This window comes from Sphingomonas caseinilytica (assembly GCF_023516455.1).
In the GTDB taxonomy this organism is placed as follows: domain Bacteria; phylum Pseudomonadota; class Alphaproteobacteria; order Sphingomonadales; family Sphingomonadaceae; genus Sphingomicrobium; species Sphingomicrobium caseinilyticum.
Map to the genome: position 1 here is coordinate 1184124 of NZ_JAMGBA010000001.1, position 110569 is coordinate 1294692.

Below are 110569 nucleotides of genomic sequence, written 5' to 3' on the forward strand. Positions count from 1 at the left end.
CGACGCTATTCGGCTTCGACTTCAGCTTTGCCCCGCCCTTCGCCGAGCGCGGGGACTATTTGCCTGGAGAGCAGGGCGTGCCGACCGACGCCCGGAATTTCTGGGCCTATGTCGATATGAAGAGCCCCGACGAGGATCTCGGTGCCGCCTCTTTCCTGGAGCGCGTCCATCGCCGGCACTTCTACTTCGGCATCGCCGACGGCGTGAAAGCGGATTTCGTCCGTTTCCGTATCTGCGATGCCCGCCTGAATGACCAGGGCGGGCGCAAGACCGCCAGCGCATATGACGCGATCGGCGCCGCGCAAGTCGCGAAGGCCAGCTTTTCGGGAATGCGCTTCCTTCACAAGATCGATGGCAAAGTTGTGATCTGGCCGATGGATTCGCTGCCGGCAGAGGGCAGCGCGGTCGTTGAGATCTATACGCGCATCTACCTTCGCAATGCCGGCATGAGCGGAAAGAAGCTGCGCAATCGCGTTGAACTGAATCAGGCGATGGCGGGACTTGGCAGCAAGCCCGTTCGGCTGAGGTTCGAGCCCAACGATCATCAGACCGATGCGCTAGTTACCGCGGCAGGCATGCGGGCGCATGCGGCACATCCGCTGGCCTTTGCGCCTCCCGGGCTAACAAAGGATCTCGCTCAAACCGAGGGCTGGACGTTCGGCATCATCTGAAGCAAAGGAGCGCTCTACGGGCGCGCCGGCTTAGCACAGTGGTAGTGCAGCGGTTTTGTAAACCGAAGGTCGGGGGTTCAAATCCCTCAGCCGGCACCGCCCGCTTCGTCAGCCAACATCGCCAGCAATGCGAAGCTCGCCAGCCAATGTTCGCCCATATAATCGCCGGCGACATGCGGCATGGCGGCCGCCATATGCTCCTCGGCCGAGCCATAAGCGATCCCGGCTTCGCGCTCCGGCAGCAGCGGCGCGATCGATCGCCAGCACCAGGCGCGGCTGAGGCTGAGCCCGTCCAGATGGGCAATCTTGCCGTCGCTCCGGTCGCTGACCGTCGGCGGCGTGAAAAGGGTTGCAGGCTGCAGGTCGGCCATGCGCGGCAGGAAGGCCGCGAACCAGGTCGCGAACTGCTCCGGCGACAGTGCGCGCGACATGCACATGGCTTCGATGAGGGCAGACGACAGGAACTCGTCGCCGCCTGGCTCCCATGCCTGGCAATCTCGGTCGTCCCGGTATTTCTCCGCTGCCCAGGTTCGGATCGCCTTGGCGAGCGGCGCATCGAACCGGTCGGCCCATTCGAGTGCCAGGATCAGTGCGAATGCGGTGTTGAAGTGAGTGCCGACCCGAATTGGGTAAGTCAGCTTGGCGAGATAGATGTGGAACCGTTCGGCGAACGCACGGGCAAGCGGTTCGAGCTCGGCAGCCCACAATTTGTCTTCATGCCGCGACGCTTCGAGATGGAGGTAGAGCAGCCAGCCCCAGCCATAGGGCCGCTCGAACCCTGCGGAGGTTGGCCGGTCGAGATAGGCTCGCTCCGTTGCAACCTTGGTTGGCGTGAAGCTCGCGTCCGCCAGCTCGGCGATGGCCTGCGCTTCCGCATTGCCCGGACATAGCCGCCGCAGCGTCAGCAGGGTCCACCAGCCATGGACACAGCTGTGCCAGTCAAAACTGCCGAAGAAGATCGGATGGAAAGTCCTCGGCGGGCGGGCATCCTCATCACCCTGCAGCACATGATCCATCTTGTACGGATATGGCCTTGTGACATGGCCAAGCGCGATCCGCGCAAACTGGGACGCAATAGTTTCGTTGAGCCTCATCAGAATGCCAGCCAGTAAATGAGAAGGATGTTTACGATCAGCAGCGGCAGCGCGGTCGCGACCTGTGCGCGGATCACGCCATACTGGTCCTTCAGCTCAAGCAGCGCCGCCGGGACCAGGTTGAAGTTGGCGGCCATGGGCGTCATCAAGGTCCCGCAGAAGCCGGCCAGCATGCCGATCGCGCCGACCACCGCCGGATCGCCGCCATAGCCCTGGATCAGCAACGGGACGCCGATCGCCGCGGCCATGACCGGGAACGCGGCGAAGGCATTGCCCATCACCATGGTGAAGATGGCCATGCCGAGCCCGAAAACCGCGACGGTGAGGAAGACACTTCCTTCCGGGATCACCATTCGGGTCAGCGATCCAATCGCATCGCCAATGCCCGCAGCGGCAAACAGCACGCCGAGCGAAGCCAGCATCTGCGGCAGGACAGCCGCCCAGCCGATCGCGTCGATCAGCCGTCGGCCTTCCTGAAGCGGCGCAACCGCCGGCGGGCGAAGCCACGCGAAAATCGCCGCCAGTGCAAGCAGCACGCCGAGGCCGAGAAAGACAAAGGTTTCCCGCTTGGCCTCGATCCAGCCGAACGATCCGAGCGGCGTGTAGTTATAGGCGAGCGTACCGACTAGCGCTGTTACCGGAATGATCAGGGCTGGAAGGAACAGCTTGTTGCCTAGCCTGTCGGACCAGGTTTGCCGTTCTGCTTCGCCGGTCGTCGGCGGATGGCTGCGCCCGATGAAACCGAAGCCGGCAAGGCCGGCGAGGCCAAGGACCAGCAGTCCGTTGCCAAAGTCGCCGATCATGTCTCCGCCAAGCAGGCTCAGCGCCATCAGCCCCCAGAAGGCGGCATTGCCGAAGCGCTTGCTGTGGGAGCGGTCGAATCCCGACAGCAGCGCGAAAGCGGCGAACATCGCGCCCGCAAGGACATAGAGCCATTGAAGCGTGATCACTTCGACCGCCCCCCTTCGTCATTCCCGCGAAAGCGGGAACCTGGGCTTGCTTTTGCTGGGTCCCCGCTTCCGCGAGGGTGACGATTCAGGGAGCGATCCAACAGCAAGAGTCTCGCACCATGTATCAGGAAGGCGCAAATGGCCGTCGGGATCGCCCACAGTGCCAGGTGAAGCGGCGCCAGTGTATAGCCATAGGTCGAGAGGATTTGCTGGATCAGGACGATCGAGCCGATCGCGAAGAAGATATCCTCGCCAAAGAAGAGGCCGACATTGTCCGTCGCGGCCGAATAGGCCTTCACCTTCTCCGCCTCTTCTTCCGTCAGATCGCCATGCTGTTTCTCCGCTGCCGCAAGCGCCATGGGCGCGACCAGCGGGCGGACGGTCTGCGGGTGGCCGGCGGTCGAATGGAGGCCGATGGCCGCGGTGATCTGGCGATAAAGAAGATAGAGGATCAGCAGCCGCCCGGTGGTTGCCGTTCTCAAGCCACGGATGACTGCAGCCGCCCGCTGCTGGAGCCCGAAGCGCTCGAGCAGTCCGATGACCGGAAGCACGATCCAGACGATGGCGATGATGCGGTTGTCGTTGAATGCCTTGCCAAAGGTCGAAATAACCTCGTGCCAGTCCATTCCCGCGATCAGCCCGGTGATGATCGCCGAGACGGTCACGACCAGCATCGGATTGAATTTCAGCGCGAAGCCGATGACGACCAGCGCGATGCCGATCAGCGGCCAATAGTTGATCATTCGCCCTCCGTCCCCTCATTCGTCATCCCGGACTTGATCCGGGATCCATCTTCCTTTTCGGGACCTTCAAGAAAAAGTGGATTCCCGCTTTCGCGGGAATGACGAGAAGGGCACCCGAAGCCACCTCCGCCCGGCGTCTCGATAATGAAGTGATCGCCGACACCGACTTCCGCAAAGTCAGTCGCGGTCAGTTGTTCGACTGAACCATTGGCCCGCTCCACCCAATTGCGGCCGGGCGACGCATCGCCGCCCCCGTTCAGGCCGCGCGGCGGAATCCGCCGGCGATTGGCGAGCATGTTGGCGCGCATCGGCTCCAGGAAGGTCACGCGCCGTACAACGCCGTCGCCGCCACGATGGGTGCCCGCGCCTCCTGATCCGTGACGGATGGAAAACTCCTCCAGCCGGACCGGCAGCCGACTTTCCAAAATCTCGGGATCGGTAAGACGGCTGTTGGTCATGTGCGTCTGCACTGCGCTGGTCCCGTCATGGTCGGGGCCCGCGCCGGAACCGCCAGCGATGGTCTCATAATATTGGTGCCGCTCGTTTCCGAAGGTGAAGTTGTTCATCGTGCCCTGGCTAGGCGCGAGACGGCCTGTGGCCGCGAACAGCGTATCGGTCACCACCTGGCTGGTTTCGACATTCCCCGCGACCACCGCCGCGGGATGGTGCGGGTTCAGCATCGATCCTTCCGGAACGACCAGTTCGATCGGCCGAAGGCATCCGTCGTTCATCGGGATTGCGTCGTCGATCAACGTGCGGACCACATAAAGCGAAGCCGCGCGAACGATAGAATAGGGCGCGTTGAAATTGTCGGGCTGCTGCTCGCTGGTGCCCCTGAAATCGAAGGTCGCCGAGCGAGCCGCCTTGTCGATTGAAATTCGGACCGCGATCCTCGCACCATTGTCCATTTCATAGGTGAATTCGCCATCTTCGAGCCGGTCGAGCAGCCGCCGGACCGACTCTTCGGCATTGGCGAGGACATGGTCCATATAGGCCGCGACAACCCCAGGTCCGTAGTCCCGGGCGGTCTGCACGAGCGTCTCGGCACCGCGGACGCATGCCGCAAGCTGGGCCCGGAGGTCGGAGAGGTTGCGGTCGGGATTGCGCGCCGGATGTACGCCGCTGGCGAGCAGCTCGCGCATCTCGGTTTCACGGAAATGCCCCTCATCGACGAGCAGGAAATTGTCGATGAGAACGCCCTCGTCCTCGATCGACCGGCTGTCCGGCGGCATCGAGCCGGGTGCGATCCCACCGATGTCGGCATGATGGCCGCGCGCCGCGACGAAGGCGGAAGGTTCGGCCTCATGGCCATAGAACACCGGTACGATGACCGTGATGTCGGGAAGATGGGTTCCACCGCGATAGGGATCGTTCAGGACGTAGGCATCGCCGTGGCGAATGCCGCGCCCATCGCGTGAATTGCCGCGACTGTCGATGATGGTTCGGATGCTCTCGCCCATGGATCCGAGATGCACCGGAATATGCGGCGCGTTGGCGATCAGGGCTCCGGTTGCATCGAAAATGGCGCAGCTGAAATCGAGCCGTTCCTTGATGTTGACGGAAGTTGCCGTGGACTGGAGCGCAACGCCCATTTCCTCGGCGATGGCCATGAACAGGTTGTTGAAGATCTCAAGCCGGACCGGATCGACTTCCGTCCCCACCGCATGAGCGCGCTCCAGCGGCACGGTACGCGTCAGGATCAGCGTCCCGTCCCCTGCCCGCTCCGCCCGCCAATCCGGTTCGACGACGATGGTCGAGGAGGCATCGAAGATCAGGGCGGGACCCTCGATAGGCTGCGCCACCGCATCGCCGGTCGACGGCAAATCGGCCGGCGCAGTTGTCGAAGAGGCGATCGCATCGACCGTCAATGTGTCGAGGATTGGCTCGGCTTCGTCGATGTAGCCGAAGCGCTTGCGGTGCAGCGCTTCGAATTCGGCCCGCATTCCATCGGCCGAAGCCAGATCGACGGAGATCGTCGTGTCGCTGCCAGGCGTGCGCAGCTTGGCGCGATGTTCGAAGCGGATCTGATCTGGGTCGAAGCCTTGGTCGAGGAGGTCGGCCCTGGCCGCAGCTTCGAGGGCGCTGACTCCCGCTGAGAAATCTTCGCCAAGCGGCTTCAGCCAACTCGCCTCGCGAACCGCCTTGACGTCGGCGAGGCCGATCCCGTGAGCCGAAAGAACACCCGCCAAGGGGTGGACGAGGATCCGTTCCATCCCCAGCGCATCGGCAACGCGGCACGCAAGCTGGCCTCCGGCACCGCCGAAGCAGGCCAGCGTGTACCGTGTCACGTCATGGCCACGCGCGATTGAGATCTTGCGGATCGCCGCCGCCATATTGTCCACCGCAATGTGGAGGAATCCCTCGGCGATTTCCTCTAGGCTCTTGGCCCCACCCAGAGCGTCGGCCACTTCCTGCAGCCGAAGCCGCGATGCTTCGGGATCGAGCGGTCGATCGCCGCCCGAGCCGAACACGGAGGGGAAATTCTCCGGGCTGATCCGGCTGAGGAACAGGTTGCAATCGGTAACCGTCAGCGGCCCGCCCGCGCGATAGCAAGCCGGACCTGGTCGTGCGCCGGCGGATTCCGGGCCAACGCGAAAACGCATCCCGTCGAACCGGCAGATCGAGCCTCCACCTGCTGCAATGGTGTGGATCTGCATCATCGGCGCGCGGATACGCACGCCCGCGATCAGATTTTCGTCGCCCAGCTCGTAGCGACCGGCGTAATGGGACACGTCGGTCGAAGTGCCGCCCATGTCGAACCCGATCAGCCGTTCGTTTCCGTGCGGCGCGCTGGTGGCGACCATCCCGACCACGCCGCCGGCAGGTCCCGATAGGATGGCGTCCTTGCCGCGAAACGCGCGCGCCTCGGTTAGGCCGCCGTTGGACTGCATGAACTGTAGGCGCGCACCCTCGCCCAACCCCGCCGCGACCTTGTCGACGTAGCGCCGCAGGATCGGCGAGAGATAGGCATCGACGACGGTCGTGTCGCCTCGCCCGACCAGCTTGATCAGCGGCGCCACCTCATGGCTGACCGAGACCTGGGTAAAGCCGAGTTCCCGGGCGATTTCAGCTAGCCGTCGTTCATGCGCCGAGAAGCGCCAGCCGTGCATCAGCACAATCGCCAGTGCGTCATAACCTTTTGCCCGAAGGACCTGAAAGTCGGCACGAGCGCGATCCTCGTCGAGTGCCCGGATTACGGAGCCGTCAGCGCCTATCCGCTCCTCGAGCTCGACCACATCCTCGTACAGCATGGATGGCAGGACGATATGCCGCGCGAAGATTTCGGGCCGGGCTTGGTAGCCGATGCGCAACGCGTCGCGGAACCCTTGGGTGATCGCCAGCGCCAAACGATCGCCCTTGCGCTCGAGCAGCGCATTAGTCGCAACCGTCGTGCCCATTCGGACATCGCCAAGCGTTCCGTCGCTGTCCGTGAGGATGCGCCGAATCCCTTCGAGGGCGGCGTCTTCATATTGGCCGGGATTTTCGGACAGCAGCTTCTCAACCCGGACTCGTCCGTCAGATGCGGTGGCAACGATATCGGTAAAGGTTCCGCCGCGATCGATCGCGAAATTCCAGGTCAGGGTCACCTCCTCATGGAAGCAGAAGGTAGAGACCGGCTCAATCAAGCTTTTACGAAAATTTTTCCGCGGGTCGTGGAACCCCATCGGGCCTCGACCGTTTTTATCTCGTGGTTCAGCGATGAACCATGGAACCCCGGCAACTTCGGTTGCCGGGGTTTACTGCGTCTAGAGGGTGCCAGCGTCCATTTCGCTGAGGCTCATCCGCCGCGACCGGTCGGCCAGCGGATATTTGTTTCCGTTGGCGCAGTTGAACAGGACGGCCCGCTCGTCCTTTCCGACAAGGCCGCGATCAAGCGCCTGCCGCCACGCGCCGAGCACCGCGCCGCCTTCGGGACAGAGCAGCATCCCATCGAGCCGGGCCGCGTCGTCGACCGCTTCCATAATTGCCTCTTCGTCCACGGAAATGGCCGCACCGCCGCTCTCGCGAACCGCGCGAAGGATCAGGAAGTCGCCGACCGCCTTCGGCACACGGATGCCCGTGGCCATGGTCGCGGCGCCTTCCCAGCGCTCGGCAAATTCATCGCCCTGCTCCCAGGCGCGTACCATCGGCGCGCAGCCCGACGCCTGGACCGCGATCATTCGCGGGCGCTTGGAGCCGATCAGGCCGATTTTCTCGAGCTCATCGAAGCCTTTCCACATGCCGATAAGGCCTGTGCCGCCACCGGTCGGGTAGAAGATGACGTCGGGCAGTTCCCAGCCGAGCTGCTCGGCCAGTTCAAGGCCCATGACCTTCTTGCCTTCAAGCCGATACGGCTCCTTCAGGGTCGAGCAGTCGAACCAGCGGCCCTGGGCAGCGCCCTCCCCGACAATGCGTCCACATTCGTCGATCTGGCCGTCGGCGACGATGACTTCAGCGCCGTAGGCGGCGGTCTCGCGGATATTGATGTCGGGCGTCTCGGCCGGGCAGATCACCAGCGAGCTCATCCCCGCCCGTGCCGCATAGGCGGCCAGCGCCGCGCCGGCATTGCCATTGGTCGGAAGCGCGATGCGCTCCACGCCGAAACGCTTGGCCATGCTGACCGCGGCAGCCATGCCGCGCGCCTTGAACGAACCCGTCGGCAGGCGTCCTTCGTCCTTGACGATCGGCGGTCGTACGCCGTGACGCAATCCGATGCCGTCAAGCGGGATGAGAGGGGTTTCGGGCTCGCCGAGGCTGACCGGCTCGGCGCCTTCGGGCAGCGGAAGCAGTTCGCGCCATTTCCACATTCCGGCGGGGCGAGAAGCGAGCTCTTCGCGCGTCAGTCGCGAGGCGACCGCTTCGAGATCATAGCGCGCCAGCAGGGGCTTCCCCGCCTTCGACAGGTTCTGGATTCGGTCGGATTCATATCGCTCGCCGGTCAGCGAGCATTCGAGATGGGTCATGAACATGGGCGCAGTGCCTAGCGGCGTTGGGCGCCTGGCGCGAGGGTTTCGACCAACGGCCGCAAGCATACGATGAATGAGTGATACGCGTTTGCGATATTATATCATCCCGTTTAGAAACTAATCCACTTCGAGTCTCTCTACAGGTTTTGTTTGATGCGCCTTGTTTCGCTGCTTGCCCTTTCCGTTGCCCTCGCTCCCACCCCTGCACTCGCCCAGATGGCGCCAGCCGATGCGGGCGCTTCTGCCGAGGCGGACAGCGGCGCTGCCACGGCGATCGATGCAGGCACAGACGCAACTGCCACCGCCGAAGAAGATGAGCATCACGATCACCACGACGACATTGTCGTCACCGGAGTTCGGCGGAAGGCGGGCGACGTGCTCGGCGGCCTGTCGGTCCTCGACAGCGAGGAGCTTGCCAAGGAACTTCGCCCCAGCCTCGGCGAAACGCTTGCGCGGCAGCCGGGCGTTTCCGCCACCAGCTTCGGACCTGCCGCGTCGCGGCCCATCCTTCGTGGCCTGTCGGGCGATCGCATCCGCGTCCTGACCGACGGTATCGGCAGCTTCGACGTATCCGCGTCGAGCCCCGACCATGCGGTTGCGATCAACCCACTGACCGCGGAGCGGATCGAGGTGCTGCGCGGTCCGTCGGCGCTGGTCTATGGCTCGTCGGCAATCGGAGGCGTGGTCAATGTCATCGACCGGCGGATTCCCCGATCCGAGCCCGAGGATGGATACGACATCAACGGCCTCGTTGAATATGGATCGGCGGCCGAGGAGCGTAACGCGAACCTGTCCGTCGATGGCGAGGTCGCACCCCATTTCGTCGTTCATGCCGATGGCAATTGGTCGAAGAGCGACGATTTGCGGACTGGCGGTCACTTGCTCACCAAGGAGCTGCGTGAGGAAGCGGCCGCCAGCCCGTTCCCAGAAATCCAGGAGCTCGCCGACCTCAAGGGCGAGCTACCGAATACCGCCGCTAAGAGCTGGGAACTGGCCGGTGGTCTCGCCTATGTCGATGGGCCGCTCAACGTCGGCGTATCCGTTACTCGCCACGACGCGCTTTACGGCGTGCCGATCCGCTTCTCTCTCGACCCTGATATCGAGGCCGAGGCGCCGACGATCGACGTCAAGCAGACCCGCTACGACGCGCGCGCGGAAATCCCTCTGTCGGGCTTCTTCAGCGCTGTTCACCTGCGCGGCGGCTACGCCGAGTATCGCCACAACGAGATTGAGGACACGGGCGATGTCGCATCGACCTTCCGCACGTCGGGCGGCGAAGGCCGGGCAGAGCTGGTCCAGACCGAGCAGGACGGCTGGAGCGGCACCAGCGGCGTGCAATATTTCAAGCGCAAGGTCGGCATCGACGGCGAGGAGAAATTCCTGCCCGACTCAAGGCAGAGCCAGGCCGGACTGTTCACCATGCAGTCGCTGGTGCGCGGGCCGCTTCGCCTGGAAGGCGGCGTACGTGTTGAATTCAGCAAGCTGGATGCCGACGCGGACACGGACCTCGGGACGCCTGAACTCAGCAGCGATTTCACGACCTTTTCCGGCTCGCTCGGCGCGGCCTATGACCTGTCGCCGGAATGGCGTGCCGGCCTGACGCTGTCACGCAGTGCCCGGGCGCCTTCCATCGACGAGCTGTTCGCCAATGGTCCTCACGCCGGAACCCAGGCATTCGAGATTGGCGAACCTGACCTCGACCCGGAAAAAAGCATCGGCGTCGAAGCCAGCATCCGCCGGCACAAGGGCCCGGTCACGGTGACTGCGACTGCCTATTACAACCACTTCTCCAATTTCATCTTCCAGGCCGCGACCGGAGAAATCGAAGACGACCTGCCGGTCTATCAATATCGCCAGGGCAAGGCGGAATATTATGGCTTCGAGCTCGAGACCAATGCCGAGCTTGGGCATGCGCTGGGCATCCACTGGGACGGCGATCTCATCGCCGATTATGTCCATGCCAATGTCGACGATTTCGGTCCGGCGCCGCAGATCCCGCCGTTCCGCCTGCTAGGTGGCATCAGCGCGAACGGGGGTCCGGTCGAGGGACGGCTGGAAGTCGAACATGCCTTCCGCCAGAACCGCAACGCACCGCTGGAGACCGAAACCGACGGCTACACGCTGGTCAATGCGTCGGTCGACTGGCATCCGTTCGACGATCGGCCGGGCATCATGCTGGGCATCACCGCCAACAATGTGTTCGACGTCGTCGCGCGGCGCCATTCCAGCCTGCTGAAGGACTATGCGCCGCTTGCCGGCCGCGACATCCGACTGAACGCCCGCTTCGCCTTCTAGGGACGGGAGGCAGCCGCCCCATTGCGGCTGGCTTCAGCTTTGGGCAGTAAGTCCACCATGACGTTCCATGGCGCGCCCGAACTGCGTCCTCAGTCGACCGGCCAATCATGGGATTGATCGGCCCGGACATCCGTCGGAAATTCGATGACGCGCTTGGAAGCGGCGACATGTTCGCCCTGTTCGAACGGACGCGCCAGGCGATCGAGGAATATCCTGACGATCCGGACGTCCGGTTCCTGCAGGCGCTGGCCATGGCGAGGCTTGGCGATCCAAATGCCGCGCTGCGCATCTACGAACGTAATCGCGTCGAGGAAATAGGAACCGAGGACGCCGTTTCCCTGAAAGGCCGGCTGTTGAAGGACCTCGCGGTCCGGGCCGAGGGAGCAGAACAGATCCGGTTGTTCCGCGAATCCAGCGAAGCCTATCACCAGGCCAACGAGCTTTCGCACGGCTATTTTTCCGGCATCAACGCCGCGACTACGTCGTTCCTGGCAGGCGATCGGGATTCGGCCCGGGAGCTGGCAATTGCGATTGGCGAGCGACCGGACGTCGCCAATCCTGACAATTTCTTCGCCGCCGCATCGGGCGCGGAGGCGATGCTTGTTCGTGGCGAGGTAGAAGAGGCGACAGAATTATACGCCGCGGCACGGCGCCGGCCCGATGCTTCGCCCGGCTATATCGCATCGACTGCGCGGCAGGTGCAGCTCATCGCCAGGCATCTCGAAATGTCCGATGATGAGCGCGAGCGGTTGCTTGCGGCCATCCGCCCCTCGCCCATCATCCATTTTTGCGGCCACATGTTCCGTGCCGGCTGGGACCAGGAAAAGGAAGTCGCCGAGGCCGTCGAGGCAATTCTCGACGAGACCGGAGCAATGATTGCTTATGGCCCACTCGCCTGCGGGGCGGACATCGTCATTGCAGAAGCAATCCTGGCGCGCGGCGGAGAGCTGCACGCCGTGATGCCCTTCGCGGAAGAAGATTTCCTGAGGACCTCGGTGCGTCTAGGCGGTCCGCAATGGGAAGAGCGATATGTTCGCGCGCGGGACGCGGCGTCATCGGTTACCTTCGCGACGCAGATCCAGCATGTCGATGACGACGAGCTGTTCGCCTATTGCTCGAAGCTGGTGATGGGCCTTGCTCGCCTGCGCGCCGAGATCATGCAGACCGAGGCATTCCAGCTGGCGGTATGGGACGGAAAGGCGCCGAACGGCGTTGCCGGGACCGCGGCCGATTGCGCAGAATGGGCCCGGCAGGGCGGCAAGACCTATACGATCCCAATCCCCAAGGAACGCCCGCAACTGGACTTCGTCGCCATGAGCGACCCGGCCGACCGGCCCCGATGGGCACTACGGTCAATGCTCTTCGCGGATTTCGCCGGTTTTTCGCGTTTGGACGAGGATCTTCTCGCCCAGTTCCTGGGTGTCGTCATGGGGCGGATCGCAAAGGTCCTCGACCGCCATTCGGACGCGGTCCTGTACCGCAACAGTTGGGGCGATGCCGTCTATGTTGTCCTCTCAACGCCCGAAGAGGCGGCCAAGATCGCCCTGGAAATCCAGTCGGAACTCAACCCCAAGCTGCTTGTGGAAATCGGTCTGCCGGCAGAAGACGGAATGCGGATCAGCCTGCACCACGGCCCGATCTTCGAACATTTCGACGCCGTGCAGAGTGCGCGGACCTTCTATGGCACAGAAGTGACCGTAGCGGCGCGCATCGAACCCCGCGTCCCGGTCGGCGCCATCTTCACCACCCAACCCTTTGCGGCGATGATCGAGTCCGACCGGAACAACTATAGTTTCGAATATGTGGGCGCGATGGACCTGGCCAAGAATTACGGCGTCCGCATCCTTTACAGGCTGGTCAGCGGTGGCTGAAAAGTCCCACTTTGGTGCACAATGTGCTGTTCCAGCACGCCGGTGCGGGGTAGTTTAGCCTCGACTTTCGACGCTGGTTAACCGACTATAAACCCCACAAAATCGAGTCGGATTAAACGGCGCGTCGTAGGGAGAGCGAGCGGCCGGATTTTTTGGTGCCCGTTATTCCGGGTCGATGGAAAGAAGCTTCGTTCGGGGGAATTGCGTGTCAGGACATGACATCTTTATCTCTTACTGCCGTGAAGAGCGGCCGGTCGCGCGCCGGTTCGCGGAATGCTTCGCGGAAGAAGGATTCAGCGTCTGGTGGGACGCCCAGCTGCATTCGGGCGAGACCTTCGACGAAGTAATCGAACGGGAATTGCGGGCAGCCAAGGCCGTCGTCGTACTCTGGTCGCCGCGCTCGGTCGCATCGCGCTGGGTGCGCGCTGAGGCGACGCTTGCCGACCGCGACAATAAGCTGGTCCCGATCATCATCGAACCTTGCAACCGGCCGATCATCTTCGAGCTGACCCACGCCGCCGAACTGGCCGAATGGGCGGGCGATACGTCGGAAGCCAATTATCAGACCCTGATCCGCGATTTGCGGCGCATGGTCGGCAAGACCACGGACGCGCAGGCCGCGGCCACTGCAGCAGCAGCGCCGAAGGCGGAGCCTGAGCCCGAACCTGCGCCAGAACCAACGCCGCCGGCAGCCGAGGAAAAGGTCAATCTGGTTGATCCAGCAGAGCTGATGCGGTCGCTCGGGCGGCTCAGCAAGGCCCAGGAATCCGAGCTTGCGCAGCCCACGCCGCAGGAGGCGGAGGCAGCGGAGTTCTACAAGCGGTCCGAAGAGTTTCGGGCGCAGGAGGGCGACAAGGTCCACTGCCTCGAACGGCTCGCCGGCGGCGATGTGGAATCGAGTTTCGTCGTGACGGCGGCGGGCCTTAGCATCGGCCGTTCTGCTCCTTCCGACATCATCGTAGGGGGGATTGGCGTTTCACGGGCGCATTGCCTCGTCGAGCTTGTTGCCGACCAGCTGCGCGTTTCCGATCTCAATTCGACCAACGGCACCTTCATCGACGACAAGCGCGTCGATCGCAGCGCATTGCTCGAAGTCGGATCGGTTCTTCGCATCGGCAACGTGCTGTTCAAGCACGAAGTCCGCGCGCGCGGTGACATCCAGGCCGGCAATGATCCGGCCGGTTACGGTTTCGACGCCGGCGCACGCGAAATCCGCGCCGCGAGATAGCCGGCCCGGACCAGCTTTTACGCCCAATTCAGTTGCCGAGCTTAATTCTCGGATGACGACTGTTTGTGCAGGAAGGTGATGTAGGCCTTTGTCTGGTTGGCCTTCTTGATCAGCTCGTCAAACTCCCGATCGGTGCTCGCACCACGCGCTGAGTCAGCCACATTCGCCAGATACTTGTCATAGTTCTTGGCAAGTCCGGCATTGGTTTTCTGGGTCGGCGTTCCGCCGCTGCCCATGCGGATCACTTCCTTGGCCATGCTTCGGCCGCTGCTGACGATCGAGCTTAGCTGCGACCGCTTCGAACCAGAAACGCCTTCCGAACCCGAACTGCCGCTGCTGGGCGTTGCGGTCGTCGTGGTAGCAACCGGAGCTGCCGTCGTTGCCGCGGGCGCGATCGTACTGGTGGTCGTCGTAGTCGCGACGGTTGCCTTGGGCGCCGTCGGCAGCTTCTCATCGGTCTTCTTGGCCTGTGCGCTGTAAGCGCCCTGTAGCGCCGTGGAGAAGGCCTGTGACTTGGTCAGTACATCCCGTGCTGCCGTCAGCGACTGGACCGGATCGGTCAGGCTTGCCGAGCCCTCGACCGCCGTGCGCAGATCAGCGAGCGCCGTCGCCATTGCCGGCGTCCGAGCCTTTGCCGGCAGCGTCTGGGCCTTGGCGTCGGCGTCGCGCAGCAGGGCGCTCGCAAAGGCGATATTGGCGGCAGTTGCCGTCCGTTTCATTTCCTCGACCTTGGCGGTTGCCGCAGCGGCCTGTGCCGGGTCTTCGGCGATCGGCTGCAACGCAGCCAGCTGCTGGTCGAGCTGACCATTCGCGGTCACCAGGTCATTGATTGCTGTTGCGGGGGCACCGCCGGCCTTCGCCTCTTCGGCAAGCGCCTTCTCCGCTTCGGCAAGTTGCCCGAGCCCTTCGACCGGGATCGCTTCGGTGCTGCTGAGATCCGGAATTTCCAGCGGTTCGCCTTCGCCCGGTCCGCCACCGCCGAGCATGAAGGATCCGCCGGCGACTGCCGCCAGAAGGACAATCGCGCCGCCGCCGGCGAGCATCGCCTTCTTCTTGTCCTTGAACCAGGGCTCGGATTCGCTCTTGGCCTTTGGCGGCACAACCTTCTTTGGCGGCTCCTTGGCCGGAGCCTCCTGCTTGGCTGGAGCGTCCTTGACCTCTTCCTTATCGGCGAGGGCAGCTGCAGCGACAGCGGCTCCCGCGGCCGTTGCCGCGGCGGCAGCGGCAGCGGCAGCAGCCTCTGAACCTCCGTCGCCTTCGGCTTCGGCGTCCTTCTTTTTCTTCTTGGCGCCGGTTTCTTCCCCGGCGCGCTTGAACTGGACTTCCTTGGGATCGTCCGGAACCTGGGTTTCAAGCTCCTTCGGTTCATAGCCCGGCGCCGGCGGCGCTACCGGCGTGATCGCCTCGCTCGATACCTCATGAGCAAAGAAGCGCGTCGCCTCATCCTCGGTGATGGGGTCGTCGCCCTCTTTCTTGCCGAACAGGGCGAGCCATTCCTGGATCGATTGCGGGCGATCCGATGGCTTGATCGTCATTCCGGCGTCGATCGCCTGCAGGAACCGTTTGCTGAAGCCCGGCCAATGCCCGTCGGCCAATGCCGTCCCAAGACCCGCATGAAGCCGCTCCAGCACTTCCGGCGGCTTTTCACCGGTCACGCATTCATAAAGCACGACCGCCATGGCATAGATGTCGGTCCACGGCCCTTGCGGATAGGTTTTCACATATTGTTCGAGCGCGGCGTATGGCGGCGTGTGGAAAGTCACCGACGTGCTGGTGGCTTCGGCCGCCTCGAACCGGGCGGAACCGAAATCGATCAGGACCGGACGATTATCATCGGTGATGAGGATGTTGGGCGGCTTGATGTCGCGGTGAAGAACGCCGACGCGGTGCGCGCGGTCGAGGCCTTCGGCAACCGGCTTGATGATGTTCCACAGGCTTCGCTCGTTGAAGCGGCGGCCTTCTTTCAAAAGTCGGGACAGCGAAACGCCATCCTCGAAGTCCATCACCATGTAGGCGGTGCCGTGAATCTCGAACAGGCTGCGGACGCTGACGATGTTCGGATGGCGCGTCGGCGTGGACAGGTTCCACAAGAGTTTCGCCTCTTCGACGAACTTCTTGAGCCCTAGCGCATGCACCTCTTCGACGTCCGAGCCGATCGGTACGACGGTGCTTTCGGCGTCACGCTCCGCGATGGAACTCGGGAAATATTCTTTGATCGCAACGAGCTCGCCGAAATAGATTCCGCGGCCCTTGTAGACGATCCCGAACCCCCCGACGCCGAGGACATCCTCGAGCCGCCATTCACGGATGATCGTGCCAGATGGTAACGCCTTGTTGCTATAGGCCTTACTCAATGCTGATTTCCTTTTGGATGATCCGCAATTAAGAAAAAGCAAATCGCATGAACTTTGTGCAATTGCTAGCCTCCCCTTGTGCGGGCATGGGACAATAGGAGGGTGAGTGGCCTTCGAATGCGTTAGCAAAACCGATGTCGGGCTTCGCCGAAAGGTGAACGAGGACGCCCTTCTGGTTCGCACCGAACGAGGGCTGTGGGCAGTCGCCGACGGCATGGGCGGGCATGATGCCGGCGACGTCGCCAGTTCCAGGGTTACGGAATCGCTGCTCGAATTGCCGGATGCGGAAGATCTCGACCAGCTGGTCGAAAGCGCAGTCACGGCGCTCAAGAAGGTCAATGAGGATTTGATCGCCTTGGCCGGTGCAAAGGGAAGCGACCGGTCGATCGGAAGCACGGTCGTTGGGCTCGCGATCGCCGACGGGCAGTTCCGCTGTTTCTGGGCGGGCGACAGCCGAGGTTATCGGATCAGGGATCACCAGATCGTGCAGCTGACCCGCGACCACAGCCTGGTTCAGGACCTGGTCGATTCAGGAATGCTGCAACCTGACGAAGCGGCCGACCATCCCAACAGCAACATCATCACCCGTGCAGTCGGCGTGGCCGAAGAATTGCGCGTCGACACGGTGAGCGGCGACGTTCAGCGTGGCGACCAGTTCCTGCTTGCAACCGACGGCGTCACAAGACTGATCGACGATCAGGAACTGGCAATGGAACTGAGTACCAACCCGCCCGCCTACGCGGCACGAAAACTGATTGAGACCATCCTGGCGCGTGGCGCGCCCGACAATGCGTCACTGATCATCACGAAGATTATTTGAGTCGATAGCGGCGGACCGGCTTCACCGGTCCCAGCGAACCGGCAACAGGAATTCCAGCCGATTGCCGTCGGGCGACGGGCTGTAGCTGATGTAGCTCGCCCACTCCCTGACGATATCGATCCCGACATTGCCACCGCGTTCCGGTGCGCCGGCCTTTCGCGGTGCCTGCCAGGGATCGAAGGCGGCTCCGGTGTCGCTGATACAAACGCGAATGCCCTCCGGCTCGACTTGGAAGTCGAGCGCAACCTCATCCTTCGCGGACAAACCGCCATGATCGTAGAGATTTGCGACCAGTTCCTCGACCACGACGCACAGCCGCGCGAGTTCGTCGTCATTCAGCCACTGGGATTCACCGAATTCGCGCGCAGCCTCGGTTGCTTCAATGATTGCCCGGTCGCCGCTGAGGCTGCGGGACAGATGGTCCGAATTTGATTCGCGCGGGCTCATCGGATTCGCTATGTCACGTTGCCGTAACGGTTGGGAGGCCTGCCGTGGTTCGTATACCAATTGCCATCGGGCTCACCGCCTTGATGATTGCTTCACCCGCTTTTGCCGAAATTGCACGCGTCAAGCAAAGCAGCGGTACCGCCTTTGTCCAACGCAACGACCAGCAGCTCAAGCCCGCACCGGGCCTGCAGCTGCTCGCCGGGGACCGGTTGGTGACCGGCAAGGACGGTCGAATGAGCCTGACGTTCGTCGACAACACGCGCTTTGCGGTCGGCCCCAACAGCAGCATCGCGGTCAGCGAATTCCAATATGACAAGACCCGGCAGAAGGGCAGCTTCGTGACGCAGGTCGATCGCGGGTCGCTGGCGGTTTCGTCGGGCAAGATCGCCAAGTCCGATCGCGACGCGATGAAGGTCCGCACGCCCAATACGCTGCTCGGAGTCCGCGGGACGAAGTTCATCGTCGAGGTTCCGGAGTGAGGGCGCTTGGGCTCGGAGCGGCATGCCTGATGCTTGCCGGATGCGCGACATCATCGCTTGTCCTGCTGCCGGACGATGAAGGCCACCAGGGTTCGGTCGCGGTGCTTGAGGCCGATGGACAGGCAAGCCAGTCGGTCATCAGCCAGGGCAATAGCCGGACCAAGTTGGGTGAAGCCAACGCCAATCCCCAGCCGCTTGGCGAAAAGGGCCTGAAGCCGGAAGAGGCCGCGCTCCTCACCACCCTGCCCCCGCCCGCCAAGAGCTTCACCCTCTATTTCGACCAGGGCACGACCACGCCGACGGTGGAATCGCAATCGGTCCTCACCGCACTTCGCGCTGAAATCGCTTCGCGATCCGGCCCTCAGGTCGAAGTGACCGGCCATACGGACACCGTCGGAAGCGAAGAGGATAATGACCGGTTGTCACTCCAGCGCGCCGAAGAGATTCTCAACTGGCTTGCCGGCCAGGGCATCGACCGGTCGCTGATGCTTGCAAGCGGTCGCGGCGAGCGCGACCTCAAGGAACCGTCGATCGACAATTTCAGCAGTGCCACCAATCGGCGGGTCGAGGTGATCGTCCGCTAAGCGGGACCGATATAGCGGACTGCCATGACCGTGAGGTCGTCGGTCGCCTCGGCTTCGCCTTCGAAATTCCGGACGTGATCACGGATGCCGTCGACGATCTCGGCTGCCGTGCCGCTTCTCAGGGCTCCGTCAGCGAGCAATCGCTTGCTGCCGAACAGTTCCTGCTTCTCATTCTGCGCTTCGGTTACGCCGTCGGTCACAAGCACCAGGGTTTCGCCGGGCTTCAACGTCAGTCTTTCCAGAGGATAGACCAGCTCGGCGGCACAAAGCGGCGGGCCGCCCTCAAGCCGTACGCGCGTGGCCTTGTCCCCAGAAAGCAGGATTGGATCCTCGTGGCCCGCGCATACCATCCGGACCTCGCCGCTATTGAGGTCGAGCAGTCCCAGCAGCAGGGTGACCCCCATCGCTTCGGTATTGTCCTTGAGCAATTCCCTGTTGATGGCATCGGCCATGGCGGCGGGATCGGCCTGCATTCTTGACAGCGCCGCACTGGTCAGCGCTTTGGACATGGCCATGAACAGAGCGGCAGGAACGCCCTTGCCGGTGACATCGGCAATCGCGAAGCCGATCTCATCGTCGCCGATCTTCATCGCGTCATAATAGTCGCCGCCTACCGACTTGGCGGGTTCCAGCAGCGCATCTAGGTCGACCCTTGGATCGAGCCCTTGCAGCCGTAAACGTGGCGGGACCATGCCAAGCTGGATCGAACGGGCGGCCTGCAACTCGCCCTCGGTTTCGGCGGTAGAGATCCGCTCCTGCACCAGAGCATCGCGAAGCCGCTCTCGCTCGGTCCGGGCCAATGCGAACAGGCCCATCGCGACACCAGCGACACCACCGCCACCGATCAGCAAGGGCCTCGCGGGATCGAGCAGGGTCGCGGCCCCGGTAAAGACAAGCCAGCTAGCCACCGGCACGGCGACAAAGGCCAGGGCCAAGGTAATACGGTACCATTTGCCAAATATCGCGGCGGCCAGGGCGAGGAATGCCAGCAAGGCGCCCGCCGCCCATTCCGCCGGCTCAGCCCAGGCCGGCCGGATCAGCCAGCCTCCGCGCAAAATGGAATCGACCGCTTGCGCCTGAACCAGCGGCCCCAACCATTCCGACGCGAGTGGAGTAGCGGCAACGTCAAAGGTTCCCTGTGCGGATAGGCCAATGAGGACGATCTTGCCCGCGAACTTGTCTTTCGGAAGCTCTTCGTCATTCAGCAACAGCCGCGCCGCCGAAATGACGTCGTCTTCGGGAAACTCGCCGAAGTGGATGCGCATCCGGCCGCGATGATCGATCGGAATGGTCCGCTGCCCGACCTTGACGCTGGTCGGCGTGGCTTCAACGCTCTCCGCGTCAAGGGCATTGCGGGCGATCTCCAGCGCAAAACCCAGCCGCGGCCGGCCGCCTGCGCGCTGGACCAGCGGAACGCCGCGGATGATCCCGTCCGCGTCGGGCGGCGCGTTGATGAGGCCGCTGCCCAAGGCGACATCATCAAGCTCAGGAATGGCGGCAAGTTCGCCGGGCCAGCTGTCGACTGCCGCCGGAAGCTTTCCCGAAATCGGCGAGTCAGCCAATGGCAATTGGTCGGCCGGCGCACGGCTGACACCCGCATGCGCGAGCACGACCGGAGATTCCCCGATGACGAGCCCAAAGCCAAAGTCCATGGGGCGCAGAGCCTTCACCTCGGAGGCTGCAACGGCGCCGAGCTCGGGATAAAGGGAAACGATAGCGTCCGGGTTCAGCCGGTCATGTTCCGGAAACATGATGTCGAAGGCGATGACCTTCGCGCCCCTTTTCGTAAGCTCTTCCGTCAGCCGCGCGAGGTGATAGCGCGGCCATGGCCATGAACTGAACTTCTCGATGCTGAAATCGTCGATCAGGACGACTCGGACGTCGGTGTCCGACAGGTCGTTCGGGCGGAGCCACTGCCAGCTGTCGAACACGCCGCGACGCATGCGGTCGCCCGCTCCATAGCTCGCCGCCACAGCAATAAGGCTCATGATCAGCCACGTCAGGACGACGCGGCGGCCAAGCCTAGATCCGGACTTCGAGCCCGTCATAGGAACAGATCACATCGAGCGGCGGGCCATTTCGGGTGAGTTCCTCGTACCGAATGCTTTCCTCGTGCATCCGCTGGATATCCTCATCCTCATAGGTCGGCTCATGGTGGAACAGCGCGAGGCACTTGGCCTCGGCGGAGTGGCACAGATCGACGGCCACGAGATTGCTGGAATGCCCCCAATCTTCCTTCATCGAGACGCTATCGGCCAGCGAATACATGGTGTCGCAAATCACCAGGTCGGCTTCGCGGAAGAATTCGATGAAGGCCGCCTCGTCGCCCATATTCTCCAGCTTATGCTCGCTGTCGGTGCTGTAGATCGCGACCTTCCCGTCAGCATCGGTGAAGCGATACCCATAGCTGTCGTGGCTATGTTTTTGCAGGATGGTTTCGACCTTTACGCCATCGACTTCATAGGTCTCACCGGGCGTTAGCTGGACGAACTGAAAATCAGCGCGGAGCCACTCAAACGGGACCGGGAACGAAATCTCTTCCTGCTGGCGGCGCAGTGCCTCTTCAGCGTCCGGATGGCCGGAGTGGATCCGGATCGTCACATTGGGATCGAAGGCCGGCGGAAAGAACGGGAATCCCATGATGTGGTCCCAATGAAGATGGGACTGGAAGAAATTATAGGTCTTGCTGTGGCCCGCGGCATTGCGGCGCAGGGAATCAATTCCGAAAGAGCGCAGGCCGCTCCCCATGTCGCAAATGAAATAGGAACCGTGGAGCGTTTCCAGCTCCACACATGAGGTGGCGCCGCCGTACGTCGCGCCCGCAGCGAAGCTCAGCTCCTTTTTAACGAACAGCTCCGCTTCCGCGATATTGTCGAACTGAAGTGAACCGGCAGCGACAAGTGCCTGCGCGACCTTGCGCCGGATCGTCTCCGCCGTCGGTGCGACCGGAAGTGAACCTCGCGTGCCCCAGAACCGAACAAGCATATTGCCGTCGCCCCCTCCCTTTCGGTCAGCCAGTGATCGTGAAGAGCTTGTCGTAACGGCTGATCGCCAGGATCTCCCTCATCACTTCATTGGGCGATGCCAGCACGATCGTTATCGCCGCTTCGTCCGCCTGCCGCTTGGCGACCGTCAATACGCGAAGGCCGCGAGACGACATGTAATCCAGTTCGGAAAGGTCGATGACAACGGTCGGATGCCCGGACTTGCCGGCCTGCGTGACGGCTTCGTTAAGGGCGGCGCCAAAAGCTTCCCAGGTCGCTTCGTCGACCCTGCCGTCGACATGGACGTGAACGGCATCGTCCTGGACCGCCAGGGAATATTCCATCGATCGCCCCTTCGATGCTTCCGACGAATTGGCGAGTGTTATGGTTAAATCGGTAGCTAATGCAAATCAGCCATTTCCCTTAAATGAAGAGGGCGGCCACCCCGGTGACGATGGGGAGGCCGCCCAGTATCGGGACGGGGGGTGGGGAAATGAGGAGCGCGGGTTGTCTTGGGGATCAACCAGGCACTCCATTCCGTCCCGGTTTCGCTTAAATGTCGATCCCGGCGGCAATGGCTTCCAGCTTGCGGACCCGCTCCTTCAAATCGGCCAGTTCGATCCGGCCGGTCGCGGGAGGAAGTCCCTGTTCACCGACATTGCTTGCAAGCTCGAGCCGCTTGAAATCCAGCCAGGCCTGCCATCCCTTCAGGCCGGCGACGCACGCCAGGCCCATGGCAAGGAGGATGCTGGCCCCGATCAATGCGACGGACATCGGTTCCATTGTTACTTGACCTCCCTCAAAGCTTCGATCTCGCGCGCCAACTCATCATTCTGGCTGTTGAGATGATGATCGATGGCCATCATCCGGCGGTCGTTGGTGTCGAGTGTGGTACGAAGCGCATGGACCGAGCTGCGGCCGCGGCCCACTTCGGCCATCCGATCGAATTCGGACATGCGATTGGATCCTTTTTCCGCCTGATTTTTCTTGAAGTGGAAGTAGAGACCCGCGGCGATATAGGCGACGAGCGCGACTTCCCATTCGATGAACAGGGCGACGGCGACAAAGCCGATGCGGACGAAGGTCGGATCGATGTTGAAAATATCGCCGATGGTCGAGCAAACGCCGGCAAGCTTCTTGTCGCGGCGATTAAGCGAATAGCGGTTGTTCATTTCCCCTTTTTCCTTCTCTTCAATTCCGGGCCGCGATCGCGGCCTTCATCGCTTCGAGCTCGGCATCGACCGCATCGGCGGAACGAAGCTCGGCAATCTCTTCCTCAAGGCTCTTCGGGCCGGACAGCGCCAGCGCATCGGCACGGCCTTCGGCGAAGTCGGCGCGGCGCTCGAGCAGTTCGAACTTGGCGAACGCTTCCTCGGTCCGGCTGCCGTGCAGCAACTCGCTGGTGCGGGCGCGGGTCATCGCGCTTTCGAACCGCTGGGCAATTGCATTCTGGCGGGCGCGGGCTTCGGCCAGCTTGGCCTGCAGCCTGGCGATATCCGCCTCATAACCGCGCAGGACCTGCTCGATCTGGCTGATCTCCGCGTGAAGGCCCTCGGCCATTTCAGCGGCCTTCTGCTTCTCGCCGAGCGCCGCCCGGGCCAGATCCTCACGGCCCTTTTCCAGCGCCAGCGCGGCCTTTTCCGTCCAGCCCGACTGCAGATCGTCGAGGCGGACACAGGCGCGGCGCATTTCCTTGATATCGGCGATCGAGCGGGCGGCGGTTGCGCGCACCTCGACCAGCGTCTCTTCCATCTCGACGATGATCATGCGGATCATGCGGACCGGATCTTCCGACCGGTCGAGCAGTTCCGTCATGTTCGCGGCGATGATGTCCCGCGTACGGGTGAAGATCGGGCCCGACAGGATGCCGGAGAGCGGCGCGAAACGAATAGTCGTTTCTGGTCCTGCTTCAGCCTGCCGCGGGATGCGGACGGCCGGACGGGCCTCGATCGGTTCCAATTCAGGCATATGTAACAACTTCCACAGTGGTGGCCGAAACCTGGGCCGGGGCAACCGCGGCGCCAACCGCGATCGTGCTCATCAGAAGCGACGCGAACGCCGCGACCAAATTGCGGTGAAACTTCGAACCAGACATCGTTCAATCTCCCTTTTTCCGGGTCTTTGGCGCGAGGCCGCCGATCCGTGCCCAGACCTTTTCAATTGTCATGCCAATTGCAGATTTCAGCCAAAAATGCCGCAGAGGCTGTTCATCCAAGGGCAAGTTGGCGGGAATTCCCACCAGCAGTTGGTACGTTCCGCCAACCGGCCGGCCGGAACCGTGCGAGCCGCCCATGCGCTATGCCGCGAAAGAAGGAGCAGACATGCTAGCGAAGATTTTGGGAGCGATCGCCGGAGAGAAGATCGCAGGACGAAACAACAAGGTAACTGGCGCGCTGGTCGGCGCCGCGGTCCCCGTCATTGCCAGGCGCGGGCTTGGACCGCTCGGCATTGCCCTGGCCGCGGGCTGGGGCGCCAAGAAGCTGATCGACCGGTCGCGCGGAAAGAGGGCGGCGGAAGCACGGGCTCGCAACAGGTAGAATGTTCCGGAAGCGCCAATTTCGGCGCAATTCCAAGAGGTTTTAACACGCCGTTTACCAGTTTGCGCCTATCGTCCGGGCCATGAAGTTGGATCTTCGCATTGCGGGTCCGGCGGTGGCCCAGGGAATCATTGGCGTGCTCGCCTTGATACTCATGGCATTCGCCGGTGCCGATGCGATCTGCAGCATGGGGTCGGGGGGCTAGCGATGGAGGAGCTGAACAGGCTGCGCATTAGAGGCGTGCTGATGCTGACGATGCTCGGCTGGACCTCGACGGCATGCCTCCTTCTGCTTTGCTTGCTATTCGACTTTCGCAACGAGCTGATCCCCGTGGCCTTCTCGGCGGCCCTCAACTTCGTGCCGACCTTTTACGCAACTCGCGAGCGATATGACGGTGGCGCAGCCGCGGCATTCGGAGTGATGGCGGCCATCCATCCCGCTCTTCTGGTTTTCATGCTGCAGGGACATCCCTGGCAGATGGAAGCGCACATGTTCTTCTTCGTCGGCCTGGCCTCGCTGACCCTGGTCTGCGACTGGCGGCCGATCGGCGTGGCGGTCGGTGTGACCGCCGTCCACCATCTGCTTCTAAGCCTTGTCGCTCCGGAATGGATTTTCATCGGATCGGGCGACCTGCTGCGGGTTCTGGTCCATGGGCTCGCCGTGGCGATGGTTGGCGGCGTACTGGGCCCGATGATGGTCCATATGGGCAAGCTGTTCAGCGAACAGTCGAACGCCCGAATGATCAGTGAGGGCCTGGCGGCATCGGCCAACGAAGCTTTGAGAACCGCCCGTCGCGCTCAGGCGGAGGTCGAGTCCGAGCGCGAAAAGCGCCTGGAGATCGAGCGTCGCGGAATGGCCGACGCTCGCCGCGATGAGCTATTCTCTCTGGCTGGGGCCTTTGAAAGTTCTGTCGCCAAGATTGTTCAGTCGGTCGGTGCCGCCGCCGAACAGCTGGAAAAAGCCGCAAGCAACATGAGCCGCTTCGCCCGTGAAGCTGGCGAGCAATCGGCCAACGCCGCACGTGAAGCCGACGGCGCTTCGGAAAGCGCGACGCGGGTATCCCACGGCGTGAGCGAGCTTTCCAACTCGATCCTCAGCATCGCTGCTACGGCCAGCCAGCAGGCCGAGCTAGGCGTTGCCGCCCGCGGTGCATCGCAGACCGGCGAAGAAGTCATCCGGGCGCTTGCCGAACAGGCCGCCAACATCGATTCTTTCGTGGGCCTGATCCAGGGCGTCGCGTCGCAGACCAACATGCTGGCCCTCAACGCGACCATTGAAGCCGCACGTGCAGGCGAAGCCGGGGCGGGCTTCGGCGTTGTCGCGGCCGAGGTGAAGGCGCTTGCCAACAAGACCCATGAAGCGACCGGACAGATCAATGAAATCGTATCCGGAATCAGCCTAGGAGCGGCCGAGGCCGACCGGGTGATCGGGAAGGTTTCGAACGCGATGACCGAGCTTGAACAGGCCGCCATCAAGATGCGCGGCTCGATCGGCGACCAGAGCAATGTCGCGAGCCTGATCGAGCAAGGCGCGGTCGACAGCGCGACCAGCGCCACTCAGATCGCGCAACGTATCGGCGAAGTTGCCCGGGCCGCGGGCGAGGCAGTCCAGATTTCCGATGAAGTCCAAGCGTCAGCCGCGGGACTCACCAAGATCGCGCATGGATTGAAGAGCGCGACCGACGAATTCCTGTCGCAGCTTCGCGCTGCCTAACCCTTACTCGGCGTCGGCGGCAGGCTCGGCGTCGCCGGCCGGCGTTTCCTGATAATAGGGCTCGACCTTGCCGCTCATCTTCAGGGTCATGGGGTTGCCGTGACGATCGCGGCTGCGACCGACAGCCATCCGGATCCAGCCTTCGGATATGCAATATTCCTCGACGTTGGTCTTTTCCTGACCGTTGAAGCGGATGCCGACGCCCTGCATCAGGACGTCTTCATCGAAGTGCGGGCTGCGCGGATCGAGCGACAGGCGGTCGGGAAGCGGCTTTTTGGTTTCAGACATGGCGCGCGACCTAGCCGCTCCCCCTAACGCTCGTCAAATTCGACGAACGGCGGTCCGACCCACGTTGTCATCCCCTTGTCATGCCTTAAGAGTCCGCCCGATTTTTCCTATCCGGGTTGGGGTCTCATCATCATGCGTCAGCTTACGCTTTTCGTCGGTTGCTCCCTGTTCGCGTCCGCGACTGTGCTCGCACAAGCGCCGGTGCCGCCGGTCGCTCCGCCCGTCCCCCAGCCGGGCCAGGCTGAGCCGATCACCCAGCCGCAGCCGCCGGGCATCGCTCCGGCGCCTGGGACCGAGGGCAAGAAGGATGACAAGTGGGACGTCAACGCCCGTCACGGACCGGGCCGCGATGTTCCTATCGACACGCGCACCGGCACCTGGATGTCGCTCGACGTTTCGCCCGACGGTCAGGAAATCGCGTTCGACCTGCTGGGTGACATTTACACCCTGCCGATCGGCGGCGGCGAAGCTCGCGCCATCGCGACCGGCAATGCATGGGAAATGCAGCCGCGCTATTCGCCCGACGGCCGGGAAATCGCCTTCACGTCGGACCGCGGCGGCGGCGACAATATCTGGGCGATGGGCCGCGACGGATCGGGCGCACGGCAGATTACCAAGGAGACGTTCCGCCTGCTGAACCAGGCCGACTGGTCGCCGGACGGCAACTATATCGTTGCCCGGAAGCACTTCACCTCGTCGCGCTCGCTCGGCGCTGGCGAAATGTGGCTGTACCACCGCGCCGGCGGCGGCAGCGGCGTGCAGATGACCAAGGCGCGCACCAAGCAGAAGGACACCAACGAGCCGGCCTTCTCGCCCGATGGCCGCTACCTCTATTTCTCGGACGACGCGACGCCGGGCGACACCTTCCAATATTCGAAGGACGTCAACGGCCAGATCTATGTGATCCAGCGGCTCGACCGGCAGACCGGCGATATCGAAACGCTGGTCAGCGGACCGGGCGGCGCAATCCGTCCGACCCCGTCACCGGACGGCAAGAGCTTGGCCTTCATCCGGCGCGTCCGGTACAAGTCGACCTTGATGCTGATGGACCTGAAGTCCGGCCGCATTACTCCACTCACCGACATCCTCGACCGCGACATGCAGGAAACCTGGGCGGTCCATGGCGTCTATCCGGGCATGGCCTGGACACCCGACAACCAGTCGATCGTCTTCTGGGCCAAGGGCGGCATTCACCGGGTCAATGTCGCGACGCGCGACGTCAGCGAGATTCCGTTCCACGTCACCGGCACCCGCTTCGTCGAGGACGCCGTCCGGCAACAGAAGGACGTCGCTCCGGCCAGCTTCAAGACCAAGATGGTCCGCTTCGCGCAGAAGAGCCCGGACGGTTCACGCATCGTCTATGAAGCGCTCGGCAATCTGTGGATCGCCGACGGCAGCGGCAACAACCCGAAGCGCCTGACTCGCGGCGATAATTTCGAAAGCTATCCGGCCTTTTCCCGCGACGGGCGCAGCGTCGCCTATGTGTCGTGGGACGACGATAAGGCCGGCCGCATCAAGGTGGTCGGCGTCGGCGGCGGCGAAGGCCGCGTCGTGACGCCGGAGCCGGGCCATTATGTCGAGCCGACCTTCTCGCCCGACGGCAGCCTGATTGCCTATCGCAAGACCAGCGACGGCTTCCTGACGACCCCGCTCTATGGCCAGGATCCCGGCATCTATGTGATCTCGACGAAGGGCGGCACCGCAAAGCGCGTCGCGAAGAGCGGCACCCAGCCGATGTTCGGCGCGACGAACGATCGCATTTTCTTCACCGCGACCGGCGAGGAAGAGAAGCGCCTCCTCAAATCAGTGACCGTCACCGGGACCGAGGAAGTCACCCACCTCATTTCGCAGAACGCGTCGGACTTCGCCCTGTCGCCCGATGAGCAGTTCATTGCCTGGACCGAGCGCTACCAGGCCTATGTCATGCCGTTCGTGCGCTCCGGGCGCTCGATTGACATCGCGCCGGACGGCAAGGCGCTTCCGCAGGCGAAGGTCAGTGCCGACGCCGGCGACTGGATCCACTGGTCCGGCAACAGCCGCAACCTGTACTGGAGCCAGGGTTCGAACCTTTACGGCCTCGACGTCGGCTATTCGAACGCCTTCGCGGGCGGCAAGCTGGGCGCTGCGCCGCTGGTCGCCGAGCTGGGAGTCACCGCTTCCCAAGCCAAGCCGACTGGCAGCATCGCGCTGACCGGCGCGCGCATCATCACGATGCGCGGTGATGAGGTGATCGAAAACGGCACCGTCCTGATCGAAGGCGACCGGATCACCGCGGTCGGGCCGACGGCATCGATCAGCTATCCCGCCGGAACCCGGACCATCGACGTCACCGGCAAGACGATCATGCCCGGCCTGATCGACGCCCATTGGCACGGATCGATGGGCAGCGAGCTCGTCATCCCCAAGCAGAACTGGTTCCATGCAGCCGCGCTGGGTTATGGCGTGACGACGGTTCACGACCCGTCGAACGACACGTTCGAGATCTTCGCGGCGTCGGAATATCAGAAAGCGGGCAAGATCCTTGGCCCCCGCATCTTCTCGACCGGCACGATCCTCTATGGCGCGACCACGCCGTTCACGGTGGAGATCAACAGCTTTGACGATGCGCTGTCACACATGCGGCGGCTCAAGAATTCGGGCGCCTGGTCGGTCAAGAGCTACAACCAGCCGCGTCGCGAGCAGCGCCAGATGATCATCGAAGCGGCTCGCCAGCTTGGCATGGAAGTGGTTCCGGAAGGCGGCTCGCTGTTCGAGATGAACATGACGATGATCGCCGATGGTCACACGACGATCGAACATTCGCTCCCTGTCGCCAACATCTATGACGACGTGCTCCAGTTCTGGAAGGGCAGCGGCACCGCGTACACGCCGACCTTGATCGTTGCCTATGGCGGGCCGTTCGGCGAAAACTATTGGTACCAGCACACCAATGTCTGGGCCGAGCCGATCCTTGCCAAATGGACTCCGCGTCCGCTGATCGACGCACGCTCGCGCCGGCCGGTGATGAACCCTCCGGAAGAAGACAATGTCATCAACATTTCGCGCGCGGCGAAGCAGATCAGCGAGCTGGGAGTCCCCGTTTCGATCGGCGCGCACGGCCAGCGCGAGGGTCTCGGCGCTCACTGGGACATGTGGATGTTCCAGCTCGGCGGGATGAGCAATTTCGAGGCACTGAAGACCGGCACGATCAACCCGGCCCGGGCACTCGGTCTCGACAAGGACCTCGGCAGCCTCGAGGCGGGTAAGCTGGCCGACCTTGTCGTGCTCGATTCCAATCCGATGGAGAATATCCGCTACTCGACCAGCATCAACATGACGATGGCGGGGGGACGGCTGTTCGACTCCAACCTGCAAATCGTCGCTGGCGGCCAGGGCGGCTTCAAGCCCTTCTGGTTCGACGAGCAGGCTGGCGGTTCCTACACGGCCGGGACCGGCGTTGGGTTACCGAGGGAAGCGCACGAGGAAGATTAATCGCTCGCCAGTTGCTCACAGCCCCGTCCCGCACTAAGCGGCGGGGCGATGAGCGACAAACCCGATCCTCGCCGCAACCGGCCGGCGCTTGCGCTGCATGTCCCGGAGCCGCCATTCCGGCCCGGCGACACGCCTGACTTTTCGTCGATCAAGGTGCCGGCCGCGGGCGAAGCTCCGCGCCCGGACATCAGCGTTGAGGCGGAAGTGACGTTTCCGCTCTGCACGCATCTGGTCCGGGTTCTGGACGATGGCGGCAAGGCCGTCGGTCCGTGGGATCCGAAGCTCGATGCGGACACGCTGCGCAAGATGCTGAAGGACATGAAGACGGTCCGCGTCTTCGACGACCGCATGTATCGCGCCCAGCGGCAGGGCAAGACCAGCTTCTACATGAAGTGCACCGGTGAAGAGGCGATTGCCGTTGCGGCCGCCAACGCGATGGATCCGGAAGACATGCACTTCCCGACCTATCGCCAGCAGGGCCTGCTCGTCGCTCGTGGTTATCCACTGAAGACGATGATGTGCCAGATCTATTCCAACAAGGCTGACCCCGTGAAGGGCCGCCAGCTGCCGATCATGTATTCGGACAAGAAGCACGGCTTCTTCTCGATCAGCGGCAATCTCGGCACGCAATATCCGCAGGCAGTAGGCTGGGCGATGGCGTCGGCGATCAAGGGCGACAGCCGGATCTGCATGGGCTGGATCGGCGATGGCGCGACTGCCGAGGGCGATTTCCATTCGGCGATGACCTTTGCCTCGGTTTACCAGGCACCGGTCATCCTTGCGGTGGTCAATAACCAGTGGGCGATCTCCAGCTTCTCCGGAATCGCAGGCGCCGAACAGGCGACCTTCGCGAGCCGCGCGATCGGTTATGGCATCGCCGGGCTGCGAGTGGATGGCAATGACGCGCTGGCCGTCTATGCCGCCGTCAAATGGGCGTCGGATCGTGCGCGGACCAACAAGGGCCCGACCATGATCGAGTTCTTCACCTACCGCGCCGAGGGGCATTCCACCTCCGACGATCCGACGGGATACCGAGCCAAGGGCGAGGCGGAGGAATGGCCGCTGGGCGACCCGATCGAGCGGCTGAAGGCTCACCTCATCGCCATCGGCGAGTGGGACGCCGACCGTGACACCGAACTCGACAAGGAAATCGACGCCACCGTCCGCGCCGCCCAGAAGGAAGCGGAAGCCATGGGCATCTTGCCGCAGCAGGGCTTCGACAATATTCCGTCCATGTTCGAGGACGTCTTTGCCTCGACCCCGTGGCACCTCGCGGAGCAGCGCGATCAGGCACTTGACGAGGCCCGCGAATATCTGGGGCACGATCCGAAATGACGACCCGCAACATGATCGAGGCGATCAACGACGCCCACCGCGTGATGATGGAACGCGATGACGACATCGTCGTGTTCGGCGAGGACGTCGGCTATTTCGGCGGCGTGTTCCGCGCTACGGCAGGTCTTCAGAAGCAGTTCGGCAAGACCCGCTGCTTCGACGCGCCGATCAGCGAGGGCGGCATCGTTGGAACCGCAGTCGGAATGGCCGCTTATGGGCTGAAGCCGCTGATCGAAATCCAGTTCGCCGATTACATCTATCCGGGCTACGACCAGATCGTCAGCGAAGTCGCCCGCATCCGCTATCGCACTGCCGGCGAATGGACCATGCCGATGGTCATCCGCTCGCCATATGGCGGCGGTATCTTCGGCGGCCAGACGCACAGCCAGTCGCCCGAGGCGCTGTTCACACATTGCACGGGATTGAAGGTGGTAATTCCTTCAAATCCTTACGACGCCAAGGGCCTGCTCATTTCGGCCATCGAAGATCCGGATCCGGTGATCTTCTTTGAGCCCAAGCGCATCTACAATGGCCCCTTCGACGGCCACCACGACAAGCCCGTGAAGCCTTGGTCGAAGAATGAGCTTAGCGAGGTTCCGGACGGCCACTACACGGTCCCGCTGGGCAAGGCGAAGGTCGTTCGCGAGGGCGAGGCGCTGACCATCCTCACCTACGGCACGATGGTCCACGTCTCCCTCGCCGCGGTGGAGGAGAATGGCATCGACGCCGAGGTCATCGACCTTCGCACTCTCGCCCCGCTGGACATCGAGACGATCGAGGAATCGGTGAAGAAGACCGGCCGCTGCCTTGTCGTCCAGGAAGCGACCAGGACCAGCGGCTTCGGCGCCGAGCTTGCGACGTTGGTCCAGGAGCGCTGCTTCTATCATCTCGAAGCACCGGTCGAGCGTGTCGCTGGCTGGGACACGCCCTATCCGCACGCTTATGAATGGGTCTATTTCCCGGGCCCGATCCGCATGAAAAACGCCCTCAAGAAGGTCCTCGCAGCATGAGCGTCTATCAGTTCAAGCTCCCCGACATTGGCGAAGGCATTGCCGAGGCCGAAATCGTCGCATGGCACGTCAAGGTCGGCGACAAGGTCGAGGAAGACCAGCAGCTCGCCGACATGATGACCGACAAGGCGACGGTCGAGATGGAATCGCCCGTCGCTGGTGTGGTGAAATCGCTGGCTGGCGAAGTCGGTGACCAGATCGCGATCGGATCGGTGCTGGTCGAGATCGAGACGGCGGGCGACAGCGCCGCGGCTCCGGAACCTGCCGCCGCCAGCGAGATGGAACAGCCGCTCGCGGATGGCGCGGAAGTCCCGACAAAGGAACAGGAAGAGGCGATTCCGGTCATGGCGACGGCGCCCGAACCGGCACCGGCCGCTGCTCCCGCGCCCAAGCCCGAGCCGAAGCAAGAGCCGGAAGTGACGGCCTCGCATGGCGCCAAGGTGCTCGCCTCCCCGGCTGTCCGCCAGCGCGCCCGCGACCTCGGCATCGACCTGGGTCAGGTGAAGACGGCGAGCGATCGCATCCGTCACTCGGACCTCGACGCCTACCTCCTCTACAATGGCGGCAGCGTGTCCGGCCGTGGCGCGGCACCGCGCGCGGACGAGACGATCAAGGTCGTCGGACTACGTCGCAAGATCGCCGAAAATATGCAGGAGGCGAAGCGCCGCATCCCGCATTTCACGCTGGTCGAGGAATTCGACGTCACCGACCTTGAGGAAACTCGGGCGATGATGAACCGCGACCGCGGCAGCAATCCCAAGCTGACCGTCCTGCCGTTCCTTATCACCGCAATGGCCAAGGCGTTGCCGGAATGGCCGATGCTCAACGCCACCTTCGATGACGATGCCGGCGTGATCACGCGCCACGGCGCGCTCAACCTGGGCATGGCGACCCAGACGCCCAACGGGCTGATGGTTGCCGTCATCCGCGACGCGCAGAACCAGAGCGTGTGGCAGTTGGCGAAGGAAATCCTGCGGCTGGCCGATGCGGCCCGGACCGGAAAGGCGACCCGCGAAGAACTCAGCGGTTCGTCGATCACCCTGTCCAGCCTCGGCCCGATGGGTGGGGTTACCTCGACGCCGGTCATCAACAGGCCGGAAGTTGCGATCATCGCGGTCAACAAGGTCCGCGAAATGCCGGTCATCGTCGACGGCGAACTGGAAGCCCGCAAGCTGATGAACCTGTCGCTGTCCTGCGATCACCGGGTAGTCGATGGTTGGGATGCGGCCAGCTTCATGCAGACGCTGAAGGGCTATATCGAGAACCCGATCAGGTTGCTGTCTTAACGATTATCGTCATTGCGAGCGCAGCGAAGCAATCCAGCGTCTTGACTGGATTGCTTCGTCGCTTTCGCTCCTCGCAATGACGCCCAACTAAGCCGCCAGTCGCTCGACCTCGGCGAGGCCTTTCGCGAGGCCCGCGTCGCGCTGTTCCGGACCAACCGCCGTACCTTCCGCACGAACGAACTCCGGCTCGATTCCGATGAAGTTGAAGAATGGCTTCAGATAGGCCTCGACATGTTCAAAGCTGTTGCCGGCTTCATAGAAACCACCGCGCGAAACGGCGACGATCACCCGCTTGTCTCCGGCGAGGCCCTCGGGTCCGTTGGCGCCATATTGGAAGGTCTTGCCCGCGACGGCGATGCGATCGATCCACGCCTTGAGCTGCGACGGCACGCTGAAATTATACATGGGCGCGCCGATCACGACGGTGTCCGCATCAAGGAACTCCTGAAGCACGTCGGCGTCCTGACCACGCTCGGTCAGGTGGGCGAGCGGTACCGCTACGAGATCGCGCTCGACGACCGCAGCCTCGGGGCTGGCCGCAGCCAGCTGGTCGGTAATGGAGCGGGTGAGGATGCGGCTGACGCTGGTTTCGCCGCTGATGCTGCTGTCGATCTTGAGGATGGTCATCTTTATGTCCTTGGTATTGATTTGTTACCGGGACACTTTAAATAACCACCTATGAAAGCCGCACAAGAACGCAAAAATTTGTCACTGAGTGACACGAATGTGACCGAGGCAGATCATAGTAACTGCCGCCGCGTCACGCCCGTGCTCAACCGCGTGGGCGACAAATGGAGCATGCAGGTGGTGATGCAGCTCGCCAACGGACCGAAGCGCTTTTCGGAGCTGAAGCGCGCACTCGACGGCGTATCGCAGCGGATGCTTACCCTCACCCTTCGCGGGCTCGAGCGCGATGGCCTGGTCAGTCGCCACGTCACGCCGACCATCCCGCCGCGCGTCGATTATGAGCTGACCGAAATCGGCAATTCGCTACGTGACCCGGTCATGGCGCTTGGCGCCTGGGCGCTGGAGCATATCGACTGCATCTGGGCTGCCCAGCAGCGCTATGATGCAATGCAGGATAACTGATCCGGCGGGATGACGCGTGAAGGCGAAGCGGCTATCGCGCGGCCATGCTGAAAAAGACTCCGGCCGATATCGACGCCCTTAAGATCCTCGACGATCGGCTTCGCTTCCTGTCCGCGTGGACGATCCACCATGCCAATCATGTGCGGGAAAGCGCGGACGGGCTGAAAGTCGGCGGCCACCAGGCGAGTTGCGCGTCGATGACCGCGATCATGGCCGCGCTCTATTTCCACGCACTCGGTCCCAACGACCGGGTCGCGGTCAAACCGCATGCCGGCCCGGTACTCCACGCGATCCATTACCTGCTCGGCTCGCAGAGTCTTGAGCAGCTCCAGAACTTTCGCGGCTTCGGGGGAATGCAAAGCTACCCCAGCCGTACAAAGGATAAGATCCCCGTCGACTTCTCGACCGGCTCGGTTGGTCTTGGCGTCGCGATCACCGCCTTCGCTTCGCTGGTCCAGGATTACCTCACCGCCCACGGCATGATGGCCGAGCAAGATCGCGGCCGCTTCGTCGCGTTGATCGGCGATGCCGAACTCGATGAAGGCAATATCTATGAATGCCTGATCGAGGCGCACAAGCATGACATCCGCAATTGCTGGTGGATCATCGATTATAATCGGCAGAGTCTCGACGCGACGTCAGCTGACCGAATGTTCGAACGGTTTGACGAGATCTTCCGCAGCTGCGGCTGGCGCACCGTCGAGCTTCGCTACGGCAAGAAGCTTTCCGCCGAACTGGCCAAGAATCCGGCGCTTGCCGATTGGCTCGATACCTTGCCCAACGCCGACCACAGCGCCCTCCTCTATCAGGGCGGCGCGGCATGGCGTGCACGGCTCGATGCCGATCTTGGCAAGAAAGCTGCGGCATTCCTCAAGGCCCATGACGACGAGGCGCTCGCTGCGCTGATGAGCGACCTCGGCGGCCATTGCATGGAGACGTTGGTCGAAGCGTTCGACGCGTCGCAGGACGATGTCCCCACCCTCTTCATCGCCTGGACCGTCAAGGGCTTTGGCCTGCCCTTCGCGGGCCACAAGGACAATCACGCCGGCCTGATGAACCCTACCCAGGCACATGCGATGCGCGATGCCATGGGGGTAGCGGAAGGGTCCGAGTGGGAGCCGCTGGCCGGTGTGGGAGCCAATGAAAAACCGGGCGTCGAGGCGCTGGTCGAGCGCTCGCGCATCGCTCGCGAGAAGCGCGCACGCTCGTTCGGCACGCTGTCGGTTCCGGCCTTGCCCGCCCCGCAAGGCGAGGAACAGTCGACCCAGGCCGCGTTCGGCCGGATCCTGCTGGACCTCGCCAAATCCGGCCATCCGCTGGCCGACCGCATCGTCACCACCTCGCCCGACGTAACCGTTTCGACCAACCTCGGCGCCTTCGTGAACCAGCGCGGCCTCTTCAAACGGCGCGAAATGAAGGATGTGTTCGCTGCGGCAAAGATTGCCTCGGCACAAAAATGGTCGGGATCCAACAATGGGCAGCATATCGAGCTGGGCATCGCCGAATCCAACCTGTTCCTGATGCTGGCGGCGCTTGGGCTGTCGGGCGATCTGTTCGGAGAGCGGCTGGTCCCGATCGGCACGCTTTACGATCCGTTCATTGCCCGCGGCCTCGATAGCCTCAACTATGCCTGTTACCAGGACGCGCGCTTCCTGCTGGTCGCGACCCCGTCAGGCCTGACACTTGGACCGGAAGGCGGCGCCCACCAGTCGATCAACCCGCCGCTCATCGCGCTCGGCCAGCCCGGCCTCCGTCACTACGAACCCGCTTATGCGGACGAGCTTGCGGCGTTGATGGAAGAAGCCTTCCGCCTGATCGATGATCCCAATGGCGAGTCCACTTATCTCCGCCTGTCGACGCGCGCGCTGAATCAACCGGAACGCCCCGACGACAGCTGGCGCGATGGCGCATTGAAGGGCGGCTACTGGCTGAAGGAGCCGGCATCCGGCGCCGAAGCCGCGATCGTCGCCATGGGCGCGCTGATGCCTGAAGCGCTTGCAGCGTGGGAGGAACTTAGCGCCGACATCCCCGGCCTCGGCCTGCTCAGCGTCACCTCGCCCGACCTGCTTCATCGCGGCTGGACCGCGGCGCAAGCCGCCCGCTGGGGCGGTAACCGTGAGCCGAGCCATGTCGAGCAATTGCTGTCGCGCCTCGCGCCCGGCGCCGGGCTCGTCACCTTGTGCGATGCCGCGCCCGCATCATTGAGCTGGCTGGGCGGAGTCCTTGGCCAACGGGTCGCTCCGCTCGGCGTCGAGCGGTTCGGCCAGACCGGCAATCTGCCCGATCTCTACGCTGCCTATCGGCTCGACGGCGACGCCATCACCGAAGGCATCGCCGAACTGCTCCTGCCGCAAACATCTTCTTAAGGATAAGTCTTTAGCCCCAACCGGATGGAACGCGCCCTCACCCCGCTCGACCAGTTGCTTGCTGCGGAACTCGACCATGCCCGCGACCTGCTGGTGATGATGGGTGACGAGCTGGCGATGAACAAGGAACTGGTCGCGGAACATGGCATGGCGCTTCAGGCGATCGACATCGTCGGCCAGATGCTGGGCCACATTGCCAATGTCGTTCGCGCGGAAAACCAGAGCGACGCAATCGAACGCATCGGAATGTGCGATCTGAAGGCCAAGCTTTCCGCCGCTTGAGGCGCGCCGCCGGCTCGCCTAAGGCAGGCGAATGGCAGGACGCTTTTTCGACGAGTGGCAAGTTGGCGACGTTGTCGCCCATTCCGTCACCCGGACCGTTACCGAGACCGACAATGTTCTGGTCTCCGCGCTCACCCACAATCCGCAGCCGATGCACCTCGACCATGAAGTCGCGGCGGGCAGCGAATTCGGAAAGCCGCTGGTCAATAGCATCTACACCTTCGGCCTGATGGTCGGCGTTTCCGTAAGCGATACGACGCTTGGAACGCTGATCGCCAACCTTGGCTACGACAAGCTCATCTTCCCCTCGCCGGTATTCGTCGGCGACACGCTGCGTAGCGAAAGCGAATGCCTTGAGACCCGCGAGAGCAAGTCGCGGCCCAATGCAGGCATCGTCACCTGGGAACATCGCAGCTACAATCAGCGGGGCGAGCTGGTGTGCAAATGCACCCGTTCAGCCTTGCTTCTGAAGAAGCCGGCATGAGCCTTGGCGCGCCTCCACCGCGCAGCTGGCTGTTCGTCCCGGCGGACAGCAACAAGAAGATGATGAAGGCGCTCGAGAGCGGAGCGGACGCGGTCATCTTTGACCTTGAGGACAGTGTGGCGCCTGCGCAAAAGCCGATCGCGCGGGAACTTCTGACTCTCCTCCCTGAGCGGCGCGACGGCGGTCCCGAACGCTGGGTCAGGATCAATCCGCTGGGAACTGACGATCATCGAGAGGATCTCGACCTGCTTGAGGATCTCGACATCGACGGCGTCGTCCTGCCGAAGGCCGAATGCGGCGATGACGTCGCCGATCTCGCTGCCGAGCTTGCCCCGCACAGCCTGCCGATCCACGCAATCGTGACCGAAACCGCGGCGTCGCTGTTCGGATTGCGCAGCTACAATGATTGCTGCTCCAGCCTGGCGGCGATGAGCTGGGGAGCTGAGGACTTGTCGGCGGCACTCGGCGCATCGTCCAAATATACAGCGGGCGGGGAGCTGGCCTTCACCTACCAGATGGCGAGATCGCTCTGCCTGGCCGGCGCGGTTGCCGCAGAGGTCCAGCCGATCGACGGGGTCTATGCCGATTTCCGCGACGAAGCCGGGCTGATCGCCGAAGCGCGCGCGGCGGCCTCCGAAGGTTTCACCGGAAAGCTTGCCATCCACCCGGCCCAGGTCGGCCCGATCAACGAGGCATTTACCCCATCCGACGCCGAACTCGACCACGCTCGCGAGATTGTCGCCGCATTCGAGGCACAGCCGGACGCCGGGGTACTTTCGGTCGGTGGAAAAATGGTCGACCGGCCCCATCTTATGCAAGCAAGGCGCGTGTTGGCCCGGTCCCGATAGGAGGCTCAAAATGGCGACGACTGTGCAACCCGGTCCGGCGGAAACTTCCGATTCAACTGGTGGGCCGACGAAGGCTTATGCCTGGGGTGTCGAGGAGTATGACACGCCCTTGAAGGCGATGACGATCGAGCGCCGCGCTCCAAGGAACGACGACGTCGCGATCCGCATCACCCATTGCGGCATCTGCCATAGCGACCTCCACATGGCCCACAACGACTGGGGCATGAGCATCTACCCGATGGTCCCCGGCCATGAGATTGTCGGCATCGTCACGGCCGTCGGCCCGGACGTCACCAAATATAAGGTTGGCGACAAGGTCGCGGTCGGCTGCCTGGTCGACAGCTGCCAGAAGTGCCATCAGTGCACGTCGGGCCATGAACAATTCTGCGTCGAAGGCGCGACGCTGACCTACAGCAGCCTCGACCGGCGCGACGGCACGATTACCTTTGGCGGTTATTCAGACCATATCGTCACCCGCCAGGAATTCGTCCTGAAGCTGCCCGACAGCCTCGATATCAGCCGCGCCGCACCGCTGCTGTGCGCTGGAATCACCACTTATTCCCCACTTAAGAAATATGGCGTCGGCCCCGGCCAGAAGGTCGGCGTCGCCGGCCTCGGAGGCCTCGGCCATATGGGCGTCAAGATCGCCCATGCCCTCGGCGCCCATGTCACGATGATCACCACTTCTCCGGGGAAGGGCGACGATGCCCGCGCATTGGGCGCCGACGAAGTGCTGATTTCAAAGGACGCCGACGCCATGAACGCGGCGGCGGGTACGTTCGATTTCATCCTCGACACGATTCCGGTCGGGCATGACGTCAATCCGTACCTCAACCTGCTAGCCCCCAACGGCAACATGGTCCTGGTCGGCGCGATCGAGCCACTCCCGTCGGTCCACGGCGGCCTGCTGGCGATGCGGAACCGGACGCTGGCCGGTTCGCTGATCGGCGGCCTTCCGGAAACGCAGGAGATGCTCGACTTCTGCGGTGAACATGGCATCCATCCGGAGATCGAGACGATCAAGCTGGATGAGGTCAACGAGGCCTATGACCGGTTGGTCAGGGGCGATGTCCGCTACCGCTTCGTGATCGATATCGAGGCCAGCCGCCCCGCAACCTAGTTGCGCGATCCGCCGCGACCGTTAGGGTCCTCGCCGAAAAGAATATAATTTCGGTGGGGATCCTTAAATGTCGCATCCGGCCAAACCATGGTCGATGGCCCGCGTTGTCACCGCTTCGTCAGCGGGGACCGCGTTCGAATGGTATGACTTTTTCATCTTCGGCTCGCTGGCACCGGTCATCGCCAAGGTGTTCCTTGCAGGCCTTGATCCGACCTCCGCACTAGTTGCAGCACTGGCGCTTTTTGCGGTTGGCTTCGCGTTCCGGCCACTCGGCGCGATCGTATTCGGCGCGATGGGCGACCGGGTTGGGCGCAAGGCAACCTTCCTCGCTACCGTCAGCCTGATGGGCGGAGCGACCTTCGCCATCGGCCTTCTACCGACCTATGAACAGGCAGGGATCCTCGCTCCAATCCTGCTTGTTTTCCTGCGCATCTGTCAGGGCACCGCCCTTGGCGGCGAATATGGCGGAGCGGCCATCTACGTTGCGGAACATGCGGCCGACGACAAGCGCGGTGCAGCGACCGGCTGGATCCAGTCGTCCGCTTCCTTCGGGTTGCTTGCCGCCCTGTTGATCATCTTTGCTACGCGCAGCGCGCTGGGTGAGGATGCGTTCAACGCCTGGGGATGGCGCATTCCGTTCCTGGTGTCAGTCATCCTGCTCGCCATCTCGGTCTGGATGCGGGTCAAGCTCAGCGAGAGTCCGCAGTTCGCCAAGCTCCAGGAAGAAGGTACGGTCAGCAAGGCGCCGCTTCGCGAAGCCTTCGCCACCCGCGACAGCCTGCGACGTGTCGCGATCGCCTTCTTCGGTATCATGTGTGCCCAAGGCGCCGTCTGGTACTTCGCCTTCTTCTACATGCAGGTGTTTCTGGAGAAATCGCTCGGCGTCCCGGGGACGACCAAAGACTTGCTGCTGATCATCATGACGGTGGTCAGCGCGCCGCTTTACGTATTTTTCGGCTGGCTAAGCGACCGGGTCGGCCGGAAGCCGGTGATGCTCGCCGGAATGCTGTTGGCATTGGTCCTCTATTTCCCAGGATCACACTTGATCGCCCAAGCCGCCAATCCGGATCGCGTGGCAGCCCACAAGGCAATGCCGGTCATTGTCGAAACCGACCAGGCGACATGCTCGGCACAATTCGATCCGACCGGCACCGCCAAGTTCGTCACTGCCTGCGACATTGCCAAGAGCGCGTTGGTCACGCGCGGCGTTTCCTACGACACGCGCGACTCTGCCGACGGACAGACGCGGGTGATCGCGGGGCCGAATGTGGCGACAATTGCCAGCGGCGAAGGGCTGCCGGGGCCAGAGCTCAAGGCACTCAAGGCCAAATCGGCCGAGGCGATCAACGCAGAGCTGGCTGCGGCTGGCTATCCGACGTCGGCCGATCTGGCCAAGATGAACATGCCGCTGCTGCTTGCTGTGCTGCTGCTGTTCGTCGTCGCCGCCACGGCTCTTTACGGTCCGCAGGCGGCGGCGCTGGTGGAGATGTTCCCGACCCGCATCCGCTATACGGCCATGTCGCTGCCCTACCATGTCGGTACCGGCTGGGTCGGCGGCTTCCTGCCGGTCACGAGCTTCGCCATCGTTGCGCTGACCGGCGATATTTATGCGGGGCTTTGGTATGCGGTGGCATTCACAGCGCTATCGGCGATCGTGACGATCTTCTTCTTGAAGGAAACGCACGGCAAGCCGCTGGATCAGTGCTGAGCTTGACGACCGCTAAAGGCCAGCATCCCAAAGTGCCCAAACGATCAGGCCGAGCACGCCCAACACCAACCCGATGGCGATGACATAGGCGCGTAAGGGGAGCGACAGCTCCTTTTGGTGATCCATCTGGAACTGCTGCAACTGTTCGTGAATGGCGGTCATGTTCAGCAAGCGATTCCGGTCCGTGATCGGGCCATCGCGAAGATAGGCAACCACGACCTCATTCTCGTCGCGCCTGGTGTCCGGATACCGGCCCACAATGTCGACGATTTCCGCGAGGCCGTCAGGATCAACTGCCGGCGTTGCGAACTTTTCAGCCGTTGCTGAGCGCTTCGTCATTTCACAATCACCGTCACGGCCCGGCGGTTCTGCGACCAGGAGCTTTCATTGGAGCCTAGCCCGATCGGCCGCTCCTTGCCCCAGCTGATGATCAGCAAGCGGCTGGCTGGCACGCCGCTGGCGACCAGATAGTCGAGGGCAGCTTGCGCGCGCCGCTGGCCAAGCGCGAGGTTATATTCCCGCGTTCCCCGTTCATCTGCATGACCTTCGATCGATGCGCGCACATTGGGGTGAGCCATCAGCCATTGCGCGTGAGTGGCAAGCGTTTGCCGGTCGGTCTCGTCCAGGCCGGACTGATCCGTGTCGAAGTAAACGGAATCACTGCCGGCACGTGCAACGAGGTCTGCCTGCAACGCCGGGAGCTCGACCAGATCGACATCGCTTTCCTCATCGACCGCTCCGTCCGGTGACAGGATTGCCGTCGAGACGTCCGCTGGCGGCGTTTTCTGCCCGCAAGCCGCAAGGGCTAGCAAGGCAATAAAACCGGCTGCAACACGCATTCAATCTCTCCTGTCCAATAGGCTGGCAGGAGCGACTAGGATCATTTGGACCGCCGCCGTTACTACGAAAATTATATGTTGGGGCCAGCACCCCAACCAAGCATGAGCCAGTGTAAAAATCCCATAATATCCGCAATTTCCTGTCCGCGATAAGCTCGGATGGGTGCGAGCAAATGCTGCCTCGATCCGGTGACTTGATGGGCCTTATGAGAAATATCTGGATGATCTCACTTGCAGTGGCTGCCGCGACCATCGCCTGCTCCTCGACGTCGGGAGAAGCCAATGATGCGACCGACCAGGATCAGCGGCTACAGCTGAAGGACCGGGAGTATCTGGAGGCGCTCCGGGAGGAGTTTCTCGAGATTTCGGGCAAGGATTATGTCGAGTTTGAGAAGGGCAGCTCGGAGCTTAGCCCTACTTCGCAATTCAGGCTGGAGCGCCAGGCGATTTGGTTACGCTCCTACTCAACCATCGCAGTTCGACTGGAAGCCAGCGGCGACGGTATCGAACGCGTTGAGGACCGCCGGCTTGCAATGGCCCGGGCCCTTGCGGTTCGCGAACATCTGATCGAGGCCGGCGTTCCGGGCCACCGGGTTGTGGCGATCGATGTTGCGGAGCCGGGAAGCCGGCGACAGCAAGTCTTAACCAGAATCGATGCATTCCAGGTCGCAGGCTCTGAATAAGTCGCCGCATGAAAGCCAACCATGCGTCGCTGGCCGCTAGGGGCCTCAAGCCTCTGGCGGCCATTCACCCCCGATGCGCTTGCATGGTCGGGACCGCCCAGTCCTTTGGGGGTGGACCGGACGGCCCCTTCATCGCCTCCCCCCGACGCGACGCGAAACGGTTGGGGGCAAGGTCCTTCACCGACAGTCGCGGCGTGACGAAACGACGCGCTACGGACCATAAGCAATGTGTATAGGCACTGTTATTATGCCATTTTTATCCATCCGCCCGGCGACGCCATGATCAGGAAGCTTCGGGCATGAACTCGCCTCTGAAACCCAGCCGCGCCGTAGCCGCCGTCCTTTTGGGCACGGCACTGATATCGCTGGCATGTCTAACCGCCTACCTGACCCACCCCTGGATCGGGAATATCGCCGCGACCCTGATGCTGGTGATTGGCGTGCTGATCGTCGGCGCTGGTCAGGGCATGCTTGCCGGGCTCATCGCCGCCGCGGTCGCTTTCTTCTTCTTCAACTTTTTCATGGCGGAGCCGGTCCTGTCGCTTACCTTGTCGAGCAGCGACGACATTGCCCCGCTGGTGGCCTTCAACGTGACCGCGCTGATCGCCGGCGCTCTGTCAGGCAAGCTGCGTGACAGAGCCGCGGCGGCCGAACGTGCTACCGGCTGGGCCAATCTGCTACTTGAGGCAGGCAACGAGGTGCAGGCCGCGATCGATCGTCAGCAAATCGAAGATCGGCTCCGCGACAAGGCATTGACGCGGCTTGGCCTCTCCCTCGATTTCTTCTTGCCCACGCCCAGCGGCAGGATGCCCGACGAAGCGCCCGATGCGGTCCACGACGCCTGGAAGGCGATGGCCGACTGTTCGTCAGGGGCCAGCATGGCGCTCGTCATGCACGGGATTTCCGGGCCGATTGGCGTCCTTGTGACCGAGGGTCCCTGGGCATCCTACAAGGAATTCCTCGGCTCCTACGCCAATCTTGCGGCGATTGCGCTTGAGCGCGCCGTCTTCTCCGAACGGATGCGAGAAGTGCGAGCACTGGAACGTTCCGAGGAATTGAAGTCAGCGCTACTCTCGTCGGTCAGCCATGACTTCCGGACGCCGCTATCAGCGATTAGCGCTTCGGCCAGCAGCCTTCGGGAATTCGAGCAGCAAATCTCGGCCGAGCAGCGTGACTTCTTCCTCGCTACCATCCTTGTCGAGTGCAATCGCCTCAACAATTACACGGCGAACCTGCTGGAGATCAGCAAGCTCGAAAGCGGCAGTACTCCGCCCGTGCAAATATTGGACGTCAATGATGTCGTGTTCGCCGTCGTCGGGCAGCCCTACATCCGCTCGGCCGACAGGGTCATCGAAATAAACGTGCCGGTCGGCGTCCTCGTCCGGGCAAATGCCATGCTGTTCGAGCTGGCCTTGTCCAACATCGTCACTAACTCGATCGATTTCAGCGGGCCGGGCAGCCGGATCATCATTTCCGCCGAACGCATTGATTCCCAGATCATTTTGGAGGTGAAAGATGAAGGCAGCGGCATCCCGGCCGAAGACCTCACCCGTGTATTCGACAAATTCCATCGGACGACATCGGCCGGCGGCAAATCGGGCGGCAGCGGGCTTGGGCTTGCCATTGCCCGCGGCTTCGTCGTCGCCACGGGAGGGTCGATCTGGGCGGATTCCCCCGGGATTGGAGAGAAAGGCGCCACCATCGGAATGAATATTCCCGCAGTTGATTTGGACCCGGTCGATGAGTGACCAGGACCCTGTTTCGCGATTGCTCCTTGTCGACGACGAACCGGCACTGATCGGCGTGTTAAAGCCGGCGATCGAGGCCGCGGGCTTTCGCGTCGCTATTGCACGTGACGGTGGGGAAGCACTGCATGTAACCGAGCAATTCGAACCGCACGTCATCCTTCTCGACCTTGGCCTCCCGGATACAGACGGCAAGGAAATCATCTCGCTCATCCGCCAACGTTCAGAAGTCCCGATCATCGTCGTTTCGGCACGCCATCAGGAGGGTGAGAAGGTCGCCGCGCTGGACAAGGGCGCCGACGATTATGTGAACAAGCCGTTCGAGATCGGTGAGCTGATGGCGCGAATAAGGGCAGCACTACGCCGGTCGAAGCTTGGCACATCAGTTCCGGCAGAAGTGATTGCCGGACCCCTGCGGATCGATCTGCCCGGAAAGCGGACTTTCCTGGAAGACGAGCTGGTCAAACTGTCGCCGAAGGAATGGATGCTGCTTCAGGAACTGGCGCTTTCCGGAGGGCAAGTCGTCACTCATCAGCGCCTTTTGGCAGCGGGCTGGGCAAGCCAGGCGAGCGACCAGCAATATCTGCGCGTCTATATCGGCTTCCTTCGCCAGAAGCTGGAAGCCGAGCCTAGCCGACCGGAATTGATCCTGACCGAACCCGGCATCGGCTATCGGCTCGCTGCTCCAGCAGGCGGCGAAGTGGAGATAAAATTCGCGTAGTAACGCCCGCCAGGCGGCTCCCGCTATTTCGTCGCGCGATGCTACGCCACATTTCGATTGGCAGGATACCTGTTGCGGCGGCGCGGCTGTTCGCGATCGTTGGCTTGCCTGCCTATATCGGGTTCAGGGACAGTTCGATCTGGCAGTTCCTGATCTATGCGGTCGTTGCGGGTCTTGCCCTGGCCATCGCCGAGCGGCTGACCATCACCCACTTCCGTGACGAGTCCTTGGACGTCCTTGCCCAGCAATCGATCCTGCAGAGTTTCATTGTCGTCGCCTTTGGGCTGCCAATTTACCTAATCGCCGTCTTCGCCACCTGACGGCGCGGCATTCCGCAGGCGCCAACGCCAGATGCTGAACATCAGGGAATAGGCAACAAAGTCGATCCGAAAGCACCGATCAGCAGCAGCGTGATCATGAAGATCAGCAGCGCCAGATTCCACCGTGGCGATTTGACGAACCAAAGTGCGACCAGGCCGGGGAAGTAGAGAAACACCGCCAGCAAGGACGACCAATGCTGCGCAAAGGGCAAGGTGGCAGGGTCGAGCCCGAGGGATAGTTGTCGCGCGAGATGCAGGAGCGTGGCGAAATTCACGACGAACATGCCGCCGATCACGATGCGGTTGGTGGTCAGATAATAATCGTCAAAGTCAGGCCAGTCGGCCGGATCGTCCGGGAAAACGAAGGTCGACAGGACATAATAGCCGCCGATGATCGCCAGGATCGTCAGCATGGTCCAGTAATTGAAGGCGAGCTGGCTTCTGATGCCGTAGGCGCTGACCCAGAAGTGGGTCTGGTCGCATAGAAGCAAGAGCCCCAGCATCGGTACGAGCCAGCCGATGCGCACCTTCTGCCTGGTCCGCGTCGCGCCCGAGCTGATCCGCCAGGCCCGTCCAAGTCCGGCCAACAGTTCGGCGATCGAAAGGCCGAGCAGCAACGCAAACAACTGGAAGATAAGGTCGTTACCGGTCATTGCGCCCCCCGGTTCGCCTTCAGATTATAGCGGCGTTACGGACACCAGTGAATGTCGATCGGCTGCTCCGCCTCGGCCAAAACCCTGCCAATCGGTAGCTTCGACGAATGGCCCGCCTCGATTGCCTGCTCCAGCAGCGCGCGCTTCTCGTCACCCTTGATGGTGATGAGGATCGTGCGCGCCGAAAGAATCGCCGACCGCGTCAATGTAACGCGCGGGACGGGAGCTTCCGCAGGCAGCGGCTCCGGCATGACCCCGACCGCGCGGCGTGCCTTGGGCGCATTCAATGCGTCGTCCATGTCCGGACCGTTGAAGATCGAGGCGGTATGACCGTCGCTGCCCATCCCTAGCCAGACGAGATCGGGCGGCCAGTGAAGGTCCTGAAGGCGGGCATCCGCCGAATTTCCGGCCAGCTTGTAGTCGGCAATGTCGGCCGTAATCGGAATGACCCTTGCACCGGCCGGAAGGAAGGCGCGAGCGATCGAGCGAACATTGGAAAGCTCATTATCCATCGGGACCAGCCGCTCGTCGCCGGGGACGATCGTCACCCGCTTCCACGGCAGCTTGGCTTCGGCCAGCCTTGCGAAGATGGGCAGCGGCGTGTTTCCGCCGGGCAGCGCAAGGAGCGCTTCGTTGCGCGCCTCGATGGCGCTTTCGATGATGAAACCGATATCGCCTGCGACCGCGTCGGCCATCTCATCGGCGCTGTCATATTCCCACCATTCGGCTTCGATCATGTCGGGCTCCCTTTTCGCCCGCGCGCCTTGCCGGAAACGCGAAGAAAAGGCCAGCGTCCTCAACTAGCGCCGGACCTCGCGCTGGATGTAGCCGTACCAGGCCGCAACGGGACGCCCGTTGGCATCGGTTGCGGGGCGGAACGTTGCCCGTTCCTCGACCAGCTTGCAGGTCCATTGGTCGATCGCGGGAATGCCGCTGGATCGATTGATCTTGCAGTCGGTCGCCCGCCCGTTGGGAAGCACGCGAACGGCAATGAACACCTCGCCGCCTCTTGGCCAATAGCGCGATACCTCGTTGGGATAGTCACGGTTGGTGATGCCGCGGACGACGGCGGGACGCGTCGCGATCCCGCCGGAACCGCCTCCACCGGTGCCGCTGCCCGATCCGCCGCTTCCGGTACCGGTGCCGACACCGCCTGCACCGGTGCCGGGACCGACGACATTGGATGCACCTTGCGTCCGGTCGCTGCCGACATTGGGCGTCTGTGTGACCGGCATGGGCGGTGGAATCGGAAGGGCGATCGGCGGCTTGGGCGCAACGACAGGCGTTGCCTGGCTGCGAATATTCTTGGGCGAAGCCGCGCCCTCCTCTTCCTTCGGCGCGTCCTGCAGGGGAGCGGGAACCGGCTCGATCTTGATCACTTCCTCGGGCGGCGGAGGCGGTTCCGTCACGTCGAAGATCTCGATCACTTCCTGCGGCAATTTGTCGCGGATCGGCGGGGACAAATTGACCAGCGCAAAGACCAAGGCGACGTGCAACAGCGCGACGAACGTCAGGGTCGCTGCCCGGTCACGACGGCTAAGATTCGACTCGTACATGCCGGTTAAACGTTACCGCATCGCCGCAGGTTTCGTTACGGCCTCGGATTAGGCGGGTTTGAGCCGTGCCGCCCGCCGCGCGCGTTCGCCGATTTCCGCCAGATTCGTGTCACCCGACTTCAGCAGCCAGCTTCCGCCGACGCAGGACACATTGTCCAACGCCAGCCATTGCGGGGCCGTTTCCTCCCGGATGCCCCCGGTCGGGCAGAATTTCACGCCGCCGAAAGGCCCGGCGATCGCCTTCAGGGCAGCGATTCCGCCCGATGCCTCGGCCGGAAAGAATTTGAACCGGCTGAGGCCAAGATCGAGCCCGCGCATGATGTCGCCCGCATTCGCAACCCCCGGCAGGAAGGGCACCCCGCTGGCCACGGCGGCCTTGCCAAGACTTTCTGTCAGCCCCGGGGAAATGATGAACTGTGAACCCGCCCCGATCGCCTCCCCAAGCATCCGGTCGTTAAGGACCGTCCCGGCACCGACGATGGCTCCGGCGACACCAGACATGGCTTTTATCGCATCGAGAGCAGAAGGAGTTCTAAGGGTCACTTCGATGACCGGCAGGCCCGCTTCGACCAAGGCTTCCGCCAGCGCCACCGGGTCCAGCAATCCGTCGAGAACCAGCACTGGAATGACTGGTGCGCTGGTCATGACCACATCGACGTTCATTGATGCTCCTTCGCATATGCCGCGGCGGCACCGTAGAGGCCGGGCTGCGGATGGTCGAGCAGCTTGACGGGGATCGTTTCCATTTGTTCCCGAAATCGGCCTTTCGCGACGAACCGCTCTGCGAAACCGCTTGCCGCCATCTGCTGCCTGAGCCGATAACCCAGCCCGCCCGCAATCACGACAGCCTTCGATCCATGAGCGAGCGCCAGGTCGCCGGCGACCGAACCGAAGGACAGGAAAAACCGTTCGAGAGCCGCAACGGCCAGCGGATCGGATCCGTCGAGAGCAGCCGTCCAGATCGCCTCATTCTCCAGCAGCGGGGCATCCTTTGCCTCAATCGCCGCCAACGCGGTGTAGAGATTTGAAAGCCCTGATCCGGACACGATCCGTTCCACCGACACGCGTTCAAATCGCTGCCGCAGAACAGCGAGCAGCCGATCTTCGAGCGGATCAAGCGGCGCGAAATCGATGTGCCCGCCTTCGGTTTCGATCACCTGATAGTCGCCGGCCGTCCGCATTAATTGGGCGACACCCAGGCCAGTTCCCGGCCCAATGACGGTAATCGGACCGGACTCAGGCAGCGGCATATTCGGCCCACAGCAATGCTGGAATTGATCCTGCCCTAGTTGTGCCACGGCATGGGCGATGGCGCCAAAGTCATTGACCATCGTGACGTCGCTGACCCTCAGCTGCTTGTGCAATCGGCCCGGCTCAATGACCCATTGGCTATTGGTCAGCTTGAGGGCTTTCGAGCCAATCGGGCCCGCGAAAGCTATCGCCAGCGCATCGGGAAGTGGCGAACCGGCGACTTTCCCGAACTCGGACCAGGCACTGGAAAGACCTTCAAAGTCCGACGTTCGAAATGTCGCCGCTTCTCCGAGGGACGCGACGCTGCCTCCCTCGACCTCGGCCAATGCGAAACGGGCATGCGTGCCGCCGATATCGGCGACCGCCATGGTTCGTTTCATCCAACCGCTTCCATGGCGCTCAGCATGGCCGAAGCACCGCGCTCGGCATTGTCCGCGGTTGCCCGCATGAAGGCGAACAGCTCTCGCCCTGTGCCGATTGGCGGTGGGGGCGGAGCGCAGGCGTCCCGGCTCGCCAAGTCCACGTCGACGGCTTCGAGCAACCCACGCTTGGCGCAAAGGCGAACGATATCGCCATCGCGAAGCCGCCCGATCGGCCCATCGTTGAGCGCTTCGGGGCAGCAATGGATCGCGGCGGGCACCTTGCCGCTGGCGCCCGACATGCGTCCGTCCGTCAGAAGCGCGACCTGGTAGCCCCGATCCTGAAGCACGCCGAGCACCGGTGTCAGCTTGTGCAGTTCCGGCATCCCGTTGGCGCGGGGTCCCTGGAAGCGGACGACGACGACCACGTCCTGGTTGAGCTCGTCGGCCGCGAATGCCGCCAGCACCTGCTCCTGGTCGGAGAAGACCCGAGCAGGTGCCTCGATGGTCCAGCGTTCTGGTGAAACCGCACTGGTCTTGAAGGTGGCTCGGCCGATATTGCCGGTCACCAGCCGCATCCCGCCGTCGGCAAGGAATGGCTCGTTCACCGGGCGAAGCATGGTCAGGTCGGTGGATTCGGCAGTTCGGTCCCAGACGATCTCCTCCCCATCGAGCCGTGGGTTTCCGCTATAGGCTTCGAGTTGGTCCGCACCCGCCGTCAGCGTGTCGGCATGAAGCAAGCCCGCCTCAAGCAGTGTTCGGGTGACGAACGCCATTCCGCCGGCATGGTGGAAGTCGTTCACATCGCCCGAGCCATTGGGATAAACGCGGGCGATCAGCGGCACGGCGGCCGACAGCTCATCGAAGTCCTGCCAGTCGATGACGATCCCTGCGGCACGGGCAATCGCCGGGATGTGGATGGCATGATTGGTTGAACCGCCGGTGGCGAGGAGACCGATCGCCGCGTTGACGATCGCTTTCTCATCAACGACCTGGGCGAGCGGCCGCGTCTTTTCCTTCGCCAGCTCCGCCAACCGATGGACCGCGGCGCGGGTCATTGCCTGGCGAAGCGGGGTACCAGGATTGATGAAGGCGGCGCCCGGGATGTGCAGGCCCATCAACTCCATCATCATCTGGTTGGAATTGGCCGTCCCGTAGAAGGTGCAGGTTCCGGCCGCATGGTAGCTGGCGGATTCGGAGGCCAGCAGCTCATCCTTCCCCACCTTCCCTTCGGCATAGAGCTGCCGGATCCGTTGCTTTTCCTTGTTGGCGAGGCCCGATGGCATCGGACCGCTGGGGATCAGCATCATCGGCAAATGGCCGAAGCGGAGTGCGCCGATCAACAGGCCAGGCACGATCTTGTCGCAGATGCCAAGCAGCGCCGCGCCGTCGAACATGCCGTGACTGAGGGCCACGGCGGTCGACATGGCGATCACGTCGCGGCTGAACAGCGACAGGTCCATGCCCGGCTGACCCTGGGTCACGCCGTCGCACATGGCGGGCGTTCCGCCAGCGACTTGTGCGGTGGCGCCCACTTCGCGGGCGAAGATCTTCATCTGCTCCGGGTAACGGCCATAAGGCTGATGCGCCGAGAGCATGTCGTTATAGGCGGTGACGATCGCGAGGTTCGGCCCGCGCATGGTGCGGATCGCCTGCTTGTCCTCGCCCGATGCCGCGAAACCATGGGCGAAATTGCCGCAGCTGAGCCGAGGCCGGCTGATCCCCCGCTCTGCCTCATCGCCCATCAGCTGCAGGTAGCGGCCACGCGAACCCTTCGACCGCTCGATGATCCGATCGGTGACGGCTGCGATCCGTGGGTCGAGCTTAGCCATTTGGGGCCTCAATCATGCCAATGCACCCCGTCCCGCTCCGTCAATGCGATGGCGGCCGACGGCCCCCAGCTACCCGCGCCATATGGCATTGGTGTGAGACCGGCTTCGTTCCAGGCCGCCCGAACCCCGTCGATCCAATGCCACTGCGCTTCAACCTCATCGCGGCGCACGAACAAGGTGGGGTCGCCGTCGATCAAATCCAGCAATAGCCGTTCATAGGCGATCCGCCGGCGATGGTCGGCGAAGGCATCGGCCAGCCCGACGTCGAGCGGCACTTCGCGCAGGCGGATGCCCTCGCGGTCGAGGCCGGGCGTCTTGGCCATCACCAGCAGGCGGATATTCTCCTCCGGCTGGATCGAGATGAGCAGCTTGTTGGCCTTGGTCCGGGCCCCGCGCGACGCGAAGATCGAGTGGGGCACGCATTTGAACTGGATGAATATCTCGGTCTTGCGAGCGGCCATCCGCTTGCCGGTGCGCAGATAGAAGGGAACGCCCGCCCAGCGCCAATTGTCGACATGAGCCTTCAGCGCCACGAAGGTTTCGGTCGCGCTATCCTTGCCCAGTTCCGCCTCATAGGATTGGACCGGCTGTCCGCCGACCGCACCGTCGCCATATTGGCCGGTGACCACATGGGTGCCGACGTCATCCGGCCGCATCGGGCGCAGCGAGCGCAATACCTTGACCTTCTCGTCGCGCACCGAGGTGGCATCGAATTCCGCCGGCGGCTCCATCGCCACCAGCGCCAGCAGCTGGAGCATGTGGTTCTGGACCATGTCGCGGAGCGCACCGGCGCCGTCATAATAGGCGCCGCGCTCCTCAAGCCCAATCGTCTCCGCCACCGTGATCTGGACATGATCGATATGGGCGGCATCCCACAGCGGCTCGAAGGTAGAATTGGCGAAGCGCAAGGCCAGCAGGTTCTGGACCGTTTCCTTGCCGAGATAATGATCGATCCGGAATGTCCGATCCTCCGGAAAGGCGTTCGAGACCGCGTCGTTGATCTCGCGGCTGGACCCAAGGTCGGTGCCAAGCGGCTTTTCAAGCGCGAGCCGGACCCGAAGACCGCACAGGCCAGCCGAAGCCAAGCCGTCGATCGTCTGCTTGAACAGCGAGGGTGCCGTGGAGAGGAAGATTGCGAGGCCAGCATCTGGATCGACTGTCTTTGCGAGCCGCTTGAAACCTTCCGGCTTGGTTGCGTCCATCGCCACATAGGACAGGCGCCGAGAGAAGATTAGCGCTGTCTTCGGATCGTAGAAGCTGCCGGGAACATGCTCCTTCAGCGCTTCGACCGCGCTCGCCCGATATTGGTCGTCGTCCAGTTCGCTCCGGGCGGTGCAGACGATCCGGAACTTGTCGGGAAGCAGATTGTCCGCGTGCAGTCCGTACAGCGACGGCAGCAGCATCCGGTGGGCCAGATCGCCCGTCGCGCCGAACAGCAGCAGGGTCGAAACCTTGTCGCGCGTCATGCCTTCTCCGTTCCTGTGCCCCGTTTCGGGCGACAGTCATCCCAAAACGCCGCGAAAAGGCAATTGGGCTCGTTGAGATCGGCCAGGCGACGCGGTGGTAAACGTCTGCGATGGAGCGCGCGAATGTTCACAATGTTCACGGTCGTGGAGCAGTTTTAGCGTCTTCCCCCGACCCTGAAATTGCCCGAACGATCCGTAGGCCAGGCCCGAAACTACCGACGATCTCAAAGAACGCCTCGGCCATTGCATGAATGGTAAGCTGTAGGACAGAGTTTTCTGGAATGACCGCAATGGGTGGAAAGCGGTCATTAGAAAAAGCCTAGCCCACCAGCAGAATCGCCCTGTTGCGATCAGCGTCGCAAGCGCTTCGCGAACAATACGATCAAAATACCGGCGCCTGCCACGATCAACGCCTCCGCCGTGTATTTGAGTTCATATTCCGTGCCGCCGACGCCTTCGAACAAGTCGATAAAGAAAGCGCCGAAGAGGATCATGCCAACAGCGAGGCATCCCCATGTCCGGGTGTCGGAGACCTGCTGTTCGCTCATGCATCCCCCCAAGAACTGATACGCTGGTCATTTTCGAACAAATCTAGCTAAGAGTTTGAATCAGTGCACTTATTTAGATGGTTTTTAGCTATCAAAAGATAACTGAAACGGTCAGTGCCCCGGTTATATAATATTGGGTTGCCGCGATGACATAGCGGCTAGTGGCGTTCCTCAAACATTGGGGGACAGAACCATGAAATTTCATCCAACAACTACATGCGCGGTGGCGTCTGCGCTCATCGTATCATCCTTGTTCGCTGCACCGGCGATTGCCACACCTAGTTCGGGTGTGACGCCGCAGAACCTCGTGAACGGCCATTTCGGCGAGGTTGCGACGGCGCTCGTCGGCGTTGCGACGACAGCGGCGGCGGGGACGATGCAGGTGTCAGGGTCTGGGGTGTACAACGAGGCGTGCACGGTGCCCGCGGATGCAGGGGCGCCACCGGCCGACACGGGGGACTATCCACCGATCAAGATGGATGGAAGCCTGGAGGGGTGCTGGTACACCTACGTGTCGGACTCGAGGTTGCACCCAAGCGGTGCCTACCAGGAGTCGGGCACCGAGTTCTTCGTTGGTTGTCTCAACGAGACGACGTGCGGGACGTTCAGGACGACCTACACGTTCACTGGAAAGTTCACCGCGAACTTCGAGGCGGAGATCCACGGACGCTGCCAACACCCGATCGTCTCGGGCACCGGCGACTTCGCCGGCACCTCCGGCATCATCCTGTTCAAGGATGACGTCGACGACGGCGTCTTCTACTACCGGGGCAACATGAAGGACAGCGACAACGAAACGGACTGGGAGGCGCGCACTCGTAAAACGTCGGATCGGTAAGTCCAAGAGCTTACGTCCGCTTTGGGTCGAAAGCTGCCATTAGCCTCAATCCATGAATCACGCGGCGGGGAGGTGGGCGGCACTAGCTTTGCTGATCCCGCAGCCATCCACCGCCCCACTTCCGTGGGGCATTGGTTATGGCGGAGAGGGTGGGATTCGAACCCACGGTACCGTTGCCGGCACGCCGCATTTCGAGTGCGGTGCTTTCGACCTCTCAGCCACCTCTCCGCAGGAAGATCTGATACGCTGGCCGGCAGGTGCCGGGTCGGTCGGGGGCGGCCTCTAGCAGCGCCTTTGGCGGTTGCAAAGCCCGTTTCCGGCTTGCCTGCCCGTGCAGGGCAACTACATTAGGGACATGTCTGTCGTTTCCCATTCCGAGAAAGTCCCAACCGCGCGCTATGGCATCGGCGAGATGGTTCGCCACCGGCTGCTCGATTTTCGCGGAGTGATTTTCGACGTCGACCCGGTCTTCGCCAATAGCGACGAATGGTATGAGGCCATTCCCGAAGCGATGCGCCCGGCGAAGGACCAGCCCTTCTATCACCTGCTCGCCGAGAATTCGGAAAGCAGCTACGTCGCCTATGTCAGCCAGCAGAACCTGGTTGCCGACGACGAGGGCGAGCCGATCGACCACCCCGCGATCGGGACCCTGTTCGAGGGCTTTGACGGCCAGCGCTACAAGCTGAAGCCGGAACATCGCCACTAGACTCTTCGTCATTGCGAGCGAAGCGAAGCAATCCAGCGTGGATTGCCGCGTCGCCTTCGGCTCCTCGCAATGACGAATCCATGGCCGAGTTTCGGCCCTTCGGCGGTTGACAGAATCATTACCACCCCATAGGCGGCACGCTTTCCCGCGCGGGGCTCGCCCTTGCGGCGTATTTTCTTGCGCGGTCAATAAGTGACGGAAAGTGAAGAGGCCCATGTTCGCAATCGTGCGCACGGGTGGCAAGCAGTATCGCGTTGCCCCCGGAGACAAGATCGTCGTCGAAAAGCTGGACGGCAATGCCGGTGACAGCATCGACCTCACCGATGTGCTCCTTGCGGGCGAAGGGTCGGACCTGAAGTCGACCAGCGGCCTCGTCGTCGCTGCCGAGATCATTGCCCAGGCGAAGGGCGAGAAGGTCACCGTCTTCAAGAAGCGCCGCCGGCACAACTACCGCCGCAAGGCTGGCCACCGCCAGCAGCACACGATCCTGAAGATCGTGTCGATCGGTGGCAAGGGCGCCGCCAAGAAGGCCGCTCCTAAGGCTGAAGAAGCCGAGAAGCCGGCTGCTGCACCTGCGAAGGCCGAGAAGCCGGCAGCCGAAAAGAAGGCTGCTGCTCCGAAGGCCGAAAAGGCCCCGGCCAAGAAGGAAGCGGCCCCGAAGGCCGAGAAGTCGACAAAGGATGCTGCACCTGCTAAGGCGGCAGCGAAGAAGGCCCCTGCGGCCAAAGCTAAGAAGTAAGAGTCACTAGAGATGGCACATAAAAAAGCTGGCGGCTCGTCGCGTAACGGCCGCGATTCGGAATCGAAGCGCCTTGGCGTGAAGAAGTTCGGCGGAGAGCAGGTTCTCGCCGGCAACATCATCGTGCGTCAACGCGGCACGCGTTGGTACCCGGGGACGAACGTCGGCCTGGGCAAGGACCATACGCTTTTTGCACTTTCCGACGGTCGCGTGTGTTTCCGCGATGGCAAGCTTGGTCGCAAATACGTCCATGTCGAAGCCATTATGCCGGAAGCCGCGGAATAGACGGGATCGGTCGATAAAGGGCCGCTCCCGGAGGGGGCAGCCCAGACGAGACCCGAAAGGGACTTGAAAAGGGAGAAGAGGGAAGCCCCCTCCTCTCCCTTTTTCGTTTTTCACGAAGGGGACCAAATCTTCTCCCGAAACTGAAACAGAGTGGGTCTAGCCGCCCGCTCTAAAGGAGAAGGAAGTTGGTCATGTTCGCCCGTACCGAGCGACTGTTGCTGAGACCAGGCTGGGCCGAAGACGCCCCCGAACTGGCGCGTGCCATTGCCGACGAACAGGTTGTCCGCAACCTGGCGACGGCGCCATGGCCCTACGCGCTTGAAGATGCGGAGGCATTTCTTGCCGCGCCGCGCGACCCGGCAATGCCAAGCTTCCTTATTACCGAGCGGACGGACGGGGCGCCGCGCATCGTCGGATGCTGCGGTCTTGGCCGGCGGCCGTCGGGGGCGGTCGAGATGGGCTATTGGGTTGCCCGCCAGCATTGGGGCAAGGGCTTTGCGACCGAAGCCAGCAAGGCGCTGATCGAGATCGCGAAGGCGCTGAAGCTTCCGCGGCTTGAAGCATCCCACTTCGTCGACAACCCCGCTTCGGGCCGGGTGCTCGAGAAGCTGGGCTTCGTCGCAACCGGCATGAGTGCGGCTCGGTACAGCTGCGCGCGTGGCGGAGAAGCGATGTCGCGCATCTACCGCCTGTCGCTCATGGGCCGGAGCGAAGCAGAGCCGATGGCCGCCTAGCGGGTGGCCACGCAGCGGCGCGGAGTAAATCCGCGCCGTCGGTCCTGTCCGTTTCACGGCAGGCCGTCCGGGGCTCGCCAACTCTTCGCGCTGCTAGCAAATGAAAGCATTTGCTTCGCTGCGCTCGGTGGCTCGCCTAGGCCGCGTCGTGAAGGATGATGCCCAGCGTATGGCGTCGCCCTTCGCGGAGCGGGCTCACCCCGTGCCGCATTGCGACACGATAGGTGCCGCGCGTGCCCTGGACCGGGCGGTGATTGACGGCAAAGATCACCCCCTCGCCCGCTTCCAGCGGCACGACCTGGACCCGCGATTGCATGCGCGGCCGCTGCTCGGTCAGCACGAGCTCGCCGCCGGTGAAGTCGTTTCCAGGTTCTGAAAGCAGGAAAGCGGCCTGCAACGGGAAATTATGCTGGCCGTACAGGTCCTGATGCAGGCAATTATAGTCGCCCGGACCGTAGCGCAGGATGAGCGGCGTTGGGCGCACCTGCCCCGCGGCGTGGCAGCGCAGGATATACTCCTCGAAACTGGCAGGAAACGGTTCCGACACGCCCAGTGCATCCCGCCATTGGTTCGCGAGAGGAACCAGCCGTTCGTAAAGGCTCAGCCGAAGCTGGTGGATGAGCGGCGGAAGCGGATAGGCGAAGTAGCGATACTCGCCCTGGCCGAAGCCGTGCCGGGCCATGATGACGCGGCTTCGGTAGAGCCCCTCATCTTCATAGTCCGCAGCAAGGGCAGTCCGCTCGCTGTCGGTGAGTATTGGGCCCGTCGAGGCCCAGCCGCGCTCGTCGATTTCGCCTGTGATGCGGGCCCAGTCGAGCGCGGCGATTCTTGTTTCAATAGCCATCGCCGATCATCGCCGGCCCGGCTCTCCCACGCATCCCGGTCCTTGCGGTGAAATTCAGGCGGCGCGCCGTACTTTCTTCGCGCTTTGGATGCCCAGCGCCGCTTCCGCCTCGTAACGGTCGATGAGGTGGCGGTCGTCCTCATTCCAAGGGTGGAAGCCGGGCAAGAAGAATGCTGCCCAGGCCCCGAAGATCTTCCGCATCATGCCGGGCGAAACCCACATGAATTTTAGAAGCCCGAACCAGGCCTTGAAGCCGGTGATGCCGTCCTGACGAAGCAGTTCGATCGCGCCACGGGTCCGGTCGACCGTGAAGTTGCGCGTCGCCAGCAGCATGACGTTGGCCTTCACCTTCCACCGCTTGCCGCGCGGCCAATGTCGTGTCGCGTGGAGCCATGTGTCGTGGGCGACGCCCTTATGCTCAATCTCTTCGATCGCATGCCAGCGCCACATGGCGCGTGCTTCCGGCTCGGCATCGGCGAGATGGCGCGGATCGGCCAGCAGCTGATGCGCGAAAATGGCTGTGAAATGTTCCAGCGCCATGGTCGACGCGACCGCTGCGATCGGCGGCTTGGAGTTGATGAAGTCGAGCCGCCGCTGCACCTGGTCCTCAAGCGGCTTCAGATCGTATCCGCCGTCTACCGCCGCCTTGTTGAAGGCCGCATGCTCCCGGCTGTGGATCGCCTCCTGTGTGGTGAAGCCCTTGATCTCCTCGGCCAGCTTGGCCGGCGCCCCGTCGCGAAAAGCACGCACGCTTTCGACAAAGAAGGCTTCGCCCTTTGGGAAGGTTGCCGAAAGAGCGTTATAAAAGGCCGTCGCGAAGGGATCGCCGCCATGCCACCAGCGGCCCGGCTTCGATTCGCGGGCAAAGCGGCGGTCGCGGGGCGTGATGCTGAGGTCGGTAGGGGTCACACTTGCGGCGGGCATGATTACACTCCAAGCACCATGTGAAATCGAAGATAGAGAATTACTGACATAAATGTCAATAACATTACATGCTCGGAAACGCCTGTCCCCGGTTGAAAGCCGTGCGGCGGCAGTAGCGGCGGCTCGGCAGCTGCTTCGCGATGAGGGCGTGGCCGCTGTCACCCTGAAGGCGGTGGCGACGAAAATTGGGCGGACGCATGCCAATCTGCTCCACCATTTCGGGAGCGCCGCAGGACTTCATCGAGCGCTCGCGGAAGATATTGCGGCAACGGTATCCGCATCGATCAGCGAAGCCATCGGGAAGCGACGCCGCGGCGAAGCCAGCGAGCGCGACGTGGTCGATGCGATGTTCGACGCCTTCCACGCGGAACGTGTTGGCGAACTGATCGGCTGGGTTGCCCTGACCCGTCAGCGCGAGGCGCTGGAGCCGGTGATCGACACGATCCGGACCATCGTCGAGGATTTTCGCGTCTCCAGCGACACAAGGCCGATGGACAGGGTCACGCTGGGACTGGTGCTGATGGCGATCGGCGATAGCCTTGCCGGCGACGAAGTCGCGGGCGCTACCGGCCTGCCGCGCGAGGCGGTTCGCGACGACGCGGTCGGCCTGATCAAGGGAATTGTCGGCGATTCCAGCAACTGAAGGAGGCTGGCGATGAAGCTCAACTATGCGATCAAGTTCGTCAGCGACATGGACGAGGCGGTCCGCTTCTACCGAGACACGCTGGGGATGACCTTGCTGTTCCAGTCACCCTTCTGGAGCGAGTTCGATACCGGGGAAACAAAGCTCGCTTTGCACCCTGCATCGGATGAAAATCCGGCCGGAAGCGTGCAACTCGGGCTCGGCGTCGAAGATCTCGATCGCTTCCATTCAGAGGCGCAAGCCGCCGGTATCAGCTTCACCAGCGAGCCGCGCGACATGCATGGAACGCGCCTCGCTCGCTTCCTTGACCCCGATGGCGCGGAGATCACGATCGGCGGCGAATGACGCCGGCCACCGAGTACGGCGAGCTAATGGCCGCTTTCGACCCATTCCGGTCATTAGCTTCTAGCCTGTCCGAGCAGTGAAATCAGCGAAACCTTGAACGATGGCTCTGACGCAATCCTTCGGGGTTGGGCCGCCTTCCCACATGCCACGACAGGGTCCGGTGAAAATGTCTGGCCGTTCGCGCCGGAGCCATGCCATCGCCTGGCTGTATTCGGGCGGGTCATCCGAGCTGTTCCAGACTTTGACGATACGATCATCCTGAAATGCAAAGTGGAAGTTATCGGTGACATAGCGCCTAACGCCCAGCGCAGGCACGAGGTCGTCTTTCACCGTGACAGGGCAGACCGCTTCGTCCGTTTTCTCCATGCGACAAGGCTTCCGGTTGAGCACGACATAATGCCCGGCCTCGGCCCATTGCTGGTAATAGAGGGTGTCGCCCATCGAACCCGGTGCGTCTGACATGGCAATGCGAAGACGCGGCAGGTCGTACGAATAAAACGCATCTATGAATGCCTCGCTTGTAGCAAGTCGCACTTCATCCTGCGTTCGCTGGCTTGCACAGCCGCCAATGATAGCAACTAGGGCTACAAGCCATTTTTGCATCGCGTAAGCGTTGCACGCTTTATGTCCGCTTTCCACCCATTCCTGCCATTAGCATAACCGCCACGGGCCAAAATTCTTCCCTGTCCTACACGAACCAAATGGGTTATCTGCGAGTCGTATGGACGACAATCAAGCCTGCGACAGCGCCGCCCCGGTCCTTCTTACCTACGGCCGCCACGCCCCCGACGATCCGCCGCCGCTTGGGGCCTCGTCCAACCTCGAAACGATTGAAACCGAAACCCGTAACTATCGCCACGACGGCTGGACTCCGACCGCCCGAGCCTCCTTCCTCGAAACGCTGGCCAAAAGCGGCGTGGTCACCGACGCCTGCCGGGAGGTCCGGCGCAGCAGCCAGGCGGCCTATGCGCTGCGCAATCGCGACCCGCTGTTCGCCGCCGGCTGGGATGCCGCTTTGTCGATGGCCCGGGCGCGGCTGGCCGACGATCTCTTCCATCGCGCCGTCCACGGTACCGTCGATCAAATCTGGAAGGATGGGGAAGTGGTCGCGGAGCGGCATCGTCACGACAATCGCCTGTCGATCGCGGTGCTGAATCGGCTCGATGCACGCTCCGACCGCGCTCAGCGCTCCGGTGAGCCGACACTTCAGCTGGCCGCCAACTGGGAGGCTTATCTCGCCGCGCTTGCGGAAGATCGCACCGCCGACATGCGGGACATGATGGCACCACCGCCGCTCGAAATTGACGATGACTACGCCATCCTTGGGCACGGCAGCGATTCGATGTTGATCCGTCAACTTCATCAACTTCGCCAGGGAAAGGCGCTCGATGAAGCAGCGGATATCGACGATGGCGAGGAAGAAGAACGGATCTGGATCGAGGACCATAGCTGGCGCACCAACTTCCCGCCGCCCGATGGCTTCAACGGCTTTGAGGAAGGCTGCTACGGCGAGCCGGACTATAGCCGCCAATGCACGCCGGAGGAGCGCGAACTGCTCGACCGCCGCTATCCGGACGCCTTCACCGATGCGGCCACGGACCAGCGTCAGGCCGACGAAGTTGAACGCGAAGCCTTTTTCGCCGCGCTGGCGGAGGAGCTTGGTTCATTGCCAACCCCCGTTTGAAGGGCAATGCTGCCTTTTCGCCGCAATTGTCGTTAAAGCGCCCGCCATGCATTTTCTCGACCAGGCAAAGATCTTCATTCGCTCCGGCGCGGGCGGGCCGGGAGCGGTCAGCTTCCGGCGCGAGAAGTTCATCGAATATGGCGGTCCCGACGGCGGTTACGGCGGCAAGGGCGGCGACGTCATCTTCGAGGCGGTTCCAGGCCTCAATACGCTGATCGATTTTCGCTACACCCAGCATTTCAAGGCGCCGCGCGGCAAGGGCGGCGCGGGTTCGAACATGACCGGTGCCGGCGGCAAGGACCTTCTGATCAAGGTTCCGCTCGGTACGCAAATACTCGCCGATGACGAGGAACGGACGGTTCTCGCCGACTTCACCGAGATCGGCCAGCGGATCCATTTCCTAAAGGGCGGCGACGGCGGACGCGGCAATGCCAGCTACAAGACCTCGACCAACCGGGCACCGCGCCAGCACGGCACGGGCTGGCCGGGCGAGGAAATGTGGGTGTGGCTGCGCCTGAAGCTGCTTGCCGATGTCGGCCTGGTCGGGCTTCCCAACGCCGGCAAGTCGACCTTCATCAACGCCGTCACCAATGCGCGCGCCAAGGTCGGCGCCTATGCCTTCACGACCCTGCGCCCCCAACTGGGCGTCGTAAGCCATCACGGGCGAGAGTTTGTCGTCGCCGATATCCCGGGCCTGATCGAAGGCGCGGCGGAGGGCGCGGGCATCGGCGACCGCTTCCTTGGGCATATCGAGCGGTGCCAGGTCCTGCTTCACCTGGTCGACGCCAACGACAAGGATGTCGCCACCAGCTACCGTATCGTCCGCGACGAGCTGGAAGCCTATGGCGAGGGATTGGTCGACAAGCCGGTAATCGTCGCATTGAACAAGATTGATACGCTCGACGAGGAGCTGACGGCCGCGTTGACTGCCGAACTGCAGGAGGAAAGCGGCAAGCCCGTGCTCGCATTGAGCGCTGCAGGCGGAACGGGCGTGGAAGCCGTGCTCGATGCGCTGCTCGAGCGGCTGACCGTCCAGCGCGTCGAGGATGAAGGGCCCGCCGAGCCGATCGAATGGTCGCCGGTCTGAACCTCGCCATCACCGGCGCGACCGGCTTTGTCGGCGGGCGCCTCCTGGACCTGGCCCTGGCGAAGGGGCACGCGGTGCGCGCGCTCACTCGTCGCCCTCAGCAGCCGCGCGACCGCGTTACCTGGATCGACGGATCGCTGGATCGCCCCGACAGCCTCTTGGAACTGGCGATTGGCGCGGACAGCGTCATTCACGTCGCCGGAGTCATCAATGCCCCCGACCCTGCGGGTTTCGAGGCCGGCAATGTCACCGGCACGGCAGCGATGCTGGACGCTGCCGAGAAGGGCGGGGCCGAACGCTTTGTCCATGTCAGTTCGCTCGCCGCGAGAGAGCCGAGATTGTCGGCATACGGCGCCAGCAAGGCAGGATCGGAAGCGCTGGTCGCGGCTTCGCCCTTATCCTCCGCCATCGTTCGCCCGCCGGCCGTCTACGGGCCTGGTGACAAGGAAATGCTCGAGCTTTTCAGGATGGCGAGGCGAGGATTCGTGCTCCTTCCGCCGGAAGGCCGCCTGTCCGTGATCCACGTCGACGACCTTGCGCGACTGCTGCTGTCGCTCGCCGAGCCAATGGCACCGAAGGGTTTGATGATCGAACCCGACGACGGCCGCCATCAAGGCTGGAGCCATGCCGAATTCGGCCAGGCACTCGGCCGGGCACTTGGGCGCCGCGTCATGAATTTGCCGACACCGCGCCCGCTGCTCAGCCTCGGCGCGAAGATCGATCGGCTGGCACGCGGCGACAAGGCCAAGCTGACCGCGGATCGGGTCGCATACTTCTGCCACCCCGACTGGATGGTCGACCCGGGCCGCGGCGCGCCCGAGACGTTGTGGAAGCCGGCAATCGAAACTGAGCAGGGCCTGGCAGACACCGCCAATTGGTATCGCGAGGCCGGCTGGCTCTAGTTGAAGACCAGCTGGTAGATGACGGCGCAGGCGGTCAGCACCATTCCCGCCAGAAACAGCGTGAAGCTCCAGTAGAGCCAACTGAACTTGTCGTCGCGCAGCACCTTGCCATGATCGTAAAGGTCGGCCGTTAGCCGCTTGTAGGTTTCCTCTTCCGACGAGAGGACCTTCATCATCTCGGCGATATATTCCTCGCGCCGGGCATTGGTGTAGCTGCCGAAGAAGAGGATGTTGATCTTCTCCGGCGGGATCGGCTCCTTGGTCACGACCATCTTGTTCGGCCGCACCGTCATGACGCCCAGCACGGTGGCGATGAACGAGAACATGGTCAGCACCAGCAACGGAAGTCCGGCCTTGCCTTCGGAAATGTCGCTGATCGACATGGAGAAAACGACGAAGCTGGCGCCCATCAGGATCGACGCCTTGGTGTCCGCCATGCCTGACAGGGTGATGTTGGTCGCATTGGCCGCGACCAGCAGGTTGTGGACCTCCTTCGGAAAAACCGGATCGTCCGGGTTTACGAGCGGCGGCTCAGACATCGCGAATACCCCCTGCGTGACAGGCCCTTAAGCAAGCTTGGATTGCTGAAGGAAGCAAGCCTCGATTTCGGTAGTCGGGCCTTACTGGCGATTTCTCGCCTGCTCGTCCCGAATTATTGCCGGGCTGCGCGATAAGCCGATGGGGTCACTCCTATCGCCGCTCGGAAGGCCTGCGTGAACGAAGAGGGCGTTTGATACCCAACGGCGAGCGCGACGTCGGTCACCGTGAGGCGGCTATCGTCAAGGAGATCCTTGGCCCGCTCCATGCGTATCCGGACCAAATATTGATGCGGCGTGTGCCCCGTGGCCTTTCGGAAGGCGGTGCAGAAGTGAAATCGGCTGAGGCCGAGCAGGTCGGCGAGCTGCTGCAACGCGACCGCCTCGTCGAGGTGAACTTTCATATAGTCGGTGACGTGACGCACCTGACGCGGTTTGAGGCCGTGGCCGATTGACCTGTCCTGCAAGGGGAAGGCGGAATGGTCCCGCAACAGCTGCACGCAAAGAAGGTCGAGAAGCGTCTCCAGGTAAAGCCGCGAATGCGGACCGCCTTGCTTCGCTTCCGCACCGATCAGCGCCAGAATTGCGAAAAGCTTCGGGTCAGCGAAATTCAATCGCGGCAATAGCTCAGCCGGCTGTCTCAACCCCATTGCGTCCGCGCATCGTTGGAGCCGCCCGCGGCTGACGAAGACATTCGATGCGACGGGCCTGCCATCGCAATCGAAACGGCCGCCGAACCCGCGCGGAGCAATTGTAATTCCGCCCGTGACTGAAGGCGCACGGATGGAGCTTGCCCCGAACCGAACCTCCGACCAGCCATCGCCCCTAAGTGTCGGGGCAATGACATGATGCTCCATTGGGGCGACATCGTCGTGGATGGGATCGTTCACCCACGCTCGGGTCAGCATGGTGTCGTCGGCGAAGGGAAGAGGCACGATTGGAGGCGGGCGCCGCTGGATGCGGGCGATTTCGGCCAATGTATCGCGATAGGCGGCTTCCACGTCGGCACTCCCATGTCTTCAAGGGAGACCGCCAGAGGCGACACGTCCCCAACGCACAGGCAAAACGGACGGCTTCTCTCGATCGCTTCCGCCTCAAGCAGCCGCGACCGGCAACCTAGATACCAAATCGGATCGATCCCGCAATCCGGCAACAACGACCGCAATCGAGAGACAGCGCGAGTAAATATCAGCGTCTAACCAACAAGTTCCGACTCGCAAGGAGGACTTATGGCTAAGACCATTCTCATTACCGGTGCCGGCTCGGGCTTCGGCAAGGCCGCGGCAATCGGAATGGCCAGGAACGGCCACAACATCATCGCAACCGTACAGGTATCACCCCAGGTCACCCCGCTTCGCGAGGAAGCCGAGGCGCTGGGGCTTTCTGATCGCATTCGCGTCGAGCGGCTCGACCTTACCGATCATTACGACATCAGCCAGGCGCAGGGCTGGGACTTTGACGTCCTTTGGAACAATGCCGGGCAAGGCGAAGCTGGTCCGGTTTGGGAAATTCCGGTTGAGCTTGTCCGCCGCAATTATGAGGTCAACGTCTTCCTGCCGCTCGAGCTGACGCAGGGCGTGGTCCAGCGCTGGATCCGTGAGGGCACCGCCAAGGGCAAGAAAGTGGTCTTCACCTCATCAATGGGTGGGCTGTTCACGCCGGCCAACTGGGGCACTTATGTCTCGACCAAGCATGCGTTGGAGGCCATCGCCGAAGCGCTCCAGCAGGAATTGGCCGCCTACGGAATCAAGGTCCAGACGATCAATCCGGGCGCCTATTACACCGGCTATAACGAGACGATGGCGGACAATCCGTTCCGCTGGCTCGACGATGCCAAAAACTTCACCAAGCGTGCCGAACTGCGCAAGGGTTTCGACGATTTCTTCGCGACGCCGGAGGGCAAGATGGATCCGACCGAAATGATCGACCGGATGATCGAGATCGTTCCCGCCGATACCGGCAAGTTCCGCAATGTCGTGCCCAAGGTCATCGAGGAAATGCTGAAAGAGCATCAGCGGCTGGCCTGGGACGTTCGGATCGAGGGCGATGACGAAAAGGTCGAAGTGGAACTGAAGCCCGACAACCAGCCGGTCCTGACCGTCTAGACCGAGGAGCGGATCATGGAGATTTCGCAAGCGCGCTGCGACGCGGTGCTTCTGGCTGCCGAGGCCAAGGCGGCGGAAATCGGCGTGCCGATGAATATCGCCATCCTCGACAGCGGGGCCAATCTAAAGGCCTTCCTCCGCATGGACGGTGCATTGATCGGATCGATCGACATTGCGCTCAAGAAAGCGAAGACATCGGCGGTCTTCGGCATGAACACCGAGGCTGTCGGCGAATATTGCAAGCCCGGGGGTTCGTCCCCCGGTCTTGAACAGACCAATGGCGGATTGGTGGTGTTCGCGGGCGGGATTCCGCTCCGGGACGGTCAGGGCACGCTGATTGGTGCCGTCGGCGTGTCAGGGGGCGCGGTAGCGCAGGATTTCGAGGTCGCCCAGGCGGCGGCGGCGGCGCAGGACGCGCCTCAGGAAGGAGGCCTGCAATGGGAAGTCGTAGCGGCTGGTCAGCCGCAGCCGGCCTAGCGATTGCAGGAGTCCAGCTGATGATTAGCGACGCCGCACTGGCGCAGTCGGTACAGGGGATGGAAGACCATAATCGGGCACTGGTTGCGAAAGGCTTCGAGGCCTGGGCCAATGGTACGGGCAGTCCCTACGACCTGCTGGCGGAGGACGCGAGCTGGACGATCACCGGCAATTCGATGGCGTCCAGGACCTATCCGACCAAGGAAGCCTTCATGAGTGAGGTGATCCGGCCGTTCAATTCACGGATGCAGTCGCGGCTGATCCCTTCGGTTCGCAAGCTCTATGCGGAGGGTAACACCGTGATCGCCTTCTTCGATGCGCAAGGGACGGCACGCGACGGCAAGCCATATGCCAATACCTATGCGTGGATCCTTGAAATGAAGGACAGCAAGATCGTCCGCGCGACTGCCTTCTTCGACAGCATTGCATTCGACGATTTCTGGAAGCGGGTACCGGAGAAGCCAGCCCCCTAAAGCCGCGTACCCCCCGCCGGCGTCTCTCGGTGACGCCGGCGGCCCCCTTATTGACCGTAGTCGGCGCGCGGGAACTGCTTCCCGCGCTTCACGGTCAGGGTGACGCTTCGAAGGTTCTTCACATCCTCGAGCGGGTTCTTCGTCAGCACGACCATGTTGGCGAGCTTTCCGGGCTCGATGCTGCCCATCGACTTTTCCTGCCCCGCGGCCTTCGCCCCATTCAAAGTGGCCGCTGCGATCACCGCGGCGGGAGGCATGCCGGCCTGGTCGTGGAGCAGCTCGAATTCGTCGAACAGCGCGGGCCATGGCTCTTCGCCCGGCGTCTCGCCATCCGTACCCGTCGTAATCGTGACCCCGGAGCGCCAGGCCTGGTTGGTGAGCTTCCCGACCAGATCGACCGTACAATGTGGCGGCCGCTTCAGTTTCGCCGCGTCTTCGGCTGTCGGATAGACGTTCAAGGTCGCGTCGAGGATGATGCCGCGACGAGCGATCTCGCCGAACAGCTTCGACATGACCGAATTATCGCTTTTGAACAGCGATGCATCGACCGGAAAGCGATTCTGGTAGGAATCGGGCCGCTTATCCATCGCCTGGTAGGCGAGGTAGCAAGTGTGGGAGACCGTATCGACTCCAGCGGCGACGACCTCCGCCGGTGTTGCCGGGAAGACCATGCCATGCGCCCAGACCTTCATCCCCTGCCGGTGCGCTTCGGTGGTGATGGCGGCCACCCTCTCCCCGGGAAGGTTCGCGTAGATCTTGATCGCGGTGGCATAGGTTCCCTTCGATCGGGCGACGGCCAACGGCATGTCCGTCCCGTCGTCGATCGCCTGCATCCAAGGAACGGCGCCCGGTTCGGCCCCTTTCGCGACCGCGTGCGTACGGGGGTCGGTGAAGAAGCTCGGCCCTGCCATAAGGGCGGCATAGTAAATGTCCGGCGAAGCGATCTCACCGACGATCGCGGCTCGGCTGAGGTCCGAGACCTGCCGCAGATCATCGGCCATGTCGCGGATGGAGGTGACGCCGCTGTAGACGAGCCGTTCCAGCTGCAGCTCTGCGACGGGGCGATTGGGCGGCGTCGCCAGATGCTGGTGCGTGTCGATGAAGCCGGGCAGCAGATATTTGCCGCTGAGGTCGACCTGCTGGGCGCCGTTTAGCTGCGCGTCGGTCAGGCTTCGGTCGGCGATTACCGCGACGATCTTTTCGCCGTCGGTGATGACTGCCGTGTCCGGCCGAGGGGTGGAGCTTTGACCGTCGATCAAAGTCGCATGACGGTAGACGATGCGAGTGCCTGTTTCCGGCGGTTTGTACGGCGCGGCGGCCATCATCAGCAGCGATGCGGTCGCCAGTCCCAGCCGAGACAATAGGATTGATCGTCGTCTCACTTCACCCCCATCGAATTGAAAGGCCGTTTCCGGTCCCGACCATGCCTTTCCTGGCCGCCGCGAGCTAGTGCCCGATTGATCGGCACCCTAACGATGATATAAATCGTATGCGATTTAATCGATTGCGCTTGACATATATCCGACTCACGCATATTTGCCTCGCATCCGATCGAATCGGACACGATTCTAACCGAAGGAAAATGAACATGACTGCCAAGACCGTCTATTCCGGAACCACCCACAATGTTGGCGGCGCCAACGGATCGACCCGCGCCGCCGATGGCCTTTTCGATTTCCAGCTTGCCGATCCGCATCCGGCCGCCGAGAACTTCTTCGGCGCCGCCTGGTCCGGCTGCTTCATGGGCGCGATCGGTCTTGCCGCGGCACAGAAGAAAGTCGCCCTGCCCGAGGCCCCGCGGATCGATGCAACCATCGACCTTCTGATGGAAGGCGGCGAGTTCTTCCTGCGCGCCAAGCTGGACGTTACCGTCCCCGGCATCGACATCGCAGTGGCCCGAGAGCTGGTCGACATTGCTCACGAGATCTGCCCCTATTCGAAGGCGACCCGTGGCAACATCGATGTTGAAATCAACGTCCTTGAGCCCGCTTTCGCCTAAGCCCTAACTACCGGTCGGACGGCGTCGAATCTGGCGCCGTCCGCGCCGCTTTCGATTCAATCGCATACGCTTTAGACGAAAGCTCAGTTAGCCGGAGTAGATTCATGGCCCGTAGTCCAAGCCCGCCGGAAAAACTTGGCGATTTCCTTTGCTTCGCCGTCTATTCGGCAAACCTCGCCTTCGGCAGGGCCTATCGCCCTATCCTCGACAAACTCGGCCTCACCTACACACAATATGTGACGCTGATCGCTCTGGGCGAGGAAAACGACCAGACGGTCGGCGACCTGGGGGACAAGCTGTTCCTCGAGTCCAATACGCTGACCCCGATCCTCAAGAAGCTGGAAGCGCTAGGGCTTGCCGAGCGCCGACGGGACCCGGCCGACGAGCGCCAGGTCCGGGTCAAGCTGACGCCGGCGGGCCGAAAGGCGATGCAGAAGGTTGAAAGCTCGGCCGACGTGCTGCTCGAGGCTACCGGCCTTGGCAGCGATTTCGCCAAGGTCCAGCGGACCATCGCCCAGTTGCGCGACAATCTGTTGCAATCGTCCGATGCGGTGCGTGCGAAGGCCAAATAGGACTGTCTAGCGAACTTTGTGCCCGTCGATTTGGCGGTGGCGCTCCTCCGCCTCGTCGATCGCCTCCAGCAATTCCGAAAAATCCGTGGCCTGATCGACCGGCCAGAGCCGGGTAAACGTATCCCCCAGGCGTTGCACGTCGCCCTTGGTCAACAGCCCTATGGCAACAATGCGTTCGTCCGGCACGGCATTATCCCTGATTTATGTTAGAAACGCTTACCGGGGGCAGTAGTGCCTTTCGTTCCGGCTGCGAGTCTGGTTACAGGGGGCTCAACGAACCGCGCCCTGATTGCGCCCCATTCGATTGCGAAAGCGCGCCCCTGATATTAGGGACCTCTAGCATGACCGACCGCGCTAAAACCGAGGCCAAAGTGATGGCCCTGATCGAGCCCTTCAACAAGAAGGGCGTGGATGTGACCGAAGCAACCCGGTTCGCGCAGGACCTGGAATGGGACAGCCTGACCGTCCTCGATTTCGTCGCCAATATCGAAGATGAATTCGACATCGTCATCACCATGAACCAGCAGGCGGAGATCGAAACGGTCGGCCAGCTGATCGATGCGGTCGGCAAGCTCAAGGCCGACTAAGTGACCGACCTGTTCTCCAAATTCGATCCGCTGATCCAGACCCGCGAGCAGCTGCTTTCGACCGGCATCACCGATCCGTTCGGGCTAGTGATGGAGGAAGTGGTTTCGCCGACCGTCGCCATCTGCAACGGGCGCAAGACCATCCTGCTCGGCACCTATAATTATATGGGAATGACCTTCGACCCGGACGTCATCGCGGCCGGCAAGAAAGCGTTGGACGAGTTCGGGTCCGGTACCACCGGAAGCCGGGTTCTCAACGGCACCTACGCCGGCCACAAGGCGGTCGAGGATGCGCTGAAGGACTTCTACGCCATGGATCATGCCATGGTGTTTTCGACCGGATACCAGGCCAATCTAGGCATCATTTCGACGATGGCCGGCAAGGATGATTACATCATCCTCGACATCGACAGCCATGCGTCGATCTATGACGGCTGTGCGCTCGGCAATGCGCAGATCGTCCCCTTCCGCCACAATGACATCGACGCGCTCGAGAAGCGGCTGAAGCGGCTTCCGCCCGAAGCCGGCAAGCTGGTCGTCCTGGAAGGCGTCTATTCGATGCTGGGCGACATCGCCCCGCTCAAGGAAATGGTGGCTGTGTGCAAGGCCGCCGGCGCCATGGTGCTGGTCGACGAGGCGCATTCGATGGGCTTCATCGGCGAACATGGCCGCGGCGTGGCCGAGGCGCAGGGCGTGATCGACGATGTCGATTTCATCATCGGAACTTTCTCGAAGTCGGTCGGAACGGTCGGCGGCTTCTGCGTTTCCAACCATCCGAAGTTCGAGATATTGCGGCTGGTCTGCCGGCCCTATGTCTTCACCGCTTCGCTTCCGCCGAGCGTCGTCGCGACGGCCACGACATCCATCCGCAAGCTGATGCACGGCAAGGCCAAGCGCGACCATCTTTGGGAAAACAGCAAGAAGCTGCACGCCGGCCTCAAAGCGCTCGGTTTCACGCTTGGTACGGATGAGCCGCAGTCAGCGATCATTGCCGTCATCATGCCCGACCTGGAGCGCGGAGCGGCGATGTGGGAAGCCCTTCTGCACGAGGGGCTTTACGTCAATTTGGCGCGCCCGCCGGCGACGCCGGCAGGAATGACCCTGCTGCGCTGCTCGCTCTGCGCGGAACATAGTTCGGAACAGGTCGACGAGATCCTTGGGATGTTCGAAGCGGCAGGTCGGGCGACTGGCTGCATCAGCTGAGCTTTTCAGGGTTTCCCCGGAGGAATCTGCAGTTTAGACTGGCGTCATGACGCCGGGGGAAGAGCAACGGCTGGATTGGCGCCGAGGCAGTGTTGCTGCGGCGATCGCATTCGTTTCGACCATGGTCCTGCTGGGCATGGTCGTGCTGGTTGCGATTTCCAACGGTGCCCGCGACCGCGCCCTGCAGGCGGAGCGGCACGCCTATGACGTGACCTTGCTGACCCGCACGATGGACGCCAGCATCGCACGCGCGGAAGCAGCCGTTGGCCGTTACGCTCTCGATGAAGACGCGAAGACGAGCGGCAGCCGCTATTATGCGCACTGGCGGCTTGCCGGTCAGCAGCTGAACCAGCTGGAACGTTCGGTTTCCCGCGATCCCGAGCAGCGCAAGCGGGCTGAGGAATTGCGGGTGCTATTCCAGCAACGCGGCCAGCAGTTCAGCGACGTGGCGCGTTACATCGCCGGCCGACAAAAGACCTACGGCCTTAGCTATTTCTATTCGATCTCCATGAAGCCCAGCGCGGAGGTCGACGATATCGGCACGCAACTGCGCGGCAAATTATCCGAGATTGCGGATGCGGAACGTGCCGCCCTGTCCGAAAAAATCTCCGAAACCCAATTTTTCTCGGCCGAAGCCAATCGGCTGACGGATTATCTGAGCTGGCTCGGGGTCATCGTCGGCCTGTTCGGCATCTTCATGGGCTATGTTGCCGTGCAGGCCCTCCGCCAGAATGCCGCCGCCCGCAAGGAAGCGGAATCGGAATCCGAACGCGCCCAGGCGCTGGAGCTTGCGGTTCGCGATCGCACGCAGGAGCTGTGGGAGGCAAACCAGAAGCTGAAAGCCGAGGCGATCGAGCGTCTGGCGGCCGAAGCTCAGCTTCGGCAGGTCCAGAAAATGGAAGCGGTGGGCCAGCTCACCGGCGGCATTGCCCACGACTTCAACAATATGCTGGCGGTCGTGGTCGGCGGGATCGATCTGGCCCGCCGCCGCCTGAACGGCCCGCGCCGCGAGATCATGACCCACCTGACCAATGCGATGGAAGGCGCCACGCGCGCCGCCGCATTGACCCGCCGCCTGCTGTCGTTCGCCCGGTCCGAGCCGCTGATGCCCGAACGCGTCGACACGGCGGTGCTGGTTGGCGGAATGAGCGAACTGCTGGACCGCACCCTGGGTGAGCGGATCAAGGTCGTTACCGACCTGTCCGGCGACGCCTGGCCAGTGTTCGTCGACCCGCACCAGCTTGAAAATGCGATCGTCAACCTGGCGGTCAATGCGCGCGATGCAATGGAAGGGACCGGCAAGCTCAAGATCCGGTCGCTCAACAAGCATATGAAGGCCAGCGAAGTCGGGGACATCCGCGGCGGCGATTATCTGTGCATCGAGGTGACCGATACCGGTTGCGGCATGACCCCAGAGGTCAAGGAACGGGCTTTCGAGCCGTTTTTCACCACCAAGGCGGTCGGCAAGGGCACCGGCCTTGGCCTTAGCCAGATATTCGGCTTTGCCCATCAGTCCGGCGGCGAAGTCGGCATCGAAAGTTCGGTTGGCAAGGGGACAACCGTATCCATTTACCTACCTCGAACCGATGCGGAGCCAAGTAACGTCCGAGCGCATCCCGCAATGCATGCGAGGACGGAGGAAGACATGACGGTCCCTGGCGCGCGCATTTTGCTTGTCGAGGACGATCCACGGGTCCGCACCGCGACGGTCGGAGCCCTTGAGGACCTTGGCTATGAACCGGTTGCCTGCGCCAGCGGACCGGAGGCGCTGGCGCTGTTCGACAGCATGGAATTCGACCTCGTCATTTCCGACGTGATCATGCCGGAAATGACAGGGCCCGAAATGATACGCGAGCTAAAGTCTCGCCACACTGACATCGCCGTGTTGTTCGTGACGGGCTATGTTGGTGAAGGCGAAGGCGAGGATTTGATCGGCTACGACCTGCTGCGCAAGCCGTTCACGGTCAGCACCTTGTCGAGCGCTGTCGCGACCGCGCTCGCCCGGACACCGAGGGGCGCGCCTACCGAATCGCGCCGGAGCGGAGGAGCCGCGGCAGCAGGCTGATCGCCGCGAGCAGCGGGTGCCGTTTCTGCCAGGGCTTCAATTCGATGTCGGTCCCTGCGTGGCGATTGATCTTCCACGCGATATATTCCGCTCCGCCGGCATAGGTCAGGCTGGCCTTGGCCAGGCGCAAAACCGAGAGGGCCTTACCTTTCCATTGCATTCGCCTCCACTGACGCGCCATTCGATCGGCGCGTTTGAACAGAGCGACCTCTCCGTTGGAGCCTACGCCGATCAGTTCGGCGATCCGGGCGAGAGCGGCCAGTCCAAATCGTTCATAGCGCTCGGCATCTGCATCGACGACTGAAGAAGGTCGCACGCTACGCTCCGCTCGCAACTCAGCGCCGTACGTTAATGCAAAGCCACGCTTCCAAATATCGCCGGGACCGAACGGGCTAGTCAGATCCATCATGGGGAGGGTGTATTGGAATAGCGTTGGGGCGGCGTCTTGGATCACGTCAACAACACGCTCCAGGGTATCCCGATCATAAGACCATACCAATCGAGACGGCTGAGCGAAGCGCGCCCAAACTGATGTGCTGCGAGCCCTGCCGCTGACTTCTCGACGAAAGTCAGACTCGCTCAGCACTGCGTATTTTGCCGCCAGCCCGTCATGATGGAATGGGAAGACGTTTGGCGGGATCAGCCGGTTGGCGATTGCCAGCCAACGCTTGCCATACGCTGCCTGATAGTCCGACACGATCAGGTAGAAATCGAGCATCAGCCCTTCGAGCTGCTTCTCGCGAAGGCAGCTGCCGTAGAACAGCACGGCTCGGCTCGCGGCACCGTGACGCGCGGCAATCGCCTCCGCCATGGCTGTGACGCGCGGATCGACCGGCTGGCTGAGCTCGGCATTCACCAATGTGCGCAATGCGTCGGCCAACGCTGCCCTCAGGCCGCGATGCGAACGAACGACAAGGGCGGAGCCGGCTTCAGAAGGATCGGCTTGCCAAGACCGGCGCGGAAGGTTTCGCCGTCAAGGATAACGTGGCTGGCTTCACCCTCGATGGCGATCTCGTCCGCTTCCTCGACATGCACGCCGGCCAGCTTGGTGTGGCCAAGGCGCCCGACCAGGCTGGCCGCGAATGCGCGGACCATTGAAACCGGCTTTTGCTCGACGGCAACGAACTTCAATGGGCCCCGGCCGCCGGAATTCAGCTCGCTGGATAGAAGCAGCTTTTCAAGCGTCGTCACGAACAGGAAAGCGAAGCGGCCGGTAATCGTCCCCTCACGGCGCACCACGACGCTGAGCGGGCTCGGTTCCGGCGGAAGGAAGCTGGCACGCATCCCGAACACCTGGCGCATGACGACGGCGACCGCGGTGATGAAATGGCTGATGCTGTTGGGGAGGCCGAGCGGATAAATGCGCTCCCGGCAATAAAGCATGATGTCGGCGAGCCCCGCTCCGCCGAGGAACATGCCGATGACCGGCTGGATTCCGGTTTCGCCCCCGGAAAGAGCAATCAGTTCCCGCGCGACGAGGTGAGGAGACAGATCCGCATTGGCGATTTCGATGAGCCGCTCCAGCGCCTGCACCGGATCGCCCTGGGCCCCGAGATCGAGCGCGATGAGATTGGTCTTGCCGCTGGGAAGCACCGCCACGGGCGGAGCGATGTCGCCGAAGTGGCCGCCATTGAACAATTCGGTCAGCACGGCCTGGACGGTGCCGTCGCCGCCATTGATCGCGAGCACGCACGGCTCGATCAGGGCGATCGTCTTCATCGCCTCGCCGATCTGGTCGGCGCGCTCCACCTCATAGTGGAAAATGTCAGGATGCATTGCGCAGAAGGCGCGGATCCGCGGCAACTGGGCAAGATTGCCCGTCGACTTCGGATTACTGATGAGAGCAATCCGAGGCCTGTTCATCAGATACCCGCCGGGCTCACGCCGAGCCCCTTGACGTAGAGCAGGGTCACGCCAACCCGTGCCGGACCATTGCCGACCTGGAAGGCAGCCTTGGAAAATGCTGGCTTGGGATTGAGCAAGCTGACCTTCGGGTTTCGCGAATAGCCGCCGCCATCGTGACGGTCGCGCTCTCCATTGGTGTTGAGGTCGTGGTGGACTGCCACCGCGTAGCGCCCCGGTGCCGGAACGGGCACGCAGATATCCATCGACTTGGCAGTGACGGGCATCTTGGCCCTGCCGACCCGACCGTCCTTGGCCAGCCAGCGGTCGCTGCCCGGACCATAGACCGAAACTTTGACCTTGCCCCGCGCCTGCTTGAAGCCGGCGACGTGGACGAGCACCGAGGGTTTGCCCGCATTGCAGCCAGTCGCCGCAACGGCAGGAGCCGGAATTACAAGAGCAGCGGAGGCCGCAAGGAGCCCTGCTCCACCCGCCACAAGGGGAAACGACGATTTGGACATGATTTTCCCATCCGCTTCGTTATAGGCACAAACGGCGCCGCTCCCTTGCCATTCCCCCCTTATTGGAATCGGCAAGGCTTCGGCGCCCCGGTTGTCATGTCGGCTCGCTTTGCGGCCAAATCATGGTGCCGCGGAGACGAATTAAGATGTGTTTGGGGCTGGAGCCGTAAGTTGGGGTTGGTCGACCGCTATCTTGCCCGGAATATCACGGTCCCGCTGGTCGGTACGCTGATCCTCGCGGCGATGCTGCTCGTGCTCGAAAAAATGCTGCGGCTGTTCGATTTCGTGATCACGGCGGGCGGGCCGGTCAGTGTCGTCTGGCGGATGCTCGCCAATCTGCTCCCGGAATATTTCTCGCTCGGGATTCCGATCGGGCTGATGCTCGGGATCCTGCTCGCCTTTCGGAAGCTCGCGCTCAGCTCCGAGCTTGATGCGATGCGGGGGATCGGCATCGGCTACGGCCGCTTGCTTCGGGTTCCCTACATGTTTGCTGTCGGCCTGATGCTGGTGAACATCGCGATCGTCGGCTGGGTCGATCCCTATGCCCGCTACCGGTACGAAGGGTTGCGGTTCGAACTGAAATCCGGAGCGCTGGGCGCTTCGATCAAGGTCGGCGAGTTCAACGAATTCGGCAAGCGCATGACGCTCCGCATCGAACGGAGCGAGGACAAGGGGACGCGCCTGCTCGGCATCTTCACCGCCCTCGACGACAAGGCCGGGACGAAGGTCGCGGCGACCGCGGCCGAGGGGCAGTTCCTGTCCACGGACGATCCCGACACGATCATCTTCCGGTTGAAGAAGGGCCGGCTGGTTCAGGACAATCCGTCTTTCGCGACCCCGAGGACGCTGGCGTTCGAAAGTTACGACCTTCCGATCAACCTTCCGGCCATCGATCCCTTCCGCGGCCGCGGCAATGAGGAGAAGGAACTGATCCTGCCGGAGCTGGTCAGCAGGGCCTATGGCGGAACCGCTCAAACCCCCAAGGATGAGCGCTCGGCGCGGGCCAATCTTCACTTCAGGCTCGTCGAAGTGGTGATGATGATGATGCTGCCGCTGCTGGCCATCGCGCTTGCGGTGCCGCCCAAGCGAAGCACTTCGTCGCTCGGCATTTTCATCGGCATTGTGATGGTCGTGACCTACCACAAGATAAACCAGTACGCGGAAAGCGCCGGATCGCAGGGACGGCTTCAGCCGGAACTGGCGCTGTGGCTGCCGTTCCTGGCGTTCGTCGCGCTGATCCTGTGGATGTATCACGTCATCGCGCACCGCCCCGGAGGCCAGCCGATCGGCGCACTGGAAGCCGCGTTCGCGAAGATCGGCAAGCTTGTCCGCAAGGCGCTTCCCAAATCGCGTTTCCAACGAATTGAGGCGGCATGATCAACCTTGACTTCATGCCCTCGCGCCAGCTGGCGATCTACGCGGCCAGGCTGTTCCTGACGCGAAGCCTCGCGGTTCTGATCATGCTGGTCATGGTGCTGATGATGCTCGACCTGCTTGGCGAGTCAGGCAAAATCCTGAAGGTTGATGGCAATGGCGAGGCCGAGCTTTGGCGATATGTGTCGCTTCGCGTGCCCATGCTCATCTCCCGCTTCCTCCCCTTCTCGGTTTTGCTCGGCGCGCTCATCGCCTTCGTCGGCCTCAACCAGAACAGCGAAGTGGTTGCGATGAAGGCGTCGGGCTTGTCGGCGCACCAGATCCTGGCCCCGATGGTCGTCGCCAGTTTCGGCGTCGCTGTGCTGCTCTTCGCGTTCAACGAGCTGGTCGTGGTAAAGTCCGCCCGGACGGTCGCGGCATGGACCGATGCGGATTATGAGCCGATCCCGCCGGACAGCGGCATCCTGTCGAACGTCTGGATCCGCGACGGGAACGACCTGGTTCATGCCAAGCTGGTCGGTGGCCGCGGTCCGACGACCAAGCTTCGCGGCGTGACCATGTATGATCGCGAAGGCGGCGCAATCACCCGCGTCGTCGAGGCCGAGCGCGCCGAGCAAGTTGCCGGAGGCTGGCAGCTCGACAATGTGCGGACCTACGACGCGCGAATGAACGTCGTGATGCGCGCGCCTTCGATGACCGCGTTGGCAGGTGTCGAACCGTCGCGCTTTACGCTCGCCCGGGTCGATCCCAATGTGCGCGACTTCATGGCGCTGGGCGATGCGATCGATGACCTGGCGGCGGCAGGGCGACCGACCGAGGAAGCGCGCACCGGCTGGTGGCACAAGATCAGCGGACCGTTGTCGACGATGCTGATGCCGCTGCTAGCGGCTACCGCCGCCTTCGGTCTCGCGCGTTCGGGCAAGGTCCTGCTTCGAGCGACGATCGGCATGGCGCTGGGCTTTGCCTATTTCGTCGCCGACAATTTCAGCCTGGCTCTAGGCAATTACGGCGCCTACCCGCCGTTCCTCGCGGCCTGGGCGCCTTTCTTCCTGTTCTTGCTGATCGGCGAATTCGTCCTCATCCGCCAGGAAGAGTAGAAAGCGTTAGCGGGGCCGCATCGTGCTCGATGCAAGCCGCGCCACCAGCGGCGACAGGCCGCGATGGTTGGATTCGAAATAGATTGAATCGGACGCCAGTTCGCGGACCAGGCGGCGGTGAGCCTCGCCCAGATTGTGATAGGGCACGCCCGGCAGCAGGTGATGCAGCGCATGGTAGCGAAGGCCAACCGGGGCCCACAGCGCCGGCAAGGTTCCCGGCGGCGGCACGTTGACGCTGTCCAGATATTGGGCGGTCACGCTCATCGGCTCGCCGTCATTCTCCCACAGATGCGCGACCAGGGTCCGCACCTGGTTCAGGAACATGGCGCCCGAAATGATGACGAGAGTGATGGCGAAGTCGCGCAAGGGGATGATGCCGGTTGCGACGAGGGCAATCAGAGCGATGGCCCACATGCTGGCGGCGGCTTCCTGCAATCCCCAGTCCCGGGCAAACTTGCCTTCAGGGTGCTTGCGGTGGAAGCGCGGATTGATCTGCAGGCCTGAATAGCGGCCGACAACGATTTCCCTGAGACCTGGCAACAGCATCGACAATGGCCCAAGGACGGCGAAGCGGAACAGCAGGGCAATGGGTGCCAGCAACGCGGCAACCAGGAACAGCGGCAAGGTCCAGGGCCTCATTAGTGCCAACGGCAGATATTCGGGATCGTTGGCCGTGCCGTAGTAGGTCTTGGCGTGGTGCTGATTATGTATGCCCTCATACATGAACGACGGAGCCAGCAGCGGAATGCCGATAATGAGGTTCCAAACCAGCCGGAACCCCGGAACCGCATTGGGCTTCATGTGCGTCAGCTCGTGAATGAAGCTGCCTGCGCGATAAAGAGCTAGCACCGATACGAGCCCAGCCGCGATTCCAGCGGCCGTCGAACCGGCGTTGATGGCGAGGAACAGCGCCGCATAACCTAGCAGCGCCGAGCCAAGCATGTCGGCCCAGTAAATGGCGGCTCTCGGCGCATTCAGGTCGCGCGTCAGGTTGGCGGCGGCCTTCAGCATCGCATTGTCGTCCTTGCGCGGAGCGCGCGCGGCATGGTCCGCGGCAGGTGCCGCGCCGGTTCCGCGATTCAAGGTCACTGCTTTGTTCATGGTCCTAGGTGCCGATTGCAGGAGATAGTGGCACCATCGTGGCGGTTCCAGGTCAGTACGATATCGGTTGCTTGTCCGCCGCTTGGCTGCAACCAAGCGGCATGAGCGGTGAAATCAGCATCAAGCGAGTGAATTCGAAGGCCGAGCGCAACGCGTTCGTCGACTTTGCGTGGGAGATTTATGCGTCGGATCCCCACTGGGTCCCGCCGCTGAAAGATGAGGTCCATGGCCTGATCGATCCGAAGCGGAACCCCTGGTTCGGTCATGGATTCGCGGAATTCTGGCTGGCGGAACGCGATGGCAAGGTCGTCGGCCGCATCAGCGCCCAGGTCGATGAACTGGTACAGGAGCATATGTCGCCGGGTACCGGCCAGTGGGGCATGTTCGAGGCCAAGGACGATGCGGTTGCCGCGGCACTGATCAAGACCGCCGAGGAGTGGCTGCGCGAACAGCGAATGACGCGGGCGCTCGGCCCTATTTCCATTTCCATCTGGGATGAGCCGGGCCTGCTGATCCAGGGCTTCGGCGAACCGCCGATGGTGATGATGGGTCACCATCGTCCCGAATATCGCGGGTGGATCGAGGGTGCGGGCTACGACAAGGCCAAGGACCTCTTCACCTTCGAGCTCGACATCAGGATCGACATGATCCCGGTGATCGACCGCCTGATCAAGTCGGGCGAGAAGAATCCGAGGATCCGTATCCGCAACGTCGACAAGTCCAAGTTCGACCAGGAAGCGGCGATCATCCTCGATATCTTGAACGATGCATGGTCGGACAATTGGGGCTTCGTGCCGCTGACCGACGATGAGATCGCCTATGCCGGCAAGAAGCTGAAACCGATCATCGTCGAGGATCTGGTCAAGATCGCCGAGGTCGATGGCGAGCCGGTCGCCTTCATGATCACCATTCCGGACATGAACGAGATGATCCGGGACTTGGACGGCAAGCTCTTCCCGTTCGGCTGGGCGAAACTGCTGTGGCGCCTGCACAAGGTGGCGACCCGCCGGGTGCGCGTGCCGCTGATGGGCGTCCGCAAGTCGATGCAGGGCGGACGGTTGGCCAGCCAGTTGGCCTTCATGCTGATCGAATTCACCCGTCGCGTGTGCGTGAACAAATATGGCATCCACGTCGGCGAGTTCGGCTGGGTACTGGAAGACAATCAGGGAATGATGTCGATCGCGCAGCTGCCCGGCGCGAACATCAACCACACCTATCGGATATACGAACGAGCTCTTTAGGCTAGCTCGATGGCGACGGGGGCGTGATCGGAGGCCTTCTCCTCCGCGCGGGCCCATTTGTGGACCTCGGCGCCGACCAGCCGGTCGGCTGCTTGCGGCGAACATAGCAGATGGTCGATGCGGAAACCCGCGTCGCGTGGCCAGGCGCCGGCGGTATAATCCCAGAAGGTATAAAGCCGGTCCTCGTCTGGGTTCATGGCCCGAAGCGCATCGGTCCAGCCCTGGTTGACGATGGTCCGGTACGCGGCCTGGCTCTCCGGCTGGAACAGGGCATCATTGGCCATCGCACGCCGCGAGAAGGTGTCCCGGTCCTCCGGGATCACATTATAGTCGCCGGCCAGGACCGCAGGCCTCTCCTCCGCGAGGATTGTCGCCGCGCGCTCCCGGAGGCGATCCATCCACTTCAGCTTGTAATCGAATTTCTCCGTTCCGATCGGATTGCCGTTCGGAAGGTAGATTGATGCAATGATCAGCCCGTCGACTTCGGCCTCGATGTAACGGCTGTGGGTATCGTCAGGGTCTCCGGGCAGGCCGACCTGGCGTAGTATGGGCGGCTTATCCTTGGCCAGGATCGCGACGCCGTTAAACCCTTTCTGGCCGTGCCACACCGCATGATAGCCGGCGGCCTCGATATCCTGGATCGGCAAGGAATCGTCCGCGCACTTCAACTCCTGAAGGCAGGCAACATCGGGCCGCTCGCGGGCCAGATACTCGGTGAGGCGCGGAAGCCTGGCGCGGATGCCGTTGATGTTGAAGGTGACGAGTTTCATGTCCAACGCTTAGCGGGCGGCGCGCCCGGCGCGAAGAGGGCTTAGACAGGAAACAGCGCGAAGCCGCCTTCGGCGATCCGATCGACGCAGCTGCGATATTCTTCATATGCGGCGTCGCCGTGCCGGACAACGCCCAGCTGCGGCTCCGGCCGGCCCGCCATCGGCACCAGGGCGATCGGGACGGCTGATGGAATGAGCTGCGCCCCCTGCCCCGCCGCCAAGGTCATCAGGATGCCGCAGATCGTTCCCCCGCCTACGGGCCGATTGAGCAGTGCCAGGCGATACTGACCGTCACTGATGGTCACCAGGTAAATGGCGCCGGAAAGATTGGGAAAGGAAACGAAGCCCTTCTGCTCATATTGGGCGTCGAGCCGGCCGGCCTCGCTGAAGACGAGATGGCCCTTCACATCGTCCCAGCCGATCTCCGTCAGATAGGCGAAGACGGCGCCTTGTTCGCTGAATGAGGGTCGTAGGGTAAGGTAGCTTCCTTCCAGCCATTGGACGGCCGGCCTGGCGTAGGCACCCATCGATTCCGGCGCGAAGGTATGGACGGTCGGCGCCGGAACTCCGCGCAGGCTCGTGCCCAAGGCATCCTCTAGACGAACGACCGTGGCGAGGGTGAAGGGACGACGACCGGCGAGCGCCTTTTCAAGCGTCGAGAGGCTGACACGTGCCTCGTCGGCGAGCCACTGCCGCGACAGGCGCCGGCGTGCCAGCTCCTCGCGAACGCGCAATGCGATCGCTTCTCCACCTTCGATTTCGACGTCGACGTGCATGGACTCGGGCCCCGCCCTGCAATTCCGCCTATATCCGCACATTTCCGCACAATCCGTCAACAAGCCGCTCAACAATGCAGATTGTGAGCAGCAATTTGCCGCAACGTCCCGTGGTAAACCCCGATCGGCTCCGTCAAAGGGATGGCTGGCGGCAATGCCGCTGAAAAAGGGGCAGATTTTCGATGATGACCGCACGCATGACATTCGGCCTTGGCGGCTTGTTGCTCGTCAATACGGTGCTGCTTGCCGTGCAAATGGCGGTCGGCGTCAACACGATGCCCATTTAGGTTTTCGGGGGCGAGCGGAGCGGCGGCCAGGGGCGCCATCGAAGCAATTGCTTTGATGGGTGGCTCTAACGGGGGCGCCGCTCCGCAACCTATCCAAAAAACAGGGGAATATGATGATCAATCGAAGCCTTTTGGGGCTTGTGCTGCTGTCGTCCATTGGTGGGACCGCGCTGAGCAATCCGGTCGAGCCCGACTTGGCGGCTGTCCGCAATGCGACCGAACGCTTTCGCGACGTCAACGTCGCGCTGGCCGAAGGATATATCCGCGATCCTGGCAATGTCTGCGACACGGCGACAATGATGGGCCGATCCGCAGCGCTGGGATCGATGGGCGTCCATTATTTCCGGCCGGACTTGCTGGGCATTACCGCGCCGCCCAACCCGCGCGTCAGCGGCACCGGCACGCACACGGACTTCAACAAGCCCGCGATCCTGATCTACGAGCCGCAAGCCGATGGATCACATCAGCTGGTCGCGGTGGAGAATCTGGTCTTCATCAAGGCGTGGGAAGCCGCCGGCAACAAGGCTCCGCCGACCTACCAGGGGAAGTCATTCGACAAGATGGAGGACAACCCGGCCACCAAGGTCGACGAGGCCCACATGTTCGAGCCGCATTACGACCTGCATGTCTGGCTGTACCGGGACAATCCGAGCGGCATGTTCGCCCAGTTCAACCCCAATGTCAGTTGCGCGCATGGCAGCACCCAAATGGCGGGCCATGCCGCCCATGGAGCAGGCAAATGATTAGCTTGACGGTTTTAGACGCTGAAGCTCGAGCCGCAGCCGCAGCCCGAGGATGCATTTGGATTGGTCACCTTGAACGAGGCGCCTCCAAGATCCTCGACATAATCCACCTGGCTTCCCTCAACGAGGTCAAGGCTGACGGGGTCAACGACAAGGGTAACCCCGTCGGTAACCGCCACGGCGTCGCCTTCCTCAAGGTCGCCTAGCGAGAAGCGATAGGAAAAGCCGGCGCATCCGCCGCCGTCCACGGCCAGGCGGAGCACGGCGGGCTTGCCCTGCTTGCCGGCGATGAAGGCCACGCGCTTGGCGGCGCTGGAGGTCAAGGAAACTTGGGTCACGTCCGCGAGATAGGGTCGCGGGTCCGATGCGGCAACCTTAGCGCTTCGGTCCACCCAGCGCGACTGCGTCCATCGAGTGGGTTCCGCCGCCCTTCTTCTGCATCGCAAGCAGATAGTCGTTGGACTTCATGAAGGGGATCGGGTTGACGGCGCGGCCGTCGATCCGGACTTCATAGTGAAGGTGGCTGCCGGTCGAACGGCCGGTCGAGCCCATGTGGCCGATCAGCTGGCCGCGAGTGATGCGCTGGCCCGCGCTGACCAGGATCCGCGAAAGGTGACCGTAGCGGGTTTCGATACCGCGGCCATGGTCGACCTTGATGAGGTTGCCGTAGCCGCCGCTGTTGTAGCCGGCTTCGAGAATGGTGCCGTCGGCGGTCGCGTAAATCGGCGTGCCGAGCGGAGCGGCAAGATCGATGCCCTGGTGGCGCGCGGCGCCGCCACGGAAAGGATCGGACCGAATGCCGTAGCCCGAGGTGAACTCGGCGGTCTTGACCGGCTTGTCGGAAGGAACGGCAATTGCGCCGTCGGCGAGATTGTCGAGCTTCTTCCAGCTGGTGAACAGCGACTTGAAGGTCGGGTCCGACTGGCTGGCCGAATCAAACGGGCCGCCCTGCGCGCCGCCGGTGCCCAATCCGTCGGTGTAACCGAGCTTGGCGATCACTTCCGGATCGACCTTCTGCCCGGAAATCATCGCGGCGAGGATCTTCTGGCGCTGTTCGATCTGCCGGACGCGCGCTTCGGTAGCGGCTGCCAGGCGGGCTATATCTGAAGAAACGGCCGCTGGAGCGGCCGCTTGGGGAGTTGGAACGAGGAAGAGCCGGAACGCCGAATAGGCCGACCACGTAAGCAACAGGACCACGGCGACAAGCATTGCCATCTGCACCGGCGTCGACAGACGCAGGCGGCGCAGATGACTGCCGTCGTGGACGAACAGGTCTCGCGCTTGGAAAAGCTTGGCTGTCGCGATTGCCTGACTCATGGCTCCAACAAACTCCTCATGTCACGGGGCCCAACACTTCCGGCCCAGTGCAGTGATCCAAATTTTTGGAGCTCCCCAGCCCCTAGTAAGCACGACAGGCGATTGCCCTCGACTGCCGAGCCGTGACAGTGACCCCGGTTGGTTAATCAATTCAACCTTGGGTTCCTCTAGGCAGGGTGAAGTGCGTGCGAGCCACGACGAACCGTTGTGGAGGTTGCGTTAGGTTAAGAGTTTAACCAGAATTTAGCGACGAAACGTTGCGAACGGTTCGCATCCGAATCTTTTCTTCCGTTGCATTTCCGCACCTTCCGCGCGGCGAATATTGCCGCTAAAGCCTGTGGCGGGCCACGCCGTCCCAACGCGGCGCGTGCTCTCTGAGAGGAGAGTTATGTTGACGAATACCCCGCCTGCGGTGCGCCCTCAGCGCCCGTATTTCTCTTCCGGTCCCTGCGCCAAGCCGCCGGGCTGGACCCCCGACAAAATCGACACCCGGATTCTCGGCCGGTCGCATCGCAGCGGCCTTGGCAAGGAACGGCTAAAGCTGTGCGTCGACCTGATGCGCGAGATGCTCCGGCTGCCAGACACCCATCGAATCGGGATCGTACCTGGATCCGACACCGGCGCCTTCGAAATGGCGATGTGGACGATGCTCGGCGCGCGCCCCGTCACCTGCCTTGCCTGGGAAAGCTTCGGCGAAGGCTGGGTCACCGATGCGGTCAAGCAACTGAAGCTCGATCCGACGGTCATTCGCGCCGATTATGGCGCGCTGCCCGACCTGGACGCGGTCGACTGGTCGAACGACGTGCTGTTCACCTGGAACGGGACGACCTCGGGCGTACGCGTTCCCGATGCCAAATGGATAGCGGCCGACCGTGAAGGCCTGAGCTTCGCCGACGCTACCAGCGCCGTCTTCGCCTACGACCTTCCGTGGGAGAAGATCGATGTCGCCACGTTCAGCTGGCAGAAGGTGCTCGGTGGAGAGGGCGCGCATGGCGTGCTGATCCTCGGCCCTCGCGCCGTCGAGCGGCTGGAAAGCTTCACGCCCGATCGACCGCTGCCGAAGCTGTTCCGCCTGACCAAGGGTGGCAAGCTGATCGAAGGCATCTTTACCGGCGAAACGATCAACACGCCGTCGATGCTGGCCGTCGAGGATGCGATCGTCGCGCTCGAATGGGCCCGGTCGGTCGGCGGTCCCGATGGATTGAAGGCAAGGACCGAAGCCAATGCAGCCGCGCTCAACCGGATCGTCGAGGCACGCAACTGGCTGGGCCATTTGGCCCAGAACCCGGCAAGCCGGTCGAAGACCAGCGTTTGTCTTACCGTCGACGGCGCGGACGCGGACTTCATCAAGCGCTTCGCCAAGCTGCTCGAAAGCGAAGACGTTGCCTATGACATCGCCGGCTATCGCGACGCACCGCCGGGCCTCAGAATCTGGTGTGGCGCAACCGTCGACACCGCCGACATCGAGGCCCTCGGGCCGTGGCTCGACTGGGCCTGGAGCGAACTGAAAAATTAGTTCCGTCGCCCCAGCGAAGGCTGGGGCCCATGTCCTCGAAAACATGGATGCCAGCCTTCGCTGACATGATGATCGAAGAGGAATCGATCGAATGACCAAGGTACTGATTTCCGACAAGATGGACCCGAAGGCCGCGGCGATCTTCCGCGAACGCGGGATCGAGGTCGACGAAAAGCCCGGCCTTACACCCGACGAGTTGAAGGCGATCATCGGCGACTATGACGGCCTCGCCATCCGCTCGGCCACAAAGGCGACGAAGGGCCTGCTGGAGGCCGCTACGAACCTGAAGGTCGTCGGCCGGGCCGGGATCGGGGTCGACAATGTCGATATTCCGGCTGCGACCGCGCGTGGTGTCGTGGTGATGAACACGCCGTTCGGCAATTCGATTACCACCGCCGAACATGCGATCGCCCTGATGTTCGCACTGGCCCGGCAGCTGCCCGAGGCCGACGCCTCGACCCAGGCAGGCAAGTGGGAAAAGAACCGCTTCATGGGCGTCGAGGTAACCGGCAAGACATTGGGCCTCATCGGGTGCGGCAATATCGGATCGATCGTCGCGACCCGGGCGCTTGGCCTCAAGATGAAGGTCGCGGCGTTCGACCCCTTCCTCACGCCCGAACGCGCGGTCGAACTCGGCGTCGACAAGGTGGAGCTGGACGAGCTGCTCAGGCGCGCCGATTTCATCACGCTCCACACGCCGCTGACCGACCAAACCCGGAACGTCTTGTCCCGTGAGAACCTCGGCAAGACGAAGAAGGGCGTGCGCATCATCAATTGCGCGCGAGGCGGGCTGATCGACGAAGCGGCGTTGAAGGACGCGCTGGAGAGCGGCCAGGTCGCCGGAGCGGCGCTGGACGTGTTCGAAAGCGAGCCGGCCACCGCTTCGCCGCTATTCGGAACGCCGGGCTTCATTTCGACGCCCCACCTCGGCGCGTCCACCAGCGAGGCGCAGGTCAATGTCGCGATCCAGGTGGCCGAGCAGATGAGCGATTTCCTGCTGCTTGGCGGAGTCACCAACGCCATCAACATGCCGTCGCTAACCGCTGAGGAAGCGCCGCGTCTGAAACCCTATATGTCGCTGGCGGAGAAGCTCGGGAAGCTGGTCGGCCAGATCCTGGGCGAAGACGTCCGGTCGGTCTCGGTCGAAGTCGAGGGCGCTGCCGCGCAACTGAACCAGAAGCCGATCACCGGTGCGGTTCTGGCCGGCCTGATGGGCACATATTCGCAGACCGTGAATATGGTGAACGCGCCCTATCTCGCCAAGGAGCGCGGGCTCGACGTTCGCGAGGTCCGGCACGACCGCGAGGGCGATTATCACACGCTGGTTGCCGTCGAAGTCGGCACGTCGAAGGGAACGGTACGAGTTGCCGGTACGCTGTTCGGCAACAAGGCGCCGCGGTTGGTGGAGCTGTTCGGCGTGGAGGTCGAGGCCGAACTCCAGGGCACGATGATCTACATCGTCAACACCGATACACCCGGCTTTATCGGCCGGCTCGGAACCGCGCTAGGCGAAGCCGGGATCAACATCGCCACCTTCAACCTCGGCCGCCGCGAGGCGCTGGGCGAGGCGGTGGCACTGGTCGCAGTCGATGGCGACGTGCCGGTAGAGATGGTCGCGACGCTGGCGAAGCTGGAGGGCGTCCGGGACGTAGTGCCGCTAAGGTTCTAGCGAGCCCCGGCCAGGAATTTATCGACCTGCTCCGTCGCGAAGTCGCCCGTCTCGCCCAGCCCTTTGTTGAGCGAGCCATGATTTTCGCCCGGAACAGCGACAACCTCGGCACTCGCGCCAGCTCGATTGAGGGCGTCGGCCAGGCCGTTGGACTGGTTACGCGAATCAATGCGGCTCGCGACGGGCAAGATCAGCCAACGGTCCACGTTGGGCGCGGCCGCCTGCAGCGTCGGCGATAGTTCTGCCTGCCGCTTCGGATCGTTGCCGAAAGCGGCCTCATACATTGGCTTGACCGGGTTGAGCTTTGAATTCGCCTGAGGCGCGATGTCGTATCCGGCGCCATCCAGCAGCACGGCGCCCTTGATTGCGTTCATCGGCACCCCGGCGGCGTTCAAATATTGCGGATCGGTGCCGACTAGCGCCACGAGGTGTGCGCCTGCGCTATGGCCCATCAAAACGATGCGGTCGGGGTCGAGGCCCTCGCGTCGTGCATTGGTACGGAGCCATGCAATGGCGCTGGCAACATCGGCCGCCTGGTTCTCGACAGTCGCCTGCGGCACCAGACGATAGTTGGCAGTGGCGAAGGCCCAGCCATTTTCGTTGGCCCAGGCCGACTTGTCACCCGCGGCGTGACGCTTGTCACCGATCGACCAGCCGCCGCCATGAACGAATAGAAGGACCGGCGCCCTGGAAACCCCAGCCGGTTTGACCAGGTCGAGCCTTTGCTTGGGATCGGGCCCGAAGGCATGTTCGGTCGCACCCGCGATTGGTGCGGCGTCGCGCGCGCCGATCGCCTTTCGGCAAGGATCGCTGAGCTTGGGCAGCGCCGTTCGTACGCACTGGCGAAAGCCGCCCCCCGCGCCCCGGCAGAGTTGGACGATCTCCTGCCGGCATTCGGCAGGAAGCCGTTCGCGCTGGCCCAGTGCGATTCCGCCAAGTGCAATAACGCACAGCGCGCCTATCAACGTCCAACGCATTTCACCCTCCCAAGCCGGACGGATCGCGCGTCAAACAACAGGAGGTCCACTGAACGGCGGCTGACCGCGCATGGTTGACGAAATGGTAAGCGGGCAACCGGGTCTAACGGCTCATTCCGTCGAGGCGATGTCGCTCAGGTCCATATATTCGACACGAGCCTTGGGCGAACGCTGCTGGGCCCTCGTGCCGGTCTGTCCTTCATAGCCGGACGTATAGGTGTAGCGTTCGGACCGAACCGAGGCAGGGTCGTTGAGCTTGCCGGCCGTGTAGCGGCGCATGCTGAGCGAGGCGAGGAGCGGTTTCGTCCAGAAAAGGTCCCCCTTGCTCTTGGTGATCTTCACGTCGGAGACCCTGCCTTCCGGCGTGATGCGGAAGGTCACGTCAGCCCACATGTCATCGAAATTGCCGGAAATCCGCTTGATCGATGACCACTGCATTGCCGTGATGCTATTCGTGACCGAAGCGCGACCCTCGGCAGAGGCGCTTTGTTGCGGCATCCCTGACACTTCGCCGCCGATGGCCGGTGCCCCTTCCATCGGGAAGTTGAACTCGCTGCCGCTGTCGAGCTCCCGTTGCACCATTGCATAGCTCGGTTGGTATATGAGCATCGGCCGCTTGATATTGAGCTGTGCAAGCTCATTCTGGATCGCCTGGGCGCCGGCCTCGTCGCCTTTTTGATAGGCCATCTTCGCCAGTGCCAGCTTCGCTTCCAGCACCGGGGCCCGCATCCGCTCTCCCTGAAGCCCCGCGACTTTCCGGATTGCGGCCATTTGCATCTCGCTGCCCTGCGGCAGGTGGCGAATAGCGGAGCGGAGCTCGGCAATGGCGGCAATATCGTCTCGACCGTCCTTCCGCGCCTCATCGGCTAGCCGATCGTAATAATAGCGCGCCCTGGTATGCCCCTCGGTGCGGTACATCATCTCGGCGACTTCCATCAGCGCCGTATATTTACGAGAATCGTCAGGTGGCAGGCCGTTCTTCAGCGTATGATAGATGCCAAAGGTCGAGCGGAAATAATCCCTGTCGAAACCAAGGTTCGCCGCAACCTTCCCGTTTGCCCGGTAAAGTTGGGAAACCGGGACAGGATAAGCCTTGGCGAAATCCTCGTTGCGATCGAGCGACGCCAGAAGTGTCTTTCTGGCATCGCGATACTTCCCGTCGAGCAACTGCGTTTCGGCCAAGGCAAGGGTCGCCGCGACATCCTCGTCCGTCTTGCAGTGCCGAGCCAGGCACGCGTTGAGTTTGGACCTGGCATCGTCGATTGGTCTGCCGACAACTACGATTGGATCGACCCTGCCCTGCACTGGAGCATATTGAGCGGCGGCTTGGAGAGCGAATAGCAACGTGAGCACAATTACCCCCTCACGATTTTGATGGTCGGCCTCATAGCCGATTTGCCGGCCTTCGGCCATTGAAATGACCTGACCCGACACTTTGACCGCCGTGCCCGGCTCGCCTAGAGCGCGCCCGCAACCGCTAAGGGGATTCGTCTTGGGCAACGTAACCGTCATCGGCGCGCAATGGGGCGACGAGGGCAAAGGCAAGATCGTCGACTGGCTCGCCAGCCGTGCCGACATGGTCGTACGATTCCAGGGCGGCCACAACGCCGGTCACACGCTGGTCGTCGGCGACCAGACCTACAAGCTATCCCTGCTCCCGTCCGGAATCGTTCGCGGAACGCCGTCGGTCATCGGCAATGGCGTGGTCCTGGACCCTTGGGCATTGAAGGCCGAAGTCGAAAAGCTTGCCGAGCAAGGCGTGACCATCACTCCGGACGTGCTGATGATCGCTGAAACCTGCCCGCTGATCCTGCCCATCCACCGCGACCTCGACGCGCTTCGCGAGGATGCGTCCGGCGCGGGCAAAATCGGAACAACCCGCCGCGGCATTGGTCCGGCCTATGAGGACAAGGTCGGCCGCCGCGCCATCCGAGTTTGCGATCTTGCTCATTTGGGCGAGCTCGATCCCCTGCTCGATCGCCTGTGCGCCCATCATGATCATCTACGCGCTGGCTTCGGGCGAGAGCCGGTCGACCGTGAACGGTTGAAGAATGATCTCGCCGAGATCGCCGAGTTCGTCCTGTCCTTCGCGCGGCCGGTCTGGCGCGACCTTGACGACGCACGCCGCCGCGGTCGCCGGATCCTGTTCGAAGGCGCGCAGGGCGTGCTGCTCGACGTCGATCATGGCACTTATCCGTTCGTCACCTCGTCCAACACGGTGGCGGGCACAACCGGTTCAGGCAGTGGCATGGGGCCCGGGGCCGCTGGTTTCGTGCTCGGAATCGTCAAGGCTTATACGACTCGCGTTGGTTCCGGCCCCTTCCCGACCGAGCTTGAGGACGAGATCGGACAGCGCCTCGGCGAGCGCGGCCATGAGTTCGGTACCGTCACCGGGCGCCAGCGCCGCTGCGGCTGGTTCGATGCGGTACTGGTGCGCCAGTCGGCCGCGGTTAGCGGCGTCACCGGCATCGCGCTCACCAAGATCGACGTGCTGGACGGCCTGGAGACAGTGAAGATCTGCACCGGATATCGCATCGGCGATACGGTTTACGACTATCTTCCGCCCCATTCTCTCGACCAGGCGCGCGCAGAACCCATTTACGAAGAAATGCGCGGCTGGAGCGGGACGACCGCGGGTGCGCGCAGCTGGGCCGACCTTCCGGCGCAGGCGATCAAATATGTCCGCCGGATCGAGGAGCTGATCCGCTGCCCGGTAGCACTTGTCAGCACCTCACCGCAGCGTGACGATACGATCCTGGTGAGCGACCCGTTCGCTTCGTAGTGCAGAAGGAAGAAAGGCCCGCCACGGCATAGTTGAAAACGTGGCGGACCCCCCGTCATCGAGATAGCTTCGGGGATACGAGGTGGCCATGATCATGTGGCCGTCACGCCACCGATTTCGCAACACTGTGGCCATTTAGAAGCAGTGCGGTTTTGGCGGCAAAGACGATCCAGCCAAGATATTATTGCGCGCTGGCGGCCGAGGGTTTCACTTCGGTCTGACGGGGCGTCGGCTCACGCAAGCGCAACTGCCTCCCGAGCATTGCCCGCGGCTTGAATTTCCTGTCCTACAGCCCGTCAAATATGGGATGAAGCCGGCGGCTTTTTCGCATCGTCAACATTCTTGGGTGCGGCTGCGAGCCCCGGCTAACTTCACAAAAATGGTCGCATCGCCCATGCAAATAGTGAAGTTAGCGTTCCGATCGAATGAATTTGGCTAGTGGCGGACCTCAAACTCCTCGCCCGCCTGAGGTTCGGCTTCGGCAACGTCGAACCGGTCGACGATCGCGGAAGGCGGACCATCGCGGAGCCGTTCGATCAGCTGCTGAACGACCGCCTCCTCGCCCGCAAGATGCGCCTCGACGCTACCGTCCGGGCAATTGCGAACCCAGCCGGCAACGCCGAGATCATCGGCCTGCTGCTGCGTCCAGCCGCGAAAGAATACGCCCTGGACCCGGCCAAAGATGCGAACGTGGCGGCCGATCCGGGCCATCACACCACGCTGATGTCGGGCGCGTCCTCGGCCTTCATGCCGACGACGTTATAGCCCGCGTCGACGTGGTGGATCTCGCCCGTGACGCCGGCCGCCAGGTCAGACAGCAGGTAGAGTCCGGCGCCGCCGACATCCTCGATCGTGACGTTGCGGCGAAGCGGCGAGTTATATTCGTTCCACTTCATGATGTAGCGGAAATCGCCGATTCCGCTGGCGGCAAGCGTCTTGATCGGACCGGCGCTGATCGCGTTGACGCGGATCGCTTCCGGACCGAGGTCCGCCGCCAGATATTTGACGCTGGTTTCCAGGGCGGCCTTGGCGACGCCCATCACATTGTAATGAGGAATGACCTTTTCCGCGCCATAATAGGAAAGAGTCAGCAGCGACCCGCCCTCTTTCATCATCGCCCTGGCCCGCTGGGCGACGGCGACGAAGCTGTAGACAGAGATGTTCATCGTCATCAGGAAGTTGTCGAGGCTGGTGTCGACATAGCCGCCGCGAAGCTCGTTCTTGTCGGAAAAGCCAATCGCATGGACGACGAAGTCGAGGCCGTCCCAGCGCTTCTTCAGATCGTCGAACGCCTGGTCCAGCGCCGCCATGTCGCTGACGTCGCAGTCGATCAGCAGGTCGCTGCCAAGCTGCTCGGCCAGTGGGCGCACCCGCTTCTCAAGCGCTTCGCCCTGATAGCTGAACGCCAGCTCCGCGCCCTGGTCGCGAAGCGCCTTGGCGATTCCCCAGGCCAGAGATCGGTCGTTCGCGAGTCCCATGATGAGGCCGCGCTTTCCCGACATCAAACCGCCCATTGGCTATACCCCTCTTTCCCCGCGCTGTTCGCGCAATCTGTCTTCTTCCGGGGCCGGTTCCTCTACCGGCACTTCATCCCGGTACGGCCCTTCATATATTTCGCCCCTTAGCGCCTTTCCGCCCGGCTCGACTAGGGCGGCGTTGAGTTCCGCTCCCGCAACGACGCCAAGGCCGATGACGAAGAAGAACAGCAGCGCGACCATGACCCCGGCGAGGCTGCCGTAGGTCATCTCGTACCCCCCGAAGAAGCCGATGACGTCCGGTAGAAGCTCTACTGTCAGCAGCCACCAGACCGTGACGACGAATGCGCCGGGCCATTTGCGGCACTCGATCGTTCGGTAGCGCGCCGGCGTGAGGACCAGGAAGATGATGTAGAAGGTCGCGAACAGCGTCACCGCCGGGACGATCTTGTAGAAACCAAGGCGCCTCCCGATCCCTTCGGAAAAGGGCAGCGCCTCAACCACGAAATGGTGGGCGGACGAGAGGAAGACGGAAACGCCGAACGCAGTCATCAGAAGGATGACCGATCCCAGGGTGATGGCCATCGCCGCTAGCCGATATTGCCAAAAGCTAGCCGAATATTTGACGCCGTAGGCGCGGCGCAGGATGTCGCGGATCGTCTCGATAAAGCTTGCGGCGGTCCACAGGCCGACAGCGGCGCCGAACCACAGCAGCATTCCGGAGCGCCCTTCGAGCACTTCCGTCACCGGGTTGGCAAGGACACTGGCAACGTCGGACGGAAGCCGGCCGAGGATCGCCTTGACCGCCAATGCCGTATCCTCGGTCCGCCCCAGCAGCCGCGCAATGGCCGCGGCCAGGATGAAGAAGGGAAATAGCGCGAGAAGCGACAGATAGGCGAGATTACCGGCGTGGATGAACCCATCGTCGTAAAGGCCGATGCCGACCCGCTTGGCGACGATCAGGGGCCGAATTTCACGCTTGGCCCGCTCGATCGCCGCCTTGCCGAAGCGGGCGCGCAGACGAGCCATGCGCTTGCGTCGTGCTTCGGGCGATTGCGGGTGATATTCCTTCATTCAGCCGCCTTGTCGTTCTGGGGGCGCTAAACCCCTAGCGAAGCCCTCGGGTTGCCGCCGCCTTCCCAATTTTCGGCAAACTGATGCAGTGCATCGTCTTGTGCGGGAAGGTCGATCGCAAGCTGGATCAACAGGTCGCCTCGATTGCCGTCCTTGCCGGTAAAGCCCCGTCCCTTGATCCTCAGCTGCTTACCCGACGTCGAGCCCTTGGGAACCGTCAGCATCACGGGGCCCTCTGGTGTCGGAACCTTGACCTTGCCGCCGAGCACAGCCTCCTTCAGCGTGATGGGCAAGGTCAGGCGGATATTCTTACCCTCTCGAGTGTAGAAAGGGTGGGCGCCGATCTCGATCGTGACGATTGCGTCGCCTCGTCCGCCCTGCCCTTCCTGACCCTGGCCGGAGAGGCGGATCTTGGTGCCGTCTTCGACCCCCTTTGGGAGCTTGAGATCGATGGTCCGGCCACCCGACAGCGTAACTCGCTGCTCCTTGAGTGTTGCAGCATCGACGAAGGCCACTTTTAGCCGATAGGCGCTGTCGGCTCCCTTTTGCGGTGCCCTAGCCCTGCCGAATCCGCCAAACGGGCCGCCGCTGCCCGCCCCGCGCCGACCCGAAGTGGCGGCACCGAACAGTCCCTCGAACAGGTCGGAAAGATCGGCGGTATCGCCCGAGAAGCCTCCGGGGAAACCTTCGTAACCACCTGCTGCCCCGCCAGGCCTGGAGCGCGCACCGCCGCCGAAACCACCGCCGAACGGGATTCGCGGATTGCCGTCCTCGTCGATTTCGCCCCGGTCATATTGGGCGCGCTTGTCCTTGTCGGACAGCAGGTCATAGGCCTTGGTAACCTGGGCGAAGCGTTCCGCCGACTTGGGATTGTCCTTGTTGCGGTCCGGGTGCAGCTGCTTGGCAAGGCTGCGATAAGCCTTTTTGATTTCGGCTTCGCTTGCCCCGCGATTGACGCCCAGCTGCTGATACAGGTCCATTCGTTTCCCTTCGCGCCCCCGTTTCAATGCCCGGCCCGCCGCCGTCAAGCGTCACGGAGCCTCGACAGGTTGGCGGCAACCGGGCAAATGCGCCGCATGGCCGACGATCCCATTGCCCTTTTCGACAGCTGGTTTGCGGAGGCGAAGGCTTCCGAGATCAATGATCCCGATGCGATGGCCCTGGCGACGGCCGACAAGGATGGCGATCCCAGCGTCCGAATGGTCCTTCTGAAAGGCCATGGGCCCGACGGTTTTGTTTTCTACACGAATGAGGACAGCAACAAGGGCCAGGACCTTGCGGAGAACCCGAACGCGGCCCTGCTTTTCCACTGGAAGTCGTTGCGGCGCCAGGTGCGAGTAGAAGGCTGGGTCGAGCGAGTATCCGACGACGAGGCCAACGCATATTTCGCCACGCGGTCGAGGGAATCGCAACTAGGCGCCTGGGCCTCCGACCAATCGAGTCCACTCCCCGATCGTGCCACGTTTGAGGACCGTTACGAGCAGGTGAAGCAACGGTTCGAAGGCGAGGCCGTGCCGCGGCCATCGAATTGGGGCGGATATCGCGTGCTGCCGCTGGTCATGGAATTCTGGCAGGACCGCGAACACCGGCTGCATGAGCGCCGCCTGTTCCTCGCTCAGGAGGACGGCAGCTGGATCGAAGGGCTGCTCTATCCATGAGCGGCGCCCACCATCATCACGCCCACGGCCATGGAAACCACCATCATGGTCACGGCCATCACCATGCCGAGCGGGCCTCGCTGACGGCCAGAGCGGCGCTTGCCAGCATTACCATGGCGCTGTTCCTGGTCGCGCTGAAGACCTGGGCCAGCTGGGACACGGGTTCGGTGGCGATGCTGGGATCACTCGCCGACACTACGCTGGATTTCATCGCCAGCCTGATCACCTTCCTTGGCGTCCGCTGGGCGGCGATGCCGGCCGACGAGGAGCATCGTTACGGCCACGGCAAGGCAGAGGCGCTGGCCGCGCTAACGCAGGTGACCCTCATCACCGTTTCCGCAGTCGGAATCGCCTGGCGGGCATTCGACCGGCTGCAGAGCGGGGCGCCGACCCAGGGCCTTGAACTGGGCATCGGCGTGTCGATCATCGCAATGGTCGCGACCCTCGGACTGCTCGCCTATCAGCGTTACGTCATCAAGCGGACCGGATCTGTCGCGATCCTGACCGATCACGTTCACTACCAGACCGATGTCCTCCTGAACCTGTCGGTCATCGGCGCACTGGTCCTGGACCAGATTCTTGGCTGGCGTCTCGCCGATCCTCTGTTCGGTTTCGCCATCGCAGGCTGGCTGATGTACGGCGCCTGGGGCGCCGCAAGCCACTCGGTCGACCAGCTGATGGACCGCGAATGGCCCGAGGAGGAGCGCGAAGCGTTCATCGCGGCGGCGCAGGAGTATCCCGAGCTGGCCGGACTCCATGACCTCAGAACCCGGACGTCGGGCGCCCACCGCTTCGTCCAGTTCCATGTCTGGGTGCCCGGCGACTGGACGGTGACGGAGGCGCATGACCGGATGGATGCAGTGGAGGAAAAGCTGCAGCATCGCTTCCCGCGGACCGAAATCATCATTCACCTGGACCCCGAGGGCCATACCGACCGCGAGGGAATCCTGCCCAAGCATTTGACGGAGAGCGCGCGATGACTCCGCATCCCATTTTCCAGGTCGATGCCTTTGCCGAGAAGCCCTTTGCAGGAAATCCTGCGGCCGTGATGCCGCTCGATCATTGGCTGCCGGAAGATGTGATGCAGGCGATCGCGGCGGAGAATAATCTCAGCGAAACGGCCTTTACCGTGCCGAGCGACCGTGACGACGCCGATTATGACCTTCGCTGGTTCACACCGGCGGTCGAGGTACCGCTTTGCGGCCATGCGACCTTGGCTGCCGGTCACATATTGATGCACGGGCAACAGGTTCGCTTTTCGACCAAGTCCGGAGTGCTCATCGTCGCTCGCGACGAGGAAGATCCCGGCTTGCTGAAACTGGACCTACCAGCTGCGCCGCTAAAGCAAGTGTCGGAACCGGAAGTTTGCAAGGCGCTGGGCCTATCGGATCGTCCCTTGTGGTTCGCCGAAGGCTGCAACGACAGCGTCATCGTCGCCGTCGACAGCGAATCCGAAGTGCGAGCGGTCGCGCCCGACTTCACGGCGCTCGGCAAAATCCACCGCATGGCGATCGTGACGGCGCCCGGCGACAAGCAAGACATCGCCAGCCGGGTGTTCGTCCCTTACGCGGGGATCGATGAGGATCCGGTGACCGGATCCGCCCATGCCGCCCTTGTGCCCTTCTGGGCCGAACGCCTGGGCAGGAACCGCTTCACTGCGCTTCAGGCAAGCAAGCGGACCGGCCTGCTGGAGTGCGAGTTGCGCGGCGATCGGGTGATCCTCGGCGGCCACGCAGTCACGGTGATCGAGGGCTACTTCCAGCTTTAGCTAGCGCCCGCGGCTCCAGATCAGGCTGTCGACCAGCCAGCTTCCATCGCGCTCGGTCAGGGTGGACGTAACGACTCCATCCACGTGGAAATCGGCGTCGGAGAGCCTGCCATTCAGATGCCCGGGGGCGACGACATAGGCCCTGTCGCCGGACACTTGTACGTCGGCAACGTCGAGACTTAGCGAAGCATGGAGGCGGTTGCGGGCATTTGCGAGACGCCGGAACCATTGCTCGGCCTCGTCGCGGCCTGCCCTTTGGAATGGGGCAACGTCATCGATGATGACTACATTTTCGCTCATTGCCGAAAGGCCGGCGCTATTCTCTCCGCTATTCATGGCGTCGATTACATGGCGCAGCGCGCTCAAGGCAGCTTCGTTTTCCGACATGACGGGCTCCTGGCAGCAGCCGCTAGCATGGAGTCGTGATTGTTCGGCGCAATCGGGGAAAGCCCGATAGGTCGCCATTACCGATCCGAGCCGCTAGGGGCGGCAGATGCCGGCAACTCGCCACTTCGATGCAATCATTATCGGTGCCGGTGCGGCGGGGATGTTTTGCGCGGCGCTCGCCGGACAGGGTGGTCGCCGCATCCTCCTTATCGATCATTCGCCAGAACCGGGCAGAAAGATCCTGATATCGGGCGGAGGTCGATGCAACTTTACGAACATCGGCGCTTCGGCCGCCAATTTCCTGTCCGCCAACCCGCACTTCGCCAAGTCGGCGCTCGGGCGATTTACCCCTGCGGATTTCATTGCTCTGGTCGATCGTCATCGCATCGCCTGGCACGAAAAGACGCTCGGGCAGCTATTCTGCGATGGCTCTTCAAAACAAATCGTCGCGATGTTGCTGGACGAATGTGCCGAAGGCGGTGTTGAAACCGCATTCGGCCAAGCGGCAACGGTCGACCATCGCGACGGCCACTTCCATGCCAGTTTCGGTCAATCGGAGGCAAAGGCACCCGCTTTGGTGCTCGCGAGTGGCGGCCTGTCCATTCCCAAGCTTGGCGCGACCAGCTTTGCCTATGACGTCGCGCGGCGCTTCGGTCATAAGATCGTCGAGCCGCGCCCGGCACTGGTCCCGTTGACGCTCCCTGAGGGCCAGGCCTTGTTCAAATCATTGTCGGGCGTTTCCGCGAACGTCATCGCCAGCACGGGCAAGGGGAAGTTTCGCGAAGCGGCGCTGTTTACACATCGCGGCCTGTCGGGTCCGGCTATCCTGCAGGCCTCGTCCTACTGGCGGCACGGCGAACCAGTCGCAGTCGATTTCCTTCCCGACCAGGCCGCCGGCTGGCTTCGCCAGGCAAAGCGGGAGGAGCCGAGGATATCACTTCGTCGCGCGCTCGGACGATGTCTGCCGGATCGGCTTGCCGAAACGCTTGGTGACCAGCTGAACCTTTCAGGGGAGCTTGCCAATATTCCGGACAAAGCCCTGGAAGGCGCCGAGCGTCGCCTCGGCGACTGGCATTTCATTCCGAACGGCAGCGAAGGATTCGCCAAAGCGGAAGTAACCATCGGCGGCATCAGCACAGCCGAATTGTCATCACAGACTATGCAGTCAAAACGCGTGCCCGGCCTCTATGCGATCGGTGAAGCTGTCGACGTTACCGGCTGGCTCGGCGGTTATAATTTCCAATGGGCCTGGGCCAGCGCTCATGCCGCTGCGCAGGCGATTGCAGCGGGCGACCGCTAGGCAGCGACTGCTTCGTCGATCACCGCAGCTTCCGTCGCGACGATCGTCCCGCCACCGAGCAGCCGATCTCCGTCATAGAAAACGGCTGACTGGCCCGGCGCGACTCCATATTCGGGAGCGGCGAACGTCAGCCGCTCTCCGTCCCAGCTGCCCTTTACGGGCTTTGCGAGGGAACGGACCTTGGCCTCTACCTCGACCTGATTCTCGGCCAGCCAGTTGATGCCCTCGACACGGGCCGCTGCCACCGCGAGAGCACGGCGCGGGCCGACCACCAACTTTTGTTCTTCGGGTTCGATCCGAACGACATAGAGCGGCTCCGGCTGCCCTCCGATCTCGATGCCGCGCCGCTGGCCGATGGTAAAATGGACGACGCCCTGATGCTCGCCCAGCACGCGGCCTTCGAGGTCGACAATCTGGCCCGGCGCCGCGGTTTCCGGGCGCAGACGCTTCACAAGGCCGGCATAATCGCCGTCGGGAACGAAGCAGATGTCCTGGCTGTCCGGCTTGTCGGCAACAACCAGGCCCGCCTCCACCGCCAGTCGGCGGGTCTCGCTTTTCGGCAAATCGCCTAGCGGAAAGCGGAGATAGTCGAGCTGGTCGCGCGTCGTGCCATAAAGAAAATAGCTCTGGTCCCGGGCCGGGTCGCGGCCCTTCCACATTTCCACGCTGCCCTCGCGCTCGACCCGGCGGACATAATGGCCGGTCGCCAGGCAATCCGCGCCGAGATCGCGCGCGAATCCGATCAGGTCTGTAAACTTCACGCCCTGGTTGCACAGGCTGCAGGGCACTGGTGTGCGTCCCTGAGCATATTCGTCGGCGAATCGGTCGATCACGCCGGTGCGGAAGCGGCTTTCGTAGTCGAGCACATAGTGCGCGATGCCGAGCCGGTCGCAGACGGTCTTCGCATCATAAATGTCCTGGCCTGCGCAGCAGCTGCCCGAGCGCTTCACTGCTTCGCCATGATCGTAGAGCTGGAGCGTGACGCCGATGACCTCGGCGCCGGTCTTCGCGGCCAGCGCCGCCACGACGCTGCTGTCGACGCCGCCCGACATGGCGACGACGATACGGGCATCGGCTGCTGGCCGGCCAAGCTGAAAATTTATCGTCATTTCGGATGTGTGAATCGGCAGGTCTTTACTCGAAATTCACCCTGTCCGGCTAGAGCAGGGTTCCCGGTAAGGGATGTGGGGGACGTTAATTGGCACGATTCGACGGCAATCTTAAGGCTGTGGGGGAAGCGAAGCTCGACGTCGACGAGCTTCTTTCGGCCCTGTCCGGATCATCCGGAACGGGCCGAAAGGAAAGGCAGGAGGCGATCGCCTGTTTCCTCTCGGCCAGCGAGGGGTGGATGGACGCCAAAAGCCGGTTGAAAGGCACGTTTGCCAGCGCGGTGAAGCCGTCATGGTTAACGAGCGATAAGGATTGATGAAGGGGAAGGTTACCGTTGTGTTTCAGACCTTCTCAACGGCTTTCAGTTAAAAATAGCCCATCGACAAAAGTTTAACGTGGTTGAGGTTTTGCAATGCTCGAGAATCAGAAATTTCGTCCCGCACAGGTCATCGGCCCGCTTGGCGAACCCCTGACGCTCGACTCGCTTCCGCCGGCCAGCACGACCCGCTGGGTCGTCCGCCGCAAGGCGGAGGTTGTGGCTGCGGTTGCGGGCGGGCTGCTGACGGTCGACGAGGCCTGCGAGCGCTATACGCTGAGCCTCGAGGAGTTCACCGGCTGGCAGCGCGCGGTCGACCGTTCGGGCATGCCCGGACTGCGCGTTACCCGTATCAAGCATTACCGCGACCAATATGAGCGCCAGCAGCGCTACTGATTTCTTCGTCCGTCCCCAGCGGCGAAAACATCAAGGGCTCCGCAGCAGTGCGGGGCCCTTTCTTTTTGGCCCATCCCCGCGCTTCGTTTCACTTCCGATACTAGACTTATTCGTTCCTTTCCCGGAACACATTCCGGCATCATGCGTCTGTGATGTCGTGAGGCGCCCCGCGTTAATGGGGGTCGCCAAAACAGGAGGGAACGCAATGGGTATTATCATTTGGCTCATCGTCGGCGGCGTCGTGGGTTGGCTTGCTAGCCTCATCATGCGAACCGATGCCCAACAGGGTATCCTCATGAACATCGTCGTTGGCATTATCGGTGCTGTCCTGGCAGGATTCATACTCGGCAAGGGCAACATCAATCAGGGCCTGACGGTTGAAACCTTCCTCTGGTCGCTGCTTGGCGCAGTCATCCTGCTTGCGGTCGTTAATCTCGTTCGCCGCGGCAGCGTGCGCTAGACAGAAAACCAGACGCAAATGAAGAAGGCCGCCCGGCACAAGCCGCGGCGGCCTTACTTTTTGGGCGCTGGGCTTACTGAAGCTCGAAGCTCATCGACACATTGACCTGCAGCTGCTGCGTGCCTGGATCGATCTTGGTATCGGCGGCAGCTCCACGTTCCGCCATTTGCGCCATCATGGGCATTGGCGGCGGGACATTATAGCCCCCGCCTTCGCTGACGGAAATCAGCCGTACCACCCGCATCCCAAGCGCCCGGGCATAAAGGTCCGCCCTTGCGCGACCGTTGGCGATGGCCTTGGTGCGGGCCTCGTCGAGGGCCGATTCCGGCTTGTCGATGGTGAGGTTCGGGCCGTTGATCTGGTTTGCGCCCTCCGCGACCAGCGCATCGAGGATCGTGCCGGTCCGCTTCAGGTCGCGAAACTTCACGTTGACCGTGTTCGTCGCGCGGTATCCGGTCAGCCGCGGCGGCCGGTTCTGATCATATTGATATTCCGGATTGAGGTTGATCGACGATGTCTGGATGTCCCGATCTTCGATCCCGGCCCGTTTCAACGCCGATCGAACCCGATCCATGCGGGCCGCATTCTCCTCGATGGCGGCGGTGGCGGTCGGCTGAAGCGTCTGAACGCCCGCCGAAATGATCGCGATATCCGGTACCCGAGTCACCTCTCCGGTCGCACTGACGTCCAGGCGGGTCCCGGTCAGTACAGGTAGTTGAACCGGCACGGTCTGGGCGTGGGCCGTACCAATAGCCATCGGGGCCGCCGCCAGTGCCAACGCTGCAACCAATCTCATCCGCATCATTACCTCCCGCCAACGAACAGGGCCATCGGCGCACCGTGGATGATGCGCGATGGCCCCAATATGAACGATTTGGGGTAGAAGTTCAGCGGCGCCGCAGAACCAGCCGATATACCAAAAGTATGAGAAATGCGCCGATTACGGCGGCAACGAAGCCTGCGGCTTCGCTTTCATCATACCATCCCACCGCTTTTCCGAGGAAACCTGCCAGCAGCGCCCCGGCGATGCCGAGCAGAATCGTGATCAGGCAACCTCCCGGGTCCTTGCCGGGCATGAGCAGCTTGGCGATGCCGCCGGCCAGCAGGCCGATCACAATCCAGCCAAGGATTCCGTAGTTTTCGATCATCCCTTACTACCTCCCTGTGGTAAAACGGCGCAACGACCTTGGATCACGCTCGTTTCAGCTTTGCAACAACGCGCGTCGGTGTAAGGGGTGCCGCCGTTCGTAGAAAAAGCCTTTCCACAAGCGGCGAAGGCAGTGCAGTTGCGCCGAGTGACTTATTTGCGTAATACAGTGAAAGCAGCTCATAATGCAGCTTATGTTGCTGCTGCTGATTACGATTGGTGGAAAGAATGCGTCTTATGAACCGGGAAACGAGTTTCTCCAGCTCCGACACACTGGTCGTTGTGGACCGGTCGACGCGGCGGCGGAACATCATCATCGCCGCGGTGGTGGGCATCGCTGTCCTGCTGGCGGCCTTCCTGATCTTTGGTCGGGGCGGCGACGAAAAGGCTGCCGGTGCAGCGGGTGCAGGTCCCGGCGGCGGGCAAGTACCGACCGTGACCGTGGTCGTACCGGGCCGGACCCAGGTTGCGCGGGCAATTGCCGCCACCGGATCGCTGGCAGCACGCGTCGACATGCCGGTTGGCGTTGCCGGCGAAGGCGGAATGGTCGCCTCGGTCCTGGTCCAGCCGGGTCAGTGGGTTGGCGCCGGACAGACGCTTGCCGTCATCGATCGTGCCGTCCAGGCACGTCAGACGCAGCAGCTTGCAGCCCAGGTCCAGGTCGCCCGCGCCGACGCAGCGCTGGCCCAGAATGAATTTGAACGCAGCGAATCGCTGGTCGGCCGCGGTTTCGTCTCGAAGGCGGACCTCGACCGCAAGCGGGCAGCCCGCGACGCCGCAACTGCGCGTGTCCGCGTTTCCGAGGCAAGCCTTGCAGAAAGCCGTGCCCGCATGGGCCGGCTGGATATTCGCTCACCGGCGGCAGGCTTGGTCCTTGAGCGTAACGTCGAGCCGGGCCAGGTCGTGAGCCCCGGATCGGGCGCTTTGTTCCGCGTCGCTCGCGGCGGCGAAATGGAGCTGAAGGCACAGCTGAGCGAGGCCGACCTTGTCACCCTGAAGGTCGGAGCTCCGGCCAGCGTGACCCCGGTCGGCTCGGCGCAAAGCTATGCCGGATCGGTTTGGCAGATTTCCCCGGTGGTCAACATGCAAAACCGGCAGGGCGTGGCGCGTATCGCACTTCCCTATAACGAAACGCTGCGTCCGGGCGGGTTCGCATCGGTCAGCATCGTTGCCGGTTCACAGGAAGCACCGGTCCTGCCGGAATCCGCGATCCAGAGCGATGACAAGGGCAACTTCGTCTACGTCGTCAGCAAGGCCAACCGGGCCGAGCGTCGGCCGGTCAAGACCGGTACCGTTACACCGGCCGGGATTGCCGTCGTCGAAGGGCTGAGCGGCAATGAAATGGTCGTCCTTCGGGCAGGCGGCTTCCTGAATCCTGGGGACCGGGTGCGCCCGCAACGCCAGAAGAACTAAGTCAGGCCGGATTGGGAATAGTCGCATGAATTTCAAGAATATCTCGGCCTGGTGCATCCGTAACCCGGTTCCCCCGATCGTGCTGTTCATCGGGCTGACGCTGGCCGGCCTGGTTGCGTTCATGCGAATGGATGTCCAGGACACCCCGGACATCGAGTTCCCGGTCGTCATTGCCAGCATCAGCCAGCCCGGCGCGGCGCCGACCGAAATCGAGAACCAGATAACGCAGCTGGTGGAATCCTCCGTCAGGACGCTGACCGGCGTTCGCAGCATCAGCTCGACGGCAAATGAAGGTTCTTCGACCACCGTGGTCGAGTTCGAGATGGGCACCGACGTCAACCAGTCGGTCAACGAAGTGAAGAACGCCATCGACCAGATCCGCGGAGAGCTGCCGGACGGGATCCTTGAGCCGTTCATCGAGAAGGAAACCACCTCCAGCAATCCGATCGCTTATTATGCGGTTGCGGCGCCCGACATGACGATCGAGCAATTGAGCTGGTTCGTCGACGATGCGGTCGCAAAGCGGCTGCTGGCGATCAACGGCATGGCGCAGGTCCAGCGCAACGGCGGCGTGGACCGCGAAATCAGGGTCATTCTGGATCCAGCGCGCATGCAGTCGCTTGGCGTTACCGCCTCGCAGGTCAACTCGGCGCTACGGCAGCTGAACGTCAATGCCGCAGGCGGACGGGCGGAGATCGCCGGCTCACGCCAATCGGTTCGCGTCCTCGGCAATGCGGTCAACGCCTATGAACTTTCGCAAACCCAGATCCAGCTGCCGGGCGGCCGCACGGTCCAGCTTGCCGACATTGCCAGCGTCAGTGACAGCTTCGGCGAGCAACAGCGTATCGGTAAGATCCGTGGCGCCCAGGTCGTCAATTTCTCGATGGCCAGAGCGAAGGGCGCATCCGACGTCACCGTCTACGACAATGCGGTGAAGGAACTCGAGAAAATCGAGAAGGAGAACCCGGGGATCAAGTTCACCGAGCTGTTCACCAGCGTCGATTATACCAAGCAGCAATATTCCAGCTCGATGCTGGCGATGGTCGAAGGCGCCGTCCTCGCGGTCCTGGTCGTCTTCCTGTTCCTGCGCGACACCAGGGCGACCCTGATTTCCGCGATTGCCATTCCGCTCTCGGCGATTCCCGCCTTCTGGTTCATGGACCTGATGGGCATCACCCTGAACTCGCTGTCACTCCTCGCGCTGGGCCTCGTGGCCGGCGTCCTGGTCGACGACGCGATCGTCGAGATCGAAAATATCGTGCGCCACATGCGCATGGGTAAATCCGCATATCAGGCGTCGATTGATGCAGCTGACGAAATCGGTCTCGCCGTGCTCGCGACCACCATGTCGATCGTCGCGGTGTTCCTGCCGGTGGCGATGATGCCCGGCATTTCCGGCCAGTTCTTTAAGAATTTCGGCTATACGGTCGTTCTGGCCGTGCTGATGAGCCTGTTCGTTGCGCGAATGATCACGCCGCTCATTGCCGCCTATTTCCTGAAGGCACACGGAGCGCAGTCGCACGGCGAAGGCAAGCTCATGGATTATTACATGAGCGTGCTACGCTGGTCGCTCGATTCATCGAAGGCCAAGGCCATGCGCGCCGAGCTGGGGACCGTGCCGCTTCGCCCGGCCTACTGGTTCGTCGAGTTCTTCTTTATCCTGCTGGTCGTCGCTGCCTTTGGCGGAACGATCGCAATGGTGCCGAAGCTCATGACGCCACTGGAGCTGCCGGCGATCGTGCCGATGGCGATTGGGTTCGTGCTGGCGCTCGTCGCCGGCTACCTGGCGGTAAAGCTGCTGGGCCTTGCAATCCGAGCCGCCAACAGCGGCGCAGCCAGCTATCATGATTTCATTACCGGCCGGTGGACCGCGCGCTTCCGCGACCATCGCATTTGGATCATGGGCATCGGCTTCCTGTCGTTCGTCGCGACGATCGGCATGTTCATGTCGCTCCCCAGCCAGTTCTTCCCGACCACCAATTCGGACTTCAGCCGCCTGAGGATCGAAATGCTCCCGGGAACCACGATCGAGCAGACCGAAGCGGTTGCCGACCAAGTTGCGGACATCATCAACGAGCAACCCGAAACACTGACGGCGCTTGAGAGCATCCGCGAAGGCAATGCGAATATCTTCATCACCCTGAAGAAGGATCGCGAGCGCAGCAGCATCGATTATGAGCGGGATATTACGCCGCAACTGGCGCAAATCCCGGATGCGCGGGTCAGCTTCATGTCGCAGAGCGGCGGGGGTGGCACCGGTCGCGACATTTCGATCATGCTTTCCGGATCGGATCCGGTGCTGCTTAACCAGACGGCTAGCAAGCTGGTCGATGAGATGAGCAACCTTAAGGAAATCCGGGCACCGCGGGTCAACGCCGACCTCCGCCGGCCGGAACTGCTGATCAAGCCGCAGCTGGACCTTGCTGCCCAGCTTGGCGTGACGACGACCGCGCTGAGCCAGACGATCCGCATCGCGACGATGGGCGACATCGATCAGAACAGCGCCAAATTCTCGCTGAGCGACCGACAGGTGCCGATCCGCGTCATGCTGCCGGAGAATTCTCGGCGAGACCTTGAGACCATCCGCAACCTGCCGGTGCCGACCACGTCGGGCGGCAGCGTCCCGCTGAGCCGAGTGGCGGAAATCAGCTTCGGATCCGGTCCGACGACCATCCAGCGTTATAACCAGAACCGCCGCATCTTCGTCGGCGCGGATCTGGCCCCGAACGTAGTCAAGAGCGAAGCGATGGCGAAGATCAACGCGCTGCCGACCATGACCAACCTCCCGACGGGCGTCTCCAATGCCCCGTTTGGCGATGACGAGTGGCAGGCGGAGATGATGAACGGCTTCCTGGTGGCCCTGGTCTCCGGCGTGATGCTGGTGTTCGGCGTGCTGGTGCTGCTCTACCGCCGCTTCATGTCGCCGCTGGTCAACATGGGTTCCTTGCTCCTGGCACCTCTGGGCGGCCTGATCGCGCTGGCGATCATCGGTCAGCCCCTGTCGCTTCCGGTGTTCATCGGCATCCTCATGCTGTTCGGTATCGTCGCCAAGAACTCGATCCTGCTGGTCGACTTTGCCGTGGAGATGATGGACCATGGCATGACCAAGTTCGAAGCCTTGATGGAAGCAGGTCACAAGCGCGCCCAGCCGATCGTGATGACCACGGTGGCGATGGTCGCGGGCATGGTTCCGACGGCCGTATCGCTGTCGGGCGACGGCGCGTGGCGCGCACCGATGGGCACGGTGGTGATCGGCGGCCTCATATTGTCGACGCTGCTCACCCTGTTGATCGTGCCGGCCGGCTTCAGCCTGGCGGATGGCCTGGAGAAGCGCGTCGGACCGTGGCTGCGCAAGCGCGTCCTGACGCTTGAACATGGCCATGAAGATCCCGGCCGCATGACACCGCAACCGGCGGAGTGACATCGCCAACGCTGGGGTTAGAGTGGCGGTGATGAGTTCACCGCCTCCCGCCCCGGTTCTTGCCCGGTTCAATCCGGCCCAGCCTGGCGCGGCGGGGATGAAGGCTGCCGCAACCGGGCTGCTGGTGGTGATGGCGGCGATCTTCGTCATCGCCCGGCATTTCGAACATGCCTATCCCTGGGTCGGCTATGTGAAAGCATTTGCCGAGGCGGCGATGGTCGGCGGCCTGGCCGACTGGTTTGCCGTCACCGCCCTGTTCCGTCATCCCCTTGGCCTTCCGATCCCGCACACCGCGATCATACCGCGCAACAAGGATCGTATCGGCGACGCGCTGGCCAACTTCCTGCAGCAGAACTTCCTCGTCGCCCCCGTCGTGGCGCGACGAATGCGGAATATGGATGTGGCCGGCGCCGTCGGCCGGTTCCTCCAGGCGCCCCAAGGCGAGGAAACGCGCATCCGGAGGGGTGCCAGCCGTCTCATCGCCGACCTGTTCGAAAGCCTGGACGACGAGCGGCTGGGCGGACTGGTCAAGACATCCATCGCAAACCGCATCCGCAAGATGGAAGTGTCGCCGCTCCTTGGGCACGCGCTGGCCTCGGCGATCAACGAGGATCGCCATGTACCGATGCTGGAGGCGGCGATCCGATGGACCGCCCGCGCACTGGACGCCAACGAAGGCCTGATCCGCGATATGGTCCACAAGCGGGCCAATTGGGTGCTGAAGCTGGCCGGCCTCGATGCGAAGCTTGCCGATGCGATCGTCGATGGGCTGCGAAAGCTCAGCGCCGACATGCATACCGACCCGGCCCATCCAGTCAGGGTGAAGATTGAGCAGGCGCTGGCCGACCTGGCGAACGACCTCCAGACAAAGCCCGAAACCAGGGAGAAGGTCGAAGAAATCAAACAGCAGCTGCTCGACAACAAATCGGTGTCGATGTGGCTCGACACGCTTTGGCAAAAAGGCCGCGAGGCGATCATCCGCGCCGCCCGCAATCCCGACGCCGCCATGGCCGGGAAACTGGGCGATGTGCTGAAATCCATGGGCGAGAGCCTGGAGAACGACCCGCGCCTCAAGTCTGCGATCAACATGTTCGTCCGCCGGTCCGTGTCCGGGATGGCCGCCAGCTATGGCGGTTCGATCGTCAAGCTGGTCAGCGAAACGGTTCGCCGGTGGGATGCGCAAACCATAACCGACCGACTGGAAACGACAGTCGGCCGTGACCTTCAATATATCCGGATCAACGGAACGCTTGTCGGCGGGTTGGTCGGCGTCGTGCTGCACGCGCTCGACGCGATCTAGGGGCTTGCATCCGCGCCATTGACCGGCTCCATTCCCCTTCGAAATCGATCAGGGGAATCACCGAAATGAAGTTTGCCGCCGGACTTGCCGCGACCGTAGCCGCGTTCGCTCTTGCCACTCCATCAATCGCCCAGACGCCCGAGGCGGTAACGGTCATTCACGCCGGTACCGTCCTGACCGATCCCGGCAAGGCAGCCCTCAGCAACGCAAGCGTGATCGTCCGCGGACGGACGATCGAGGCGGTCCAGCCCGGCTTCGTCGACGTGCCCGGCGCGAAGGTCGTCGACTTGCGCAACGCTACGGTCCTTCCGGGCCTGATCGACAGCCATGTCCACTTGAGCGGCCTCGACGATCGCTTCCAGGCGCGATTGCTCGCGTCAACGCGCGACAATGAGGACGAAGCCTATACCGCGCTGATCAACGCCCGGAAGACGCTGCTCGCCGGGTTCACGACCGTTCGCGACCTGGGTGGCGATCCGCGTCTGGTGATCAGCCTGCGAGATGCCATCAACGCAGGTGATCTGGCCGGCCCGACGATCATTTCCGCCGCCAGGATGGTGTCGGTGTCAGGCGGCCACGGCGATGCGCGCAACGGTCGCAACCGGGACGGAGCGGCGGCGGTCGCCAACCCCGGCAACGTCTGCAACGGCGCCGACGATTGCCGCCGTGCGGTTCGCGAGCAGATCAGCGCCGGTGCCGACGTCATCAAGATCGCCGCGACCGGCGGCGTCCTTTCGAATGTGCCGGGCGGCCTAAACCAGCAGATGATGGATGACGAGATGCGGGCCGTCGTCGCAACTGCAAGGACGTTCGACCGGAAAGTCGCGGCGCATGCCCATGGGGTGGAAGGGGTCAACGCAGCCCTTCGTGCCGGCGTCAGCTCGATCGAACATGGCACCTTCACCAACGAAGAGACCTTCCGGCTCTACAAGGAAACCGGCGCTTACTATGTCCCGACATTGCTGGCGCCTGCTGCGGCACTGGCTGACGGACAGCGCGGCGCACTGACAGCTGCCCAGTTCGACAAGGCCAAGCTGGCTGCGGGGAATGCGGAGAAGAGCTTTGGCGAGGCCATCAAGCGCGGCGTCAAGATCGCTTTCGGGACCGATACCGGCGTCAGCCCCCACGGCCGCAACGCCGAGGAATTCGCGCTGATGACCAAGAACGGGATGAGCCCTGCCCTGGCAATTCGTTCCGCGACCGTCGACGCCGCCGAACTGCTAGGCCTTTCCGCCCGCGTGGGAACGATCGAACCGGGCAAGGAAGCGGACATCATCGCCGTTGCCGGAGACCCGACGAGCAATGTTCGCCTGCTCGAGAATGTCGGCTTCGTGATGAAGCGTGGAAAGCTGATCAAGCTGGACGGCAAGCCGCAGCTGACCGCCGCCGACTAGCCTGCGCTAACACGCTCTATGGTTGCACCGACGGCGGAGAGCTTTTCTTCGAGCCGCTCATAGCCGCGGTCGAGGTGGTAGACGCGAAGCACCTCGGTCTCCCCCTCGGCCGCGAGGCCGGCGAGAATGAGGCTCATCGAGGCGCGGAGGTCGGTCGCCATCACCTGCGCGCCGGTCAACGGATTGCCGCCCTTGACGATGGCGGATCGGCCATGGACTTCGATGTCAGCGCCCATCCGGCGAAGCTCCGGAACATGCATGTAGCGGTTCTCGAAGATGGTTTCCTCGAGGAAGCTTTGCCCCTCGGCGACCAGCAACATGGCCATGATCTGGGCCTGCATGTCGGTGGCGAAGCCCGGATAAGGCGCGGTCGAGATGGCGAGCGGGCGGAGCGGCTGGTGGGCGGTGACCTTCATGCCACCATCGGTGAATTCGATCGCGAGCCCAGCAGCTGCCAGCGCGTTGGTGGTTGCCAGCATCTCGTGCGGGCGTACGCCGACGAGCTCGATCGAACCGCCGGTGATGCCGGCAGCGCAGGCGTAGCTGCCCGCTTCGATCCGGTCCGGCATTACTTCATATTCGCAACCATGCAGGCCTTCGACGCCGTCGATGATGAGGTGCGAGGAGCCGATGCCTTCGATCTTCGCGCCCATCGCCACTAGCAGGTTGCAGAGGTCGACGATCTCGGGTTCGCGCGCCGCGTTGAACAATTGGGTTCGGCCGGTCGTCAGCACCGCTGCCATCAGCGCATTTTCGGTCGCGCCTACAGACACGACGGGGAAGCTGAAGTCGCCGCCAGGAAGCCGGCCCTTGGGCGCGGTGGCCTTCACATAGCCGGCGGCGATCTCGATCTCCGCGCCCATGCATTCGAGCGCTTTCAGGTGAAGGTCGATCGGCCGGTCGCCGATTGCGCAGCCGCCAGGCAGTGAAACGGTCGATTCGCCGGCTCGGGCCAGCATCGGCCCAAGCACCAGGATCGAGGCCCGCATCTTTCGGACCATGTCATAGGGAGCGACGGTCGAGGCGATCTCGCTCGCCTGCAAAGTCATCTTGCGGCCAACCTCGCCCTTCTTGACGCCCGCGACCGAGGTCGAGACGCCGAGACCGTTGAGCAAATGGCCGAAGCTGTCGACGTCCGCCAGGCGCGGCAAATTGGCCAGCGTCAGCTTCTCGTCGGTGAGCAACGCGCAGGGGAGCAGCGTCAGTGCGCTGT

At 62.7% G+C, this 110569-nt stretch carries 113 protein-coding genes and 2 tRNA genes (2 of these 115 only partly in view); 62 read left to right on the forward strand and 53 right to left on the reverse strand.

Going from position 1 to position 110569, the window contains the following annotated elements:
* Both LZ496_RS05925 and LZ496_RS05930 read left to right on the forward strand, forming a co-directional pair.
* On the forward strand, window positions 1-671 hold the 3' portion of the coding sequence (locus LZ496_RS05925) for a hypothetical protein (RefSeq protein ID WP_249903663.1). It extends 178 nt beyond the left edge of the window; 671 of the gene's 849 nt are visible here — the last part of the coding sequence; the start codon falls outside the window, past its left edge; the stop codon is at window positions 669-671.
* Window positions 672-695: 24 nt separating this feature from the next.
* Window positions 696-767 (forward strand) — tRNA-Thr (locus LZ496_RS05930).
* On the opposite strand, the gene LZ496_RS05935 is transcribed toward LZ496_RS05930, so the two are convergent.
* From LZ496_RS05935 to LZ496_RS05955, 5 genes are all read right to left on the reverse strand, one after another.
* Complete coding sequence (locus LZ496_RS05935) at window positions 758-1768, reverse strand: DUF2891 domain-containing protein (protein WP_436286460.1); 1011 nt, start codon at window positions 1766-1768, stop codon at window positions 758-760. The two genes, LZ496_RS05930 and LZ496_RS05935, sit on opposite strands and share 10 nt — an antisense overlap.
* Window positions 1765-2715, reverse strand: coding sequence for a DUF979 domain-containing protein (locus LZ496_RS05940; protein ID WP_249903665.1), 951 nt, complete (start codon window positions 2713-2715; stop codon window positions 1765-1767). The genes LZ496_RS05935 and LZ496_RS05940 overlap by 4 nt, the downstream gene beginning before the upstream one ends.
* A complete protein-coding gene (locus tag LZ496_RS05945; protein ID WP_249903666.1) occupies window positions 2712-3458 on the reverse strand; it encodes a DUF969 domain-containing protein in 747 nt (248 codons plus the stop codon). Before LZ496_RS05945 ends, LZ496_RS05940 begins: the two co-directional genes overlap by 4 nt.
* Entirely contained in the window at window positions 3455-7039 is a 3585-nt protein-coding gene (locus LZ496_RS05950; protein ID WP_283937969.1) for a hydantoinase B/oxoprolinase family protein, read from the reverse strand. The genes LZ496_RS05945 and LZ496_RS05950 overlap by 4 nt, the downstream gene beginning before the upstream one ends.
* 165 nt (window positions 7040-7204) lie before the next feature.
* Complete coding sequence (locus LZ496_RS05955; RefSeq protein WP_249903668.1) at window positions 7205-8407, reverse strand: threonine synthase; 1203 nt, start codon at window positions 8405-8407, stop codon at window positions 7205-7207.
* A 150-nt stretch (window positions 8408-8557) separates the two neighbouring features.
* On the opposite strand from LZ496_RS05955, the gene LZ496_RS05960 reads away from it, so the two are divergent.
* From LZ496_RS05960 to LZ496_RS05970, 3 genes are all read left to right on the forward strand, one after another.
* Window positions 8558-10699: a TonB-dependent receptor gene (locus LZ496_RS05960; RefSeq protein ID WP_249903669.1), complete on the forward strand. Its 2142-nt coding sequence runs from the start codon at window positions 8558-8560 to the stop codon at window positions 10697-10699.
* 107 nt (window positions 10700-10806) lie between these two features.
* Window positions 10807-12570 carry a tetratricopeptide repeat-containing protein gene (locus LZ496_RS05965; RefSeq protein ID WP_249903670.1) on the forward strand — a complete coding sequence of 588 codons (1764 nt, stop codon included), beginning with the start codon at window positions 10807-10809 and terminating at the stop codon, window positions 12568-12570.
* A 205-nt stretch (window positions 12571-12775) separates the two neighbouring features.
* Window positions 12776-13798, forward strand: coding sequence for a TIR domain-containing protein (locus LZ496_RS05970; RefSeq protein WP_249903671.1), 1023 nt, complete (start codon window positions 12776-12778; stop codon window positions 13796-13798).
* Window positions 13799-13839: 41 nt separating this feature from the next.
* On the opposite strand, the gene LZ496_RS05975 is transcribed toward LZ496_RS05970, so the two are convergent.
* A complete protein-coding gene (locus LZ496_RS05975; RefSeq protein WP_249903672.1) occupies window positions 13840-16152 on the reverse strand; it encodes a serine/threonine-protein kinase in 2313 nt (770 codons plus the stop codon).
* 154 nt (window positions 16153-16306) lie between these two features.
* Here LZ496_RS05975 and LZ496_RS05980 point away from each other — a divergent pair, with 154 nt between their 5' ends.
* The gene (locus LZ496_RS05980; RefSeq protein ID WP_249903673.1) at window positions 16307-16972 is read left to right on the forward strand and encodes a PP2C family protein-serine/threonine phosphatase; all 666 of its coding nucleotides are present in this window, start codon (window positions 16307-16309) and stop codon (window positions 16970-16972) included.
* A 21-nt stretch (window positions 16973-16993) separates the two neighbouring features.
* On the opposite strand, the gene LZ496_RS05985 is transcribed toward LZ496_RS05980, so the two are convergent.
* A complete protein-coding gene (locus tag LZ496_RS05985) occupies window positions 16994-17419 on the reverse strand; it encodes an ATP-binding protein (protein ID WP_249903674.1) in 426 nt (141 codons plus the stop codon).
* 44 nt (window positions 17420-17463) lie between these two features.
* Between LZ496_RS05985 and LZ496_RS05990 the strand changes: the two genes are divergently transcribed.
* Both LZ496_RS05990 and LZ496_RS05995 read left to right on the forward strand, forming a co-directional pair.
* Window positions 17464-17898, forward strand: a complete 435-nt coding sequence (locus LZ496_RS05990) for a FecR family protein (protein ID WP_249903675.1) — start codon at window positions 17464-17466, stop codon at window positions 17896-17898.
* Complete coding sequence (locus tag LZ496_RS05995; RefSeq protein WP_249903676.1) at window positions 17895-18482, forward strand: OmpA family protein; 588 nt, start codon at window positions 17895-17897, stop codon at window positions 18480-18482. The genes LZ496_RS05990 and LZ496_RS05995 overlap by 4 nt, the downstream gene beginning before the upstream one ends.
* Here LZ496_RS05995 and LZ496_RS06000 read toward each other — a convergent pair.
* From LZ496_RS06000 to LZ496_RS13890, 7 genes are all read right to left on the reverse strand, one after another.
* Window positions 18479-20470 (reverse strand): CHASE2 domain-containing protein, encoded by a 1992-nt coding sequence (locus LZ496_RS06000; RefSeq protein ID WP_249903677.1) that lies wholly within the window; start codon window positions 20468-20470, stop codon window positions 18479-18481. The two genes, LZ496_RS05995 and LZ496_RS06000, sit on opposite strands and share 4 nt — an antisense overlap.
* A 34-nt stretch (window positions 20471-20504) precedes the next feature.
* Window positions 20505-21467, reverse strand: a complete 963-nt coding sequence (locus LZ496_RS06005; RefSeq protein ID WP_249903678.1) for an MBL fold metallo-hydrolase — start codon at window positions 21465-21467, stop codon at window positions 20505-20507.
* Window positions 21468-21492: 25 nt separating this feature from the next.
* The gene (locus LZ496_RS06010) at window positions 21493-21810 is read right to left on the reverse strand and encodes an STAS domain-containing protein (RefSeq protein WP_249903679.1); all 318 of its coding nucleotides are present in this window, start codon (window positions 21808-21810) and stop codon (window positions 21493-21495) included.
* Window positions 21811-22018: 208 nt separating this feature from the next.
* On the reverse strand, window positions 22019-22249 hold the full coding sequence (locus tag LZ496_RS06015; protein ID WP_436286455.1) for a hypothetical protein: 231 nt from the start codon (window positions 22247-22249) through the stop codon (window positions 22019-22021).
* Window positions 22250-22251: 2 nt separating this feature from the next.
* Complete coding sequence (locus tag LZ496_RS06020; protein WP_249903680.1) at window positions 22252-22638, reverse strand: PspC domain-containing protein; 387 nt, start codon at window positions 22636-22638, stop codon at window positions 22252-22254.
* A 19-nt stretch (window positions 22639-22657) separates the two neighbouring features.
* The gene (locus LZ496_RS06025; protein WP_283937884.1) at window positions 22658-23434 is read right to left on the reverse strand and encodes a PspA/IM30 family protein; all 777 of its coding nucleotides are present in this window, start codon (window positions 23432-23434) and stop codon (window positions 22658-22660) included.
* A complete protein-coding gene (locus LZ496_RS13890) occupies window positions 23427-23561 on the reverse strand; it encodes a hypothetical protein (RefSeq protein ID WP_283937885.1) in 135 nt (44 codons plus the stop codon). Before LZ496_RS13890 ends, LZ496_RS06025 begins: the two co-directional genes overlap by 8 nt.
* A 226-nt stretch (window positions 23562-23787) precedes the next feature.
* On the opposite strand from LZ496_RS13890, the gene LZ496_RS06030 reads away from it, so the two are divergent.
* From LZ496_RS06030 to LZ496_RS06035, 3 genes are all read left to right on the forward strand, one after another.
* A complete protein-coding gene (locus LZ496_RS06030) occupies window positions 23788-24003 on the forward strand; it encodes a hypothetical protein (RefSeq protein ID WP_249903681.1) in 216 nt (71 codons plus the stop codon).
* A gap of 82 nt (window positions 24004-24085) precedes the next feature.
* Window positions 24086-24208, forward strand: a complete 123-nt coding sequence (locus LZ496_RS13895) for a hypothetical protein (RefSeq protein ID WP_283937886.1) — start codon at window positions 24086-24088, stop codon at window positions 24206-24208.
* Between the two features lie 2 nt (window positions 24209-24210).
* Window positions 24211-25716 (forward strand): methyl-accepting chemotaxis protein, encoded by a 1506-nt coding sequence (locus tag LZ496_RS06035; protein ID WP_249903682.1) that lies wholly within the window; start codon window positions 24211-24213, stop codon window positions 25714-25716.
* A 3-nt stretch (window positions 25717-25719) separates the two neighbouring features.
* On the opposite strand, the gene LZ496_RS06040 is transcribed toward LZ496_RS06035, so the two are convergent.
* Complete coding sequence (locus LZ496_RS06040) at window positions 25720-26004, reverse strand: DUF3297 family protein (RefSeq protein WP_249903683.1); 285 nt, start codon at window positions 26002-26004, stop codon at window positions 25720-25722.
* 132 nt (window positions 26005-26136) lie between these two features.
* On the opposite strand from LZ496_RS06040, the gene LZ496_RS06045 reads away from it, so the two are divergent.
* Genes LZ496_RS06045 through LZ496_RS06060 form a run of 4 tightly spaced genes read left to right on the forward strand, consistent with a single transcriptional unit; the run spans window position 26137 to window position 33106 of the window.
* Window positions 26137-29475, forward strand: a complete 3339-nt coding sequence (locus tag LZ496_RS06045; RefSeq protein ID WP_249903684.1) for an amidohydrolase family protein — start codon at window positions 26137-26139, stop codon at window positions 29473-29475.
* 48 nt (window positions 29476-29523) lie between these two features.
* Complete coding sequence (locus LZ496_RS06050) at window positions 29524-30810, forward strand: 3-methyl-2-oxobutanoate dehydrogenase (2-methylpropanoyl-transferring) subunit alpha (protein ID WP_249903685.1); 1287 nt, start codon at window positions 29524-29526, stop codon at window positions 30808-30810.
* A complete protein-coding gene (locus tag LZ496_RS06055; protein ID WP_249903686.1) occupies window positions 30807-31820 on the forward strand; it encodes an alpha-ketoacid dehydrogenase subunit beta in 1014 nt (337 codons plus the stop codon). Before LZ496_RS06050 ends, LZ496_RS06055 begins: the two co-directional genes overlap by 4 nt.
* Window positions 31817-33106, forward strand: a complete 1290-nt coding sequence (locus tag LZ496_RS06060) for a dihydrolipoamide acetyltransferase family protein (RefSeq protein ID WP_249903687.1) — start codon at window positions 31817-31819, stop codon at window positions 33104-33106. The genes LZ496_RS06055 and LZ496_RS06060 overlap by 4 nt, the downstream gene beginning before the upstream one ends.
* 87 nt (window positions 33107-33193) lie before the next feature.
* On the opposite strand, the gene LZ496_RS06065 is transcribed toward LZ496_RS06060, so the two are convergent.
* Window positions 33194-33733, reverse strand: coding sequence for an FMN-dependent NADH-azoreductase (locus LZ496_RS06065; RefSeq protein ID WP_249903688.1), 540 nt, complete (start codon window positions 33731-33733; stop codon window positions 33194-33196).
* A 51-nt stretch (window positions 33734-33784) separates the two neighbouring features.
* On the opposite strand from LZ496_RS06065, the gene LZ496_RS06070 reads away from it, so the two are divergent.
* The 7 genes from LZ496_RS06070 (at window position 33785) to LZ496_RS06100 (ending at window position 41003) form a co-directional block, all read left to right on the forward strand.
* On the forward strand, window positions 33785-34195 hold the full coding sequence (locus tag LZ496_RS06070) for a winged helix-turn-helix transcriptional regulator (protein WP_249903689.1): 411 nt from the start codon (window positions 33785-33787) through the stop codon (window positions 34193-34195).
* A gap of 44 nt (window positions 34196-34239) precedes the next feature.
* Window positions 34240-36561 carry a transketolase gene (locus tag LZ496_RS06075; RefSeq protein WP_249903690.1) on the forward strand — a complete coding sequence of 774 codons (2322 nt, stop codon included), beginning with the start codon at window positions 34240-34242 and terminating at the stop codon, window positions 36559-36561.
* Between the two features lie 24 nt (window positions 36562-36585).
* Entirely contained in the window at window positions 36586-36843 is a 258-nt protein-coding gene (locus LZ496_RS06080; RefSeq protein ID WP_249903691.1) for a hypothetical protein, read from the forward strand.
* 31 nt (window positions 36844-36874) lie between these two features.
* On the forward strand, window positions 36875-37327 hold the full coding sequence (locus tag LZ496_RS06085; RefSeq protein WP_249903692.1) for a MaoC family dehydratase: 453 nt from the start codon (window positions 36875-36877) through the stop codon (window positions 37325-37327).
* Window positions 37288-38175 carry an HpcH/HpaI aldolase/citrate lyase family protein gene (locus tag LZ496_RS06090; RefSeq protein ID WP_249903693.1) on the forward strand — a complete coding sequence of 296 codons (888 nt, stop codon included), beginning with the start codon at window positions 37288-37290 and terminating at the stop codon, window positions 38173-38175. The genes LZ496_RS06085 and LZ496_RS06090 overlap by 40 nt, the downstream gene beginning before the upstream one ends.
* Window positions 38176-38185: 10 nt before the next feature.
* Complete coding sequence (locus LZ496_RS06095) at window positions 38186-39295, forward strand: NAD(P)-dependent alcohol dehydrogenase (RefSeq protein WP_283937887.1); 1110 nt, start codon at window positions 38186-38188, stop codon at window positions 39293-39295.
* Window positions 39296-39389: 94 nt separating this feature from the next.
* Window positions 39390-41003, forward strand: coding sequence for an MFS transporter (locus tag LZ496_RS06100; RefSeq protein ID WP_249903694.1), 1614 nt, complete (start codon window positions 39390-39392; stop codon window positions 41001-41003).
* A gap of 12 nt (window positions 41004-41015) precedes the next feature.
* Here the strand turns inward: LZ496_RS06100 and LZ496_RS06105 are convergent, their stop codons facing one another.
* Together LZ496_RS06105 and pal are read right to left on the reverse strand one after the other, a co-directional pair.
* Window positions 41016-41342, reverse strand: coding sequence for a hypothetical protein (locus LZ496_RS06105; RefSeq protein ID WP_249903695.1), 327 nt, complete (start codon window positions 41340-41342; stop codon window positions 41016-41018).
* Window positions 41339-41842: a peptidoglycan-associated lipoprotein Pal gene (pal, locus tag LZ496_RS06110; RefSeq protein ID WP_249903696.1), complete on the reverse strand. Its 504-nt coding sequence runs from the start codon at window positions 41840-41842 to the stop codon at window positions 41339-41341. Before pal ends, LZ496_RS06105 begins: the two co-directional genes overlap by 4 nt.
* A gap of 221 nt (window positions 41843-42063) precedes the next feature.
* On the opposite strand from pal, the gene LZ496_RS06115 reads away from it, so the two are divergent.
* The 4 genes from LZ496_RS06115 to LZ496_RS06130 all read left to right on the forward strand — a co-directional run bounded on the left by LZ496_RS06115 (window position 42064) and on the right by LZ496_RS06130 (window position 45311).
* The gene (locus LZ496_RS06115) at window positions 42064-42525 is read left to right on the forward strand and encodes an OmpA family protein (protein WP_249903697.1); all 462 of its coding nucleotides are present in this window, start codon (window positions 42064-42066) and stop codon (window positions 42523-42525) included.
* A 299-nt stretch (window positions 42526-42824) separates the two neighbouring features.
* A complete protein-coding gene (locus LZ496_RS06120; RefSeq protein WP_249903698.1) occupies window positions 42825-44273 on the forward strand; it encodes an ATP-binding protein in 1449 nt (482 codons plus the stop codon).
* Window positions 44266-44991, forward strand: a complete 726-nt coding sequence (locus LZ496_RS06125) for a response regulator transcription factor (RefSeq protein ID WP_249903699.1) — start codon at window positions 44266-44268, stop codon at window positions 44989-44991. The genes LZ496_RS06120 and LZ496_RS06125 overlap by 8 nt, the downstream gene beginning before the upstream one ends.
* A 38-nt stretch (window positions 44992-45029) precedes the next feature.
* A complete protein-coding gene (locus LZ496_RS06130) occupies window positions 45030-45311 on the forward strand; it encodes a hypothetical protein (protein ID WP_249903700.1) in 282 nt (93 codons plus the stop codon).
* 41 nt (window positions 45312-45352) lie between these two features.
* Here the strand turns inward: LZ496_RS06130 and LZ496_RS06135 are convergent, their stop codons facing one another.
* The 8 genes from LZ496_RS06135 to LZ496_RS06170 all read right to left on the reverse strand — a co-directional run bounded on the left by LZ496_RS06135 (window position 45353) and on the right by LZ496_RS06170 (window position 52976).
* Window positions 45353-45964, reverse strand: coding sequence for a hypothetical protein (locus LZ496_RS06135; RefSeq protein ID WP_249903701.1), 612 nt, complete (start codon window positions 45962-45964; stop codon window positions 45353-45355).
* A gap of 35 nt (window positions 45965-45999) precedes the next feature.
* Window positions 46000-46701, reverse strand: a complete 702-nt coding sequence (gene pgl / locus LZ496_RS06140; RefSeq protein WP_249903702.1) for a 6-phosphogluconolactonase — start codon at window positions 46699-46701, stop codon at window positions 46000-46002.
* Between the two features lie 63 nt (window positions 46702-46764).
* The gene (locus LZ496_RS06145; RefSeq protein ID WP_249903703.1) at window positions 46765-47520 is read right to left on the reverse strand and encodes a TonB family protein; all 756 of its coding nucleotides are present in this window, start codon (window positions 47518-47520) and stop codon (window positions 46765-46767) included.
* Window positions 47521-47568: 48 nt separating this feature from the next.
* The gene (eda, locus tag LZ496_RS06150) at window positions 47569-48183 is read right to left on the reverse strand and encodes a bifunctional 4-hydroxy-2-oxoglutarate aldolase/2-dehydro-3-deoxy-phosphogluconate aldolase (protein WP_249903704.1); all 615 of its coding nucleotides are present in this window, start codon (window positions 48181-48183) and stop codon (window positions 47569-47571) included.
* A complete protein-coding gene (gene glk, locus LZ496_RS06155; RefSeq protein WP_249903705.1) occupies window positions 48180-49151 on the reverse strand; it encodes a glucokinase in 972 nt (323 codons plus the stop codon). The genes eda and glk overlap by 4 nt, the downstream gene beginning before the upstream one ends.
* Window positions 49148-50962 (reverse strand): phosphogluconate dehydratase, encoded by a 1815-nt coding sequence (edd, locus tag LZ496_RS06160; RefSeq protein ID WP_249903706.1) that lies wholly within the window; start codon window positions 50960-50962, stop codon window positions 49148-49150. The genes glk and edd overlap by 4 nt, the downstream gene beginning before the upstream one ends.
* An 8-nt stretch (window positions 50963-50970) precedes the next feature.
* Window positions 50971-52428: a glucose-6-phosphate dehydrogenase gene (gene zwf, locus LZ496_RS06165; protein WP_249903707.1), complete on the reverse strand. Its 1458-nt coding sequence runs from the start codon at window positions 52426-52428 to the stop codon at window positions 50971-50973.
* A gap of 350 nt (window positions 52429-52778) precedes the next feature.
* The gene (locus LZ496_RS06170; protein WP_249903708.1) at window positions 52779-52976 is read right to left on the reverse strand and encodes a hypothetical protein; all 198 of its coding nucleotides are present in this window, start codon (window positions 52974-52976) and stop codon (window positions 52779-52781) included.
* 289 nt (window positions 52977-53265) lie between these two features.
* Here LZ496_RS06170 and LZ496_RS06175 point away from each other — a divergent pair, with 289 nt between their 5' ends.
* Window positions 53266-53814, forward strand: a complete 549-nt coding sequence (locus LZ496_RS06175; protein ID WP_249903709.1) for a hypothetical protein — start codon at window positions 53266-53268, stop codon at window positions 53812-53814.
* A 138-nt stretch (window positions 53815-53952) separates the two neighbouring features.
* On the opposite strand, the gene LZ496_RS06180 is transcribed toward LZ496_RS06175, so the two are convergent.
* Window positions 53953-54042 (reverse strand) — tRNA-Ser (locus LZ496_RS06180).
* Between the two features lie 127 nt (window positions 54043-54169).
* On the opposite strand from LZ496_RS06180, the gene hspQ reads away from it, so the two are divergent.
* The 4 genes from hspQ (at window position 54170) to LZ496_RS06200 (ending at window position 56278) form a co-directional block, all read left to right on the forward strand.
* A complete protein-coding gene (gene hspQ, locus LZ496_RS06185; RefSeq protein WP_249903710.1) occupies window positions 54170-54520 on the forward strand; it encodes a heat shock protein HspQ in 351 nt (116 codons plus the stop codon).
* Window positions 54521-54734: 214 nt separating this feature from the next.
* Window positions 54735-55259 carry a 50S ribosomal protein L21 gene (gene rplU, locus LZ496_RS06190; RefSeq protein WP_249903711.1) on the forward strand — a complete coding sequence of 175 codons (525 nt, stop codon included), beginning with the start codon at window positions 54735-54737 and terminating at the stop codon, window positions 55257-55259.
* A gap of 12 nt (window positions 55260-55271) precedes the next feature.
* Window positions 55272-55544, forward strand: coding sequence for a 50S ribosomal protein L27 (rpmA, locus tag LZ496_RS06195; protein ID WP_249903712.1), 273 nt, complete (start codon window positions 55272-55274; stop codon window positions 55542-55544).
* A 191-nt stretch (window positions 55545-55735) separates the two neighbouring features.
* Window positions 55736-56278, forward strand: a complete 543-nt coding sequence (locus tag LZ496_RS06200) for a GNAT family N-acetyltransferase (protein ID WP_249903713.1) — start codon at window positions 55736-55738, stop codon at window positions 56276-56278.
* A gap of 136 nt (window positions 56279-56414) precedes the next feature.
* On the opposite strand, the gene LZ496_RS06205 is transcribed toward LZ496_RS06200, so the two are convergent.
* On the reverse strand, window positions 56415-57122 hold the full coding sequence (locus tag LZ496_RS06205) for a 2OG-Fe(II) oxygenase (RefSeq protein ID WP_249903714.1): 708 nt from the start codon (window positions 57120-57122) through the stop codon (window positions 56415-56417).
* 54 nt (window positions 57123-57176) lie between these two features.
* A complete protein-coding gene (locus tag LZ496_RS06210) occupies window positions 57177-58046 on the reverse strand; it encodes a metal-dependent hydrolase (protein WP_249903715.1) in 870 nt (289 codons plus the stop codon).
* A 52-nt stretch (window positions 58047-58098) separates the two neighbouring features.
* Between LZ496_RS06210 and LZ496_RS06215 the strand changes: the two genes are divergently transcribed.
* Window positions 58099-58689, forward strand: coding sequence for a TetR family transcriptional regulator (locus LZ496_RS06215; RefSeq protein WP_283937888.1), 591 nt, complete (start codon window positions 58099-58101; stop codon window positions 58687-58689).
* 12 nt (window positions 58690-58701) lie between these two features.
* Window positions 58702-59034 (forward strand): VOC family protein, encoded by a 333-nt coding sequence (locus LZ496_RS06220; protein WP_249903717.1) that lies wholly within the window; start codon window positions 58702-58704, stop codon window positions 59032-59034.
* 60 nt (window positions 59035-59094) lie between these two features.
* Here LZ496_RS06220 and LZ496_RS06225 read toward each other — a convergent pair whose 3' ends face one another.
* Window positions 59095-59637, reverse strand: coding sequence for a hypothetical protein (locus LZ496_RS06225; RefSeq protein WP_249903718.1), 543 nt, complete (start codon window positions 59635-59637; stop codon window positions 59095-59097).
* A 118-nt stretch (window positions 59638-59755) separates the two neighbouring features.
* Between LZ496_RS06225 and LZ496_RS06230 the strand changes: the two genes are divergently transcribed.
* From LZ496_RS06230 to LZ496_RS06240, 3 genes are read left to right on the forward strand one after another with little or no spacing between them, the layout of a single operon-like run.
* Complete coding sequence (locus tag LZ496_RS06230) at window positions 59756-60718, forward strand: hypothetical protein (protein ID WP_249903719.1); 963 nt, start codon at window positions 59756-59758, stop codon at window positions 60716-60718.
* A gap of 46 nt (window positions 60719-60764) precedes the next feature.
* Window positions 60765-61805, forward strand: a complete 1041-nt coding sequence (obgE, locus tag LZ496_RS06235) for a GTPase ObgE (protein ID WP_249903720.1) — start codon at window positions 60765-60767, stop codon at window positions 61803-61805.
* Window positions 61790-62707 carry an NAD-dependent epimerase/dehydratase family protein gene (locus LZ496_RS06240; protein WP_249903721.1) on the forward strand — a complete coding sequence of 306 codons (918 nt, stop codon included), beginning with the start codon at window positions 61790-61792 and terminating at the stop codon, window positions 62705-62707. Before obgE ends, LZ496_RS06240 begins: the two co-directional genes overlap by 16 nt.
* Here LZ496_RS06240 and LZ496_RS06245 read toward each other — a convergent pair.
* Both LZ496_RS06245 and LZ496_RS14045 read right to left on the reverse strand, forming a co-directional pair.
* Window positions 62704-63246, reverse strand: coding sequence for a Pycsar system effector family protein (locus tag LZ496_RS06245; protein ID WP_249903722.1), 543 nt, complete (start codon window positions 63244-63246; stop codon window positions 62704-62706). The genes LZ496_RS06240 and LZ496_RS06245 overlap by 4 nt on opposite strands.
* Before the next feature lie 113 nt (window positions 63247-63359).
* Window positions 63360-64244, reverse strand: a complete 885-nt coding sequence (locus tag LZ496_RS14045) for an AraC family transcriptional regulator (protein ID WP_249903723.1) — start codon at window positions 64242-64244, stop codon at window positions 63360-63362.
* Window positions 64245-64472: 228 nt separating this feature from the next.
* Here LZ496_RS14045 and LZ496_RS06255 point away from each other — a divergent pair, with 228 nt between their 5' ends.
* The 3 genes from LZ496_RS06255 to LZ496_RS06265 are packed head-to-tail and all read left to right on the forward strand — an operon-like array spanning window position 64473 to window position 66298.
* The gene (locus tag LZ496_RS06255; RefSeq protein ID WP_249903724.1) at window positions 64473-65348 is read left to right on the forward strand and encodes an SDR family oxidoreductase; all 876 of its coding nucleotides are present in this window, start codon (window positions 64473-64475) and stop codon (window positions 65346-65348) included.
* 15 nt (window positions 65349-65363) lie between these two features.
* Complete coding sequence (locus LZ496_RS06260) at window positions 65364-65825, forward strand: GlcG/HbpS family heme-binding protein (protein WP_249903725.1); 462 nt, start codon at window positions 65364-65366, stop codon at window positions 65823-65825.
* Complete coding sequence (locus LZ496_RS06265; protein WP_249903726.1) at window positions 65786-66298, forward strand: nuclear transport factor 2 family protein; 513 nt, start codon at window positions 65786-65788, stop codon at window positions 66296-66298. Before LZ496_RS06260 ends, LZ496_RS06265 begins: the two co-directional genes overlap by 40 nt.
* A 47-nt stretch (window positions 66299-66345) precedes the next feature.
* Here the strand turns inward: LZ496_RS06265 and LZ496_RS06270 are convergent, their stop codons facing one another.
* Window positions 66346-67659 (reverse strand): amidohydrolase family protein, encoded by a 1314-nt coding sequence (locus LZ496_RS06270; protein WP_249903727.1) that lies wholly within the window; start codon window positions 67657-67659, stop codon window positions 66346-66348.
* A gap of 227 nt (window positions 67660-67886) precedes the next feature.
* Here LZ496_RS06270 and LZ496_RS06275 point away from each other — a divergent pair, with 227 nt between their 5' ends.
* Entirely contained in the window at window positions 67887-68297 is a 411-nt protein-coding gene (locus LZ496_RS06275) for an Ohr family peroxiredoxin (protein ID WP_249903728.1), read from the forward strand.
* Between the two features lie 104 nt (window positions 68298-68401).
* Complete coding sequence (locus tag LZ496_RS06280; RefSeq protein ID WP_249903729.1) at window positions 68402-68869, forward strand: MarR family winged helix-turn-helix transcriptional regulator; 468 nt, start codon at window positions 68402-68404, stop codon at window positions 68867-68869.
* A 6-nt stretch (window positions 68870-68875) separates the two neighbouring features.
* Here the strand turns inward: LZ496_RS06280 and LZ496_RS06285 are convergent, their stop codons facing one another.
* Window positions 68876-69055 carry a hypothetical protein gene (locus LZ496_RS06285; protein ID WP_249903730.1) on the reverse strand — a complete coding sequence of 60 codons (180 nt, stop codon included), beginning with the start codon at window positions 69053-69055 and terminating at the stop codon, window positions 68876-68878.
* Window positions 69056-69210: 155 nt separating this feature from the next.
* Here LZ496_RS06285 and LZ496_RS06290 point away from each other — a divergent pair, with 155 nt between their 5' ends.
* Genes LZ496_RS06290 through LZ496_RS06300 form a run of 3 tightly spaced genes read left to right on the forward strand, consistent with a single transcriptional unit; the run spans window position 69211 to window position 72724 of the window.
* Window positions 69211-69456 carry an acyl carrier protein gene (locus LZ496_RS06290; protein ID WP_249903731.1) on the forward strand — a complete coding sequence of 82 codons (246 nt, stop codon included), beginning with the start codon at window positions 69211-69213 and terminating at the stop codon, window positions 69454-69456.
* Entirely contained in the window at window positions 69457-70659 is a 1203-nt protein-coding gene (gene spt / locus LZ496_RS06295) for a serine palmitoyltransferase (RefSeq protein WP_249903732.1), read from the forward strand.
* A gap of 46 nt (window positions 70660-70705) precedes the next feature.
* Window positions 70706-72724 (forward strand): ATP-binding protein, encoded by a 2019-nt coding sequence (locus LZ496_RS06300; protein WP_249903733.1) that lies wholly within the window; start codon window positions 70706-70708, stop codon window positions 72722-72724.
* On the opposite strand, the gene LZ496_RS06305 is transcribed toward LZ496_RS06300, so the two are convergent.
* Genes LZ496_RS06305 through LZ496_RS06315 form a run of 3 tightly spaced genes read right to left on the reverse strand, consistent with a single transcriptional unit; the run spans window position 72681 to window position 74967 of the window.
* The gene (locus tag LZ496_RS06305) at window positions 72681-73604 is read right to left on the reverse strand and encodes a hypothetical protein (RefSeq protein WP_249903734.1); all 924 of its coding nucleotides are present in this window, start codon (window positions 73602-73604) and stop codon (window positions 72681-72683) included. The two genes, LZ496_RS06300 and LZ496_RS06305, sit on opposite strands and share 44 nt — an antisense overlap.
* An 8-nt stretch (window positions 73605-73612) precedes the next feature.
* A complete protein-coding gene (locus tag LZ496_RS06310; protein ID WP_249903735.1) occupies window positions 73613-74587 on the reverse strand; it encodes a diacylglycerol/lipid kinase family protein in 975 nt (324 codons plus the stop codon).
* Complete coding sequence (locus LZ496_RS06315; RefSeq protein ID WP_249903736.1) at window positions 74587-74967, reverse strand: DUF2141 domain-containing protein; 381 nt, start codon at window positions 74965-74967, stop codon at window positions 74587-74589. Before LZ496_RS06315 ends, LZ496_RS06310 begins: the two co-directional genes overlap by 1 nt.
* Before the next feature lie 291 nt (window positions 74968-75258).
* On the opposite strand from LZ496_RS06315, the gene lptF reads away from it, so the two are divergent.
* Together lptF and lptG are read left to right on the forward strand one after the other, a co-directional pair.
* Window positions 75259-76464: an LPS export ABC transporter permease LptF gene (gene lptF / locus LZ496_RS06320; RefSeq protein ID WP_249903737.1), complete on the forward strand. Its 1206-nt coding sequence runs from the start codon at window positions 75259-75261 to the stop codon at window positions 76462-76464.
* Entirely contained in the window at window positions 76461-77558 is a 1098-nt protein-coding gene (gene lptG, locus LZ496_RS06325) for an LPS export ABC transporter permease LptG (RefSeq protein WP_249903738.1), read from the forward strand. Before lptF ends, lptG begins: the two co-directional genes overlap by 4 nt.
* Window positions 77559-77564: 6 nt before the next feature.
* Here the strand turns inward: lptG and LZ496_RS06330 are convergent, their stop codons facing one another.
* A complete protein-coding gene (locus LZ496_RS06330; protein ID WP_249903739.1) occupies window positions 77565-78659 on the reverse strand; it encodes a fatty acid desaturase family protein in 1095 nt (364 codons plus the stop codon).
* A gap of 101 nt (window positions 78660-78760) precedes the next feature.
* On the opposite strand from LZ496_RS06330, the gene LZ496_RS06335 reads away from it, so the two are divergent.
* Window positions 78761-79900 (forward strand): N-acetyltransferase, encoded by a 1140-nt coding sequence (locus LZ496_RS06335; RefSeq protein WP_249903740.1) that lies wholly within the window; start codon window positions 78761-78763, stop codon window positions 79898-79900.
* Here the strand turns inward: LZ496_RS06335 and xth are convergent.
* Window positions 79897-80670 carry an exodeoxyribonuclease III gene (xth, locus tag LZ496_RS06340; RefSeq protein ID WP_249903741.1) on the reverse strand — a complete coding sequence of 258 codons (774 nt, stop codon included), beginning with the start codon at window positions 80668-80670 and terminating at the stop codon, window positions 79897-79899. The two genes, LZ496_RS06335 and xth, sit on opposite strands and share 4 nt — an antisense overlap.
* 41 nt (window positions 80671-80711) lie before the next feature.
* Window positions 80712-81446, reverse strand: a complete 735-nt coding sequence (locus tag LZ496_RS06345) for a helix-turn-helix domain-containing protein (RefSeq protein ID WP_249903742.1) — start codon at window positions 81444-81446, stop codon at window positions 80712-80714.
* A 400-nt stretch (window positions 81447-81846) separates the two neighbouring features.
* Here LZ496_RS06345 and LZ496_RS06350 point away from each other — a divergent pair, with 400 nt between their 5' ends.
* A complete protein-coding gene (locus LZ496_RS06350) occupies window positions 81847-82476 on the forward strand; it encodes a hypothetical protein (RefSeq protein ID WP_249903743.1) in 630 nt (209 codons plus the stop codon).
* A gap of 14 nt (window positions 82477-82490) precedes the next feature.
* Here LZ496_RS06350 and LZ496_RS06355 read toward each other — a convergent pair whose 3' ends face one another.
* A complete protein-coding gene (locus tag LZ496_RS06355) occupies window positions 82491-82814 on the reverse strand; it encodes a HesB/IscA family protein (RefSeq protein WP_249903744.1) in 324 nt (107 codons plus the stop codon).
* Between the two features lie 37 nt (window positions 82815-82851).
* Window positions 82852-83793, reverse strand: a complete 942-nt coding sequence (locus tag LZ496_RS06360; protein ID WP_249903745.1) for a M23 family metallopeptidase — start codon at window positions 83791-83793, stop codon at window positions 82852-82854.
* 388 nt (window positions 83794-84181) lie between these two features.
* Here LZ496_RS06360 and LZ496_RS06365 point away from each other — a divergent pair, with 388 nt between their 5' ends.
* On the forward strand, window positions 84182-85309 hold the full coding sequence (locus LZ496_RS06365) for a phosphoserine transaminase (RefSeq protein ID WP_249903746.1): 1128 nt from the start codon (window positions 84182-84184) through the stop codon (window positions 85307-85309).
* A gap of 91 nt (window positions 85310-85400) precedes the next feature.
* Window positions 85401-86978 (forward strand): phosphoglycerate dehydrogenase, encoded by a 1578-nt coding sequence (serA, locus tag LZ496_RS06370; RefSeq protein WP_249903747.1) that lies wholly within the window; start codon window positions 85401-85403, stop codon window positions 86976-86978.
* Here serA and LZ496_RS06375 read toward each other — a convergent pair.
* Entirely contained in the window at window positions 86975-87955 is a 981-nt protein-coding gene (locus LZ496_RS06375; RefSeq protein WP_249903748.1) for an alpha/beta hydrolase, read from the reverse strand. The two genes, serA and LZ496_RS06375, sit on opposite strands and share 4 nt — an antisense overlap.
* A gap of 111 nt (window positions 87956-88066) precedes the next feature.
* Window positions 88067-89467 carry a TonB C-terminal domain-containing protein gene (locus LZ496_RS06380; RefSeq protein WP_249903749.1) on the reverse strand — a complete coding sequence of 467 codons (1401 nt, stop codon included), beginning with the start codon at window positions 89465-89467 and terminating at the stop codon, window positions 88067-88069.
* On the opposite strand from LZ496_RS06380, the gene LZ496_RS06385 reads away from it, so the two are divergent.
* Entirely contained in the window at window positions 89448-90737 is a 1290-nt protein-coding gene (locus LZ496_RS06385) for an adenylosuccinate synthase (protein ID WP_249903750.1), read from the forward strand. The two genes, LZ496_RS06380 and LZ496_RS06385, sit on opposite strands and share 20 nt — an antisense overlap.
* A gap of 435 nt (window positions 90738-91172) precedes the next feature.
* Here the strand turns inward: LZ496_RS06385 and LZ496_RS06390 are convergent, their stop codons facing one another.
* The 4 genes from LZ496_RS06390 to LZ496_RS06405 are packed head-to-tail and all read right to left on the reverse strand — an operon-like array spanning window position 91173 to window position 94266.
* Window positions 91173-91448: an acylphosphatase gene (locus LZ496_RS06390; RefSeq protein ID WP_249903751.1), complete on the reverse strand. Its 276-nt coding sequence runs from the start codon at window positions 91446-91448 to the stop codon at window positions 91173-91175.
* Complete coding sequence (gene fabI / locus LZ496_RS06395; RefSeq protein WP_249903752.1) at window positions 91448-92251, reverse strand: enoyl-ACP reductase FabI; 804 nt, start codon at window positions 92249-92251, stop codon at window positions 91448-91450. Before fabI ends, LZ496_RS06390 begins: the two co-directional genes overlap by 1 nt.
* A gap of 3 nt (window positions 92252-92254) precedes the next feature.
* The gene (locus LZ496_RS06400) at window positions 92255-93286 is read right to left on the reverse strand and encodes a YihY/virulence factor BrkB family protein (protein WP_249903753.1); all 1032 of its coding nucleotides are present in this window, start codon (window positions 93284-93286) and stop codon (window positions 92255-92257) included.
* Window positions 93287-93312: 26 nt separating this feature from the next.
* Window positions 93313-94266, reverse strand: a complete 954-nt coding sequence (locus LZ496_RS06405; protein WP_249903754.1) for a DnaJ C-terminal domain-containing protein — start codon at window positions 94264-94266, stop codon at window positions 93313-93315.
* A gap of 96 nt (window positions 94267-94362) precedes the next feature.
* Between LZ496_RS06405 and pdxH the strand changes: the two genes are divergently transcribed.
* Genes pdxH through LZ496_RS06420 form a run of 3 tightly spaced genes read left to right on the forward strand, consistent with a single transcriptional unit; the run spans window position 94363 to window position 96712 of the window.
* A complete protein-coding gene (gene pdxH, locus LZ496_RS06410; RefSeq protein WP_249903755.1) occupies window positions 94363-94944 on the forward strand; it encodes a pyridoxamine 5'-phosphate oxidase in 582 nt (193 codons plus the stop codon).
* Complete coding sequence (locus LZ496_RS06415) at window positions 94941-95924, forward strand: cation diffusion facilitator family transporter (RefSeq protein WP_283937890.1); 984 nt, start codon at window positions 94941-94943, stop codon at window positions 95922-95924. Before pdxH ends, LZ496_RS06415 begins: the two co-directional genes overlap by 4 nt.
* Window positions 95921-96712: a PhzF family phenazine biosynthesis protein gene (locus LZ496_RS06420; RefSeq protein ID WP_249903756.1), complete on the forward strand. Its 792-nt coding sequence runs from the start codon at window positions 95921-95923 to the stop codon at window positions 96710-96712. The genes LZ496_RS06415 and LZ496_RS06420 overlap by 4 nt, the downstream gene beginning before the upstream one ends.
* Here LZ496_RS06420 and LZ496_RS06425 read toward each other — a convergent pair whose 3' ends face one another.
* Window positions 96713-97099, reverse strand: a complete 387-nt coding sequence (locus tag LZ496_RS06425) for a nuclear transport factor 2 family protein (protein WP_249903757.1) — start codon at window positions 97097-97099, stop codon at window positions 96713-96715.
* 106 nt (window positions 97100-97205) lie between these two features.
* Between LZ496_RS06425 and LZ496_RS06430 the strand changes: the two genes are divergently transcribed.
* Entirely contained in the window at window positions 97206-98399 is a 1194-nt protein-coding gene (locus LZ496_RS06430; protein ID WP_249903758.1) for a BaiN/RdsA family NAD(P)/FAD-dependent oxidoreductase, read from the forward strand.
* Here the strand turns inward: LZ496_RS06430 and mnmA are convergent.
* On the reverse strand, window positions 98396-99508 hold the full coding sequence (mnmA, locus tag LZ496_RS06435; RefSeq protein WP_249903759.1) for a tRNA 2-thiouridine(34) synthase MnmA: 1113 nt from the start codon (window positions 99506-99508) through the stop codon (window positions 98396-98398). The genes LZ496_RS06430 and mnmA overlap by 4 nt on opposite strands.
* Before the next feature lie 89 nt (window positions 99509-99597).
* On the opposite strand from mnmA, the gene LZ496_RS06440 reads away from it, so the two are divergent.
* From LZ496_RS06440 to LZ496_RS06450, 3 genes are all read left to right on the forward strand, one after another.
* Entirely contained in the window at window positions 99598-99825 is a 228-nt protein-coding gene (locus LZ496_RS06440) for a hypothetical protein (RefSeq protein WP_249903760.1), read from the forward strand.
* A gap of 96 nt (window positions 99826-99921) precedes the next feature.
* Window positions 99922-100221 (forward strand): CtrA inhibitor SciP, encoded by a 300-nt coding sequence (gene sciP, locus LZ496_RS06445; protein ID WP_249903761.1) that lies wholly within the window; start codon window positions 99922-99924, stop codon window positions 100219-100221.
* A gap of 205 nt (window positions 100222-100426) precedes the next feature.
* Window positions 100427-100681 carry a GlsB/YeaQ/YmgE family stress response membrane protein gene (locus LZ496_RS06450; RefSeq protein ID WP_249903762.1) on the forward strand — a complete coding sequence of 85 codons (255 nt, stop codon included), beginning with the start codon at window positions 100427-100429 and terminating at the stop codon, window positions 100679-100681.
* 73 nt (window positions 100682-100754) lie between these two features.
* Here LZ496_RS06450 and LZ496_RS06455 read toward each other — a convergent pair whose 3' ends face one another.
* Both LZ496_RS06455 and LZ496_RS06460 read right to left on the reverse strand, forming a co-directional pair.
* A complete protein-coding gene (locus tag LZ496_RS06455; protein WP_249903763.1) occupies window positions 100755-101477 on the reverse strand; it encodes an SIMPL domain-containing protein in 723 nt (240 codons plus the stop codon).
* A gap of 91 nt (window positions 101478-101568) precedes the next feature.
* On the reverse strand, window positions 101569-101829 hold the full coding sequence (locus LZ496_RS06460; RefSeq protein ID WP_249903764.1) for a GlsB/YeaQ/YmgE family stress response membrane protein: 261 nt from the start codon (window positions 101827-101829) through the stop codon (window positions 101569-101571).
* 236 nt (window positions 101830-102065) lie between these two features.
* Between LZ496_RS06460 and LZ496_RS06465 the strand changes: the two genes are divergently transcribed.
* The 4 genes from LZ496_RS06465 (at window position 102066) to LZ496_RS06480 (ending at window position 109356) form a co-directional block, all read left to right on the forward strand.
* Entirely contained in the window at window positions 102066-103241 is a 1176-nt protein-coding gene (locus LZ496_RS06465) for an efflux RND transporter periplasmic adaptor subunit (RefSeq protein WP_249903765.1), read from the forward strand.
* Between the two features lie 25 nt (window positions 103242-103266).
* Entirely contained in the window at window positions 103267-106662 is a 3396-nt protein-coding gene (locus LZ496_RS06470) for an efflux RND transporter permease subunit (RefSeq protein ID WP_249903766.1), read from the forward strand.
* A 31-nt stretch (window positions 106663-106693) separates the two neighbouring features.
* Complete coding sequence (locus LZ496_RS06475) at window positions 106694-107962, forward strand: DUF445 domain-containing protein (RefSeq protein ID WP_436286456.1); 1269 nt, start codon at window positions 106694-106696, stop codon at window positions 107960-107962.
* Window positions 107963-108027: 65 nt separating this feature from the next.
* Window positions 108028-109356: a metal-dependent hydrolase family protein gene (locus LZ496_RS06480; RefSeq protein ID WP_249903767.1), complete on the forward strand. Its 1329-nt coding sequence runs from the start codon at window positions 108028-108030 to the stop codon at window positions 109354-109356.
* Here the strand turns inward: LZ496_RS06480 and murA are convergent.
* Window positions 109353-110569 carry the 3' portion of a UDP-N-acetylglucosamine 1-carboxyvinyltransferase gene (murA, locus tag LZ496_RS06485; protein WP_249903770.1) on the reverse strand. The gene runs 67 nt beyond the window's last position, so the window shows 1217 of its 1284 coding nt (coding positions 68-1284); its start codon lies beyond the right edge, outside the window; it ends in the stop codon at window positions 109353-109355. The genes LZ496_RS06480 and murA overlap by 4 nt on opposite strands.

Bases quoted from the DNA above. Each gene is read 5' to 3' on its own strand.
- xth (WP_249903741.1), bottom strand. From the start codon at position 80,670: ATGAAACTCGTCACCTTCAACATCAACGGCATCCGCGCCAGGCTTCCG.
- LZ496_RS06050 (WP_249903685.1), top strand. From the start codon at position 29,524: ATGAGCGACAAACCCGATCCTCGCCGCAACCGGCCGGCGCTTGCGCTG.
- LZ496_RS06095 (WP_283937887.1), top strand. From the start codon at position 38,186: ATGGCGACGACTGTGCAACCCGGTCCGGCGGAAACTTCCGATTCAACT.
- LZ496_RS06145 (WP_249903703.1), bottom strand. From the start codon at position 47,520: ATGTACGAGTCGAATCTTAGCCGTCGTGACCGGGCAGCGACCCTGACG.
- LZ496_RS06010 (WP_249903679.1), bottom strand. From the start codon at position 21,810: ATGGAATATTCCCTGGCGGTCCAGGACGATGCCGTTCACGTCCATGTC.
- LZ496_RS06365 (WP_249903746.1), top strand. From the start codon at position 84,182: ATGTTGACGAATACCCCGCCTGCGGTGCGCCCTCAGCGCCCGTATTTC.
- LZ496_RS06105 (WP_249903695.1), bottom strand. From the start codon at position 41,342: ATGACGAAGCGCTCAGCAACGGCTGAAAAGTTCGCAACGCCGGCAGTT.
- LZ496_RS06055 (WP_249903686.1), top strand. From the start codon at position 30,807: ATGACGACCCGCAACATGATCGAGGCGATCAACGACGCCCACCGCGTG.
- LZ496_RS06030 (WP_249903681.1), top strand. From the start codon at position 23,788: ATGCTAGCGAAGATTTTGGGAGCGATCGCCGGAGAGAAGATCGCAGGA.
- LZ496_RS05965 (WP_249903670.1), top strand. From the start codon at position 10,807: ATGGGATTGATCGGCCCGGACATCCGTCGGAAATTCGATGACGCGCTT.
- LZ496_RS06100 (WP_249903694.1), top strand. From the start codon at position 39,390: ATGGCCCGCGTTGTCACCGCTTCGTCAGCGGGGACCGCGTTCGAATGG.
- LZ496_RS06390 (WP_249903751.1), bottom strand. From the start codon at position 91,448: ATGGCCCGGATCGGCCGCCACGTTCGCATCTTTGGCCGGGTCCAGGGC.
- LZ496_RS06230 (WP_249903719.1), top strand. From the start codon at position 59,756: ATGGACGACAATCAAGCCTGCGACAGCGCCGCCCCGGTCCTTCTTACC.
- edd (WP_249903706.1), bottom strand. From the start codon at position 50,962: ATGGCTAAGCTCGACCCACGGATCGCAGCCGTCACCGATCGGATCATC.
- LZ496_RS06480 (WP_249903767.1), top strand. From the start codon at position 108,028: ATGAAGTTTGCCGCCGGACTTGCCGCGACCGTAGCCGCGTTCGCTCTT.
- LZ496_RS06240 (WP_249903721.1), top strand. From the start codon at position 61,790: ATGGTCGCCGGTCTGAACCTCGCCATCACCGGCGCGACCGGCTTTGTC.
- LZ496_RS06260 (WP_249903725.1), top strand. From the start codon at position 65,364: ATGGAGATTTCGCAAGCGCGCTGCGACGCGGTGCTTCTGGCTGCCGAG.
- LZ496_RS06280 (WP_249903729.1), top strand. From the start codon at position 68,402: ATGGCCCGTAGTCCAAGCCCGCCGGAAAAACTTGGCGATTTCCTTTGC.
- LZ496_RS06045 (WP_249903684.1), top strand. From the start codon at position 26,137: ATGCGTCAGCTTACGCTTTTCGTCGGTTGCTCCCTGTTCGCGTCCGCG.
- LZ496_RS06310 (WP_249903735.1), bottom strand. From the start codon at position 74,587: ATGAACAGGCCTCGGATTGCTCTCATCAGTAATCCGAAGTCGACGGGC.
- LZ496_RS06420 (WP_249903756.1), top strand. From the start codon at position 95,921: ATGACTCCGCATCCCATTTTCCAGGTCGATGCCTTTGCCGAGAAGCCC.
- LZ496_RS06290 (WP_249903731.1), top strand. From the start codon at position 69,211: ATGACCGACCGCGCTAAAACCGAGGCCAAAGTGATGGCCCTGATCGAG.
- LZ496_RS05945 (WP_249903666.1), bottom strand. From the start codon at position 3,458: ATGATCAACTATTGGCCGCTGATCGGCATCGCGCTGGTCGTCATCGGC.
- LZ496_RS06065 (WP_249903688.1), bottom strand. From the start codon at position 33,733: ATGACCATCCTCAAGATCGACAGCAGCATCAGCGGCGAAACCAGCGTC.
- LZ496_RS05955 (WP_249903668.1), bottom strand. From the start codon at position 8,407: ATGTTCATGACCCATCTCGAATGCTCGCTGACCGGCGAGCGATATGAA.
- LZ496_RS06375 (WP_249903748.1), bottom strand. From the start codon at position 87,955: ATGCGTTGGACGTTGATAGGCGCGCTGTGCGTTATTGCACTTGGCGGA.
- LZ496_RS06170 (WP_249903708.1), bottom strand. From the start codon at position 52,976: ATGAGCGAACAGCAGGTCTCCGACACCCGGACATGGGGATGCCTCGCT.
- LZ496_RS06475 (WP_436286456.1), top strand. From the start codon at position 106,694: ATGAGTTCACCGCCTCCCGCCCCGGTTCTTGCCCGGTTCAATCCGGCC.
- LZ496_RS06465 (WP_249903765.1), top strand. From the start codon at position 102,066: ATGAACCGGGAAACGAGTTTCTCCAGCTCCGACACACTGGTCGTTGTG.
- LZ496_RS06200 (WP_249903713.1), top strand. From the start codon at position 55,736: ATGTTCGCCCGTACCGAGCGACTGTTGCTGAGACCAGGCTGGGCCGAA.
- LZ496_RS06035 (WP_249903682.1), top strand. From the start codon at position 24,211: ATGGAGGAGCTGAACAGGCTGCGCATTAGAGGCGTGCTGATGCTGACG.
- LZ496_RS13890 (WP_283937885.1), bottom strand. From the start codon at position 23,561: ATGTCTGGTTCGAAGTTTCACCGCAATTTGGTCGCGGCGTTCGCGTCG.
- LZ496_RS05960 (WP_249903669.1), top strand. From the start codon at position 8,558: ATGCGCCTTGTTTCGCTGCTTGCCCTTTCCGTTGCCCTCGCTCCCACC.
- LZ496_RS06040 (WP_249903683.1), bottom strand. From the start codon at position 26,004: ATGTCTGAAACCAAAAAGCCGCTTCCCGACCGCCTGTCGCTCGATCCG.
- LZ496_RS06075 (WP_249903690.1), top strand. From the start codon at position 34,240: ATGCTGAAAAAGACTCCGGCCGATATCGACGCCCTTAAGATCCTCGAC.
- LZ496_RS06015 (WP_436286455.1), bottom strand. From the start codon at position 22,249: ATGGAACCGATGTCCGTCGCATTGATCGGGGCCAGCATCCTCCTTGCC.
- LZ496_RS06025 (WP_283937884.1), bottom strand. From the start codon at position 23,434: ATGCCTGAATTGGAACCGATCGAGGCCCGTCCGGCCGTCCGCATCCCG.
- LZ496_RS06360 (WP_249903745.1), bottom strand. From the start codon at position 83,793: ATGAGTCAGGCAATCGCGACAGCCAAGCTTTTCCAAGCGCGAGACCTG.
- LZ496_RS06205 (WP_249903714.1), bottom strand. From the start codon at position 57,122: ATGGCTATTGAAACAAGAATCGCCGCGCTCGACTGGGCCCGCATCACA.
- glk (WP_249903705.1), bottom strand. From the start codon at position 49,151: ATGAAACGAACCATGGCGGTCGCCGATATCGGCGGCACGCATGCCCGT.
- LZ496_RS06255 (WP_249903724.1), top strand. From the start codon at position 64,473: ATGGCTAAGACCATTCTCATTACCGGTGCCGGCTCGGGCTTCGGCAAG.
- pgl (WP_249903702.1), bottom strand. From the start codon at position 46,701: ATGATCGAAGCCGAATGGTGGGAATATGACAGCGCCGATGAGATGGCC.
- LZ496_RS06220 (WP_249903717.1), top strand. From the start codon at position 58,702: ATGAAGCTCAACTATGCGATCAAGTTCGTCAGCGACATGGACGAGGCG.
- pal (WP_249903696.1), bottom strand. From the start codon at position 41,842: ATGCGTGTTGCAGCCGGTTTTATTGCCTTGCTAGCCCTTGCGGCTTGC.
- sciP (WP_249903761.1), top strand. From the start codon at position 99,922: ATGCTCGAGAATCAGAAATTTCGTCCCGCACAGGTCATCGGCCCGCTT.
- rplU (WP_249903711.1), top strand. From the start codon at position 54,735: ATGTTCGCAATCGTGCGCACGGGTGGCAAGCAGTATCGCGTTGCCCCC.
- LZ496_RS06135 (WP_249903701.1), bottom strand. From the start codon at position 45,964: ATGACCGGTAACGACCTTATCTTCCAGTTGTTTGCGTTGCTGCTCGGC.
- LZ496_RS06450 (WP_249903762.1), top strand. From the start codon at position 100,427: ATGGGTATTATCATTTGGCTCATCGTCGGCGGCGTCGTGGGTTGGCTT.
- lptG (WP_249903738.1), top strand. From the start codon at position 76,461: ATGATCAACCTTGACTTCATGCCCTCGCGCCAGCTGGCGATCTACGCG.
- LZ496_RS06350 (WP_249903743.1), top strand. From the start codon at position 81,847: ATGATCAATCGAAGCCTTTTGGGGCTTGTGCTGCTGTCGTCCATTGGT.
- LZ496_RS06425 (WP_249903757.1), bottom strand. From the start codon at position 97,099: ATGTCGGAAAACGAAGCTGCCTTGAGCGCGCTGCGCCATGTAATCGAC.
- LZ496_RS06225 (WP_249903718.1), bottom strand. From the start codon at position 59,637: ATGCAAAAATGGCTTGTAGCCCTAGTTGCTATCATTGGCGGCTGTGCA.
- LZ496_RS06000 (WP_249903677.1), bottom strand. From the start codon at position 20,470: ATGAGCCTTATTGCTGTGGCGGCGAGCTATGGAGCGGGCGACCGCATG.
- LZ496_RS06470 (WP_249903766.1), top strand. From the start codon at position 103,267: ATGAATTTCAAGAATATCTCGGCCTGGTGCATCCGTAACCCGGTTCCC.
- LZ496_RS06275 (WP_249903728.1), top strand. From the start codon at position 67,887: ATGACTGCCAAGACCGTCTATTCCGGAACCACCCACAATGTTGGCGGC.
- hspQ (WP_249903710.1), top strand. From the start codon at position 54,170: ATGTCTGTCGTTTCCCATTCCGAGAAAGTCCCAACCGCGCGCTATGGC.
- LZ496_RS06415 (WP_283937890.1), top strand. From the start codon at position 94,941: ATGAGCGGCGCCCACCATCATCACGCCCACGGCCATGGAAACCACCAT.
- mnmA (WP_249903759.1), bottom strand. From the start codon at position 99,508: ATGACGATAAATTTTCAGCTTGGCCGGCCAGCAGCCGATGCCCGTATC.
- LZ496_RS06405 (WP_249903754.1), bottom strand. From the start codon at position 94,266: ATGGACCTGTATCAGCAGCTGGGCGTCAATCGCGGGGCAAGCGAAGCC.
- LZ496_RS06400 (WP_249903753.1), bottom strand. From the start codon at position 93,286: ATGAAGGAATATCACCCGCAATCGCCCGAAGCACGACGCAAGCGCATG.
- LZ496_RS13895 (WP_283937886.1), top strand. From the start codon at position 24,086: ATGAAGTTGGATCTTCGCATTGCGGGTCCGGCGGTGGCCCAGGGAATC.
- LZ496_RS06005 (WP_249903678.1), bottom strand. From the start codon at position 21,467: ATGCTTGTTCGGTTCTGGGGCACGCGAGGTTCACTTCCGGTCGCACCG.
- LZ496_RS06215 (WP_283937888.1), top strand. From the start codon at position 58,099: ATGTCAATAACATTACATGCTCGGAAACGCCTGTCCCCGGTTGAAAGC.
- LZ496_RS06085 (WP_249903692.1), top strand. From the start codon at position 36,875: ATGGCAGGACGCTTTTTCGACGAGTGGCAAGTTGGCGACGTTGTCGCC.
- obgE (WP_249903720.1), top strand. From the start codon at position 60,765: ATGCATTTTCTCGACCAGGCAAAGATCTTCATTCGCTCCGGCGCGGGC.
- LZ496_RS06460 (WP_249903764.1), bottom strand. From the start codon at position 101,829: ATGATCGAAAACTACGGAATCCTTGGCTGGATTGTGATCGGCCTGCTG.
- LZ496_RS06335 (WP_249903740.1), top strand. From the start codon at position 78,761: ATGAGCGGTGAAATCAGCATCAAGCGAGTGAATTCGAAGGCCGAGCGC.
- LZ496_RS06330 (WP_249903739.1), bottom strand. From the start codon at position 78,659: ATGAACAAAGCAGTGACCTTGAATCGCGGAACCGGCGCGGCACCTGCC.
- LZ496_RS06125 (WP_249903699.1), top strand. From the start codon at position 44,266: ATGAGTGACCAGGACCCTGTTTCGCGATTGCTCCTTGTCGACGACGAA.
- serA (WP_249903747.1), top strand. From the start codon at position 85,401: ATGACCAAGGTACTGATTTCCGACAAGATGGACCCGAAGGCCGCGGCG.
- LZ496_RS06345 (WP_249903742.1), bottom strand. From the start codon at position 81,446: ATGCACGTCGACGTCGAAATCGAAGGTGGAGAAGCGATCGCATTGCGC.
- LZ496_RS06265 (WP_249903726.1), top strand. From the start codon at position 65,786: ATGGGAAGTCGTAGCGGCTGGTCAGCCGCAGCCGGCCTAGCGATTGCA.
- LZ496_RS06120 (WP_249903698.1), top strand. From the start codon at position 42,825: ATGAACTCGCCTCTGAAACCCAGCCGCGCCGTAGCCGCCGTCCTTTTG.
- LZ496_RS06080 (WP_249903691.1), top strand. From the start codon at position 36,586: ATGGAACGCGCCCTCACCCCGCTCGACCAGTTGCTTGCTGCGGAACTC.
- fabI (WP_249903752.1), bottom strand. From the start codon at position 92,251: ATGGGCGGTTTGATGTCGGGAAAGCGCGGCCTCATCATGGGACTCGCG.
- LZ496_RS06380 (WP_249903749.1), bottom strand. From the start codon at position 89,467: ATGACGGTTACGTTGCCCAAGACGAATCCCCTTAGCGGTTGCGGGCGC.
- eda (WP_249903704.1), bottom strand. From the start codon at position 48,183: ATGAACGTCGATGTGGTCATGACCAGCGCACCAGTCATTCCAGTGCTG.
- pdxH (WP_249903755.1), top strand. From the start codon at position 94,363: ATGGCCGACGATCCCATTGCCCTTTTCGACAGCTGGTTTGCGGAGGCG.
- LZ496_RS06020 (WP_249903680.1), bottom strand. From the start codon at position 22,638: ATGAACAACCGCTATTCGCTTAATCGCCGCGACAAGAAGCTTGCCGGC.
- LZ496_RS06455 (WP_249903763.1), bottom strand. From the start codon at position 101,477: ATGAGATTGGTTGCAGCGTTGGCACTGGCGGCGGCCCCGATGGCTATT.
- LZ496_RS06245 (WP_249903722.1), bottom strand. From the start codon at position 63,246: ATGTCTGAGCCGCCGCTCGTAAACCCGGACGATCCGGTTTTTCCGAAG.
- LZ496_RS06070 (WP_249903689.1), top strand. From the start codon at position 33,785: ATGAAAGCCGCACAAGAACGCAAAAATTTGTCACTGAGTGACACGAAT.
- LZ496_RS06130 (WP_249903700.1), top strand. From the start codon at position 45,030: ATGCTACGCCACATTTCGATTGGCAGGATACCTGTTGCGGCGGCGCGG.
- zwf (WP_249903707.1), bottom strand. From the start codon at position 52,428: ATGACGCGCGACAAGGTTTCGACCCTGCTGCTGTTCGGCGCGACGGGC.
- LZ496_RS06430 (WP_249903758.1), top strand. From the start codon at position 97,206: ATGCCGGCAACTCGCCACTTCGATGCAATCATTATCGGTGCCGGTGCG.
- LZ496_RS06300 (WP_249903733.1), top strand. From the start codon at position 70,706: ATGACGCCGGGGGAAGAGCAACGGCTGGATTGGCGCCGAGGCAGTGTT.
- LZ496_RS06115 (WP_249903697.1), top strand. From the start codon at position 42,064: ATGATCTCACTTGCAGTGGCTGCCGCGACCATCGCCTGCTCCTCGACG.
- LZ496_RS06210 (WP_249903715.1), bottom strand. From the start codon at position 58,046: ATGCCCGCCGCAAGTGTGACCCCTACCGACCTCAGCATCACGCCCCGC.
- LZ496_RS06060 (WP_249903687.1), top strand. From the start codon at position 31,817: ATGAGCGTCTATCAGTTCAAGCTCCCCGACATTGGCGAAGGCATTGCC.
- LZ496_RS06090 (WP_249903693.1), top strand. From the start codon at position 37,288: ATGCACCCGTTCAGCCTTGCTTCTGAAGAAGCCGGCATGAGCCTTGGC.
- LZ496_RS05985 (WP_249903674.1), bottom strand. From the start codon at position 17,419: ATGAGCCCGCGCGAATCAAATTCGGACCATCTGTCCCGCAGCCTCAGC.
- rpmA (WP_249903712.1), top strand. From the start codon at position 55,272: ATGGCACATAAAAAAGCTGGCGGCTCGTCGCGTAACGGCCGCGATTCG.